We start from the raw sequence: 92,198 nt of genomic DNA, 5'->3' as shown, positions 1-92,198 counted from the left end.
AAAAGATGTGTCCACACGGTAGGTTCCCATCGGGGCTAGAAGGAGAAAATAGTTTGTATTAGGAGTGAGGAGAGAAGCAAGATGTTTGAAGTAAGATGATAGATGTTAGAAGAAAGATGCAAGATGATAGAAGGAAGATGTGTTTTAGATGGGTTTGTTTTTATTCGACTTGTAATTTGTGTATGGGGAATTTTTACACATAGTAATCAGTTTGTTATTCTGAGCGTCCCGAAATTTCGGGAGAAGAACCATAATGAAACTTACACACTTTAAGAGACAGTGCCATTTATTTCTCAGAACCTTAGAACCTCAGTCCCGAAGCTTCGGGATCAAAACCTCAGAACAATACCTTCATTTGTTATTGTTTAATCGAATTTTCATGTATTGGGGAATCTAAATTTTTATCTGTTTTATTCTTTAGTAAATCAATTTCTTCTTTAGTAGCCTTGATGAAAACAGTCATTTCACTGTATTTCCAGTTTCCTCTTTTTTCGGCAACGATAAATAAAGTTCCTTTTCCTTTAGGTCCTTTTATCGGAATTTGTAAATCGCAATTTCCACTATCGTTCTGCACATTTATACTGCCTGAAGTCATTCCGTCATCTTCAATCGGGCTTCCTAGTTTTTCGATCACTAATTTGTTTTGTTGCGCTTCGGTCATGGCTTCTTTATAAGCATCAGAACCTTTCATCATAGAGGTAATTCCAAAGAAAATACCAGCAATAAATAAACCAAAAATCACTAAGATACCTAAACATCCTGTTGGAACAAACCATTTCCAGTTTCTGTCCCACCAATTTTTTCTAATAATTAACGTATTTGAATCTTCCATAATGTAGTAAAGCTATTTTTGATAAATTGTACTTGCAAGATACTATTTATGAATTTAATTTTGACATGTAAATTTGCTACAAGCGAAGAATTCAATTAGTTTAAGATGTGGCTTTTGTTTCCTTTATAATTCTGGTTAGATTTTCTTATTGCTAAAAATTTATCTTTCCGGAATTTCCAATATGGCTAATTGTCTTTCCAGTAGTAGCATCAATTTCAAATCTTTGCTCTCTTGCTCCATGAGGCGTAAATTCGCATGGAAGAGTAATGCAATATTTCATTGCTTGAGCATTTCTTGATAGAGAGGATACAAGATTGCTTTTTTTGATTTGGTCTTTAAAATCCATTAGATCTATGTTGTATTCCATTTTCATTTTTTCTACTAAATCCTTCCAGCTAAATTTGTATGGTTCATCAGTATCTATCTCTTCTAAAAGTTTCCCTTTTTTATCATATTCTCTTCGGAATCCAATAATACAATCATAAAAACTTTCTATTTCCTTTACTACATTTAATGTCTGTTTATCATACATCAACCTCTTTTTTATTGGAGTATTTAAATAGATAATTGTTTCCTGATAGGAGTCTCTGTTTTCTTTAAGATAGACTTCGATAGTATCATTATTGTTATCTATAGTGATATATCGACAATAGGTATCATTACCTTTTCTTAGTTTTTTTAATGTTTCTAGATCAAATTTTTTCATATTGTTTACTTTGCATTGGCATAGCTATTGGTAAAAAGACGACCTTGTCCTATTGAAATCTGGTTGAATAGTGTAAGAGTTAATGTTCCAAGAGTAGTATTTGTTAACGCATCATTAAAATTAGACATTGTGCGACGAAAAGGGTCAATTTTATGAATGCCTTCTACGTTAGGAGGAGTAATGTCTTTATGTATGATAATACCAAATTGGTCTATAGATTTTTGCAAAGTATTATCTACACAGTAATCATACAGGTTTTGTTGTAGAATAATTGTTTCATCTTCGCTAGAATCATTAGATGAACAAGATGTTGCACCAAAAGGGGCATATAAAATAGATAGTTTGGATGTAGAGGTTTTCATATTGTGATGATTTTAGAATTAAACAGCAGTATTCTTAAATATATACTAGTGTTTTAACAAAAGTATTTTTTGTTTGTGTTTTATTAGGGACAATAAAGTGTTTTAATTAACTAACAAAAGTCTTTTTTATCATGATACATTTTTACCAGTAGAAGTTTTTAAGCAGATAGTTTAAGACAATAGTCAGTAATAGAGCTTTTAATACAAGAAGCTTGCTAAAAAAAGCTCATAATGCTAAAACTTTATTTTATAGAGATTCTGCTGAATAATTTTTTTTAATGTTTAGGCAAATTGTAAGTAGCGTATGTCTGGAATATATTCCGGATTGTTTTCCTCTAAATCATTCAATATTATTTGTGTACAATCTTTTCCGCCAATGATATGATAATATAATGAACTAATAGTATGGACAGGTCCAAAAGGAAGTCCCCACCAGCCAGTAGTTAAATTCAATAAAAAATAGCCACAAGAGTATTTAAAAGTATTTTCACCAGGGCGAATAAAATAAATCGCCGATTCTTTCTTAAAAGACATAAATAGGGCAGAAATGGTATAAGGAAACGCAACAAATTTTCCTCCTTGTTGGATTAATTGTCGTATTTCAAAAAGTGTAAGTCCTTCTGTATTTTTTGTTTTCATAATTAGATTATTGTAAGTTTATTTCTGGAAAGAAAAAAATTAATGAAACCAGTCTCCAAGTGGAAGAATTTTTAGTTCTAATGTTAAATAAGTTACTGTAGAAAATAATGAAATAATAATAATTAATGATACCCATCCGAGGACGTATCTTTTATTAGTGTAAACAGCTATTATTGACAATGTCAAAGCTGTCAAAAGCGAGAAGGGAGTAATTGCAATTATAGCAATTTTGCAGAAATCCTCAATTTTAGTTGGCGCTATAAAAAAAACGATTGTCAATATAATGAGTATGCTTAACGAAGTGAAGCTTAAAATCTGAGTACTTTTTTGTTTATTTTGCATTAAAGGGTATTTTAATAGTTAAATAAAAATTGTTGATTCTATTTTAAAAGTGGATTGTATTAGGTATTTTTCTTAATATTATGAAATTGTTTTTTAATCATAATTTAAAATATAACGCTTTGTAATACAATGTTTTTTATGATGTTGAAAGTGTTTTTATTCGCTAATAAATTAAAGTGCAAAGGTCTTTTTAATTAGTGGTTGTCTTTACTAGTGAAAGTTTTTTAAATTGTAGATTAAGACAATATATTAAGGTTTTTGTAGCAATAAATAATGTAAATAAACCTTACAAATAGTAGGCGTTCAATAAAAAACAATTCTTTTTTTAATAACATAAAGGTTCTTAATTAATCAATCATTAAATTTTTTTGTAAATTGCTCTCCTAAAATTATCATATTCTCAAAAATGGAACCACAAATACCTTATATTCCAAAAAATAAAGTAAGAATTGTTACCGCAGCATCACTTTTTGATGGACATGATGCGGCAATTAATATAATGCGTCGTATTATTCAGTCAACTGGTGTTGAGGTAATTCATTTAGGGCACGACCGAAGTGTCGAAGAAGTTGTAAATACAGCCATTCAGGAAGATGCAAACTCTATTGCTCTGACATCTTATCAAGGTGGTCACAACGAATATTTTAAATATATGTATGACTTGCTTCATGAAAAAGGAGCTGGACATATCAAGATTTTTGGTGGAGGTGGTGGTGTAATCTTGCCAAGCGAAATTGCTGAACTTCACGAATACGGAATTACAAGAATTTATTCTCCAGACGATGGACGTTCTTTGGGATTGCAAGGAATGATTAATGATTTGGTAGAAAAATCCTCCCCTAACCCCTCCGAAGGAGGGGAATACGACGCTGATAAAGTAAATTATAATACAGATGCAACTTTATTATTAAAGCTTGGAAAAGAAGAAGTTCTAAAAAAACTGGAAGCTAAGGAGATTCCTGTTATTGCAAGATTAATTTCTTTGGCAGAGAATAATCCAGATGATTTTCACAAAGTGTTTCAAGCTCCTCCTTCGGGGGCGGGGGGGGATGTTCCTGTTCTGGGAATTACAGGAACTGGTGGAGCAGGAAAATCATCTTTGGTAGACGAATTGGTACGTCGTTTTTTAATCGATTTTCCAACAAAAACTATCGGAATCGTATCTGTAGATCCATCAAAGCGTAAAACAGGAGGAGCACTTTTAGGAGATAGAATCCGAATGAATGCTATTAATAATCCTAGAGTTTATATGCGTTCATTGGCAACACGTCAATCAAATTTAGCATTATCTAAATATGTTGCCGAAGCGATTCAGGTTCTTAAAGCGGCTAAATATGATATTATCATTTTAGAAACTTCAGGAATTGGTCAGTCAGATACAGAGATTATGGACCACTCAGATGTTTCCTTATATGTAATGACACCAGAATTTGGAGCAGCAACACAATTGGAAAAAATCGACATGCTTGATTTTGCCGATTTAGTAGCATTAAACAAATTCGACAAACGTGGCGCGCTAGACGCCATACGTGATGTAAAAAAACAATACCAACGCAATCATAATCTTTGGGATAAAAACCCAGACGATATGCCTGTTTTTGGAACAATTGCTTCGCAGTTTAATGATCCGGGGATGAATACATTGTATAAATCTATCATGGATAAAATTGTCGAAAAAACGGAATCAGATTTAAAATCGACTTTCGAAATTACTCGTGAAATGAGCGAGAAAATATTCGTAATTCCACCACACAGAACAAGATATTTATCTGAAATTGCCGAGAACAATCGTAAGTATGACCAAACAGCTTTGTCACAACAACAAGTGGCTCAAAAGTTATACGGTATTTTTAAAACTATCGAAAGTGTTACGGGCAAAATCCCTGTAATCACAAAGGCAGGAATCGACGACAATAGTGTCATCCTGAGCGGAGTCGAAGGACTTGACGAAAATAGAGTCTTTTTAAACCTTTTGCTAAACCAGTTTGATAAGGTAAAAATGGATTTAGATCCATACAATTGGGAGATGATCCTAACTTGGGATGAAAAAGTAAACAAATACAAAAATCCTGTTTACAGCTTTAAAGTTCGTGATAAGGAAATAAAAATAGCCACACATACCGAAAGTTTATCGCACCAACAAATCCCGAAAATAGCGTTGCCTAAATACGAAGCTTGGGGAGATATCTTGCGTTGGTGTTTGCAAGAAAATGTTCCTGGAGAATTTCCGTTTACATCAGGATTATATCCTTTTAAGAGAGAAGGAGAAGATCCATCGCGTATGTTTGCTGGAGAAGGTGGGCCAGAAAGAACCAACAAGCGTTTTCATTACGTGAGTGCAGGATTACCAGCAAAACGTCTTTCGACAGCTTTTGATAGTGTGACATTATATGGTAATGATCCCGATGTACGACCAGATATTTATGGTAAAATCGGAAATGCCGGAGTTTCTATTTGTTGTCTGGATGATGCCAAAAAACTATATTCTGGTTTCGATTTAGTTCATGCTTTAACATCAGTGAGTATGACTATAAACGGGCCAGCACCAATGTTGCTAGGTTTCTTTATGAATGCTGCAATAGATCAGCAATGTGAGTATTACATTAAAGCCAATGATTTAGAGAAAGAAGTAGAACAAAAAATCACCAAACTATACGCAGCCAAAGGAATTACAAGACCTAAATACCAAGGCGATTTGCCAGCAGGAAATAATGGTTTAGGATTAATGCTTCTGGGAGTTACTGGTGATGAGGTTTTACCTATAGATGTATATAATGATATAAAAGCCAAAACGCTTTCGCAAGTACGAGGAACGGTTCAAGCCGATATTCTTAAAGAAGATCAGGCACAAAATACTTGTATTTTCTCTACCGAATTTGCTTTACGATTAATGGGAGATGTTCAGGAATATTTTATTACGCAAAACGTACGTAATTTTTATTCGGTTTCTATTTCAGGATATCATATTGCCGAGGCAGGAGCAAACCCAATTACGCAATTAGCATTTACGCTTTCTAATGGTTTTACTTACGTAGAATACTATTTGAGCCGCGGAATGAGTATCAACGATTTTGGACCAAACTTATCGTTCTTTTTCTCGAATGGAGTAGATCCAGAATATGCAGTTATTGGTCGTGTAGCGCGTAAAATTTGGGCAAAAGCCATGAAGATTAAATATGGTGCAAACGAAAGAGCACAAATGCTTAAATATCATATTCAGACTTCAGGACGTTCATTGCACGCACAAGAGATTGATTTTAATGATATTCGTACCACATTGCAAGCATTATATGCTATTTATGACAACTGTAATTCATTACATACCAATGCGTATGATGAGGCAATTACAACACCTACCGAAGAATCTGTTCGTCGTGCTATGGCAATACAACTGATTATTAATAAAGAACTAGGTTTAGCCAAAAACGAAAACCCAATACAAGGATCTTTTATAATCGAAGAATTAACCGACTTGGTAGAAGCGGCTGTTTTACAAGAATTCGACCGTATTACAGAGCGTGGTGGAGTTCTTGGTGCAATGGAAACCATGTACCAACGTTCTAAAATTCAGGAAGAGAGTTTGTATTATGAAACATTGAAACATAACGGAGATTTCCCGATTGTAGGTGTAAACACTTTCTTGAGTTCAAAAGGATCTCCAACAGTTATTCCTGCAGAGGTTATTCGTGCAACCGAAGAAGAAAAACAATATCAGATAGATATGTTGAACAACTTACATGAGTATCATAAAGAATCTGTAAAAGAACATTTAAATATTTTGCAAGATGCAGCTATTAAAAACGAAAACTTATTCGCTCATTTAATGGAAGCAACAAAGGTTTGTTCGCTTGGTCAAATTACTTCAGCATTGTTTGAAGTAGGAGGACAGTATAGAAGGAATATGTAATTTTACTATTTTATAGATTTAGGAAAACCTCTCAGAAATGGGAGGTTTTTTTATTACTATAATTGGAAAATATTTAGCAATTTACGGGTTTCCTTAATTTTATAAGAAAATGTTTGTATATATTAGCTTAGGAAAAAATAAAAAATACTATTATATGTTGGGTAATTTAATTAAATATTCAGATTTTTATACTGCACCAATTCCAGATAACCCAATTGAGCTTATAATAGATATTCCAAAAGAAGAACTTATCGCTACTATTGTTGCGATCAATACAAGGCTAAAACCTCTAGGAGTAAGTCATTTTGATGATTCAAGAGATACACAAATCAATTGTTTGAGAACAATTTTTCTAGACAATGAAAATCATATTGAGCAATCATTTTGCTTATCAATAATTAATAAATATATTATTACACCTTCTAATAATAACTTATTTTCTAGAGTAACTTGTTTGTATGCTTTACAAGAAATTTTGAATTTTAATGGTTTCGCGAAAGAAACGCCGGAATACAATTTTGATAACAGAGAAAGAATATTCAAATTCTTATTAATTGCTAATAATCAAATTTTAAAAGGAGATAGCAATTATAAAAAAGAAGGTTATGAACAACTTGGAAATGATTTTTTTGAGTTTTTTATGTTCCGAGAATTGCATCACAATCAATATAATGAATGTTCTAACTCGATTAATGTTTTCTATAAATCATGGTTTCTATTGCATAAAATTGAAAATCATCATATTTTTTCGAACCATTTTAAAAATTATCTAACCTGGTATTATAAAGTTGAAAACGCAGATGCATTTTTAAAGAATATTTTTTGGGCCTATATAAAAAGTTACGATGAGACTTTAAAATTAAGATATCTTAATGTTTTAAAAAGTGAACTGGACACAATTAAAGTACTTGATGCTTTTAGTGCTGATTGTGAATTTAAAGTTTTAGAAAAAGATAATTTAGAGGTTTTTGATTTCTCACGGATTAAAAAAAGCCCTTTATTTAAAGGAAGGATGAAAGACGAAAAAGATACTATTGGATATCTTATACTTGACGATGGATTTTTTTTAGAAAAGGCATATTCACTATTAATAAATGATTTTTGGTTTGATTATTTAAAGCCTAATAAGATTTGTACAAGGAAAGATTGGGGAAGTTTTATAGGCACAGATTTTTACGAACCTTTTTTATGCGAAATTTTTCTGGAGTCATTTTCAAATACTCCAGAATTTATTTTCAGATCTACCGATGAATTAAAATTTAAGATAGAGGGTAGACCAATTGAATATGCAGATTTTTATATTCGTGAAAAACAAAATATTGCATTAATCGAAGCAAAAAGTTCATATCTAGCGATTATTAATGGATATAAAACGGTTTCCACAATTGATGATTTTAGAAAATTAAATTTAGAAGAATTTTATGATGATTATGGCTTAGTTCAACTTGTTTCCAAAACTATTAAAAAATTTCATTTGTATAAAAATCATATTACAGATGATAAATTTAATTCAAATCGGAAAGTTCAGCTTTACCCAATATTAATTGTTAACGATCCCATATTTAGCTCCTCTTTAGCTTCATTTGTTTTTAAAAGAAAATTTAATGAATTATTAGAAAAAGAGGGAATTAATAAAAAAGCAAAAGAACATAATATTAAAGATTTGTGTATAATGAACGTAAGTCATTTACAGGATATGGAACAAAGTTTAATAGATAAAAAAAACAATTTTTTCAAAATTCTAGATACATATCTTCTAATGTCTAATTATAATAATAAGGCTAATTTTAATCGATATAATTTCTTAAGAACTTTTGACCATGTTTTGCATGCTAAAATTAAAGAAGGATTAATTGCTAATAGAATAAAAGGTTTAAAATGGCTAGAGGAATAGGCTTTTACCTGTTGGCACAGCGTCCCGCTCGAGAACCCAAAGTTTATATAACAAAATTGAAATCTCGCTCTACGAAGTGTTCGCAATTGCTGTGGCGAAGTCTCCCGACTTCGTACCCGTTGCTATATTCTGTTCCAAATTTATTTTTTTGATTGTGTTTTCGGATTATTGGAGTGGGTACGAAGTCGGGAGACTTCGTACAGCAACAATATTGGTAGTTATTTTTCTATGCATTAACCTCTTTGCTCATATCAACGAAAGTCAAAACATTATCATCATTCCCCACCAACCACCTCACAAACATCACTCAAAAATTCAAATTCATCTAAAGGAAACATATGCAGAACGGTTTCCAAAATCAAACTCACATTAATAGCTTCATTTTTATTTTTCTCTGAAAGTTTATGAGTTTCTTCATCTAGTGCCAGAATGCATAATTTTAGCATATCGGTAATAACGCAACCCAACTCAAAATAATTTACAAACTTAATTTGAGCGATGTAAGCTTTCGATTTGTCATTGGTAGGTTTTAGGGTACGGAAATGTAAGGCGATTAATCTTTTGAGATTCTCTAAGGTTTTAGTTTCATTGGTTTCCATGATTGTATATTTTATTATAATAAAAATCTTACTTTTGTTTTACTTCGGCGAAGGAAGTAATTGATTGTACTGTACCAAATCATTTTTTGCCGTATTGTACAGCGCTAAATATGTTTTTTACATCTTGTTTTTTATTATACTTAATCATTATCTTTGAATTATGAGCACACTTACAAAACCAAATCATATAGGGCGAAAAATTAGCCGTATTCGTGAACTTCGTGATATGAAACAGGAAGCTTTGGCGCAGGCTTTAGGAACAAACCAACAAGCTATATCGGCTTTAGAAAATAGCGAAACCATAGACGAAGAAAAATTGATTGAAGTAGCAAAAGCACTTGGTGTAACGGTAGATGCTATTAAGAATTTTTCGGACGAAGCAGCAATTAATTATTTTAATACTTTCAATGAAAGTCCTAATAACTATTTTGGACTTAATAATTGTACTTTTAATCCATTAGATAAATTAATGGAAACAGTAGAAGAGAACAAAAAACTTTACGAACGTTTGGTTCAAACCGAAAAGGATAAAGTAGAATATTTAGAAAAATTACTGGCAGGAAAATAACATTTTTTAAAGGGAGTATGTTCACTTGGTCAAATTACTTCGGCATTGTTTGAAGTAGGAGGGCAGTATAGGATTAAAATAATAAAAAAGGCAGCTCAATCAAGCTGCCTTTTTCATGTCTTAAATAGGGATTTATATATCTTACTATTAATTTATTCCACTCTGTTTTAAATAGGTTTTTTCTTATTTTTAATGAAATTTTTAAATATATTTGATATTGAAAATATTGCATTAAATTTAGAGGGAATATTAATTGGACTTGAGGAATTTTAAAGAAGAATATAGGAAATGAAGAAGCAGGAAGGTATTCAGATATTTGAAGAAAAAAGAGTAAGAACTATTTGGAATCAAGAAGAGGAGAAATGGTATTTTTCTATTGTTGATATTATACAGGTATTAACAGACAGTCTTAATTCAAGAAAATATTGGAGCGTATTAAAAATACGTTTAAAGAAAGAAGGAAGTCAGTTGACTACAATTTGTAGTCAACTGAAAATGCAGTCAACGGATGGTAAATATTACAAAACGGATGTAGCAGATACAGAACAATTATTTCGTTTAATACAATCAATTCCTTCACCAAAAGCAGAACCATTTAAGCTATGGTTGGCGCAAATAGCATCAGAACGTTTGGATGAAATGCAGGATCCCGAACTTTCCATAGACAGAGCTTTAGAGCAGTATTTGCAATTAGGATATTCTGAAAGTTGGATAAATCAGCGTTTGAAAAGTATTGAAATTCGTAAAGAATTAACTAATGAATGGAAGAGTAGAGGTATTCAAGAAGGAACTCAATTTGCAACATTAACAGATATCATTTCAAACGCATGGTCAGGAAAGACAACTAAAGAGTATAAAATACTTAAAGGATTGAAGAAAGAGAATTTGAGAGATAACATGACAAATACAGAATTAATTCTGAATATGTTGGCTGAAGCATCTACAAAAGAAATCTCTAGCGCTATTAAACCAGAAAGTTTTGATGAAAGTAAAGACGTTGCTAAACAAGGTGGCAACGTTGCAAAAGTGGCTTTAAAAGAATTAGAATCCAAAACAGGAAAAAAAGTAGTTACAGCACTTAATGCTAAGGAAATGTTGCAACAACAAATTAATCCTAAAAAAGAGGAGTAATACCTCATAATAGAGAATTTTATTAATTTAGAAACCTTTCAGAGATGAAAGGTTTTTTTATATTTTAGTGTTATGAAAAACACTACCTATTATATTTTGTTTCTTTTTGTTACGGTTTTTTGTTATAGCCAAGATAAGCAATTGTTACAAACGGGAGTTATTATCGATTCGGTAAAAATTACAACTACGCCAACGGAATCGTATGCAATATATTTGCCTAAAAAGTATGATGCTAAAACCCGTTCCACGAAGTGTTCGCAATTGCTGAGGCGAAGTTTCCCGATTTCGTATCAATTCCAATAATGCGCAAAGAGAATCAAAAAGATAAATTTGGAACAGAATATAGCGACGGGTGCGAAGTCGGGAGACTTCACACAGCGCGCTATATCTGCCATAGAAAATAGCGAAACCATAGATGAAGAAAAACTGATTGAAGGAGCAAAAGTGCTTGGTGTAACTGTAGATGCAATTAAGAATTTTTCTGACGAAGCAGCAATTAATTATTTTAATACTTTCAATGAAAGTCCTAATAACTATTTTGGACTTAATAATTGTACATTCAATCCATTAGATAAATTAATGGAAACAGTAGAAGAAAACAAAAAACTTTACGAACGCTTGGTTCAATCCGAAAAGGATAAAGTAGAATATTTAGAAAAATTACTAAAAGAAAAATAATTCCATAAAAAAAGCAGCCCTTGAAAAGGAGCTGCTTTTATAATTAACTAGTTTGTTTGTAATGCTTTATTTAAGCGGGGTATAATTATTAACGACGAAAAGCTGGGCTTTGGTTGAAAGTTTCGTCTGATTTTTTATTTGCTTTTGAAGATTTTACAACAATTTCATGTTTCACTTTCTTAGCATTGTCTTGTAATTCCAAGTAATAAGTTCCTGCAGGAAATCCTTCTAAGCTTACTGTTTTTGAAGTTTCTAATTCATCTGCTGCCAGTCCTTTGTAGATCAAGTGACTTTCTCCATCAAAAATTGAATAATTAGATTTTTGTTCTCCATTTAAGGTAAAACTAACTACTTTGCCATTTCCGGTTTTTATATTTAAAATATAATCTCCTTTTCCATCAATCGCATAAGTACTCATCGTTGTAAAAAAAATAACCAATACTAAGCTTAATCCTAAAATCTTCTTCATGTCTTTGTTTTTTGTTCTTAAATTTCCAATTCGTGGTCGCGCAAAACTACAAATAGTTCGTTAATTACAAAATATTTTTCATGTTAATTTTTGTTCTAAGTAACTGACTTAAAAGTCTTTCGCTGCCATCTTGAGCTATATACGGATTTGTAGCTATGTTGGATGTATTTTTTATAATATTTTTTTAATCAGTACTTTATATTTTTGTAGTAATTAGTGTATAAAGTGTGAATTTAAAACAAAACAAGATTGAAAAAAGTACTTTATTTTGAAGATTTAGCAATGTTTTGGAATAAAAAAAACAGCTCCTTTTAATAAAAGAGCTGTTTATAAACGATATCGTTTTTAACTTTACTAACTAATAACTCACTTTAATAAATGAGGGTAACCTAATTTTTTAGCGTATTGCTACACTAGTATTTTTATCATAATTTGTCTTGTATGTTTGAGAAACTGCTTTTGTATATAATGTAGATGCTTCATTGGAAACGTTAATTTCATATCTCACTTTTTTCACATTATCCTCAATATCCAAGTAATAAGTTCCCTCTGGAAACTCTTGTAAATCAAATGCTTTTAAAATTCCACCTTTACCCGTTGCATATTCAGAGTAAATTAAAATACCATCTTTGTCGTAAATAGAAAGATTTGCTTTAGGTACATTGTTTAAAGCAAAGCTAATTAGTTTACCATCGCCTTTTCTTACGTGAAGAGCAAAATCTGCATTTCCATCAATTGCGTAAGTACTCATTCCTGTTAATAGTACTGCAATTACCAAACTTAATTTTAGAATCTTTTTCATGGCTGTAGTTTTTTTAATTATTAGTTCTAAATCTCTGATGCTAAATTACTTCAGGAATACAATATTTTACACAACTCTATTGGCAGATTTCTATGCTATATTCTCATTTACGAAAGCGTTATAGGTTAAATTTTGAATTATATTAGGCGTTTTAGTTAATTTTGCTATTATTTTTTAAAGATTTTATCATGAAGACCATCGCCCCCGCTCTTGAAGTGATATCTAACTCCTACGGAAGTTCTTTTTCTTATATCAAACACGCCGAAAAAAGTAATAGTAAAGCTCATTTATGGCATTATCATCTTGAAATTGAGTTGGTTTACGTAAATGGAGGTGCTGGAAAAAGACAAATAGGAAGCCACGTTTCTTATTATACAAATGGAGATTTGATATTAATAGGTACTAATTTACCTCATTGTGGTTTTACTAATGAACAAACAGGGAATAAGAATGAAACTGTTATTCACATTAAACCAGAATTCTTAGGAAATGATTTTTTTGGAGCTCCCGAAATGAAAAATGTCCAAAACGTTTTTAGTCAGGCTAAAGGAGGAATCGCATTTACTGGAGAAACTAAAAAACGTATTGGGAATAAAATCGAAATGATGGAACATCAACTTCCATTGGAGCGACTGTTAACACTATTGAGTATTTTGGACGAATTACAATCTTCGGAAGATTATACGGTTTTAAATGCGGATGGTTTTTCGTTGGAATTATATGCACAGGATAATGATCGTATTAATGTTATTTTTAATTATGTAAAGGATCATTTTCAGGAAGCCATTTCTTTAGATGAAGTTTCGAATCTTATAAGTATGACAGTACCTTCATTTTGCCGATACTTTAAAAAAATAACCAATAAAACATTTACCACTTTTGTAAATGAATATCGTTTGGTACATGCCTCTAAACTTTTGGCAGAAAAGCCTATTAGTATAAATGAAGTTTGTTACGAAAGCGGTTTTAATAATTTTAGTCACTTTAGTAAGTTATTTAAAACCTATACAGGAAAAAGCGCCTTGCAATACCGTCAGGAATTAAAAACGGTCATTAAGTAGTCTTAACCGCAAAGATTTTACCGCAAAGAGCGCAAAACTTTTTTTAATCTACGGGAAGAAAAAAGGGAACATGGATGATACGGGTTTACAAAAGTAAAGACGCGGATAAAAACGGATTTTGAAAATAATAAAAATAAAATCCGTTTTTATCTGTGTTTTCGCCTTGGCGAATCCGTATCATCCGTGTTACCTTTTTTAGACAATCTTCATAATTTGAATTCTATCAAGTCTGTTTTAAGAACCCAATTACTGGCTAGTAATAATTTATTATTTAGAAATGAAGTCTCATTTTATATGTGATAAAAATTTATATTTACATGTTTGTTGCTAAGTATTATAACAAACAGATAGTAATTAGTTAGATTTAATCAAATACACCAAAATTATAACTTAATGAATTTATTTAAAAAACTTATTGTATTCACATTTGCTGGAATTGTAGTTTCTAGCTGTAATAAAAAAGAGGCAGCAGTATTTCCAGATCCATTAATAACCAACCGTGATACTACTGTAAATCCTGCGGATGATTTTTTTAATTATGCTAATAATGGATGGTTTAAAAAGAATCCAATTCTTAAAACAGATAGTAATAACGGTATTATGAGGCTTGTTACCGATACTATTAATGCTCAAATAAAAAGCATTTGCGAAAAATCGGCTGAAGATGCGTCGGCAGCAAAAGGAAGTAATAAACAAAAAATAGGTGATTTTTATGCTTCGGGTATGGATACTATTTCTATAGAAAAAGCAGGTTTAAATCCGCTTAAAAGCGAAATGAAAAATATAGAATCTATAAAAGATATTCCTTCTTTGGTAACTTCTATAGCACATTTACAAACAATTGGGGCAAGTCCTGCTTTCTCATTTTATGTGGGACAAGATGACAAGATAAGTACCAAATATGCTTTGTTTTTTAATCAGGGCGGATTAGGAATGGGACAAAGAGATTTTTATCTGGATGGAGACAAACGAAATGTTTCTATTCGTAAAGAATATTTGGCTCATCTTGAAGCTATGATGAAATTAATAGGTGAAGATGGAGCAAGTGCTTCCAAAAGTGCTGCAAGTATAATGAAACTCGAAACAGATTTGGCAAAATCTTCTCGTAAACTTGAATTGCTTCGTGATCCTGTAAAAAATTACAATAAAATTACAGTGGATGAATTTAATAAAATGACTCCAAATATAGATTGGAAAACTGTTTTGCCAGTTTTAGGAATTGCCAAAGCTGATTCGGTAATTGTTGGGCAACCAGAGTTTTTTAAAGCATTAAACGGATTATTGAAAAGTTATACAATTGAGGATTGGAAAACATATCTTAAATGGAATTTGGTAAATTCTTATGCCGATTATCTAAATGCAGCTATCGAGAATCAGAATTTCAAATTCTTCTCTACTGTAATGAATGGCGTAACTACTCAAAAACCACGTTGGAAAAGAGTTGTTGGTCAAACCGATGATTTTTTGGGTGATTTAATAGGGCAGGTTTATGTTGCTGAGTATTTGCCAAAAGGGATTAAAGAGAAGTTACTGGAAATCGGGAATAATATTCGTGATGTATTTGCTTTGCATATCAAGAAACTAGATTGGATGAGTGATGCTACCAAAGAAAAAGCATTGAAAAAATTGAGCAAAATTGTAATGAAAGTGGGATATCCTGATAAATGGAAAGACATGAGTAAACTTACGATTGATAGAAATTCGTATTGCAGTAATGTGATAAAAGCCAATTCCTGGCATTATAACTATATGGCTGGTAAATATGGTAAGCCTGTAGACAGAACCGAATGGAGTATGCAGCCACAAACCTACAATGCGTATTACAGTCCTAGTAATAACGAAATTGTAATTCCGGCATGTAATGCTATTGTACCGGGTTATGAAGGGCGTATGCCGGATGATGCTATATTATATGGAATAATCGGAGGTTCTTTCTTTGGACATGAAATCACGCATGGTTTTGACGATCAGGGAAGTCAATATGACGAAAATGGGAACTTAAATAATTGGTGGACTGCCGAAGATTTAAAGAAATTTCAAGCTAAGACTAAATTAATTGTTTCGCAGTATAATAAATTTACTGTTCTTGGTAAACATGTAAATGGCGAAGCTACTCAAGGAGAAAATATTGCCGATCTTGGCGGTGTGGTTGTAGGATATGAGGCATTTAAGAAAACGGCACAATATAAAAACAATGAAAAAATTAGCGGATTAACTCCAGATCAGCGTTATTTCCTTGCTTATGCCTATTCATGGATGATAAATAGGAGAGATGAGTCGAAGATTAATCAAATCATGACCGATGTGCATGCGCCAGAGCAATTTAGAGTAAACGGACCATTAAGCAATATCCCAGAATTCTATAAAGCATTCAATGTAAAAAAAGGAGATAAGATGTATCAACCAGATAGTTTACGAGTAGTTATTTGGTAAGCTTTTTTAAGGTGTTGAGAGACTAAGGTTATTTATAGGTTTGAAGAAAGGTTCAAAGGCACTGGGGGTTGGATTGAACATAAAACAAACGCAATCTTATTCATAAACTTGCACGAGAAATCTCCGCAAGAAACTGACACAAACATGTCACGTTTCTTGCGGAGATTTTTTTTAGAAGAAGAAGCTTGAGGATAAGAACTAAGTTTCGGGCAAGATAGCGGTTATTGTATGTTTAATCCAAACCTTAGTATCTTAGTTTCTCAGCACCTCCCTTTTAACCTTTGTCCCTTTATGCCTCAGCACCTTTGAGCCTTTTTTTAAGAACCTTTTTTCAAACCTTTTTCATATCTTAGAGCCTCAGAACCTTAATTCCTTTATAGAAAAAATGAAAAACTTTAAAATTGTATTGTTGGCTGTTTTTTTATTCAGTTGCCTTTTATCTTATGGTGCCAAAGTAGATACCCTGCAAATAGAGAGTGTAGCAATGGGGAAAACTTATAAGACGGCAGTTGTTTTACCAAATTCTTATGTCAAAAGTAAAGCTTCCTATCCAGTATTGTATTTATTGCATGGGGCTTACGGACATTTTGGGGATTGGTTGAAAAATACACCAGATAAAAAATTAGTGCAAAATTTATCCGATCAATACAATTTGATAATTGTAATGCCCGAAGGAGAAACATTTAGTTTTTACTTGGATAGTCCAGTAAATAAAGAAAGCCAGTTTGAGACTTATATTACCAAAGAAGTAATTGAGAAAATTGATAAAACCTATCGTACAATTAGGGATAAAAAGGGTAGAGTAATTTCGGGACTTTCTATGGGAGGTCATGGAGCATTGTATTTATCATCCAAGCATCCGGATTTATTTTGTGCTGCAGGAAGTATGAGTGGCGCTGTAGATATGGGTATAATGCTTTATCGTGACCCAGCCAAGGTAACCGAATTAATGGCACCAGTTTTTGGAAAAGAAGGAGCATCACAGGAAGTATATGCATCTTATGCAGTACTTGGGATGGTAGATAAAATGAAAGCCAATAAACTAGCTTTAATTATGGATTGTGGAGTTGATGATTTTTTAATAGAGCCCAATCGTGAATTACACCGAAGACTAGTTTATAATAAAGTAGAACATGATTACACCGAAAGACCAGGAGCGCATACCTGGGAATATTGGGAAAACTCATTGCCGTACCATGTATTGTATTTTAGTAAAGTATTAGCGAAGAATGGCGTTGTTGTAAATTAAAAGACGAAACACGAATTAAAAATTTTGATCTGTGGCAAAAAAAACTAACCATTAAGAGATTAAGGTTTATTAAGTCTTAAAAATTGGATCGCTTAATGGAACGCAGATAACGCAGATTAAACGGATTTAATTTTTGGTTGCATTTACATTGATAAAATATTGATGAAGGAATCTTTTTAATTATTTTAATCTGTGGCAAAAGAATATTGTTTTGTGTGTTTTTCTTTAGTATTGGAAGCTAATGAGATAAGGGGGGAATTGAGTTGTTTTTTTTATGTTTTTTAAGATGAATTTTATTTTTTTTTAAAGAAATCATCCCTATTTATTTTTTTTGGTTTAATTTTTGGAATACCTTTATATAGAAAAATCTTAAAAAATAAAAAACATGAAAAAGATAATTACACTTTTTGCGATTATAGGATTAGTTGCATTTTCGAGTTGTGAAGGGCCAGAAGGGCCAATGGGACCTCCAGGATTTGATACTCCATTGCCACAAGTTTTTGAGGTAAATAATGTTGCTTTTGATGCAAATGGAAATGGGATTGTACAAAGATTTAAGACTTCAATTCTTTCAGGTGATGTGGTTTTAATTTATAGATTAACCGGTGTTACAGGGAATAACCGTGATGTTTGGAGTCCAATTCCAGAATCTCATTATTATACTGATGGTACTTTATTTTTTACATATAAATTTAATTTTAGTCAAGATGATTTTGAGATATATGTTGATGGTTTTGAATTGAATACTATTCCAAATAATTTGAGAACTAATCAAACATTTCGTATTGTAATCGTTCCTGCTGATGATGGATTTAATACTAAAAAATCAGTTAATAAGGCGGATTACTTAGATTACGATGCTGTTATCAAGAAATATAATATTGATGATAGTAATGTTAAAAGATTAAATTAATATAACAAAAAAAGGGAATCGTAAGATTCCCTTTTTTTTGTGTTAACTACTGTAAGTTGAGATATTAAGAAAGAATTAAACTTCTATTCTTAATAAACCGTAACCCCTTAATGGTTCGAAAAAAAACGTTTTAATCTGTGATTTCGCTTTAGCGAATCTGTCCCGAGGCTTCGGGATCGCGTTCCATTTTCTCGTTGCAAATTAGTATGATGAAATACTAATTCTCTGGTTCAGAAACTTTTTCGTCTACTTTATTTTTACTTAGTTGTAAAGAAACAATGATTCCTACAGCAAGCGAAAGTCCGATGAAGGCTAGTGAAGCCCATTCTGGGATTTCGATAAAATCGTGTAGTAACATTTTAAGACCTACAAAGCTTAAAATTGCAATTAAGCTATATTCTAAGTGGCTGAATTTTGCCAACATATTAGCAAGGAAGAAATACATAGAACGTAATCCAAGGATAGCAAATATATTAGAGCTGAATACTAAAAACGGATCTGATGTTATGGCAAGGATTGCAGGAACACTATCTACAGCAAATAATACATCCATTACCTCGATTACAATTAGGGCTACAAATAATGGTGTGGCAGCTTTTCCTTTGGAAGTTGGTATAAAGAACTTTTCTCCATCTGTTTCAGACGTAATAGGCATGATTTTACCTAAGGCTTTATATACAAAAGAGTCTTTTGGATGAAAATCCTCATCGTCTTTGGAGAATAACATTTTTATTGCTGTGAAAAGCAAGAATGCACCAAATAAGTAAGTTGTCCAGGTAAATTTGTTAATAAGCATTACACCAAAGAATATCATAATACCTCTAAACACGATAGCACCAAGGATTCCCCAGAATAAAACGCGGTGTTGGTATTTTTGCGGGATTTTGAATGAAGCAAAAATAATAGCAATCACAAAGATATTATCGACACTTAGAGATAGTTCTATTAAGTAACCTGTGATGAATTTTATAGCTGCAGCTGTTGGTTTCAAACCATCGGGGTTTTCTATATAATTGGTAGTGTACAACCAATATATTACTCCAGAAAACAAAAATGAAGTACTTACCCATATAAGTGTCCATTTGCTGGCTTCCTTTGTACTTATAATATGTGGTGTTTTATTGAATACACCAAGGTCAAGTGCTAGGATAAGCATTACCACTACCAAAAAGAGAATCCAGACAATCATAAATTATGTTATTTTAATGAACTACAAAGATAGTTTTTGGTTTTAGACTTGGAAACTTATTTTGGTGAAATGTGGGGAAAGTGAAAAGAGTTTAATGTTTAAGGTTTAAAGCTTTTTAGCATTAAAGAATTAGGGTTTAAATAGTATCGATTGATGGAACGCAAAGAGCGCAAAGTTTTTAATCTGTGGCAAGAAAAATTGATAGAGAAGAGTTCGCAAAGTTTTTCTCCAATTTTGTCATGCTGAGCGTCCCGAAACTTCGGGAGAAGAGTCCTCACAAGTAGCTCGATAATGCAGGGACAAGTTTGAGAGAGTATCCAATAAACAATTAAAAAAAGAATGAGTATATACTCTATAAAAATTATCAGGTTACTTTTTTAAACATTAAAGAAGTGATTTTTCTTATTAAGAGATTAAGGAAGTCTAAGCTGAACCTTACTATCTTAATAGTTGAAAAAACAAAAAAAAGTGCCTACATATATATGGGGCACTTTTGTATTTTATAAAGCTATGGAATTTACAATGCTGACTTAACAGTTGTGATAATTCTTGCAGCAATTTTATATGGGTCACCGTTAGATGCTGGTCTTCTGTCTTCCAACCATCCTTTCCAACCTTTTTGTACAGTAATTAATGGAATTCTTATAGATGCTCCTCTGTCAGAAATACCGTAAGAGAAATCATGAATAGAAGCAGTTTCATGCTTACCAGTTAAACGTAAATCATTGTAAGCACCGTAAACAGCAATATGCTCAGCAGTTACAGGACGGAAAGCTTCACAGATTCTTTCGTAAGTAGCTTGGTCTCCACATGTTCTTAAAACTTCGTTAGAGAAGTTAGCATGCATTCCAGATCCATTCCAATCTGTATCTCCAAGTGGTTTTGGGTGATACTCGATATAGTAACCATATTTCTCTGTTAAACGATCTAATAAATATCTTGCAATCCAGATTTCATCACCTGCTTTTTTGGCTCCTTTAGCAAATAATTGAAATTCCCATTGTCCGCAAGCAACCTCTTGGTTAATACCTTCAAAGTTAATACCGGCAGCGATACATAAATCAGCGTGTTCCTCTACTAATTTTCTTCCGTGAGTATTTTTTCCACCTACAGAGCAGTAGTACATACCTTGTGGAGCAGGATATCCTCCAACAGGGAAGCCTAATGGCAATAAAGTTTTAGTATCCATGATGAAATACTCTTGTTCGAATCCAAACCAAAAATCATCATTATCATCATCAATTGTAGCTCTACCGTTAGAAGGATGTGGAGTTCCATCAGCATACATAACCTCAGACATTACTAAGTATCCATTAATACGAGTTGGATCTGGGTAAATTGCAACAGGAACTAATAAACAGTCCGAAGAACCTCCTTCAGCTTGTTTTGTCGATGAACCATCAAATGACCAGTTTCCAAGTTCTTCTAGTGTTCCTTTGAAGTTTTCATGTTCTTCAACTTTAGTTTTGCTTCTAAGATTTTGAGTCGGTTCATATCCATCTAACCAAATGTACTCTAACTTTATTTTAGCCATAATAATATAAATTAATTTTTTTGATTTTTTTGTTGGGTCAAATATATATTTAATTTTTTATTGCTAAAAAAATGGGGGTGATTTTTATTTAAGGCATTGTTATTTTTCTCATAAGCTCAATTTTTGCATTGTAAAATTAAAAAAAGGCAATTTTAGAGGGGGATAAAAAATAATTCCGCAATTATAGGCTGTTTTTTTTCGAATGAGCGTTATTTAGTCATTATTAAATTGTGTTATTAATGCTAAAAAATATGGGGTTTTGTTAAATTACTTCGAAAATATGGGGGTGTAGTTTCAATTGTTTCCATAAAAGGGACGAAGCGGGTTATAAAAGAGGGGATTTATTATTATATTTGCTCTTTATTTTAAAATTCAATTAATAACTTAAAATTTGTCTGCATGTCAACATTACGTTTTCAAGCTTTAAAAGAAGCATCAACAAGAAAGCCTGTTCAGTTTGAAGAAACCGACAGAAAATCAATCATTTTTGGTTCGAATGTATTTAACGATAAAGCAATGAAGCAGTATTTGACTTCGGATGCATTTAAAGGAGTACAAGGAGCGGTTCAGCATGGAACTAAGATAGACAGAAAATTGGCCGATTATATCGCAATGGGTATGAAAGAATGGGCACTCTCAAAAGGGGTTACTCATTATACACACTGGTTTCAGCCATTAACAGGAACAACTGCAGAAAAGCATGATGCTTTTTTCGAAACATCTTATGATGGTAGTGATCCAGTAGAGAAATTTGGTGGAGCACAATTGGTACAACAAGAACCAGATGCTTCGAGTTTTCCAAATGGAGGAATAAGAAATACATTCGAAGCAAGAGGATATACAGCTTGGGATCCTACATCTCCAGCATTTATTTTTGGAACTACTTTATGTATACCTACTGTTTTTATTTCTTATACAGGAGAAGCATTAGATAATAAAATTCCATTATTAAGAGCATTATCTGCAATTGATGATGCAGCAACAGATATTTGTAAATATTTTGATAAAAACGTAAAGAAAGTTACTGCAACACTTGGTTGGGAGCAGGAATATTTTCTTATAGACAGGTCTCTAGCCGAATCTCGTCCTGATCTTATGATGACAGGAAGAACTTTGCTGGGGCATACCTCCGCCAAAGGACAACAATTAGACGATCATTATTTTGGTTCAATTCCTACTCGTGCATTACTATATATGAGAGATTTGGAGCAAGAATGTATGTTATTAGGTATACCAGTAAAAACACGTCATAATGAAGTAGCGCCAAATCAGTTTGAGTTGGCTCCTATTTTCGAAGAGACAAATTTGGCAGTAGACCATAATTGTTTATTAATGGATGTAATGCAAAAAGTGGGTGAACGCCACGATTTTAAAGTATTATTTCACGAAAAACCATTTAAAGGAGTTAATGGATCAGGTAAACACAACAACTGGTCATTGGCAACAGATACAGGTGTAAACTTGTTAAGTCCAAGCAAAACCCCAATGAGTAATTTACAATTCTTAACTTTCTTTATCAATACAATTAAAGCAGTTAATGATTATGAAGAATTATTAAGAGCAGCAATTGCAACAGCAAGTAATGATCACCGATTAGGAGCAAATGAAGCGCCACCAGCAATTATTTCTGTGTTTATTGGAGAGCAATTAACAAAGGTTCTGGCAGAATTAGAAGGTGTAACTTCTGGAAAATTATCTCCAGAAGAAAAAACAGACTTAAAACTAAATGTAGTAGGTAAAATTCCAGACGTACTTTTGGACAATACCGACAGAAACAGAACTTCACCATTTGCCTTTACGGGTAATAAATTTGAGTTTAGAGCAGTTGGTTCATCTGCAAACTGTGCCAACTCAATGACTACGCTTAACACAATTGTAGCAAAACAATTAAAAGACTTTAAAGTAGAAGTTGATGCTTTGATCGAATTAAAAGACATGAAGAAAGACGATGCGATCTTTAATGTTTTAAGAGAGTATATTAAAGTTTCTAAAAAAATCCTTTTTGAAGGAGATGGATATAGCGAAGCATGGGAAATCGAAGCTGGTAAAAGAGGTTTGAGTAATCATAAAACAACTCCTGAAGCATTAAAAGCAAGAGCATCTAAACAAGCATTGGATTTATTCTCAGAAATGGGAATTATGAACCATATTGAGGTTGAGGCACGTTACGAAATCGAATTGGAAGAGTACACTAAGAAAATTCAAATAGAAGGTAGAGTTTTAGGAGATATTTCTAAAAATCATGTTATTCCTACTGCTATTCGTTACCAAAATACATTGATAGAAAATGTAAAAGGATTGAAAGAAATCTTTGGAGATGATTTCCTTACTACTGCAAAAGAGCAAATTGTATTGATTAAAGAAATTTCTGGACATATCGAAGGAATCAATTCTAAAGTAGAAGCGATGACCAATGAAAGAAAGAAAGCAAATCACTTGACAGATGCGCAAGAAATGGCTGAAGCTTACTGTAATAAAGTGAAGCCTTATTTTGAGGATATTAGAAATCACTGCGATAAACTAGAGTTACTTGTAGATAACGAAATCTGGACATTAACTAAATACAGAGAGTTACTGTTTACAAAATAAAAGTTATTAACTACTATATGAAGGTCTGGTATTTACCAGACCTTTATTTTTATAGAGTTGCCTGATTCTAAAAAAAGTTGACTATAACTAATTATAATAATTATCCATTAGGTGTTAATAGTTTTTGGTCTAAAAAAAAAATAAGTATTGATAAAATTCGTACATTAGCTATGATAGTTCTGTTAATCAGTAGTTTATGTGAGTATAGGAGTGTATGAATTACTGTCAGGCTCATAACTAAAGTTGGTTGATTTATTCTTGTCTAGATAAATTTTGTCGTATTAGTTCCTATAGAGTACGAATTATTTAATTATTTCAAAACGCATCAATGCCCGAGTGGAAATACCATGGTATGGATCTAGATTTCCAAACACTTTTTTCTGAAAATCCGATAAGAATCTCAAACTTATCGGATTTTTTTCTGTTTCAGACAATCTATAAACACGACAATTAAAAAAACTGGTTATCTTTGCACAACATCAACAACACAAACTAATTTCATGAGTTCAGATTCTAGCAAAAGGTACGCACAAAGAGGTGTTTCGGCATCCAAAGAAGACGTACACAACGCCATAAAAAATATTGATAAAGGATTGTTTCCACAAGCATTCTGTAAAATTGTTCCAGACTATTTAACCCAAGATCAGGATTATTGCTTGATTATGCATGCCGATGGTGCGGGTACAAAATCATCTTTGGCCTATATGTACTGGAAAGAAACAGGTGATTTATCGGTATGGAAAGGCATTGCACAAGATGCATTAATCATGAACATTGATGATTTATTGTGTGTAGGAGCAACCGATAATATCTTGCTTTCATCAACAATCGGAAGAAATAAAAACCTTATTCCAGTCGAAGTAATTTCAGCAATCATCAACGGAACCGAAGAATTAATAAAAGAGTTAGACACTTTTGGCGTGACCATCCATTCAACCGGAGGAGAAACTGCCGATGTTGGCGATATCGTTCGTACCATAATCGTAGATTCTACCGTAACGGCTCGCATGAAACGTTCAAAAGTTATAGATAATGCCAATATCAAGGCTGGAGACGTAATCGTTGGTTTGGCTTCATTTGGTCAGGCAACTTACGAAAAAAGTTATAATGGCGGAATGGGAAGCAACGGATTAACATCAGCACGTCATGATGTTTTCGGGAAATACCTGGCGACCAAATATCCGGAAAGTTTTGATGCAGCAGTTCCCGAAGAATTAATTTATTCAGGGCAAGTAAAACTTACCGATGCAGTCGAGAATAGCCCAATCGATGCAGGACAATTGGTACTTTCGCCAACAAGAACTTACGCGCCGATTATCAAGAATATATTAGATAAATATACGTCAGACGAAATTCATGGAATGGTACATTGTAGTGGAGGAGCGCAAACAAAAATCCTTCATTTTGTACAGAATTTGCACATTATAAAAGATAATTTATTTCCAGTTCCACCATTGTTTCAACTTATTCAGGAACAATCCAAAACCGATTGGAAAGAAATGTATCAGGTATTTAATTGCGGTCACCGTATGGAATTATACGTCCCAGAAGCGATTGCACAGGATATAATTGCAATTTCAAAATCATACAATGTCGATGCGCAAATCGTAGGAAGAGTAGAGGCAGCAGATGATAAGAAACTAACAATTACTAGCGAATACGGTACATTCAAATATTAAAAAACTAACACGAATTTTACGAATTGTTACTAAATAATTCGTGAAATTCGTGTTTAAAATATCATTAAAATAATTAGCTTTTCAGGAGCTAATCCCGCTATTCGCTATATCTTTTCCCAGCTAAAGAAGCCAGAAAAAGGATGCTGCTACTATCGGGGCTAAAAACCACTTTATTATGTACGAATTAGTTTTTTGGAAATATCTAGAGGGGATTTATTTAAATCACCATGAAGTTTACGAGGCACTTGTCGAAGAACAAGAAGTGGAAGGTTTGGAGCAGCTTCCTGTTGCTGTAATCCTAAACCGAATAAGTTCATTGTTTTCCAAATGGGAAAAAGTCGATGATAACAGCTGGAAAAATAACGATGGTAAAGGAGCTTTCCAAGTAATTACTACGCCGCAAAGTATTAAAATCGATTGTTATGGAACCGAAGGGAAAACAATGGATATATTAGTAAGCGCTTTAGAGGAATTCAAATGTTCGCTATATGATCCACAAGTTCCAGAGCGTTATGACGAAATGAGCGAATAATAAAAAGAGTTTTGAATAGATTATAAAATTAATTTTTTTAAATAAAATGGATTTCAATTTTTCTGAAAATATAGTACTCGAAGACGATTTAGTTTTGTTACGTCCTTTACAAAAAACCGATGTCGAGAATTTATTAGAGATTTCTATCAACGAACCTAATACTTGGGAATATTCGTTAATTCGTGCCAACGGAAAAGAAAACCTAGAGAATTATATAGATATTGCTCTAAAAGCAAGAGAAAAGAAAATTGAATTTCCCTTCATAGTATTTGATAAAAAATCAGGAAAATACGCAGGAAGTACTCGTTTTTACGATATGCAACTGTCTTTTAAAACCTTGCAATTAGGATATACCTGGTATGGTTTGGCCTTTAGAGGAACAGGATTAAATAAGCATTGTAAATTCTTATTATTACAATACGCATTCGAAACTATGGGAATGGAACGAGTAGAATTCCGTGCCGATAATAATAACCAACGAAGCATAGCAGCCATGAAAAGCATCGGTTGCAAAGTCGAAGGTGTTTTGCGTAATCACATGCCTACTTTTGGTAGTGAAGTACGTCGGGATTCTATTATTTTAAGCATTTTGAGAGAAGAATGGTTCGATGAGGTAAAAGAAAACCTGAGACAAAAACTATAATAAAAACGTTCTTTATAATTCACTAAAAAAATTAAGCGCAAAGATTGGCTAAGGTTTAAGTGAATTTTTAGATCTGCTTAATCGAAATTCTATCTAATTTTTTGCTAATAAATGAATTAGTGAAAATTAGTGACTAACTTTTTTACAATCTATGCTCATTAAATCTGCGGTAAAAAATAATTAAAACTTGTTTCTAACCATCTTTCAATAATATATGTTGTTCTTTTCTAATTTTGGCAAGTAATTGATCGATGTGAATTTTTATTTTTTGAGGTAATAAATTCCAGTTTTTATCTTTTTTAAAGCTTCTGCAATAGTCTAAATCGCACTCAACAGCGCGTATAGCGTATTTTTTGCCTTTATAAATAGTGATGATTTTAATTCGTCTTAAGTTGTCATCATCAGTTTTTGTACCATAAACAATTACAGGGTCTACATATCCATCGTCATCTAAATCTTGCGTGCTGCAATATTTTGTCCAAAACCAAATAGTAGTTTCTTCTACTTCGGCACTTTCAACTAAATCATTTATTTTCCATTTTTCAATATAACCACCATGATCATTTAAATAGCAAATTGCTTCGATTCTGGTATTCAAAGTATCTTTAGGCGAAATAACTTTTTGGTTTTCACTAAGGATCAATTCATAAACACCACCTTTATCCTGATATTCGTAGGCTCTGAAAATTGGGAATTTACCACCATCTAAGTCTCGTTCGGTTATTTCAGATTTTGTTAGAATTTTGCTTTGAACCGATTGTGAAAAGCTAATTACAGAATAAGAGAAAAATAATAATAGAATGAAATTTTTCATGAGTTCAATACTTTTTGAGTAGCCAAAGATATTGATTTTTTAACTTCATTAAAAGCATAGAGAGTAAATACGGTATATCGTGGCGATTAATTTGAAACTTAATATAACGGGATTAAAACTGTTTAATTCGCTTCACTGTGTTCCATAATTGATTCACATTCTATTTTTAAACTTAATTAACCTTAATCTCTAAATGGTTTCCATTTTTATTGTAATTAAAATAGAAACATAATGCAGTTTGTAAAAAACTTTGCGAAATTTGCCTTTTTAAATCAATAGAAAGAGACACATGAAAATAAATCCAAAAAACGGAATAGACAAGCTGTTGTTCGGTATGAAACAGAACGACGTTACAGCTATTTATGGCAAACCAGATAGAAACTACAAAGACGAAGATGATAATGTGATTTTTGCTTACAACAAGCTTAAAATAAGATTGACATTTTATCAGGAAGAAGATTTAAGATTGGGTTATGCAGTTGCATCAAGTCCAGATTTGGAAATCTTTGGTTTTAAAATCATAGGAAGAAAAATTTCAGATGTAAAAAAAGATTTGGCAACCAAAGAAATTACAAAATTTACACAAGAAGAGTTTGATACTTTCGAGAATTACTTTAACGAAGAAAACTGGATAATCTTTCAAACAGAATTTGAAGAAGTAGTAAAATTCGAAATTGGTGCAATCATCAATAGTAAAGATGAATTCGATTGGAAATTTCCAACTAAGAAATAAAATTAGAGCATAAAAAAAACCGATAGTTGTGTAACTATCGGTTTTTTTTATGCTCTATATTAAGAGGAACTATTGTTTAGGAGTTGGTTGCTCTTTGTAGATTTCCAATTCAAAAATAAGTGTTGCGTTTGGAGGAATTACTCCACCAGCACCTCTTTCTCCATAAGCTAATTTAGATGGAAGGAAGAATACCGCTTTCTCACCATAAGTCATAAGATCTAAGCCTTCGATAAATCCAGGAATCATACCGTCTTTTTTACCAGCTTGGAAAGGAAATGCTTGATATCCTCCTTGAGCAGCACGGTTTGCATCATGTTTTCCGTAAGTTTTTGCTACTTCCTCGAAGCTACTGTCAAAAAGAGTTCCGTCTTCAAAATAACCAGCATAGTGGAAATAGAAAGTAGAACCATCTGCAGGTTTTACTCCTGTACCTTTTTGGATTATTTTGTAAGCTAAACCAGATGGAGTAGTTGTTGCTGTAGCTTTTGCAGTGTCAAAATAGGCTTTTTTTGCAGCAATTACAGTAGCGTATTTTTCTTTGTATATGCGTTCTTGCTCAAGAGCAGCAGCTTGTGCTTGTTTGTTCTTTTCGGCATCAATTAATGCTTGTTTTTTAGCATCTTCAGCTTTATTATCGTAATAAGCAGCAAATACTTTTGGTGCATCAAACTTTTTTGCCATAGCTCCTTTACGGGTAATAGTAACTTTAAGCATTACATCGTCTTGAAGAATTAGGTTAACAACATCCATACCTTGAACAACGTGTCCAAAGATAGTGTGTTTGTCATTTAACCAAGGTGTCTCTTTATGAGTAATAAAAAACTGACTTCCGTTGGTTGTTGGACCAGAATTTGCCATTGCTAGAATTCCACCTTTATCAAATCTAAGATCAGATACAAATTCATCTTTAAAAGCATATCCAGGACCTCCAGAGCCATTTCCATCTGGATCTCCACCTTGAATCATGAAATCATTGATAACTCTGTGGAATTTTAATCCATCAAAAAATGGTTTTCCTTTTAATCTCTCAACAGTTACATAAGGATTTGTTCCTTCTGCCAATGACACAAAATTAGCGACAGTAATTGGAGCTTTTACGTATTCAAGCAGTAATACAATATCACCTTTTTTGGTTGTAATTGTAGCAAAGATACCTTCGTTTACAGCGGGTTTTGTAGCAACTTTAGTGATGCCTGTTTTTTTGCCTGGAACAGGCTTTTTAGTCTGTGCTTGTAGGTTAAGCATTCCTAAGCAAAATAAAAATAGAATTTTTAATTTCATCTGATTCTAATTTAAAATCTGTTAATTTTTAATATAAACTTATTGTTGTGGCATTTTTTCTAGTAACTCAACTTCAAATATAATATTTGCATTTGGTGGGATTACACCTCCTGCACCTGTAGATCCGTAAGCTAAATGTGCAGGAATGAAAAGTACTGCTTTATCTCCAAAAGAAAGGTTTTCGATGCCCTCGATAAAACCAGGAATCATACCGTCTTTTCTACCAGCTTGAAAAGGAATTGGGTTGTATTGTTTCGCTTCGGCTCTGGCAGCATCAAATTTTCCAAAAGTTTTAGCTACACTTTCAATACTAGTATCGAATAACGTTCCGTCTTCAAGGAAACCAGCATAATTTATGAATACTTGTGCTCCGGCAGCAGGTTTTTTACCTTTACCTTTTTCAGTAATAACGTATTCTAATCCCGAAGTTGTTTTTGTAACTTTACCTCTTAAACCAGCATAATAAGCTAATTTCTCATCACGTACACCTTTGTATTTAGAATCTAAATCACTTTTTTCTTTTGACTCAGCCGAAAAGTAATCGTGGAATACTTTTACAGCGTCAAATTTCTTAGCAGCTTCACCGTTTCTGATAATTGTTACTTTCTTGATGTAGTCATCTTGTTTAATTTGGTTAACGACTTCCATTCCTTTGTCTACAACATGACCAAAAATGGTGTGTTTTCCGTCTAACCAAGGTGTTTCAACATGTGTGATAAAAAACTGGCTGCTGTTTGTGGCAGGTCCGTTATTGGCCATTGCCAAAACACCACCTTTATCAAATTTCAAATCGGTAAATTCATCTTTAAATTTATATCCTGCATCTCCAGAACCAGTTCCTAACGGATCTCCAGTTTGGATCATAAAATCTTCAATAACTCTGTGAAATTTTAATCCGTCAAAGAAAGGTTTCTTTTTTAAAGCTTCGTTGGTAACAAATTCATTTTTACCCTCTGCAAGTGTTACAAAATTCGCAACAGTTATGGGTGCTTTTTGATAATTTAATTCAACAATAATGTTTCCTTTGTTGGTTTCAATTTCGGCGTATAAACCATCAGGCAGATTGCTGTGTTCGTCTTTACAAGAGTAAAGAGTTGTAATCGCAAGTAATAATAATATGAGGCTTTTTTTCATTTTAAAAATATTAATTGTTTTTATTGATTTAATGAATCTTTCTTTATTGGTGGGGGTGTAGGTTTCGGAGTTTCGGTTCTTGGAGCTTTTGTCTCCATTTGTTTTCTGTAAGCTGTTTCTGGAACAAAATTATGTAAGGTAACAGTACAGATTAAAGGTTGGTTGATGCCAATTCGTTTTTCATCACCATGATAACCATAAGCCATATGAGATGGAAACAAGAAGGTTACAGTTTCGTTTTTATGCATTAATTTGATACCATCGCGTAATCCCATCATGATTTCTTGCTTATCTACAAAATAGGTTTGAGGTCTCAACTCTGCTTCGCTATAAATAATATTTCCTTTTAAGTCTTTTATTTCATAGTCAAAAAAAGCAACATCTCCTTTTTTAGGAGTTATAGTATCTGTGGTATTTTGGTTCTCATAAGCATACCAATATCCTTTTGTTGAAGCAATGTATTTTATTTTAGGATTGTTTTTTATAACAGCCTTAATTTGTTGTTCTTCGGTGGCTACGAGTTTTTTATTTCGCTCGACAGACTTTTTCATGAATGTTCCGGAAGAAATAGAAATAGGTCTTCTGGCGTCTTCATGTTGCTTGCAGCTCGAAGCCAAAACGGTCAACAAAATAGCTGAAACAAATATTTTAGGATAGTTCATACTAGTTATATTTTTAGTTTTGTTACTAAATCTTCAAATTTTTTCAATGTATCTTCCATTGAATCCAATGATTTTCCTCCAGCAGCATTACTATGACCTCCACCGTTAAAGTAAGTTCTCGCAAATTCATTTACATCGAAACCACCTTGTGAACGGAACGAAATCTTGATTATTTTCTCTTCTTTATTTTCAATAAATATAGCAGTAAAAACGATACCTTTCATACTTAAACCATAATTTACAATGCCTTCGGTATCTCCTTTTACATAATTAAAAGAATCTAATTCGGCTTGTGTCAATGAAGTATAAGAAGTCCTATGTTCGTCCAGAATCTTCATGTTTTGCAATGCCCTTCCAAGTAATTGTAAACGGCTGTAGGAACTATTATCAAAAAGCAAAATTGGAATCTGCGTGTTTTCTACACCCAAATCAATAAGCTCGGCTATAATGCGGTGTGTATTTCCTGTTGTACCCGGAAAACGGAAAGATCCCGAATCGGTTAATATTCCTGTATAGATACAAGTTGCTATAGTTTTGTCTAAATCTTCTTTTTTTCCTAAGAAAGAGATGAAGTTATAAACCATTTCGCAAGTTGATCCAAATGAAGTATCAGAATAGGTGTAAGCTGCGTAATCATCAGGTTTTTGATGATGATCGATCATGATAAATGGAGCTTTTAGTTTTACCAAAGTATGTTCCATTTCTCCTGTGCGATGAAAAGCATTAAAATCTAATGTAAAAATCAGTTGAGCTTCTTCAAGAATTTTGGTGCAGTTATCTATATCTTTTTCAAATATTTTTACTGTTTCAGAACCTGGTAACCAAGCTAAGAAGTCAGGGAAATCATTTGGAGCAATTACAGTTGGCTCATGATTGTTTTTTAATAAAAAGTGGTATAAAGCTAAGGTTGAACCCATAGCATCCCCGTCGGGACCGCGGTGAGGAATTATGGCTATTTTTTTTGGAGTTGCAAGCAGCAACTTTATGTCTTGAATGTCTTGTATTTTCATAGTGTGCGAATTTACATTTTTTTAATGTAAACTTGAAAACATTTTGGACATTAACATGGTTTTATATCTTCTTGGTTTAGTTGATAGTTATTGGTTTATAGTTGTTAGTTGATGACTTTAGTTTTTTTTCTAAAAATTGCAACTGATTACTGCGACTGTCACCGAATACTAAGAAAAACTAAATCACAGCCATTTCTGATACAATTTATATTTGGCGCCTTTTACAATTTGAGACTTGTAAATGCCTACAGAGCCAGAAGATAAATAAGCAATGACGCAGGCTATAGCAATGAATATTCCGCTTTCAATCCCGAAAAGTTCTATCCCCATGATTGTGCAGGCAATAGGAGTGTGGGTCGCTCCAGAGAACACTGCAACAAATCCCATTCCGGCAAGAAGGGCAATTGGCATAGGAACTATAAGTGATAATGCACTGCCAAAAGTAGCACCTACAAAAAATAATGGCGTAACTTCACCACCCTTAAAACCAGCACCTAAAGTAAATCCGGTAAAGAGTATTTTAAGCAGGAAATCATACCATGCATTTGTATTTGTGAATGAATCAACAATAGTAGGAACTCCCAGACCTGAGAATTTTGTAAATCCAAAACCAGCAATAGCAATTGCAAGAATGATTCCGCCAACAAAAGGTCGAAGCGGTGGATATTTTATAGTTTTTGAGAATAATGAACCCCAAAAATGTGTGCTTCGAGAGAATAATAAAGCTGCAAAGCCAAATAACGCACCACAAATTAAAGTGTAAAATAAGTTTGATGCCGTAATTTCCGGAACAATCGGAATACTATAATGTGTATGTTTTACCTGCCAGATCTCAACGGTAAAATAGGCAGTATAGGCTACTATAAATGAAAGTAAAATACTTTTTAAGTCTATTTTGCTAAAATATACCACTTCAAGAGCAAAAATGGCGCCTGCCAATGGTGTTCCAAAAACAGAAGCAAAACCCGCACTGATTCCTAAAATAATCAAGGTTTTTCTCTCTGAATCATCGAGTTTAAAGATTCTGGTAAATTGATCGGCGATTGCTCCTCCCATTTGTACAGCTGTTCCTTCACGACCTGCGGAACCTCCAAATAAATGGGTAATGATTGTTCCTAAAAAGACCAAAGGAGCCATTTTTAACGGAATAACCTGCTTTGGGTTTTCGTATTCTTCTAGTAGCAAATTGTTGCCTTTTACGACTTCTTTTCCAAAGTAATAATAGCCAAGACCTACTAGTAATCCGCCGAGAGGTAAAAGCCAGATAATCCAGTTGTGGTGGATTCTATATTGGGTAACAAATTCTAATGTGATTAAAAAAAACGCCGAAGCCGATCCTGATAAAATACCTATCAAGACACAAATGAAAATCCATTTGAGACAGAGAAGTATCGTTTTTTTTAAATCTTGTGAATTCATTAAAGTAAAGGGTGGAGTAGTGCTTAATGTTAATGTATGGGCACAAAAGAATAGATTAATTTAAACACGAATTGGCACTAATTCGGCGATGGTTTTAATTTCGGAAACTAAGTTAAGCTTTTTTAAATTTGTGTAAATTCGTGTTTGATTTTTATAATTATATCCAAATACGGATAGGAATATTGTTTTTTATTCTACAATTACAGCAGTAAATTCTATTTCTACCAAATATTCCGGAGCTACAAGTTTGCTAATTTCGTAAAATCCAGTAGTTGGTTTAATGTCTTTAAAAAAAGCAGAATGTGCCCCAGCAACAGATTCAAAAGTCGAAATATCAGTAGTGAAAATACGTGTTCTAATAACGTCTTTCATGCCGATTCCCAGGTCTTTCAATACTTTTTCGACTCTTTCCAGAATGTTCAAAGTTTGTGCGTAAGCATCGTCGGCTTTTACTTTGTCGCCATCAACAATCGCAACAGTTCCCGAAACTTCTACGATGTTCCCAATGCGGACTGCACGACAGTATCCCATTTTGTCTTCCCATGGAGATCCTGTCAAGATGTTTTCTCTTTTCATTATAAGATAATTTTAGTGTGTTGTTCGAACTACTTTTCGGTTGTTTTAAAAAGCAATTCATAGTTAGATTAATGTGTTGCAATTTATGAAAAAGCCATAACAAAATCCGTAAAATGGACTTAATAATTCCTTGTGAATAATCAGTTTTTGTGATATTCTGAATGAAATCAACCACAAAGTATATTAAGTTTTTAAATCTGTGGCGTAAAAATTAACAGCAAAGGGCACTAAGATTTACGCAAAGAACACAAAGTTTTTTAAATTCGTGGCAATTAGTGATATTCGTGGGTAACTTTTTCGGCAACAGATTGTAATTCTTTTAATCTCTTAAATCTGTGGCGTAAAAATTAACCACAAAGTTTTACGCAAGTTAGATTAGTCAATTTGATGTTGTTCAAAAAGGCGAAGTTTATTTTGTGTAGTAGTAAGGTTTTTTTGCAACAGCTCAATTTTATTTAATAAGTGGGCAATGGCATCGATTCCTTCTAAATTAATTTTGAGATCATAATGTAATCGGATCATTTTTTCTATAGCAGGCAATTGTTCTGGTTGTAAATACTGATCTTCTTCCAGAACAATAATTTCTATCAAACCATAATTGTTGAGCTTAGATATAAAGGTATCCTCAATTTCATGATAAATACAAAATTGTTTTATTTGGATTAAATTTTTACTATTCATGATTTCTTATTTTAGATAATTCTTCGAATAATTGTCTTTCTTTTTCGGATAGTTTTGTGGGGATTTTTATGGTGTACGTTATGTATAAATCTCCAAATTGATTTTCTTTTTTATATAAAGGAAACCCCTTTCCTTTTAATTTGACTTTAGTTCCGGGTTGTGTTTCCGGGGATACTTTTATTTTTACTTTCCCATCTAAAGTATTTACAAAAATTTCGCCTCCTAAAACAGCAGTATATAAATCGAGATCAACATCGGCGTATAGATTATTTCCTTCACGTTTAAAATCGGAATTGTTTGCAATTATAAACGTAATGTATAAATCTCCATTTGGACCACCATTAGCACCTGGTCCGCCATGTCCGGGGATTTTTATAATTTGTCCATTTTCTACACCAGCTGGAATTGTAATTCGGATATTTTTGCCATTTACGGTTAGATTTTGCTTGTGAGTTGTATAAGCCGAGGTTAGGTCTAATTGTAATTCGGCATTAAAATCCTGTCCTCTGTATTTCGTTTGACTTCTACTGCTGCCTCTCGAGCCGTACATTGAGTTGAAGAAATCAGAAAAGTCGCTTCCTGAGAAATCGCCTCCAGAGTAATCAGAATAATCGGAATTGCTTTGTTGTTGTCTTGAGCGTTGTTGTTGGTTAGGGTCGTAGCCAGCTTTTTCAAACTCCTCGGCATGTTTCCAGTCTTTTCCGTATTTATCGTATTTTTTTCGATTTTCGGGATTGCTTAAAACTTCGTTTGCTTCGTTTATTTCTTTGAATTTGTGCTCTGCTTCTTTATCATTCGGATTTAAATCTGGATGGTATTTACGAGCTAGTTTTCGATATGCTTTTTTGATTTCGGCTTCAGTAGCCGATTTCGTAATTCCTAATGTTTTATAGTAGTCGATATAATCCATTTGTTTGAATTTTAATAAAAGTGAATTAAAATATTGAAGTTATGAATAAGTTCTTAATTATCAAAATGATATATTTTTTATATTAAATATCTAAAGGGAAATCGTAAATCATCTTTTTAAGATTACCCATTTAAAATTTGGTGTTTTCAATCTTTTGGCGGGTTTTTTGTATCTAAAAATTAGCCTAATATATTGTTATAAAACTCTTAAAGTTGTAGTGCCCAATTAAATTATGCTATTTTTGCGATGCTATACTATTTGAATTTAAAAAATTGACTCCATAATATTATAACCGAATGAAACAGATCTTATTTTTTATACTACTAATAACATCAGTTGCAGCAACGGCTCAAGCAGAATTTAATACTAAATTTAAACCGATTCCTCCATCTTTTGGTGTAAAACCTAAAAAGATTCCACCGTCTGGAACAATTTCGCCAGATATACCAAGTATTAAAGCTCCAAATGTTTTTAATAGCACCAGTATCGCGCCTCCACAGTCGCAATTAAATTCGTCGTATCAAATAGGGAAAAAAGAAAGTTTTTCGATGACACCTTCGGATGAATTTGCAAATCCAGGCGATAGATACGTTGCTGGAATGGAGAAAGATTTAGATAAAACTTTAAAAGAGCAAGGATTAAAAGAGGGCAGAGGTACTTTGTTAAGGAAGAATGTTTCTCTGGGAGATTTTAAAACCAAAGCGGATTATTTTATCATAAGGCTTAGAGATTTTGGAGCCATCGACGGTGATTTGGTAAAAGTATCGAATAACGAGAAGGTTATACAATCTGAAATATTTTTAGAAAGTAATTTTAAAGATATTAGAATTACGCTTGACAAAGGATTCAATAAGATGGAATTTGAAGCACTTAATATAGGTACTCTAGGTGGTAATACTGCCGAAATCCAAGTATTGGACGATCATAAAAATGTAATTGTTCATGACTATTGGAATAATCTTGACACAGGTTTTAAAGCCTCAATAGTTGTTACTAAAGAAGAGTAAGATAAAAAATGACCAACAGTTGGTCATTTTTTATCTTCTATAATGTTTCCTTTCTCACCTGTGGCAACAAGTCCGTTGCGATTGGTTACTTTTCCATTTGAAATTTGAACTGCGATACCTTTTTTTGAAATGGCAGAAATGTTTGCCAAAGGAGTTTCTCCTTTATTGCTAACGGTTACAGCTATTGAATCTTTACCATTGGCGATTATATCTCCTTTAACATGAAATTCATGTACAATTCCGCCTTCGACATTGTAAGAGTGAACATCATTTCCATAAGTAGTAATACTGCCGGAAACGGTTAATTGTTTAATCTCGCCTCCTGGTTTAACACTGATACCGTCTGCAGGAAGTTTGATAAGTACTCCTTTTACAAGAGATTGCCCTTCGGAGCCATTGGTTACAATTCCGTTTTTTACTTCAATATTGCCTACGGCTTTACTAAACTGCATTCCGATAGAACCATTGCCGTGAGTGATTATAGAGTGAAATGTAGCTTTTGTAATAGTACCGTCATATTGATTAAAACCTCTGGCGCCTAAACCAAAAGTTTCTATTTTGTCTTTGGCTTCAAATTCATTTACTATGCCAAAATTCACAAAACCAATACCACTTGGGCCATAGGATGTGATAGGTTTTTCGGCAATCCATTTTTTAACTTCTCCCCATGTATCTAGTACCATGTCATTTACTCCGTAGGTAGTTGTTTCTCCTTTATGTGTGATGTTTTTTACTTTTACACCGTTTACAATAAAGACAGCAGCAGTAATCATATCTGGTTGTCCATAAGGGAGCATTCCGTTAGAATAGATATTTCCTGTTGTAATTGTATCTGCAATTACCCAACCTCCATTGTCGCCAAACCCGCATATAAACAGACCTGAACCAATAACCGGAGCGCCTTTTCTTCCTAAGCTAATGTTGGTTAAAGTAGCATTTATTACACTATCCTGAGCACTATTAAAGTTATAAACCGTAAAAGCACCCTGATAGACATTTACACCATATTTTTGAGGTTGTTCGGAGTATCGGCGAGCATCACAAGCTACAATGTCAATAGTATCGGCAATGAGTTTAGTTTTATTTGTACCGGCTCTTGTTAATATTTGTACTTGTCCCGTGATGGTTAGATTTTGTAAAGACAAAACTCCCAAATCTTCATGATTGCTTAAGGTGTAAATTGCCCGATTATTAGGGTTCGCTTGAATCGTAAGGTTGGTAATTTCGTTATTGGCAGTCAATCCAATTCCGTCACTATTATTGAAGCTGATGATAGCAGTTTCTTTGTTGGTTCCAGTTATACTAAAACCTACAGGTAACACGATTGAATACGGGCAAAGTATAGAGGTTTGTATTTCTAAATTTGTAGGTACATTATTATTTAATGCAGTCATCAAATCGGTTAATGAATTGATTTTTGTTTTCATAGCTTTATTTATTTAATGCAATTACTTTTCCCTGACCTGTTTCTTTTAATAGAAAACTAACTAAGATGGCTATAGCGATTCCGATAATCCAAAATGAACCCGCTTGTTGAAAATGGATTGCTTTGTTGGTAGTATCTTGAAGTGTTTGTCCAAATAAGTGACTGAATATGGGACTTAAAATAGTAGTTACTCCAAAAGTTATAAAATTTATAGCTCCCGTAGCGCTTCCTTTTACATTATCGGGATTGGCTTCTTTGATTATAGAATAAGGGATCATGGCAGCTCCAGATGCGACACCTAATAGAAACATGCTAAATTTAGCAGGGAGAACATTGGGAAAATATAATAACTGAACTAAGCTTAGAATCATCAGCAAAGCACCAAAGATTAAAACCGGTTTTCGTCTTCTTATTTTGTCTGTAATATATCCCAATAAAGGACAACCAAATACCCAACCAAAAGCAACCATTGCGCTTGCAATCGTTGCTGTATGAAAGTCCAAAGCGCGATCTTTTTGAAAAAAAGCAACTGCCCATGTCATCGCAAATATTGTGGTAGGAGCGAATAATAATCCTGAAACAATACCGCATAACCATGATTGTGGATTGCTAAAAACAATTTTATAAGGACTTAGTAAGCTTTGTTTCTTATTATTGATTTCTTCTTTTTTCTCGACTTTGTTTGCCGGAGTTACAAACCAAAGGGCAAAGGCAACTATAATTGTAAAAACTCCACTCCATAACCAAAAGACAGTATTGCTCATTCCTTTTTCAATAAACGGGCCTACAATGAACTGTCCTGCTGATCCTCCCAGCATTCCTAAACATTGAGTAAACCCAATTGCAGTTGCGAGTGATTTTGCCGAAAATCCTTTACTGGCGAGATACACGCAACCAGGAAATGCAAAGGCACATCCAGCACCTTGAAATAGCCGCCCTGTTATTCCGGTAAACTGACTGGAAATCATAAATAACAAGCAGCCAATTCCTAAAATTAAGGCTCCTGCAAATAAGGAGTATTTGGCTCCAAACTTATCCAGAGCAATTCCGGCAATTAAACTACAGGTAGAATAGGTGTAATAATAGGTTCCAATAATAGCTACTAATTGAATTTCACTTACAGAAAAACTATGAGAAAGCTCTGGAATCATTACTGCGGGAGCGGAACGTATTACATAATCTAAAAAATAGAAAACTAAACCAAATACCCATGCAATGACATAATATTTGGTATACGATTTATTATTATTTACATTCATCAGGTTGTTTTTTAATTAAGGTAGATGATTTACCGTTTGGTCACAAATCTTAATGGTTTATTTAGTTTGTGAAATTCGTGTTTGTTTTTTGAACTTGTGTTCAGACAAGTAGGTTTATATACCTTCTTTTAGATGCTTATAATTGAACTTAATTGTATCGAAAACTTCTTCCATTTTGCCGCCGAGCATTAATTTGGTCATTGATTTAGTCATGCCTATAACTTGTTCCCACTCTACTTTTGGGGGCATTGCCAGGGCATTTGGATTGGTAAAGACATTGAGTAAAACAGGACCATTATGTAGGAAGGCTTTTCCTAGTGCTTCGGGAACTTCTTCGGGTTTGTGAACGTTTATCCCCATAAACCCCATTGCCTGAGCAATTAACCCAAAGTCTGGATTTACCATATTGGTTTCATTATCGGGTAGGCCATCAACTTCCATTTCAAGTTTTACCATGCCTAATGCACGGTTATTAAATACAATAATTTTTATAGGGATGTTGTATTGGTGAATTGTAGCCAAATCTCCTAACAACATTGATAAACCTCCATCACCACACATTGCAATAACCTGTTTTTCGGGATGCGACAGCGCTGCTCCTATGGCCATAGGCATTGCATTTGCCATTGATCCGTGATTAAAAGAGCCCAGCATTTTTCGTTCTCCAGTACCTTTAATAAAACGGGCTCCCCAAACACAAGTCATTCCGGTATCTACTGTAAAAATGGCATCTTTATTTGCTAATCTATCAATAACATGAGCGAGATATTCTGGCTGGATTGTGTCTTCGCCTCCGTTATCGTTAATATAGATATTCATGTTTTCTTTTACACTACTGTAGAATTTTAGTTGTGCCTGTAAAAAACTATCGTCTGTTTTGGCTTCAAGTAATGGTAGCAAAGCCTTTATAGTGTCGGCTACATCACCACATAATCCCATATAGAGATTGGCTCGTCTTCCTAAACGCTCGGAGCTTGTATCTACTTGTATGATTTTATTATCGGTAGGCATGAATTTATCATAAGGAAAATCGGTTCCTAATAATAGTACAAGATGTGATTCATGCATGCTGTGATAAGCAGAAGGTTGTCCGAGCAAACCTGTCATGCCTATTTCGTTAGGATTATTGGGTTGAATACTCATTTTACCACGGAAAGAATATCCTACAGGAGCTTTAATATGTTGGGATAATTGTACTACCTGATCATGCGCTTTCTCAGATCCGATTCCGCAAAATAAAGTTATTTTTGAGCTCTCATTTATGGCTTTTGCTAATAGCTGTAATTCCAGATCAGAAGGGCGGATAACAGGATTGCAATGGAAAAATTGGGTTGATATAATACTTTCAACTGCTTTTAATTTAGAAACATCACCAGGTAATCCGATAACGGCAACACCTTTTTTGCCTAAAGCATGTTGTATTGCAGTTTGTATAATTCGAGGTGCTTGCTCGGCAGTCATAATCATTTGGTTATAACAACTACAATCATCAAAAAGCTTAACTGTATTTGTTTCCTGGAAATAATCCATTCCCATTTCATTCGTATTAATTGTGGAGGCTATAGCCAATAAGGGAACGTGCGAGCGGTGTGCATCATACAAGCCATTGATTAAATGAACATGTCCGGGGCCACAACTTCCGGCACAAACAGCAAAGCCATCTAGCTCGGCTTCGGCAGCAGCAGCATAAGCGCCGACTTCTTCATGACGTACATGGATCCATTTTATTTTTCCATTTCTGCGTATTGCATCATTAAAATGATTTAAACTATCACCAGTAACTGCATATACTCGTTTTACTCCAGCTTCTACCAACATTTCTACTAATTGTTCTGCAACTATCTTACTCATGGATTATATTTTTAGAATTAATAATTTTAATGGTATAATATTGGTTCTGATTATGCTTGTTTTGATTTTTAGATGATTATAGTTTTATAAATGGATTTGGTTAGGATAATAAAAAGAGTTTATCACACACTTTATAATGAGTTTTTAATGCTAATACAGATTGTATAAATAGGGTATATGCTATTTAATAGCCTGTTTTAAAATCTATATAGTTATGTCTTGTATAAAGACAGATTTATATATTCAGCTTCAATTAAAATATTATTTTTTTGAGCTAAAAAAAACAGGGTTCGAAGTACTATTGAATGATGGGGGAATTCAGGAGTAATTAATTTAAGAATCATCATAAACTATTTTTTAGTTAGGAGTGAAGTATTGTTAATTTAATTTAGTCCTATAAATTTAATAAAAAAGAAGGAGCTTTTGGCTTTTTTAAGGTTTAAAAAAAGGTACTAAAGTTCTAAGGCTTAAAAAAGGTTCAAAGGAATAAAGCTACTAAACTTTTAAACCTTTGAACCTTTATTGCTTTGTAACTTTGAACCTTTCTTCTAAAATGGATCCGCAGTCACTCTAAACTTCATGTCTGCATTAATTGTTACATCTTGTGTAAGTGTTTCTTTCAAGGTAACTTTTGTTCTTATTTTATATTTATCGGCTTTAATGTATTGATCTAATCTTGCATCGGTACAAACTAAATCGATCACATTTGTTGCTGCATTAATATTATCCTGAGAAGCTAGTTCTATCTCGTCAGAATCTGTTGTTGAGATATATAAATGAATCGATTTTAAAAACGTAAAGTTTTTATTTGCTGGGTCGGAAATTGTTAATTTAAGTGATTTTATTTTTACATCTTTTACCAAACTGGCTTTGGTTTTGTTATTTTCAAATTCAGCTGAAGAATTTGTAGTTACATCAGGCGTACTAATTTCTGATGGTAAATTGATAGGTAAAGTACTTTTTATTTTAATAGAAGTTCCATTAGAGATTGTAAAAGTCAATAAGTTATCGACAGCATTACATGAGCTTAAAAATAAAAATAAAAAAAGTGAAAGGGCAATTAATTTCGATTTCATAGAATATGTTTTTTTTTTGAAGGTGCTAAGTTTTAAAGGTGCTAAGGTACTAAGGTTTTTTATTTTTTTTTGGAGTTAAATTCTTTGTCTCTTAGAATCTTAGTCCCTTAGAACCTTTAAGCGGAAAAAAAATCAAAAATCAATTTTTCAATTCGGAATATAAAAAGTATTTTTGCGCATGCAACACAACGTACTTATTTTAGATTTCGGATCGCAATATACACAGCTTATTGCGCGTAGAGTTCGCGAATTAAATATATTCTGCGAAATCTTCCCTTACAATCATTTTCCGAGTGATTTATCAAGTTATAAAGCTGTAATTTTAGGAGGAAGTCCATTCTCTGTTCGCGCAGAAGATGCACCACATCCTGATTTATCTCAAATCCGTGGGAAACTTCCAGTATTGGCAGTTTGTTACGGAGCACAATATCTAGCTCATTTTAGCGGAGGAAAAGTAGCCGCTTCTGATACCAGAGAATATGGTAGAGCCAATTTAACTTATATTAAAGAGGACGAAGTTTTCTTTGAAGGGGTTTCTGAAAACAGCCAAGTTTGGATGAGCCATAGTGATAGTATCAAAGCTTTGCCTACAAATGGGGTAAAACTTGCCAGTACTCACGATGTAGAATTTGCTGCTTATAAAATAGAAGGTGAAACTACTTATGGTATTCAATATCACCCAGAGGTTTTCCATTCTACAGATGGATCAAAAATGTTGGAGAACTTTTTAGTAAAAATTGCTGAGGTTCCTCAAAATTTTACACCAAACGCTTTTGTTGAAGAAATGGTGGGAGAATTAAAAGAGAAACTAGGTAATGATAAAGTAGTTTTAGGATTATCCGGAGGTGTAGATTCGACTGTAGCAGCTGTATTATTACACCAAGCTATTGGTAAAAACTTATACTGTATATTTGTAAATAACGGTTTACTTCGTAAAAACGAATTCCAAAATGTATTAGATCAATACAAAGGAATGGGATTAAACGTAAAAGGAGTAGATGCTGGAGATCGTTTCTTGTCTGAATTAGCAGGAATTAGTGACCCAGAAACCAAACGTAAAACTATTGGTCGTGTATTTATCGAAGTTTTTGATGATGAATCACATCTTATCGAAGATGTAAAATGGTTGGCACAAGGAACAATTTATCCTGATGTTATCGAATCGGTTTCTGTAAAAGGACCTTCGGCAACTATTAAATCGCACCATAATGTAGGTGGATTACCAGATTATATGAAATTGAAAATTGTAGAGCCACTTCGTATGTTGTTTAAAGATGAAGTACGTAGAGTAGGTGCTACTTTAGGAATAGATCCAGAGTTATTAGGAAGACATCCTTTCCCGGGACCTGGATTATCAATAAGAATCCTTGGAGATATTACTCCAGAGAAAGTACAAATTTTACAAGATGTTGATGCAGTATTTATCGACGGATTAAGATCTTGGGGATTGTATGATAAAGTTTGGCAAGCAGGAGCAATCTTACTTCCTGTAAATAGTGTTGGTGTAATGGGCGATGAGCGTACTTACGAAAAAGTAGTAGCGCTTAGAGCTGTAGAATCTACCGATGGTATGACTGCCGACTGGGTACATTTACCTTACGATTTCTTGATGAAAGTCTCTAACGACATCATCAATAAAGTAAAAGGAGTGAATAGAGTCGTTTACGATATCAGTTCAAAACCACCCGCAACTATTGAGTGGGAATAATAATTTTTATATATTTAAGTCGTTACATTTGTAACGACTTAATTGTTTAAAACAACTATATATGAGAGACTTTTTAACGCTTTTATTTGTATTCCTACTAGTATTTAACAAGACGTTCGGACAAGAGTCTATTATAGAACACAAGATCGGAAAAGGTGAAACTGCTTATTTCATTGCCCAGAAATATAAAGTTTCCTTAGATGAGATCTACAAATTAAATCCCGAATCGCAAACCGGATTAAAGGATAACCAAATTATTAGGATTCCCGTACATTCTCCTTCCGTTAAGGAAAATGAAAAGAATCAAATTACACACACAGTTGCTGCCAAAGAAACATTGTTTGGATTATCTAAACAATATAATGTGAGTGTTGAAGCTATTCAAAATGTTAATGCTTCGATCTTGACAGACGGATTAAAAATTGGACAGGAACTTGTTATTCCGCAAGATGCTGCCAGTAAAACCAAAGTAACAACTGCGACTGTAAATACTGTTACTTCATCTAAAGTAACGCATCAGGTTTTGGCCAAAGAATCTTTATTTAGTATTGCCAGACAATATAATGTCTCTGTACAGGATTTGGAAACCTTAAATAAAGAAACCTTATTAAATGGTCTACAAATCGGACAAACAATTGCAATTCCGAATAAAAGAAAAACCCTCGATGGTCGCGTTCGTGTTATAAATGGTGAAACTATTTTTCATGTTGTTGCACCAAAGGAGACGAAATATTCGATTGCTAAAAAATACGGAATTACAATTGATCAGCTTGAAGCTCAAAACCCAGAAATCGTTAATGGATTAATCGAAGGAAATAAATTGGCGATTAATACAAAGGAAATTACACCAACCAACGAAAATGAAGAATTAATGCTTGCCTTGGCAGAAAAGCAAGTTGTGGTTGAGAAAACGAAAGCCAAAACAATCGAATTGGAAGATTTAAAAGATAGATTGGTGGTTCAGAAAGAGATGAATCAAAAAGTTATTAAAATCAACGATCTTAATGTTGATCTTAAAGGAATAGATGGTTCAAAAGGAGGTTCGGTAGAAAAACTAAGATTGGTTTTGGAAGCGAATAAAAATGTTCAGGAAGTTTTAATGTCCAAATTAGATTCATTAGTCGTTACTATGACCGATGATTTATCTGAATTGAAAAAGATGGATATCCTGAATATGAAAGAGTCTAAACGATTAGAAAAACAATCGTATGAAAGTATTGCTAAAACCAACGAACTATCGTCTCAGCTTAAAAAAGAATTGGCAGAGAATAGAAAATCCTATGCTGGTTTAATGAATAAAGTGGAGCGAATTGCTGTAGAAGAAAATCTGGAGTACAAAAAAAAGGTTCGTGAAAACACTAAGAATAAAACGGGAGAAACGCTTTTGCAAAGTCTTTCTTTAGAAAAAATCAAATATTACAAGATTGATCAGGAGAAAAATGATGCTCAAAATCAAAAGCTGATTGCTAAAATTGACTCTTTGGATACTCAGAAAAAGATAGAGGTAAAAAGACATATTAGTAAAGCTTCCTTTTATGGATCGGAAGCCAGAGCATTTGATGATAAAGTAGCCTTGGTAAAATTAAAGAGATATCAGGATAATGTGCTTAAAAATCAATCAAATACTGAAACTCCAATCGCAGCGTTATCATTAGAAGAAATAAAGAAAAAAATAAAGGAAGATCCTCTTTATAATGATGAGGATGTTAAAATTGAAGTTTTTGATAACCTAAAAGCAGTTCCTAATGGATATTACTTGGTTTTAGGTATATTTACAGACCCAGCGCCGAGGGATCAATTTATCATGAAGCTTATAGATTCGGGTGATTTTAATGCCAGTTTTTTCTATAATGTAAACAGTCAGTCGTATTATGTTTACGCCGAAAGTTTTCAAAATATAGAAGAAGCATTATATAAATACAAACAAAAAGAAAATACTTCGCTTTATAAAAATTGGAGTATTGCTAAACTAGAATTATACATTAGCAAATAATTAACAAGCGCGGGGAATCTCGTTTTATATAGAAATACTATCTTGTTTAAAATTTTTTATCTTATTATGAAATACATTTCAATACTAATTACAACTGCCTTTTTGATGTCTTATTCTGTTTTTTCACAGGATAAAATTAGTAAACATACTGTGGTTAAGGGAGAGACAATTAACCAGATTGCCCAAAAGTACAAAGTGACTCCTTATGATATTTATAAGCTTAATCCAGATGCGCAAAGTGGTTTAAAACTTGATAGCGTTTTGCTGATTCCGAGTAGTTCTGGAAAAGCGACGAGCTCTGAAAAAACAACTGCATCAACGGTAGTTACTAAAAAATCGAATGCAGCAACTACGCATGAAGTAATGCCTAAAGAAACACTTTTTGGTATCGAAAAAAAGTATAATATTTCTGATGAAGCGCTAAAAAATGCCAATCCATTTCTTGAAAAAAATGGTTTACAAATAGGTCAGACTCTTGTTATTCCTTCTGGGAATTCTAGCTCTAAGGATATCTCAAAAGATTCAAAAATACCAGCTACAAAATTGGTTCCTGCTAAACAAGATAAGTATGTTTACCATGATGTTTTGGCAAAAGAAACTAAATATTCGATTGCTAAAGAATATGGAATTACAGTAGAAGAATTGGAGAAACGCAATCCGGAGGTAATCCCGAATTTGCCAGTTGGATACCGATTAACTATAAAAGGTACTGCTCCAAAAACGACTGTAGTTCCTCCAACAGTTAGCCATGAAGTGAAAACTCCTGTAATCGAAACTTTTAAGAAAGTTTCTTATGCAGATTATCAGGTAAGACCAAAAGAAACGTTATATAGTTTATCTAAAACATTCGGAATATCACAAGACGAATTGATTAGGCTAAATCCAACTTTATCTGGAGGAGTTCAGGAAGGAATGATTTTAAAAGTACCTGCAGGAATCATGTCTCCACCAGAAATTAAGTATGATACTAAGCCAGAAATTAAAGAGGAAAATAAAGAAATAGTTACTTTATCTAAAAAGAGAACTAATGACCGTAAGAAGATAGCATTACTATTGCCTTTTAATTTATCTAAAATTCAAAATGATACGACAAGTACAGCTACTCGTTTGAAAAAAGATAAGTTCTTGAATATGACTTTAGACTTTTATTCTGGAGCATTAATGGCTATAGATTCGGCTAAAGTTTTGGGATTGCCAATAGATGTTTCAATTTTTGATTCTCAGGAAACTAAAAATGGATCGAATGTAGCGGCAATTATTCAAAATAGCAGATTGCAGGAAGCGGATGCTATTATTGGGCCATTTTACCAAAGTAATGCCGAAGCAACTGCTAAGTTGTTAGGAGGGAGCAATGTTCCGGTGATCTCTCCTTTGTCCAGAGATAAAGGGAATCCATTTGATAATTTGTATCAGACGATCCCATCTAACGATATTCTTAAAAGTGCAATGTTTGATTACATGCGTTCTAAAGGAGGTAATATAATTGCAGTTGTAGACAAGAAAAAAGAATCGATAAGACAATATATTCAGCAAAATCAAAAAGGGGTAATCTTTGCTCCAGTTACCGAAGCGGGAGATTTTAATCCGGCAGGTTTAAAGATTCAGTTTGTGTCTAATAAGATGAATTATGTTGTAATGGAAACGGCCAATACTGCTATGATTAATGCTACAATCAAGGTAATGTTGAGTTCTATGCCTGCATATCAGGTACAATTGGTAATTTTGGAACCTAATAGTACATTGGATACAGATGAGGTTAATTTTGAAAGTTTAACTAAGCTAAAGCTAATGTACCCATCGGTAACGCGTGAGAACGAATCACCTGGAGCACTTATTTTTGATAAGGATTACAGAACCAAAAATAAAATCAATCCAAATACTTATGCAATTAGAGGTTTTGATGTAACTTTTGATGCTATGATGCGATTATCACAAGGAAAAACGTATGAGGAAACTGCAAGCGAAATTGCAACAGAGCAAATAGATAATAAATTTCAGTTTTATAAAAAAGAAGATGGAGGTTACGCCAATAAAGGTGTTTACATCTTATACTACGATAGTGATTTAACAATAAAAGAAGCAAACTAATGACATCAAAAGTAACTTACTTAGGAGATTTAAGAACAAAATCAATACATGTGCAATCGGGAAATGAAATCATATCTGATGCACCTTTGGATAACAACGGAAAAGGGGAAGCTTTTTCTCCAACGGATACAGTTGCAAATGCTTTGGCGAGTTGTATGATGACTATTATGGGAATTAAAGCTCGTGATTTAAACGTAGATTTCATTGGTTCAACTGCCGAAGTAACTAAGATAATGAACGCTGAACCAAGAAGAATTGGAGCTATCGAAATTGCTTTTGAAATGCAGGGTGTTGCAGATGAAAAAAACAAAACTATTCTGGAACGTGCCGCAATGACTTGTCCGGTTTTCTTAAGTTTGAATACCGAAATAGAAAAACGAATTACTTTTAACTGGAAATAGTTTTTGTAATACATATTAAAAAGCCATCAAGAATAATTACTTGATGGCTTTTTGTTTTATTGTCCTTTTTCAGGTCTTAAATCTTCAAGAATAGGAGTGAGTATAGTCTTCACTTCTTTTTGAATTGTTTCATTTTTTTGTTCAAAAATAACAATGTTGTTTTTTCCTTTTTTAAGCCAGCATCCCGGTAAGTAAAGTGTTTGTTGTGGCCCAACACTCCAGTAACGACCAATGTTGATTCCGTTTACAAATACAATTCCTTTACCCCAATCGCGCATATCGAGAAATGTATCCCCAGTTTTGGTAAGTGTAAAAGTACCTTGGTATAAAGTTGGTCTGTTTGCTTTAGCAGAATTTTTATAAGCTGTTAAATCTGGTTCAGTAGTCATAGGTAGTTTATACATTTCCCAATCGCCTGTAATAGTTTCACCGTTTATAATAACAGGACTTATAATTCCTTTATTGTTGGCATTGATTTGTGAACCGTAATTAATACGTCCCATGTTTTCGACAACAATATCTAATGTTGCATTAAATGGAATTTCGATTTCGCAATCGTATTTTTTATAGTAGCGATTTAACTCAGCTACTTTTTTTCCATTAACATATACTATTGCATAATCGCGTAATCCGTTTAATTCTAATTTTCCGCTAATGGGTTGCGTGAATTTCTTGCTGTACCAAACATAACCATCGCCTTGATTTAATTGTTCGAATGTTTGCGGGTTGTCTTCGATTACAGGAGAGATTTTAGATTTTAAATCGGCTAAATCTACTGCTTTTGTTAGTTTTATATTCGGAATTGTGATTACTGGTATTTGAGCAGGAACAGTGGGAGTTTCATTTGTTTTTAATAATTCTCTTAGTGCATTATATTTGGGAGTTGCCCAACCTGCTTCACTAATTGGCGCATCATAATCATACGATGTCATATCGGGTTGAATGTCGTGTTCTTTATCATAATTAGCCCCCGAAGTAAAACCAAAGTTTGTTCCTCCATGAACCATATAATAATTAAAGGAAACCTGATTGTCCAGATATTTCTTTGTTTGTCGTACCGTTTGTTCCAGTTTTTGAGTAGGAAAAGGTTCTGCCCAATGATCTAACCAACCCGGATAAAATTCGGCTACCATATAAGGGCCTTGACCATTATTAAATTGATTCACGACCGCTTTTAGTTTAGTGATATCACTTTCGCCATTTGCAGTTGGTAATGCGCCCGGTAAAGCGCCACCTTCAAATAACCAACTTCCATCGGAAGTAAAGAAAGGAACTTCGAAACCAATATCTTTTAATTGCTGAAAAACAGCTGCACTATATTTTTTGTGCTCTTCGAGGGGAATGTCTTTGCGTTGCGCAACATAAGAACCAAATTCGTTCTCGCCTTGCACCATGATTATTGGTCCACCTTTGGTGATTTGTAAATCCTTAACCTGGTTATATAATTCGGTAAAATAGGCTTTGGTCGCGGCTAGATACGCAGCGTTATTTCCACGAATAACCATATTAGGAACATTCTGTAAGAACCACGGATAACCACCAAATTCCCATTCGGCACAAACATAAGGGCCTGGGCGTAAGATTACAAATAAACCTTCTTCTTGCGCTATTTTTATATACTCGGCTAAGTTTTTATTTCCGGTTTTAAAATCCCAAACTCCGGGTGCTATTTCATGATAGTTCCAGAATACATAGGTTGCAACTGCATTTAGCCCCATTGATTTCATCATTTTTAAACGATGACGCCAATAGGATTGAGGAATACGAGAGTAATGCATCTCGCCCGAATGAATTTGGACAGGTTTACCATTTAGCAAAAAGTTTCCATCGCTTATAGCAAAAGTTTGTTTTTGCTGTGCTAATAGAGCGGAGAGTGTAAAGAAAGAAAATAGGAGGGCTAAATAAACTTTTTTCATTTTTAATTGAATTAAAGATTATAATTTATTGTGTTTTTTGGGTTTATAGAGGTTGTTTTTTCTATAACAAACAAGAGGGCACAATTTATAGTGCCCTCTTGTCTCATTTAACTAACTTCAAAATTTTATTTTATTTAGAAAATTCTAAACCTTTTAATTTTTTCCAGCCACCACGTGTAAAATCTGGGATTTCTACAGGAGAAGAATTGTTGTCAAGAGAAATTTCTGTTAATGGACCTAAGCAAGACCACTCAGCAAGATCGTATACATCCATATCAAGAGGTAATCCGTTTTGTAAGCAGTGAATCAAACGGTAATCCATGATGAAATCCATTCCACCGTGTCCACCAACTTGTTTTGCTTTTTCTTCGATTCCTACTACAATTGGGTGTTTGTATTTCTCCATTAATGCTTTCTTTACATCTTCTGGCATGAATTTGTGTGCACTTAAGTTTTCGTGATCCGGTTTAATATCCGAGCTAATAGATTTAGAATCTAATGCATAACCTTCTACAGGATATTTATTAGCAAATCCTTTAGTTCCGCTAAGTTGGTACATACGGCTGTACGGACGTGGTGATGTTACATCATGTTGGATTTGGATTGTTTTTCCATTTTCTGTACGAATCATTGTCATTGTGTGATCTCCATTTCTAAAATCTTTTACTTCGATTCCAGATTTTTCTTTGATGTAAGCAGGGTTTCCAACTGCTTTTGTGTCCATAGAAACTAAGTAGTTCATTTTATCACCACGGTGGATATTCAATGCCTGACAAGCTGGTCCCATACCATGTGTAGCATAAATATCACCACGGTGTTTTATGTTGTAATCCATACGCCAGTTATTCCAATATTCTCCCCAAAATGGTTGAAGACCGTGAATGTAAGAACCTTCAGCATGAAGGATTTCTCCAAATAAACCTTGTTGTGCCATGTTTAATGTAGTAAGTTCGAAGAAGTCATACACACAGTTTTCTAATTGCATACAGTGTTTACGAGTTTTCTCGGAAGTATCGATAAGATCCCAAATTTCTTTCATGGTCATTGCACCAGGAACTTCGATAGCTACGTTTTTACCATCTTTCATAGCTTGAACTCCTATGATAGCGTGGTGTTTCCAATCGGTAGCGATATAAACTAAATCTACGTTTGGAAGTGCTGTTACTTGTCTCCAAATATTTTCGTCTCCATAAAATTCTTTGGCTTTAGGAAGTCCTTGTTTAGTCAGGATTTCATTTGCCGATTGTGTATTTTTTTCAAGCATGTCGCAAAGTGCTACAATCTGTACACCTGGAATATGTGTCATACGTTCTACTGCACCTGGTCCGCGCATTCCTAAACCAATAAAGGCTACACGAACGGTTGGGATTGGGTCTGTAGCCAAACGTAAAACATCTTTTTGTCCTTTGGCACGCGCAGGAGTAGGAGTTTTAATCATTTGGGCTGATGAAGTAGCATATCCTAAAAAGAGGCAGGATATTAGAATAAATTTAAAGATACTAGTTTTCATGTTGAATTAATTTAATTTAAAATTGTAGATCATCTGTTTTAAGATCATCTGTATGTTGTATTGTATTTTTTGGTTTCTTAAGGTAAAGTGCTAAAATTAATATTTGGCATTTTATGATTTAGAGGTTTTGTAAATTTAGTCTTGGCTTTGGTATATTTGTTAAAGAAACCACCATCTTTTAAATAAAAAGAACCTTTTTCGACTCCTCCTGAATAGTCCATTCGATATCCTTTTTTACCTGTATTATCTACGGTAAAAATAGCAGAATCAACTTCGCTCCAAACTCCTTTATCATCGCAATACCATTGGTTGTTAAATAAAACTTTACGGGATTTATTTCCTTGTTGTGGTACAAAATTTTCTAAGAAAGAGTGAAATCTCTTTAAATAGGTATTAGTCTGCGGGCGGTTAAAACTTGCGATTAACATCCATTTTTTTAACTCGGGAGCATAAAAATATGCAGTGTATGTAGTAGAATTATCTTTTTGAGGAACTCCGTTAAGTAAGAATTTGTAAGTTTTTCCAGCTTTCCAGTTGTATCTTAAATAGCTTTGTCCGCCAGAACCTTCATTTCCAAATTCGCCTGTTTGTACATTTTCTCCTTTTTTAAGCATTTTTATTTTATGTGATTCCGGAATACTTTTAGGATCATCTGTTACAAAAGGGCTCCAAACAGAAAACAATACACGACGCTCTGTTTCGGAATTAACCTGAATCCCAAAATAACCTTCTCCAAAGCCGTTTGCCATATAATAGGAGCCTATTTTATCCTCATTTACAGGAACTGTGATTTCATTGTAGTACCATTGCACATTTGTTTTTTCTGGTATTTCATAATTTAAATGTACCGAAGGACCTCTTCGTCCCCAATGGAAAAAATTATCATCATTATTAGGTACATAAGCTATTTTCCCCTGAAGAGCAGATCCACTAATTGTTAATTTAGAAATAGAAGGAAAATTGGTTTGTGTTTTACTAATTCCTTTTATTTTTAAAGCAACATATCCTGTGTCAATAATTTTCCATTCTCCGATTAAAATAGGTCTTTTGTTAGTTTCATCGAACTCGATTTTTTTCAAGTCTTTGTTAATACCAAATTCTAATGTAGATTTTCCCTGAACACCTACAAATTCATCTGTTGAAATTCGGACTAGTCCCGGAGTTGAAACTCTAAAATAAACTGTAAAATCTTCTTTAGGATCTGTCCAGTTTTCTATTCCGTTATCGGTTATAGTATTGTTGCTTTCTAGATTATTAGAACTAAAAGCATTTCCGCCAAGAGGCAAATGGATTTCGTTTTTAGAATCTTGTGCCGATACATTTGTACTTAAAAGTAGTAGTGTAAGGAAAGAGAAAATAATTCTATAATATTTCATTTAGTCTGTTTTTAGCTATTATTGATTTTTTGGCATTTAACTTCTCCAGAATCCCCCTTAACTATAAGGGGGAATTCTAAAGAGAGCTCTATCTACTAACTAACCATAAAACTCAAAATTAGTTTTTCAAAATCTTAATTAAGGATTTTGAGTTAAAGTCCCAGGATATGCATTTATTTCCGATTGAGGAATATATTGCACTACTCTTAGACTTGTTGCAGGAACATCTACCATTGGTGTATGAGGACCTGGATAACGACGTGTCATTGTTTCTCCGTTTCTATAAACATCATAACCACGTTGTGCTTCAAAAGCGAGTTCCAATTGACGTTCTTCATCAATAAGTTGTGAAGCATTAGTACTGTTTAAAGACGTATATCCACCACCTACAATTGATCTTTCTCGGACTACATTTAAGTTTGTAACAGCACTTTGATAATCTCCTTTTTTCGCATAAGCTTCTGCCATATTCAAATACATCTCTGCCAATCTTGAAATAATAGGGGAGTATAAGTGAGAACTATTATCTTGTAATGAACATTTTGTTATGTAGTACATAGGATATACACGATTTAACAACATCATATAATCCTTTTCACCCACATAAGTTTTACCGGCATAATCTATAGAATAACTATTCTCGGCAGCATTTACTACAGTAAGATTGTAGTTTACTTCTGCTATAGTGACATAATAAGAACCATTAGGATTTGTTTTAAGAGGTTGTTGCACATAGTTAAAACCAGTTTGTACACCATTTTTATCGAAAGCATCTGCTATAAAACGGAAAGCATCTGTTTTATTATTGGAAGCATCCAATTCATATTGAGGGTCAATAAATGCCCATCTTGCATCTTTCTTTAAACCAGATTTACGTAATAAATCCAGATATTTTGCACTTGCATACATTTCTCCCCAACCTTGTCCTTGTATATTGGCATACATACCACCAATACCATAAAAATGATCATAACCCGAGAACTCTGAAGCTACACGTTTAACAGCAAAAATAGTTTCTGTTTGTCCGCTTGCATCAGGTGCAAAAGTATTGTATTTCATAAAATCGGCTCTGCTAAGCATGTTATAACGACCACTGGAAATCACTTTATTGGCATACTCGATAGATAAAGTTGCATATTCCTGATTTGGTGTTTCATAAGTTCCGCTCATATATAAGTAAACCCTGGAAAGCATTGCTTGTGCAGCTTCTTTGGTTGCATAAGTAGCAGATCTGTTTTCGTTCATTAAAGCTTCTCCTTTTTTAAGATCGCTTATTGCTTGCTCATAAGTTGCTTTTACTGTGGCTCTATCCGGAAGGCTGATGTTGGCAATATCTTCAGGTAATCCGTTTACAATTGGTACACCCAAATTAGTTTCCGGAGATTGTGCATAAGGTCTGCCATAAGTTTTAACCAAATAAAAATAAAGCATTCCTCTTAGGTAATAAGCTTCTCCCAATTTTTGGTCGATTACAGGACTTTCTCCTTCAGCAATCATTTTCATTAAATCACTTGATTGTGAAATAACTTTATAACTGTTGTTCCAAAAAGTAGATAATCTATCATTGATCGGGCTATGTTGATAAGAAATAAAAGAGTAGAATGAATCTGTAGAAGTTCCTCTAATCATGATGTTGTCTCCTGGATATTCTCCAACACGGTGCATTTCATCCGACCAGGCTCTTAGTTGCGCATAACATCCGTTAAGAAGTACATCGACAGCAGCTTCTTTATCTTGTAGAATTTTATCTTTTGTATAAGAGCCAAATGGATCTCGTTCTAAATCGCAGGAAGATAGAAAGCTAAGGGTAATAAATAGTATGAATATTTTTTTCATGATTTTGTTTTTTTAAAGACTAAGATTAAAACCTAATACAAATCTGCGTGTCTGAGGATATACAGAGGTTGCAACTCCTGTTATTGTTCTTACACCATTTCTTTCGGATGGTGGTATCTCTGGATCAACACCTGAAAAATTTGTTATTGTAAACAAGTTTTCCCCAGCAATGAATATTCTAAGATTTGATATATTCAAACGCTCAATAGATAGATTATATCCAAATGATACACTTCTCATTTTTAAGTATGATCCGTCTTCTAAGAAACGAGACGATGCTTTATTTGATTGACTTGTATTATCAAAAATTGCTTGCGGATGAGTAGCAATATCGCCTGGTTTTTCCCAACGACTCCATCCTTTTTGAAGGTTCATTTGGTTACGGTCTGTATAAGCTCCATCCGAATCAAATTCGGCGCGGGCATAGTTGTAAATTTTACCGCCTACTGAATAACTAAATGTTGCTCCAAAATCGAAATTTTTATAATTTAAACTAGTCGAGAATCCTCCATAATAGGATGGTGTGTAAGCATCAATAGCAATTTGATTTTTTGATGCCTCGCCATAGCTATACGTTTTAACACGTTCTCCAGTTGTTGCATCGGTTTTATACCATTGTGGTTTTCCGTTATCAGGATCTACGCCTGCCCACTCTGTAAGGTACCAAGTATCTACATCTAATCCCGGTTTAAGTAGTTTGGATGCCGAACCTGCAACGCCACTTCCATCACCAACAATAATCTCTTGTTTTGTTCCGTAAAGGCTTGTTACTTTGTTTTTGTTTAAGCCAATATTAGCATCTATATTCCATCTCCAGTTTTCATTTTTAATGATGTCTACATTAATCGCTGCTTCAAAACCTCTGTTGTTTACAGCTCCAACATTTCTCCAAATACTAGTTACTCCAATAACCCCAGGTAGAGGAACTTGGTATAATAAACCAGATGTATCTTTATCGTAATAATCAAGTGTTACATTGATTCTGTTAAAGAAACTTACATCCAAACCAATACCAGTTGTAAAGGTTTTCTCCCAACTTAAATCAGGATTACCAATTTGAGAAATTATAGCTCCTGAGTTTCCATTATAACTATACGATGTTGTAGCCGATGCCAAAGAATATAAGGGTTGGTGAGGATATAAACTGTTTGGTCTGTTTCCTACAGAACCATAACTTGCTCTAAGTTTTAAATTATTGATATAATCGGCTTTAAAAAATTTCTCTTTATGGATATTCCAACCACCACTAATAGAAAAGAAATTACCATATCTTGCATTTTCTCCAAAATTCGAAGCTCCATCGCGACGTATAGAAAATTGCGCCATGTACCTGTCATCATAGGTATAATTGATGTTTGTTAACAGGGATTGAACTGCCCATTGTGCTCTTGTACCACCTACTTTCTCAGGAATAGCTGCAACATCGGGAATGATGAATCCCGGAGCTATACCTGTTGCAATTCCTTTGGATTTTTTGTCGTTATATTCATTCCATTCATAACCCGCAATTGCATTTATTGCATGTGCTCCAAATGATTTATTGAATTTGAATAATTGGTTGGTATAAAAACGATTGTAACCTTCATTTAGATCTTCAATTCTTCCTTTTACAGCCAATCCTCCAGATGATCTTGGGTCGGTGTAGTACATTGAAGTAAAATTTGAAAATATATAGTTGTTTGTAGAAGTAAACGTTAACCATGAATTGAATTTTACATCAAAATCTAAATTACTTCTAACATTATAAGTTTGTGATTCTCCATAATTCCATTGTAAATCATACAAATAGTTTGAGCCAGTTGTATTTACCCAAGTTGGATTGGGTTGGTTTCCTACCAAAGTTCCATCTTCCAGATAAGGGCTATCCCAAGGCAAGTTGCCGTACATAGCGAGTACAGAGTGTTGTCTGTCATTTGTTTCTATACGTGTAATATTTGCTTGAGGGCGTATTGTTAACCAATTATTTACTTTATAACTAAATTTAAGAAGCAAGTTATAACGGGTGTAATCATATCCTTTTACTGCACCGGTTTCGTCATATATACCGAGAGAAACATAGCTTTTAAATACATCACTACCACCATTTATCGAAAGATTAAAATCTCTTGCAATACCTGTTTGTGTAGCATTTTTCCACCAGTCGTAATTTTTATTTCTTAAATCGGGTTTCCACCACCATGCATTACTAAAATTTTGCTTGTTTGGGAAAGAATCATATAAATCATATAATTCTTCACCGTTCATGACACTAAAATTACCTGTATTTAATGTTGTGGCTGCAGTTTTAATCGATGCATTAATGGTTGCTTTACCATTTTTACCACTTTTTGTAGTAACAATGATTACACCATTTGCACCCTGAGAACCATATACAGCTGTAGAGGCAGCATCTTTAAGTACAGTAAGCGTTTCGATATCTGCAGGGTTCATATTTCCCGAAGTACTACCTACAATAACGCCATCGATAACCCATAATGGGTCAGTGCTTCCATTAACAGTAGTTTTTCCACGGATAACAATTTTACCAGTATCTCCCGGTTGACCATTTCCAGAAGTTACATATACACCAGTTGCTTTACCCGATAATAAGTTTTCTACAGATGGAGTGGTAGCGTCAATAAGTTTTTTATTGTCGATAGTTTGTAAAGCTCCGGTAAGACTTTCTTTTTTAATTTTACTGTAACCTACGATAACTACTTCGTCCATTACTTCTCCAGCTTCTTTTAAGGCAACAACGATAGGCCCTTTTCCAATCGTTACTTCTTGTTCCTGCATTCCCATATAAGAAATAACCAATACCGTTTGGTTATCTGCTACTTCAATAGAAAATTCACCATTATAATCTGTTTGTACACCGATAGTTGTTCCTTTAATAAGAACATTTACTCCTGGAAGAGGTAATCCATTTGCATCTGTTACTTTACCCTTAACAATTTTTTGTACCAATGATAAATCAATCCTGTTTGGGCTTACTTCTTTTGATGAAGCTGCTGTTGAAATTTGAAAAGTCAAAGCAAACAAGGAAAGAATTGCTAATTTGATTTCTTTTCCACATGGCTTGTTAAACCGCAAACTTCTAGGCTTTTTTTTAATTAATAATTTCATACTCTTAAAAATGGGTTTGGTTAATAATTTGTTTAGTGTGTGTTAACAGGTATTCATTTTTATTATAATCGATTTAAGGAAATAGGCCTTAAATGAAATCGTGATTTGATACTTTTTTAAAGATTAATTATTTGAAATTTCTTTTTTTAAATCTTTAAAAAAGAAGTTTTTTCTTGCTTATTGTATTGTGCTTTTTTAACAGAAATCGTGCTTTATTTTTTATGATATGACGAAACTATATATTTAAATTTTATTAAACAAGGAAAAACATGAAAAATGTGCTCGAACACACGATATTTGTGTTCTCGAGCACATAAATTTTATGGAAAATGTTTTTTTAGTAATAAAATTCTAGTTTATTATTAAAAAACATAGAGTTTCTTTTTTGATTAAAAACAATAGTTTTGTTTGTTATTATTGTCAGATGATGAAATATAGATTGACTATTGATTAAAAAATTGTCAAATTCTTATATAAGCTTGCTGTTATAGACTAGTCTTTTTTAAGAAAAATATGTTAATAAAAGCAATAATATCGCCTCAATAGCGGGGTTAGGAATTAAAAAATTGATGTGCTTTTTTTTTAGTCCGTGTAGTATAAAGTCCTTCAAAATGGTGTAGTTATTTGAAGGACTTTTATAAAATTTAATTAAAAAGATTTTTCTTTCAAATTTAATTTTAGATAAGAAAATGATTATCCATGAATTTCAATTAAAATAGCATTCGAAATAAATTTGAGATTTTAAAAGTTTATCTTTTAGTATTTAGTCGAAAAGAACCGATTTCTTTACCAGAGTCATTTAGCATTTGTAAATTCAAAACTTTAGGGTTGGCTTGAATTTGTATTAAGGTTCTTATTCCGGTTTCTGGTCCGCCACCTATAACAAAGTGATAGGAGTGGTCCTTATTAGGTTCGAACATTCCGTATTCATGTGTATGCCCAGCGATAAACAAATCAATTTTATATTTTTCGAATAAAGTACCAAATAATCTGCGACATTCAGTCGTTCCATGCTCTTCGTCGGAATGATAATGAGGAATATGCATCATTACTACACGAAAGGGAGCATTTTTAAAAGCTTTGGACTTCATTTGTTTTTCTAACCAAGCGGCTTGCTCTTCGCGATAAGAATCATAATTTACAGTTCCTCCGTATACAGGATGTGAATCCTTCTTGTCTTCTCCAGTGTCAAGAACAATTGTAAAAACTGGACCCATCAGGAAAGTGTAATATTCTTTCTTATTATAGTTGTAATAATAATCTAATAGATTTCGGGAATATTTACCTCTGGTTTCATGATTTCCTCTTACGAACATAAAAGGTTTTTCGGTCGAAAAAATACTGCAAGGATTGAGCAGATGATTGATGATTTGGTTTTCATCAGTTTGATAGTCAAACATATCTCCGTTTAAAAATATGAAATCATACGGTTTGTTTTGGTTGAGTTGTAGTAACTCACCAAAAGATTCTGGGCGGTCATGAATATCATTTAGAACTAGCCAACTTACTTCTTTGGCTTTTGGGTCTAATGTTTGAAAACGATAGGTATCACTGTTTATAATATCTCCAAAAGTGATTTTATAAGGCTGGAAGTCCAAGATTTGTTTAGAAAAAACTTTATAATAATATTTTGTATTTGGTTTGAGATTCCTAAGTGTTATTGTGTTTATTTTAGAATTGGTATTCATCATGCCATGTGCAGATTGTTGAGCTTTAGTTCCTAATTTTTCGGTTTCTCCATATTCTACCCAATTTAAACAAAGCTGGTTGGTAAGCCACATAATTGTGATGCTATCACTTGTTGGAGCTTGCAAATAGGGTTTAGTCAAAAAAACGTGTTTGGAATCTATTATATCAATATCCGTATTTGATGCTAATGCAGATAATGGTAATCCCGTGGCTATAACTGATCCCGAAATACCTATTATAGTTTTCGTTAAGAATGAACGGCGGGAGTTTTTTTCTTCTTTCATAAAAGATAAAATTTTGGTTATTTATAGTTTAAAAGATTGTTGGTTAGTCATAAACAGCAACGAAACTATCAATTATATTTTATTAAACAAAGAAAAGTATTGCGTAATGTGCTCGAACACATTATATTTGTCTTATTATAATATTTAGGGGCTGTTCGCAAGAATAAGTACTCTGTTTTTATGCCACAGATTATAAAGATTAAGAAGATTTTTATCTGCCATAAATTTAAAAAAGAATCAATCCGTGTCATTTGGGTGCCATTTTTAGAATTTAGGAAACATTACATCAGATACTATTTAAAGAATTATATGAATCAGGAAATGAAAAAATACGAAGTAAATCCAATAGCCAAAAATCAATTGATTGTATCTGGAAAAGGTGATTCTGATTTATGGAAGGAAGCGGTTGTTCTGGATGATTTTTGCTCACCTTGGGATTCTAAAATTCCTTCTCGTATTGAGTTTAAAGCGCTGTGGGATTCTGAGCAATTGTTTTTTTGTTTTACAGTATATGATATCGAAATTCATATCGAAAAGGAAGATAATAGTATTGACAGTATTAATAATTCCGATAGGGTCGAGTTGTTTTTTAGACCAGATAAAACGCTTAATCCATATTATTGTATGGAGATTGATACAGCAGCGAGAATAATGGATTTTATAGCCTATCCCGATAAGAATTTTAACTTTGATTGGTCATGGCCAAAAGATGATTTATGGGTTAAATCATCTATAAATAATGCTTCTTTTGTGGTGGAAGGAGCGATAAGTATTGCATCTTTAAAGAAATTCAATTTAATCAATAATAACCAAATTGAAACAGGGATTTTTAGGGCTAAATATTCCAAAATTAATGATACAGATTATCAGCCAACATGGATTACCTGGGTGAATCCCGTTACCGAAACACCGAATTTTCATACTCCCTCTTCATTTGGAATATTAACTTTGAAAGACTAATTATTCCAAATAAAAATCGGCATTTTCTGAGTTGATAATATCAATAGGCAAGAGAGTAACCTCGGGTGTTTCTTTATGAAAAAGGAAATGGTCTACAAGATACGTTATCCCCAGATAGGCTTGTCTTTTTTGGTTTTGATGAATCAGGAAATCAATTATTCCAAGATTTAGATTACTTACGTTTTCATCAATCAAATCATATCCAATGATTCGGATTTTTTTATCCTTAACCTCATTAATTGTTTTGGCTATTTGGTAAGCTCTCGATGTTGTAATAAAAACACCGGACAAATCTGGATTTTCATTGATGAAGTTCTTTAAGTTAACTTCTACATTTGGACTTTTAAGTTTTAATGTTGTAATCTTATAATCAGGATCTTCTTTTTCGGAAAAGTAATTTCTAAAACCTCTTTCTTTTTCCTGCATGTGAATTGCATTCTTGTAGGTTTCATCAATGTGGATAATTGCAATATGACCTTTGTTGAGAATTGTATTTAATAATTTGGCTGCCACGCGACCACTTCTAAATAAATCTTGTCCAACAAAATTCTTGATCGAAGTAGATTCTACCTGATTGTTAAATGTGTTTACAATAATGTTTAAGGAGTCATATTTTTTTATAGCCTCCAATGTTTCTTTATGGAATAATGGCGCTAATAAAACTGCATCTGGCGCCTTTTCAATAATAGTTTCATTAATGTTTATGAACGACTTTGTTTTTTCTGGATTAAAATAAAAAGTCTCAATAAGTAAATTGTAAGCTTTAAATTCCTGTATAGCATCTTTTATCCCTTTAACACAAGGCAACCAATATGGATCTAGTTTAGGATCGGGTAGAAGGATACAAATATGATAAACCTTATTGTTCTTTAAATTTCGAGCAATAAGATTGGGTTCGTAATTAATTACACTTAGGACTTCGTTTACTTTTTGTAGTGCCAAGGGAGAAACTTTTCCTCTTTTGTGCAATACTCTGTCAACAGTACCTTTCGAAACTCCTGCTAATTTAGCAATATCTTTTATTGTATACTTTTTATCCATAAGGGGCAAATATATAAAAACTTTGTGTTTGTTTATTTTGCATTTATTGCAAAATAAAAGTCTTTTTAAATTTATAATGAAGTGTTTAGTTCTGTAACGAATGGTATCGATGGTTAATTTCTTAACTGTTCTTAAAAGCTTTATAAAATATAAAATTAGCTATTCTTATTTCAATTAGCTTAATTATCTTAATAATTTTATTGCATTTCTTCTTTATTTTTAACCATATTTTAGGTGGTACAAATAGTTAAAATAGAAAACAGATGTAGGTTAAGAATAATTTATGCTTTTGTATTTGGTTCTAAAATTCCAAAAATTAATTAAGCGCGTTGGGTGTAATTCATAAATTACACCCAACGCGTTACTTTATAGTACAGGATATGGTTATGATTCTTTATTTTTGGTTGTTCAGTTTTTTCATCAACGGTGTAATATGTTTGGTAGTGTCTTCGTCCAATGTTGTTAGGGCTTTATTGGCTTCATCGGGAGAAAATTTCGTTAATCCGATTATACCAGCAGCAATTACATTATAAGATTGATTTTTAATGCTTTCGTTCATTAAGTCTTTATAAACAGGATCTCCAGTAGATGCTAGTTTTATAATTGCAGCTGCTCTACTAGCTGTTTTTTTATCATTTTTGGCAATGTTGAGTAAGCTTTTTAATGCAGCTTCTTTTGTTTTGGTATCGCTTAAATCAATCTCTTTAATGCTAAGGATTCTCAAATCATCTTGCTGATCTTCTAAACCTGCCAATAGTATAAGTTGGGCATCATGACTTTTATCTTTTGCAGCAAATTTTATAGCTTCAATTCTGTTGTAATACGATGGGGCATTTTTATATTGATACAAATAATCGGCTATTTTTTTGTTATCAATGATCTGACCAACTAAAATTTTATCCGGATCAAGATCTACAAAAGTTGGCTGAGCAGGAACATCAAAACTAAAATTTTGTTCTCTTTTGTCAATTAAAATATCCTTTCTTATTTTGGTTCCATTTACATAAAAATCTACTTTTAAGGGTAAATTAAAGGTTTGTACAGAAGCATCCTGTACTTGGTTTACAGCAATTGTAGCTTTCCCGTTGGTATAACCATATTCAATATTTAAAATGGGATTTCCTCCTTGGTAATACCATTGGTTAAAATAAGGACTCCAATCTTTCCCAGTCACTTCTTCCATTGCCAAACGCAATTGATGACTTTCTCCAGATTTAAAAGCATTGGCTGTTAAATAACGATTTAATGATTTATAAAATGCGGCATCTCCCATTTGATTTTTTATTGCATATAATATTATAGAACCTTTTGAGTAAGTGATATTGTCAAACATATCTTCTTTGTTCTTATAATAAAAGCGGGCCAAAGGTGGACTTATTCCATTTTTGGAAGAACGTAAACAGTTTTGCAATTTTTCATAGCGAGATCTGTCTTCACCGTCTTGTCCGGCGTCATGTCCATGCCAAAGTACTTCACCAAGAGTGGCAAATGATTCGTTCATTGATAAGTTCGACCAGGATTCGGCTGTTACATAATCTCCAAACCATTGGTGAAAAAGTTCGTGAGCAATTGTACTTTCTTGATTTTCGTCAAGTAACTCTCTTTCTGTTCTTTGAACATATTCGCCATGCAAAGTTGCTGATGTATTTTCCATCGCACCCGAAACATAATCTCTGGCAACAACTTGAGCATATTTAACCCAAGGATATTCTACGCCTAGCATCTTGCTGTAAAAGTTCATCATATCGGGAGTTTTTCCAAAAATTTGTTTAGCATACGGTGCAAACTTTGGTTCCAGATAATAACTAACTTCTTTTCCGTTATAAGAGTCTTTGTATATTTTAAAATCGCCTACTGCCATCATAAAAAGATAAGGAGAATTTGGCAAATCCATTTTCCAGATATCAGTTCTGGTTCCGTTTTTGTTGGCTTTTTGTGAAGTTAATTTTCCATTTGATAAGGTTGTATATTTTGCTTCAACCGTCATTGCAATTTCAGAAGTTGTTTTCTGATTTGGTTTATCTATAGTAGGAAACCAAGCTGATGATGCTTCTGTCTCGCCTTGTGTCCAAATCTGAATTGGTTTATCATCTTTGCCATCGGGATTTATAAAATATAATCCTTTTGCATCTGTAATTGCATTACTTCCTTTTGCTTTTAGCTGATCTGGCTTTGCTGTATAATCAATGAAAATTGTATAGTTTTCTGTACTCTTATATTTTTTATTTAAAGTAATAAAAAGCTGCTCTTTGTCATATCTGTATTTTAGAGGGGTCTTTGTCTTACCACTAATTATAGCAATTTCTTTAAAATCCATTCCTTTAGCATCTAGTGTAAGTGAATCGGTTTCGTAAAAGTGAGGTTTTAAAGTAAGCCATTCTTTTCCGTATAAATAACGCTTACCATAATCAAAAGACACTTCCAATTTGGTGTGTACTAAGTCATTAACTTTTAGTGGCGTAACTCTATAAGTAGATAATTCGTCTTTACTTTGGTCAATGGTTTGTGCGCCAGTTTTTTGGCATGCCAATAAGACAATGCTAATAAGGGTACATTTTAAAAAAAGTGTATTCATTTTGTTTGATTTTGAATGATTATTTAGATTAGAATTACAGTTAATTATGCTGTCGTTCCATGCTTATATCTTTAGAGTTTTTCTATAATTCGAACCTCGCCGTCTTTTTCATCTTCGGTTAAATTATTCCCTTGTTTTTTTGTGTAAACTTGTAAACACCACTGAACAATTTTATTTGTTGGATATAAATTAGCTTGGTTTCGCAACCATTCTTCGGCTTTTTTTGCAGAAGATGTTTTCTCAATAGCCCAAGCCGAAACGAGTTGATTTGCCGGTAAGAAATTCATAACCGTATTATCAATTTTAGGATTAAAAGTAATGATTTTTTGCAAAGATTTCATCGCTGTTTCGTTATTTCCCAGACTTGTATAACATTGATAATCCAACCAATTTTCAAGTCTTTCGTCAATGTCTTCATCATACGGTTTTCCTACGCCCAGATTTTCTGGCCATAACTTTGCATCAGCAATAAACTGTAAAGCTTTTTTATATTGCTTATTTTTCATTTCTGCCAAAGCCTGCATGAGTTTTGCCTCATGATACAATTGTCTTCCTGCTGTAGCTCCTTCAAATGGAAGAATTTCTAGCTTGGTTAAGAAAGCATCTGCTGCGACATATTTTTTATTAAGTAATAGTGTCTTGGCATATAACATCCCCATTAAGTAATTTTCTTTATGTTTTTTATAGAATGGTTCAGCAATGGCTAATGCTTTGTCATATTGTTTTTGCACGATATAATGTTCTGCCAGTAGTTTGTGATATCTCCATCCTTGATTATCTAATTTAATAGCTTGTTGCAGACTTGCAATCACCAACTGAGAATCATCTTTGAACAATGAAGCTTTGGCAGCATAAAAGGCAGGGTCATTTGGTCTAGAACCACATTGTGTGAATAATTCTTTTGCTTTATAAATATTATCACGGTTCCATTCGATTAAAGCCAGATGATATTTTAATTGCCATTGCTCGTTTGTAGTTATTAATTTTTCCAGAATAACGGCAGTTTCTCCACGGAAAGGGAAACTAATTCCAGGTTGAATCTTGCTTAAATCAACAGGTTTGTTTTGTAAGAATGCCATCCAATATATAATTTCAGCATTTGGAACAGCAAGAGAAAAGACTTTTAATGCTTCGTCTTTACGTCCCAATTGCTGATACCATATTCCTAATTCTAAATAAGTTTGTTCTGGCATTTCGTTTTGTATATGCGATGTGAAATACAGTTTTGATGATTCCAAATTTTCCCAAAGGAATTTTTCAAAACCAAGAAAATGATTAAGAGGATCAATGGTATTAATCGTATTTAAAATTTCGGTTGCTTTGTCTACATTGTTTTGCAAGCGATAGAGTACTGCCAGCAATTGTAAACTTTCTAAATTATATTGATTGTTTAGCAAACTTTTTTCGGCATATTCGATAGCTTTTATTTGATCGTTTTCGGAGAAATAAATAGTACTCAATGCCGTATAAGCAGGGCTGCGATATTCAACGCTTGAAGCCGCAATATCAAATCCATCTTTTGCATCGATGCTATTCCCTAAATGTAAATTGGCAAGTCCATAGTAATAATTTGCTGCAGGGTCATAAGTATTTATTGCCAAAGCTTTGCTTGCTGTGACAACTGCTTCTTTATATTGTAATTTTCTAATTTGTAATGATGTCAAGTCGGATAGAGCAGGAGCATAGTTAGGATCTTTTTTCAAACAGGCTGTTAGGTATTCGGATGCTTTTATATAATCTTTAAAAGCGATATAGTTTTTTCCTTGCAGGTATAATCCGTAAACCGAATTGTTATCAAAATCTTTAGGCATTTCCATCGGACGGCTTAGGTTTCCATCTTCGTGTGCCGAATTCCAAACTAGTTTATTGTCTCCAATGGTTAGCCTTAGTTTATTTTCATTAACAGTAACTTGAATCGAATCTTTGAATATTTCCAGAGTATTAACGGAGATATTTTTAGAATAGACTTTTTTATCATTATCAAAAACTTCTAATTTTTCGTTTAATTTCTGAAGTGGAGAAAAATAGATTTTCAACCAGCCATTCTCATTTTTTACATTTACGGCTCCGTAATTATTTGCTTTTACAAAACCTTTTGTTTGTTTTACAGGAAACCAATATTCTGTCCAGGAATCTGTTTGATAAGGAGCAAAAGAACGTTGTTTAAAGGGTGTGTAGATACTGTTTTCACTCGCTTGGTTAAACAATCTACCGCTTTGCACTTCTACATATTGACCATCGGTATCGGTTAATAATTTTTCCCAAATCATTCCTTGTTGGGATAGTCCCCAAATCCATATTTTTTTACCAGGTTTATCATCATAATTGCCATATCTTCCCATTCCAAAATCTTCGTCATGCCAGTATCCGCCAAAGAAATCATCATATTTACCAAAGACATGGTAGGATTTGTAACCGCCAAAATTGTTGTTTTTGTAAAACGATAAATCTTTACCATTCTCTTTATCAATAGGCCAAGGATGGTTTTCGCCATTATGCCCAATATAGTTTTTACCCGGATATATAAACTGCAAATTTCCAGCTGCCTTAATTCCTGTATTCATCCAGGTATAATAAGGTTGCTCAAACTCGGTTGAATTAAACCAAAAAGAATTGGTCGTAAAATAGGCTTTGTCTTTTGGTAAATTGATGTCTAATTTCCAAGAAGTACGCGTTAGTAAATCCAAAACTCCAATGATACAACTTACACTTCCGTCTGCTCTGGTTATGGTGGTATAATCAACAGGAGTAGCACAATTAGGAGTATGACCAATAATACCATAATTGCCCTCGACACCACCGCTTGTCCATGGACCACGCATGGCAATATCTCGAAACTTAATGACGTGATTGTTATAGACAAAGTCTTTTCCTGTTGATTTTTCTATTGCAGACCAAACCTTTCCACCCACTTCTGGCAGAATCATTAATTTGATATAATCGTTTTCAAGCTCGATGACTTTCCATTCTTTTTGTATCGGTTTATCGGTAAAACCATCAAAACGGTAGTACGGATAAATTTTTGTATCTGGTTTAGGAATAGGATCCGGATCTGAGAAAGGATAGGTGGTAAATACTTTTTTGTATTCCTTTATAGTTGGTTTATTTTGTGCGTTGACAAACAGGCTTCCAAAAAGCAAAATTGATAACGATAGTCTAAGTTTCATAATGGAGCTATTTATTGTGGTTATGGTAGTTAATTAAATTGCCTATAAAGGAACGCGGATTAAACGGATTCGCTAAGGCGAAAACACGGATCAAACGGATTTTCTATCTATTGTTTTAAAAAATCCATTTGATCCGTGTTCCTTTCGCAAAGAAAAACGCCTAGTGAAAACTGATATCGGTACTGAGATGGGAACTTATTGCTTAACAATAAGCAACCATCCTTTTCCTTTTGTCACAGGTATTTCATCATTTGCTGTAAAGCTTTGAGCAGGCTGAAAATTAGCAACCTCAGGAGCTGTAATGGTAGCTTTAGCAGGATCGATTCCCAGTTTTTTCCAATCGATAAGTAATTTTACTTTTACATCAGCATCTGCCCAGCTCGCAATAGAAATTAATGCAGAACCGTTCTTTTTATAAACCGTTGCCAATACTTTATCATTGGATGTTTTTACTGGACAGTTTTCACTCCAATATCCAATCATTTCAGAACCTTTAATACCAAAATCATCCCATAATTTCCAGATAGGTCTTGGGTCGGCATTTCCGCTCCAAGGCATTCTGCAGGTCATTCCATAAACCATTCCTCTCCAGGCATTCCCTCCATCTTGCAGCATTTCTCCCATTAATCCAAAAGGGATTCCGCTTACTTCTGTTAAGAAAAAGTCAGGATTGTTTTTTTCGTAGTCAAAATATTCTCCAAACCATAGTTTATTGATGTACGGAAAGTGCTCCATATATAAGTTAGCGCTATTGTTAAAACCATCGCTTTTATTATATTGATTTGCACTATGTAAATCGATAATTCCTGGGTGACCATCTTTGGTAAGTACTCTTTTGATACGTTTCATTGTGATTCTGTCAAATGCCACATCATCAAGATAAACGCCATCAATACCTACATTCTGAGTCAACCAATTCATTCCTTCTACATAATAATTATGCCAACGGTTCATACCACTATTTACGATTGCAGCATCTTTAATTCCGGGAACAAACCATGCAGGAATATAATCGTCGCCTACATGTTCTTGTAACCAAGAGAATCCGCCTCCTTTTCCTGGAGAGTAAATTTCATGACCAAGACTTTTTAATGCAAAAGTTTCATAGGCTTTATTCGAAACCTCTCTTACGGTATTATAAATTTTTACTTTCAATCCTTTTTCATGTGCTTCATCGATATAACTTTTCATCTTTTTAAATTCGATAAAAGGATAATTGATATATGGATTTATTGCATTTGCATGATGTATATTAATTACTGTTGCACCAGTTTTTACAATAGAGTCAATGCTACTGTATTTATGGTAAAATTTAGTTGCCCATTGAAAATCAGTGTCAATTGTGTGGAAAGGAGTAATCAATAAATTAAAGTTGTAATATAGAACATCCCCTTTTTTCATGCTGCGAGTTCCACTATATGCATTTAACAAAACAGTTTTTTGATTTGGCGTTATCGTGATTCCACCTTTATTTTCGTTACCCCATGAAGTAGGTAATAATAATGGTTTTTGTAAATAGAAATTGGTGTTTAACGGGCGGCTGTATTTTTCATCTCTCAAAGAAAATTGCAATCCGGAATTCACACTTCCAATCCATGCACCATCTTGATTTTTATGTGCTACATCCCATTTCCAATCGAAAGTTGCTGGACGATCACCACCTTTTTGACCTAATCCCATCATGTATTTTGCAGATGATGGCTCGAAAGGCAAATGAATATTAATATCATTAAAAGTAGCATCTTCCAGAGCTGTAATTTTAACGGTATAAGATAAAAACCCATCAAATTCCAAAGCTCCGGTTACATCCATTTGAAGTGATTGAGATGTCGAAGTACTTTCCCAAGAAACTGTTCCGGCTTCTTTTTTCAAGAATTTAATTCCTGCATTTTTCCATTTTAGAGATTCTTTTCCTGCAGCATCCACAAAATGAAATTCTACTGGAGAAGAAAGGACATTATTAGCTTTTGTGCCAATAGATGTCATTTCGGGCGTGAAAAAAGTTTGAATCTGGGCTGGAAAACCATTTGTGGCTAACACCAATTTTCTGCCCAATAAAGATATTTCCGAACCTTTTACTTCTAGTGGAATGTAAGGTGCAATTACTGTGTTTTCTTGTGCCAGAGTTGAGTTTAACCATTTTAAACGCGTCATTTTCTCTGGGCTATCAATTCCTCCATTTTTAGTAACTTCATTGGTTACTTTTATTTGAAGTGTAATTTCCTTTGATTTTCCATCGGCAATAACGGTAGCTTTTCCTGTATAAGTTCCTGCAACAGCAGTTTGAGGAATGTCGATTCCGCACCACATTGCCTGCACTTTTCCTTTTGGAACAGAAACTGTATTAGCAAAAACAGACCCATCATATCTTACCCCATCGGTATTGATACAGCTAATGTTTTTTGCAGCAATGATATCTCCATTGCTATTTTTTAAATCCGAAAATGTAACCTTCACATTATTTAAATCCTGTGTAGCATAAACACCTAATTGGAATGCTAAATATTCTCCTTTTAATGCCGTATCCGAAAAAGTATTTTGAACCCCTTTTTGAATCCATCTTTGTGGTAAATCATTTTTCATTCGGATAGAATAAATTCTGTCTTCTGGGAAAACCAGAAATGAACTACCGCTATTTTTAGCAATGATAGCTGTAGTTTCAGCAGCAGTTGCAATTACATCCATTGGATAAAAACTATTGAATGCATTTATACTTTGAATTTCTGTTAGCGTACAATTATCAGCCAAATTAGTTTTGATTTTCGATACCCATTGAGCATCTGCTTTATTCTCGGGTTTTGCATAAAGTCCTTTAAGATAATTGGCATCACCTTCATCGATGTATGGCATGTAGTAAACGTAATATGTTCCTTTACCCGAAACAGGCTCAAAGAATATAGTTCCGCTTTCTCTAGTGATAGCATCGGTTTTTACATTCGAAATTTCCTTGCCAGTTTTTGCATCTTGAACAATGATTCTTTTTAATTCTGGTTTTTCATCTCTTCTGCGCCATTCGATGGTAGTTTTTGCAACATTATTTTTACCGGTAAATTCAACTACAGCACGGTGATTTCCTAATAAATCAGGATTCCAACTGTCATTGCCATCGGTGTATTTTATTTGTTGTGCAGTCATTGGCATGCTGAAAATGCAAAGACACATAATCAATATTCTGCTCAAAATTTGTCTGTTTTTTAGGTGTTGTTTCATTTTTTGTATGTTCAAGTTAAAAAGTATGCGTATTTATAAAGTTAGTAAACGGCTTTCAGATTATTTTTTTTCCAGTAAGCAATAATAGGTTTATATGGACCATATTTGTGTTGTTCCTCAGAAAAAGTATCACCAAAAGGTCCATGTGCATAATCAATAGGTTTACTCATTTCATTAGGGTAATCAAATGTTTTCGGGTTTGGTCTGGTATGAATAGCATCATCATTTACATAAGCAGCAATATCAAGCGCTTGTGCATCGGTAAGATGAGGTTTTCCAATAGCAACCTTATCATAAGGCATATTACCTTTTAACCATTGGGCTTGTTTAATAATTCGATGCATGCTTGAACCTGGTTGATAGGCATATTTCCCCCAAAGCGGAGGATAGGTGTAACCCGATTTATCGGTATTGTACAGTCCTTCGCCATTATTTCCGTGACAACGGGCACAATTTTCGGTAAATAAAGTTTTTCCTCTTTCGGAACTAGCGGCTACATCTGGAAAAGATATCTCCATATTTTTAGCACCTTTAAATTGTCCGTCTTTAGGAACAAATGTGCTAATCCATTTAAAATAAGATAAAAAAGCAACCATTTCTTTTCCGTCAAGCGGAAGTGGTTTCCCTGAATGAGGTCGCATGATGCAATTATTAATGCGTTCTGCTAGTGTGAGCACTTTATTTTCTCGTCCGCGATATTGCGGATAGTTATCATGAGAAGACATTAAGTTAAGGGAAAACGGTTTGGTACCCGCATTTTGATGGCAATTGGTACAATTCATCTTGTTCCCCAAATATTTTCCATTAATACCATTTGGACCAATATAATAGGCTGTTTTTAGCATCAATTCTTTTCCATAACGCACCGATTCACCAAACTTGTCATTTGGAATTTTGGAGGTGTCTATAGTAATATACGAATCCTCATCGGCAGTTTTTACCGCTAATGTTTGTGAAGTTGAAGTATTACAAGAATTGAAAACAACAATTGGCAATAGTGAAAATATACCAATAAGAATTATTTTTTTCATGTTTAAAATTTTTATTCTAACAGGTTTTTAAAACCTGTTAGGTATTTATTTCAAGGAAAATCAATGTTTTTTTTAATTAAGGAGAAATGGTTTTAATTTTTCTTCTGGAATAAACTCTACACGATAAGGAGGAATTTCGGACTCTAAAGCCCAAAGTAATACTCCTTTTTTATTAGTAAGAACCGTTATATGTCTTTTTGAACAACAACACAATATGGTAGCTGCATCAATCATATAAGCGCTTCCCATTCGGTCGTTATAAATATCCGTTGGTAATTTTACTTGAAAATCCAGTTTTACAGTATTATTTTTCTCATTTACTTTCAATGCAAAAACCGACGATTGTTTTTTGTCTACACCATTATCAAAAAACATCAAACTTCCTTCTTGGTTTATGTGTGCTGCGTGTGCTTGCGAAAATTTGCTGTCTTGAGACATGAATAAAGTTCCGCCTTTCCCTAATTTCCAGATTACTTTTCCGGTTTTGGCATCAATTTTCCAAATTTGACCGTTGTTATAAAAAGAGATGAGGAAATTACCATCTTTATCATAATTAAGACTATTGGCATGCATCCAGTCTTTTTTAGTTTTTAGTAATGCTTTATCTTTCATTGGATCCAAGTTGTCAAAAACACTCCATTTCCAGAGTTGTTTTCCTTTTTTATCCATAATGATAATTCCGTCTCCGTTGATGGTATCTTTCTTTTTTCCTCCTATAGAGCTTAAATCTGTTATTCTTTCATCAACAAATAGTGTAACTATTTCATTTGCCGATTTTTTTATGATTTCATGATGAATGACTTGTTTAAAATCTCCTTGCCCTTTTTTAATGTGTGTTAAGGTATCGCCTTGTAAATTGATTTCCAGAATCTCACTTCCGTAGCTTGTAGGTTCATTATTTTTACCAAGAATAGCAATGATAGATTGATCTTTGGTAAAATGAGTAACTTTAAATCCTGTTCCTGCAACGGTATGATACCATCTTAAATTCCCTTTGTAATCTACAATGTAAGCGATTCCTGGTGTTTCTCTTTTTGCTAAAAGCATATAACCTTTTTTGAAATTTTCTGGCAAAAGTTCTGGTTTTGGGCAATTTGCTTTAAACTGGTTTTGCAACCATTCAGGTAGTTTTCTAGACTTGAATGTGTATATTTTGCTTATGTTTTTAGATTCTCCTTTTGTGGTAACCAATTGATAACTATAATTAGTTTCGGGAATTATATTGCAAAGAACCAAAGAATGGGTGAGACCAGTTTTTGAAATCGGAGACGTTATTTTGTTTTTTATTCCATTTTTATCCGACCAATATTCAGCAAATACCTGAACATCTTCACTAGTAGTAACAACGATTTGAATCTTCAATTCGTTGTTGCCATGAGTTCCAATATTGATATTTTGGATAACATTGCCCTGATTTTTGGAACAACTTACTAATGCAAGTAGTGCCAAAATAAAACTCCTTTTTACTATTAATTTTGTGATCATCTGAAAGGCTTCTTTTATGAAACAGAAATGTACTTTTTTTGTATAAAAAATCAAGAATAGACAGCCATTTTAACTGCCTATTCCCGATTGGATTCCTTTATTGTCTATCGGCATTGCTTAACTTAGGGTTAAGATCAACCTGACTTTGAGGGTATGTATAATATTTGTTTTGCGGCATTTTGATTTGTGCAGCTTCGCCAACTCTTAGGTGGTATGCATTTACAAGAACATCGTATTTATTCATTCGTATTAAATCCTGACGACGTTTTCCTTCAAAGAAAAGTTCCCATCCTCTTTCTTGTAAAATAGCATCTCTTAAAGTTGCTTGATTATAATCGGATATAACCAGTTGTTTGGCATGCGATCTTCTTTTTACCTGATTAATAAGATCTATAGCTTCACTAGTTGGACCACTTATTTCGTTCAAAGCTTCTGCTCGGCTTAGCAACACATCGGCATAACGCAATATGTTTACACTATGACCATCATAATACGTTGTAGTTTCATCATCTGCGTATTTTCGGGTACATACATCGGGCATATAAAGTTCCCCAGCAGGTGGTTCTGCACCCAGTGATGGCGCTTGTTTATGTAGCAAACCATCTGTACCCATAAATTCGGGAAAGAAACATTTCTTTCTGTCATCTTCATCTCCAAAAGTGTTATAGAAATCCCAGTTTACGGTATAATACTGCCATCTGTTTTTAAGAACAGGATGATCCGTTGGTCCAAAATGATTTAGCAATTCTGTTCCATTAGTATTAGCATCACTAAGTGATGAGAAAATGTTTTCATTACACCATTTATTATTTTCTTTAAATAATCCCATATAAGTTGGGAAAAGACTGTATTCGTTTAGACTCATTACTTGTTGGGTAAGATCCGCAACTTTTTGCCAATCATGGCTACGTAAATATAGTTTTGCCAATAGGGTAAGTGCAGCACCTTTGGTTGCACGACCTACATCATCAGTGTCATAAATGGCATTATTTTTATAGTTAACAGGGAGTATATTGGCAACATCATTAAGCTCTTTAATTATAAAAGCATCCATATCTTCAACAGAGGTTGGAGGTGTTTGCACTAAATAATCAGGTTTTGCCAAATCTTTCTCGGTAATTAAAATTACTGGTCCCCAGGCATCGGTTAAATCCATATAGGCAGAAGCTCTTAAAAATCGGGCTTCGGCTATAAACTGCGCTTTTTCTGTATCCGAAATTGCAGCTATAGATGTAATACCAAAAATAGCAGTATTAGCATTGGCAATCAATTTGTACATGGAATTCCAATCTTCCTGAAGTAATCCATTGGTAGAACTCCAGGTTCCTAACGATAATTGTCCCGGATCACCACCAAATTGGCAATGACCTAAATCTGTAGCAATATCTGTTAATGCGAAGTGTCTCGTTGCCCAGTACGAAAAGTTATCGCCTACGGTAGGACCTTTTAGTCTGGCATAAACTGAATTTATAGCTGCCACAGCATCCGACTTTGTTTGATATCCGTTGGTATTGGTTAGATTACTATATACGGTGGGCTCAAGATCTTGATTACACGAAAATTGTGCTCCAGCGGTAAGTAAAAGAAATAGGATTGTATATTTTTTCATTTTGATAAATTTAATGTTAGTAAAAAAGCTTCTTAGACTAATGAATTGTAACTTTTAAACCTAAAATAAAAGTCCTTGAAGCTGGAAATGAGTTAAAGTCAACTCCGCCACCCATGTTTTGTGCCGTGGGATTATCAGGATTGATGTGCGCATTTACTTCAGGATCATTTCCAGAATATTTTGTAAAAGTGGCAAGATTCTGACCAATCAGATACAATCGAATACTATCAATAAATTTAGCTTGTTTTAATGCGCTCTCTGGGATAGTATATCCAATGGAAATGTTTTTTAAACGAATGTAAGAAGCCTCTTCAACAAATTTTGAATTTACATAACTACCGTATTTACTTTTGTAATATCCATCTCTCGGGATATCTGTATTTTCATTAGAACCCGCAACCCAACGGTTTAAAGCATCAGTACTTGTAGATGATTCTCCTACCATAGCAGTCATATTGTATAGTGAATAATCAAATGCTCCTTGGAAGAAAATATTCAGATCAAAATTTCCGTATTTAAAATCGTTGTTAAATCCTGCAAGATAATGTGGTGTTGAATTTCCCAAATACGTTCTGTCATCCGGAGTAATTTTTCCATCTCCATTTACATCAACATATTTTGGATCTCCGGGTTGAGACAAGGGTTGAGCTGCATAAACTTCACCTGTTTTTATTACTCCAGCGTATTGATAACCATATAAAACACTCATTTCTTGTCCAGGTACTAATCGTGTAAATTCCTGAGCCGAAACAGTACCACTTGGGTTGGAGGTGTTAGTGCTTATGATTGTAACATTATCAGAAAGTGAAACTACTTTTTGTTTATTGTATGCAAGGTTTAAAGAAGATCTCCAATAAAATTTATCCGTTTTAATATTTTCGGTGGTTAAACCAAATTCAATTCCTTTATTTTCTACAACTCCCGAATTAACTCTTTGTGTACCAAAACCCCACCATCTTCCAACAGGAACATTTAAAAGCACATTTTTAGTCGATTTTTTATATACATCAATAGTTGCACTGATTCTTCCGTCAAGAAAACCCATATCCAAACCTAAATTGGTTTGCGCTGTTTCTTCCCATTTTAAATCTGGATTTGCTAAACTGGCAGGTTCAGTTCCTCCAACAAATTGACCGGGAGCTATAGTCACTCCATAAGATGTAAGTCTGCTCATATAGGCATAATCTCCAATACCATCATTTCCTGTAATACCATAACTGGCTCTTAATTTTAGCTCAGAAAAAGTATTTAATTTTTGTATAAATGATTCATTCGAAAGTTTCCATGCAACAGCTCCAGAAGGGAATATTCCGAATTTATTGTTTGGACCAAAACGAGACGAACCATCTCTTCTTATGGTAAATGAAGCTAAATATTTATCATCAAAAGAATAGTTCAACCTACCAAAATATGAAGTAAGCTTGGTTTCTCTTTTTTCTGTTTCCGGTTTTGAATATACGGCTGCACCTTGAAGGTTGTAATACGTTAATAAGTCATTGGAAAAACCAGAACCTACTGCTTTTAATCGTTCAAATGTATCTTTTTGATTTGAAGTTCCTATCATTGCTGTTACAGCATGTTCTCTTACGGCAAACTTATAGGTTAAGTATTGCTCCGTACTCCACCTGAAATAGGTTTTGTTTTCCTCAGAACCAAGTCCTTTAAGAGCGGCTCCTGCAGCGAGTGTGCTAGGCGTATATCTTCCTTCAATGTTTTCCTGCCACTCGGCTCCAGACCCAAAATGATAGGTTAGGTTTTTAATGATTTCGTAATCCAGAAACATACTTCCGTTGACCATTCTGTTAATAATGTGGTCGGTAGGTTCTAGCAATAGCGCCAATGCATTGTCTCTTCCTAAGTATTTATAATACGATCCATCAGCATTATATATCGGGATAGATGGAATTGCAGTTTGGATGGAAAACAGAGGAGATAAAATATTGTCTCCAAAATCACTATTGTTTCCTTCGCTCATAGCACCATAAACATTGGTGCCCATATTTAATTTTTCATTAAATCTTTTTTCACCGCCCATTCTAACAGTGAATCTTTCAAAATCGGTATTTTTTAATGCCCCAGTTTGTTTTAAGTAATTTCCCGAAAGAAAAAATTTAGATGTTTTATCGCTTCCGCTAAAAGTAATCGTTCTGTTAAGTACTTCTCCCTGGCGAGTTGCTGCATCAAACCAATTTGTATTGGCTATCGGAAAACTTGCCGGAAATACAGGAGATCTGCCGTTTTCTTTCGCAATTGCATTCTGAATATTAGCATATTGTTGCCCAGTCAATAAAGAAGGCTCTTTGATTATACTCTGGAAACCATCAGAAACTTCAGCTTCAACTTGCATTTTTCCTAATTTTCCTTTTTTAGTAGTAATTAATATTACTCCATTTCCTCCTCGGGCGCCGTAAATAGCGGTAGAAGAAGCATCTTTTAGAATCTGAATACTTTCAATATCGTTAGGACTTATCGATCCACCAGTACTAGTAATAAATCCATCTACGACATACAAAGGCTCATTGGAAGTATTAAGGGAGTTTCCTCCTCGAATAACAATTGATGGTGTGCTTCCTGGCGCAAAACTATTTTGTTGTACTTGAATTCCAGCTGCGCGTCCCTGTAGGGCTTGACCAACATTCGAAACCGTACCACCCAAATTCAGGTTATCTTTAGTAACAGAACTAACAGAGCCGGTAATATCTTTTTTCCTTGCTTTTCCATACCCTACAACCACTTCGTCTAATTTTTGACCTACTTCTTTAAGGACAATTTTTAGAGGAGCGTTCGTTATTGTTATTTCTTGATCTTCCATACCAATATAAGTTGCAATAAGTTTAGTAGCGTTATCGGCTACAGTAATTGCAAAATTTCCATCGGTATCGGTTTGTACACCAGTTGAGGTGCCTTTTACGATGATATTTACACCAGCCAAAGGAAGACCGTTTTGGTCGGTTACTTTACCTTTTACAGTTTTTTCAAAAAACAATGTAATGTTGTTTTTATGTGATGTATTTATTGATGAAGCTGCCGAAGCTTGAAATGTAAAAACTAATAACGAAAGAAGCGTTAGTTTAATTTCTTTATGGGACGACAGCCTGTTAATCTGAAAATCCCTTGGTTTTTTTTGGTTTAATCGTTTCATACTCTTTAAATGGTTTTTTTGGTTATTAATTTGATTTTTTATGCAAAACAGGTATTCAATTTTATTGTGATCATTTAAGGCGGGATTACCTTAAAATGGAATAATAATTTCTATGCATTAACTAATAAAAAACAGCAAGGACTTGGTTTTTTTAGCCCTAAACCGTATTATTTTTCCTGTTTATTAAATATTAATTTTTTAACAGAAAAGAGTTTGATTCTTTAAAACAAAACGAAACTATTGATTTAAATTTTATTAAACAAGTAAAAATGTAAAAAATGTGCTCGAACACATATAATTAATGTTCTCGAGCACATTAATTGTTGTTAAAAATGTTTTTTTAATCTTAAATGTTTGTCTTTTTACTAAAAAAATTACGGTTTGTTTTGTTTTAAGTTTTGATTAAAATGTAGTATTAATGCTTGAAGTATGAGAAATGCTTACCTTTTTGGATTAAGATATAAAGTAAGTTTAATTTTGGTTGCTCGGTTATATATGTTTGTGCTGTGGTTTTTCGTGTTAAAAAACAGATAGAATTTGATGCTGTTAATTACCTCTAACTAATCGCATAATTTTGAAGTAAGATTTGTTGAAATTTCCTGTTATAATTTTTTGTTAAAATTATCTAGGTAAGTTATTAAGTAAGCTAAAAAATGGATTATAAAATAAGAATAAATTTAGGAGGAGATAAGTAATAAAATTCAATTTATGGAATATCGAAAAAAGAGAATGTCTGATTCAGAAACTTGCAAAAAACACACATAATGTTGGTTGCATATAATTAGGTTTGAATTTTTTCTATTTGAACAGTTTCTTTAATTCATCTTATTTATTTTAAAATTGCTAACGTAATAATATTAGTGATTTCTTTATTTTAATTTTTGAATTTATAAATAAAGTGTGTTCGAGCACATTTTTTTATTTTTTCTTAGGTTAATTAGAATTTAATATCTAGTTTCGTAAAGTTAAAACTAAAATAAGAATAAATTTTACGAACTAATTATAGTGTAATCATCAGTGTTGCAGTATTTTAATATATTTTAAAAGTGAAAAAAATTATATCGTTAGCACCAGGGCGTACGTGCCTTTTTGGAGATCATCAAGATTATTTAGGATTACCTGTTATAGCTTGTGCAATAAATAAAAATATACAATTAACGGCAGTACAAAATGAGACTTTGGTTTTTAAATTAAACATGGAAGATATCAATGAAGTTAGAGTCATCGATATCAATGCAACTTTTGCCGAATTAGAGCCACGGGATTACTTTGCTTCTTCGTTAAGGGTTTTAAGACGACACGGTTGTATTCCTACAGTTGGGTATGATATTACGGTAAAAGGAGATATTCCTATTAATTCTGGAACATCAAGTTCATCGGCATTATTAATGGCATGGATTAATTTCCTGATAACTGCTTACGGTGTTGATTGTGAAGTAACGCCAGAGTTTATAGCGCAAATGGGATATGCTTCGGAAGTTTTGGAACATGGCGAACCTGGTGGAATGATGGATCATTTTAGTATAGGGGTAGGGAATATCGTGTACATTAATACAAGCGTTCCGTTTTCATACAAAATAATTGGTACAGAATTAAAAGGATTAATTACTGGTGTTTCGGGTGTTCCAAAAGAGACAATAGGGGTATTGGGTGAAGCAAAAGGCAATGCATTATTGGCTATTGATATTATAAAACAGAATTTTAAAGATTTTGATTTGCATAAAACAGAAATTGAAGATATAGATAAATACCGTAATTATTTGCCAGACAGATTGATCCCATTTTTTGAAGCGGCAATTAAAAACTACCATTATACAAAAGAAGCTTTAAAAGAATTTGATAAACCAGCACTTGACTTAGTAAGAATAGGCGAGTTAATGAATATGCACCATGCAGCTCTAAGAGATTTATTAAAAATATCAGTACCTAGAATAGAAGATATGATTAATGCGGCATTGCGTGCAGGAGCTTATGGTGCTAAGATTGTTGGTTCGGGAGGAGGGGGAAGTATTGTTGTAATCGCCGATCCAAATAATGAAGCAGCGGTTGTAACAGCAATATTAGCCGCTGGTGCAAAAGAGGCTTATGCCGTAACGGTTGATCCCGGAGCAAGAATAATAGAATAGTATTAAAATTTTAAAGAACAAATCATGCATGACAATTTAATTATTTTAGCAGGCGGTGCATCTTCTCGAATGAAAAAAGAAGTTGTATTAAATAATTTAACCGAAGAAGAAATCGCTCAGGCAAATGAAAGAAGTAAAGGCTTAATAGGAGTTGGTCCTAACGGAAGACCTTTGCTGGATTATCTTTTGCTAAATGCAAAAAAAGCAGGATATAAAAACATCATTATTATTATAGGAGAACAAGGAGAATTATTTAAAGAATTCTACGGAAGCCAAGATAAAAACAATGATTTTCATGGATTAAATATATCATTTGCTGTGCAATATATTCCAGAAGGCAGAGTAAAACCATTTGGTACAGCCGATGCATTATTTCAAGCAGTAGAGCAATTTCCGGAGATGAATTCTCAAAGTTATTCGGCTTGCAATAGTGATAATTTATATTCTGCAGCTGCTTTGCTTGCGCTAAGAGAGACAAATAGTCCTAATGCTTTTATTGGTTACGATCGTGATGCATTGGATTTTCCATCCGAAAGAATTTCGCGTTTTGCAATTGCCAAACTCGATGAAAATAATTATTTATTGGATATTCTCGAAAAACCAACGGCAGAAGATTTAGAAAAATACAAAGATTCCGAAGGAAAGTTAAGAGTAAGTATGAATGCTTTTAAATTCGACGGAGCAATGTTGTATCCTTATTTAAAAAACTGTCCGGTTAATCCCGAAAGAGAAGAGAAAGAACTGCCAACAGTACTTTTAAATGCAATAAAAGACAACCCAAAAACAGCTTTAGGAATCCCTTTCTCGGAACATGTTCCAGATTTAACTGCCAAAGAAGACATTGCAGAAGTAAAAGAATATCTAAAAAAATACTATCCTCAATTGAACTGGGAAGCATAAAATTAACAAAAATTTCATATCTAATTTAGAAATAAGAAGAACTTATTGAACTACTTTTGTCGTAGTATTGCAAAAAAATCGCATTAAAACCGTGGTAATTTGCAAAAATTATGAAAGTGTTGGTGCTATTTTAGATTGAAAAATAACTAATCTATTAACCATCAACCAAAAAAAAATTATGTCAAAGATTGAAAGTGCAATACGTGTAGAGCAGAGGAGTGTAATTATTCCGATGATTATTTTAACCGCATTATTTTTTATTCTGGGATTTGTTACCTGGCTCAATGGACCTTTAATTCCATTTTTTGAATTAGCCTGTGAGTTAACGGCTTCTCAAGCTTATTTTGTAACATTTGCTTTTTATATTGCTTATTTTGTCATGGCAATTCCGTCTTCTTGGGTTATCGAGAAAGTGGGATATAAAAACGGAATTTCACTTGGCTTAATTGTAATTGCAGTAGGAGCTTTTATGTTTTATCCAGCAGCTGCAACAAGAACTTTTGTATTCTTTTTATTGGCATTATTTACCATGGGAACAGGTTTGGCAATTTTGCAAACCGCTGCAAATCCTTATGTCGTAGTTATTGGACCGAGAGAAAGCGCTGCAGCAAGAATTAGTGTTTTAGGAATTGCAAATAAATTTGCAGGATTTATAGCGCCATTAGCCCTGACAGCTTTGGTGTTATCGAATATGCAAGAATACACCGCAGATAAAATTGCACTTTTAGACGAGGTTTCTAAAACAGAAGCCCTAAATTTGCTCACATTACAATTGCAGACGCCCTATCTTTATATGGGATTGGTTATTTTGGTTTTGGCACTATTAGTTAAATTTTCTCCACTACCAGAAATTGACTTAGATGAAGAAGGTGATGTATTGCATTTAAGTATTTTTAAACAAATTAAAAATGCTTTTAAACACCCACAATTAGTTTTGGGAGTTATAACCTTAATGTTATATCTGGCTGCCGAAGTTTTGGCAGGAGATTCCATTGGAGGATTCGGAAAACATTTAGGAGTATATGGCAAAGACGGTAATTTTTATTTAAAATTAACCTCATTTACGATGTCGGCGATGGTCGTAGGATATGTTTTAGGAATTACATTAATACCTAAATATCTTTCTCAGGTAACTGCATTAAAAGCATCAGGTATTTTAGGATTAATTTTAGTAATTTTAATAGTTGTTATATCACCAACAATAACGGTTCAGTTTTCGGGAATTCCAGCCATACCATTAGTTGTTATTTTGGTAGCGTTAATGGGGCTTGCAAATGCACTTTGCTGGCCTGCAATATGGCCAATGGCATTACAAGATTTAAAAGGATATACCAAAATAGGAAGCGCAATTTTAATCATGGGTATTATAGGAGGAGCAATTTTCCCTTTAATTTATGGCGCTTGGGCAGAGAGTATTAATGTTGCTAATTTGGCAAACGGAGTTGCTCAAACGGCCAAAAGTGGAAACCAGATAGCCTATTTAATATTAGTACCATGCTACTTAATGATTATATTTTTTGCATTCAAAGGGCATAAATACAGAAGTTGGTCTGGCAAATAAAGACGAAATAAATAAATAAAGTAAATAAAAAAAGAAGCGAATAATGTTAAAAAGTTCTATAGATAAGGCGACAGGTTTCGAAAAAAGATTCGAAAATATTGACACGGTAGTTTTTGAAAATTCAACCGAAGCATCTAAGGCAGTTGCAAAACAAATTGCAGCACTTATCAAGTCAAAACAGGAGAATAATGAATCATGTGTTTTAGGATTAGCAACGGGATCTTCTCCAAAAGGTTTATATGCCGAACTAGTACGTTTGCACAAAGAAGAAGGATTGAGTTTTAAAAACGTAATCACTTTTAATCTTGACGAATACTATCCTATGGAACCAGATTCTGTAAATAGTTACGTGAGATTCATGAAAGAATTGTTAATGGATCAAGTAGATATTTTACCTGAAAATTATCATATTCCAGACGGACTTTTGACAAAAGAAGAAATAGCAGATTATTGCGCAGATTACGAAGCTAAAATAGAAGCTCTGGGCGGAATCGATCTACAAGTTCTTGGAATTGGAGCAAACGGACATATCGGATTCAATGAGTCCGGTTCATTACAAAACTCAAAAACAAGATTAGTAGCATTAGATCATATTACCAGAGTTGCTGCAAGTAAAGACTTTTTTGGATTAAACAATACACCAAGAACAGCTATTACACTTGGAGTAAAAAAGATAATGGAAGCTAAACAAGTTATTTTATTGGCTTGGGGAGAAGGAAAAGCAGACGTAGTAAGAAAATCTGTAGAAGGAGAAGTTACCAATAGAATTCCTGCGTCATTTTTGCAAGAACATAGCAATGTTGTTTTTGTTTTGGACAAAGAAGCCTCATCAAAACTAACAAGAATCAACAGACCATGGTTAGTAGAGAAAATTGTTTGGACAGATAAATTAACTCGTAAAGCAGTTTTAGGATTAGCACTAGATTTAAAGAAACCAATCTTAATGCTTACCGATGCCGATTATATCGAAAACGGAATGAGCGACTTATTGGCAGATTCTGGACCAGCATACGATATCAATATTAAGATATTTAATAAATTACAGAATACAATTACGGGATGGCCAGGAGGTAAACCAAATGCAGATGACACCAACAGACCAGAAAGAGCTGAGCCAGCAAGAAAACGTGTATTGATTTTTAGTCCACATCCAGATGATGATATCATTAGCATGGGAGGTACTTTTATGAGATTGCAACAACAAGGACATGAAGTTCATGTCGCATATCAAACTTCGGGTAATATTGCTGTAGCAGATGATGAAGCGTTGCGTTTTGCAAGATTCGTAATTGATTACAACGAGAAATTCGGAATAAAAAGCCCAGAAGCAGATAATATCTATCAAAAAGCAGTAACATTCTTGATAAACAAAAAGAATAGTGAAATTGATATTCCAGAAGTTCGTTATATAAAAGGATTAATCAGAAAAGGAGAAGCACGCTCAACAAGTCATTTTGTAGGTTTGCCAGACGAACAAATTCATTTTATGGAGCTTCCATTTTATGAAACAGGAACAATCGAGAAAAAACCAATTGGAGAAGAAGATATTCAACTTACCATGGCTTTAATCGAAAAAATCAAACCACATCAAATATATGCAGCAGGAGATTTAGCAGATCCACACGGAACACACAAAGTTTGTCTGGATGCTATTTTTGAAGCTGTGAAAGCCTTGAAGCCAAAACCATTTATGGATGATTGCTGGTTATGGTTATACCGTGGAGCTTGGCAAGAATGGGGAATTGACGAGGTAGAAATGGCAGTACCAATGAGTCCTGATCAAGTATTAGCAAAAAGACACGGAATATTTAAACACCAATCTCAAAAAGATGGAGTTGTATTCCAAGGGTCAGATGCACGTGAGTTCTGGCAAAGAGCCGAAGACAGAAATGCTGAAACTGCAGAATTATACAACCAATTAGGTTTATCACGCTACGCTGCTATGGAAGCTTTCGTGAGATGGCACTATTAGATTTCAGTTTTTAGTCTCAGTAAGCAGTCAGTTTCTAAGTTGTAAACTGTAACTGATATTGTAAACTATTTTTGAGATCTGTGGTAAAATAAAAGAAAAATAATAATAGCTTTGCATTCAATAGAAGCAAGAAGAGAGAATAAATCTATATTCTTTTTTCTTGCTTCTTTTTTATTAAAAAAAAATGGAACCAGACAAAAAACTTCTCATAAAATTAGCTCACACCAAAATGCCTTTTGGGAAATACGAAGGACGATTCTTAATTGAACTTCCTGAATATTATGTTGTTTGGTATCATAACAAAGGGTTTCCTAATGGTGAATTAGGGCAACAACTTGCACTTGTCTATGAGTTAAAACTTAACGGTTTAGAAGAGTTGATTAGAAATATCAAAAAGCAATATCCCAAGCCTTTGAAATAATAAATTAGCAAAAAAATGCATGGAGAATAATTTTCAACAGCCAAATACAGGTCAAAATATGAGTGTTGCAGCTTTAATAATAGGAATATTGTCTATTATGGTTGCTTTTATACCTTGCTTCGGTATATTGGGGATAATTGGAGGAATTCTAGCAATAGTTTTTGTCTCAATTGGTTTGTCTCAGGCAAAAGAGCAAATGCTCCAGCTGTATTGGCAGTAGTAAGTTTGATTTTAGGAATCGTTGCACTAATATTTGCAGTTATTTTTTCATTAATTATGGGGTTATCTTATCGCATTGTTCGTAATGTGGGATTAAAATCCAAGATTTTTTTTTAGGTAATAGCATTAAAATAACAGCTGACTCACTTAAAGTTGAAGAATCAAAAGAATAATTTTTTGTAGAAACAAAACCTTTTTACGAAATAGATTCATACAAAAGGATCAACATGATTTTTATTATAATAATTATGCTTGTCTTTTTTTATTGTTATTTATCCTCATTTTTAAATTTTGGAATACGTTCCTCTTGTGAAGGTATGTCATTAAGTTATTGCAAAAGTCGAGGGTTAACAAGAGCATTTTCTCAAATACTAAATTTAAACTTCGAAGAAGCAATTGCTTATAATTCCTATAGTTTGAAAATTTTCTCTTTTTCCCTTATTCAGTTAATAGCTCGTTTTCTCATTAATAAGATACTTAAGTTTTCAAACTTTAAATTAGTTTTGACTTTTGATATAGTCTTCAGTGTTGCACTTTTCATTTTTTCATTCTATAATTTAGTAATGATTTAGACTTCTTAGATTATTAGACAACTTAGACTGGCTTAGACTGGCTTAGAATTTTAGACTTTTTATATCATCTAGATTATATACTATTATAGAGTATATGTTATACTATTTACTTATCCTATAAACTTCAACTTTTACATTCCACTTTAAAGTTTAATTATGAAAGTCGAAATACTTTTTAGGATTATTATAATTTATTAGTCTAAAAATCTAAGAGTCCAAAAATCAAGAAGCCCAAATATATAAGTCAGTCTAAGAAAGTCTAAGTTGTCTAAAAATCTAAGTTAGTCTAAAACGCTAAGTAATCTAATAATCTAAGTCAGTCTAAGTAGTCTGAAAATCTAAGATATCTAAGCAAGTCTATAAATCTAAGAAGTCTAGGATAAAATTCTAATAATCCAATTTTATTCACTATTTTTGCCACGTTTTTTACACAACTACAATACAAACAACAACAGAATGAATCAAACGAAATATATTTTTGTTACAGGTGGTGTGACTTCTTCATTAGGAAAAGGGATTATCGCAGCATCTTTAGCAAAATTGTTACAAGCAAGAGGTTATCGCACAACAATTCAAAAATTTGACCCGTATATAAATGTAGATCCGGGTACATTAAATCCGTACGAGCACGGAGAATGTTATGTGACAGATGATGGTGCCGAAACCGATTTGGATTTAGGACATTATGAGCGTTTTCTTAACGTTCCTACATCACAGGCAAATAACGTAACTACTGGTAGAGTATATCTTTCGGTTATTGAAAAAGAGAGAAGAGGAGAATTTCTTGGTAAAACGGTACAAGTAGTACCTCATATTACTAACGAAATTAAAGATAGAATGCAATTGCTAGGTAAATCAGGTGATTATGATATTGTTATTACCGAAATTGGAGGAACAGTAGGAGATATAGAGTCATTACCTTATATAGAGTCAGTTCGTCAGTTAGTATGGGAATTGGGTGAGAATAACGGAATTGTAATTCACTTAACATTAGTGCCTTATTTGGCTGCTGCTGGAGAGTTAAAAACAAAACCAACACAACACTCTGTGAAAACATTGATGGAAAGCGGTATAAAAGCTGATATCTTGGTTTGTAGAACAGAACACGAACTTTCGGATGAATTACGTAACAAACTTGCTTTGTTCTGTAATGTAAAGAGAGAAGCTGTAATACAGTCTATCGATGCATCAACAATATACGAAGTGCCTAATTTAATGCTAGAAGAAGGATTAGATGTAGTAGCTTTAAAGAAATTGGATTTACCTAAGAAAGCAGCCCCGGATTTGAAAAACTGGAATACTTTCTTAAAGAGGTTAAAAAATCCAAAGCATACCATTAATATAGGTTTGATTGGTAAATATGTAGAAATGCAAGATTGCTACAAATCAATTTTAGAAGCATTTATACATGCAGGAGCTTCAAATGAAACTAAAGTAAATGTAGTTTCTATACATTCAGAGTATATCGATGCTGATAATATAGAAGACAAATTGAAAGGTTTAGACGGAATTCTTGTTGCTCCAGGTTTTGGAGAAAGAGGAATAGAAGGAAAAATCGAAGCAGTGCGTTATGCACGTGAAAATAAAGTTCCATTTTTCGGAATTTGTTTAGGAATGCAAATGTCGATAATCGAATATTCTCGTAATATTTTAGGTTATGCAGATGCAAACTCAACAGAGATGAATGAGAAAACTCCTCATCCGGTTGTGAATTTAATGGAAGAACAAAAAACTGTAACCGATAAAGGTGGTACAATGCGTCTTGGAGCATGGAAATGTGATATTACACCAGATTCATTGGCATATAAAATTTACGGTAAAACAACTATTTCTGAGCGTCACCGTCACCGTTACGAGTACAACAGCCAGTATGTAGATGAGTTGCAAAAAGCAGGATTAATAGCATCAGGAGTAAACCCTGATACAGGATTGGTAGAAATTGTAGAATTAAAAGATCACCCATTTTTTATTGGTGTACAATACCATCCAGAATACAAAAGTACGGTAGCAAATCCGCATCCAATTTTTGTGAATTTTATAGCTGCTGCGGTAACAGCTCATAAAAAATAATACGTATTTGTATAAGTTTCTAAAAAACAGGAGAAACGCAAACATAAAACTTTGAATAAAAATTATAATGGAAGAAAAAAAATTTGATCTCAATTCAATTATCGGTTTTGTATTGATTTTTGGTATTTTGATTTGGATAATGTATCAAAACAAACCTTCTGAAGCAAAAATTGCAGCAGAAAAGGCCAAGAAAGAATTAGTTGCAAAACAAGAACAAGAGGCTCAATCAAAACAAGCTACAGCTAAAACTGCAGTTTTGCCAGTAGCAGCAACTCCTGGAGATACCGTGCAATTAGCAAAATTGCAAAAAACATTAGGTGGATTTGCTTATTCAGCTACACTTCCTTCTGCAAAAGATGCTTATACAACTATCGAAAATGAAAAGATTATACTAAAAATCGCTAATAAAGGTGGTTATATAGTAGAAGCTACATTAAAAGGATTCAAAAGATTTGAGAAAAATTCAGGACAATTAGTAGAATTGATTAAAGACAATAATGCTCATTTAAACATTCAGTTACAAACTACAGATAATAGAACTTTAAATTCTAAAGATTTATATTTTGAGCCTACATTAACAAAAAATGGAGAGGATCAAATATTATCTATGCGTTTAAAAGCTGGTGCAAATGAATTTTTAGAGTACAAATATGTATTAAAACCAAACGAATATTTAGTTGGTTTTGATATTCGTTCTCAAGGATTGAACAAAGTTTTAAATTCGTCTAAACCATTAGATTTAGTTTGGGATTTGAAAACGAATAGAAATGAAAAAAGTGTTTCTATAGAAAAACGTTTTGCTGAAATCTTTTATGAATATGGAGATAAAAAGTACAATTATGTAAGTCCTAACGGCGTAGGGAAAGAAGAAACACCTGAAAAAGTAAGTTATATAGCTTTCAAGCAACACTTTTTCACCACTATCTTAACTACAGATAAGCCATTCGAAAAATCAAGATTACAATCTGACGATTTAGTAAAAGATGAAAAAATAGATACCAATTATATAAAACAATTTAAGGCAACAGTTCCTTTAGCTTTTTCTAACGGAGAAGTAGATTATAAAATGAGTTGGTATTTTGGACCAGCCGATTATAAAACATTAAAATCTTACGATAAAAATTTCGAAAAAATTATTCCATTAGGTTGGGGGATTTTCGGATGGATTAATAAATTTATTTTTATTCCGTTATTCGGATTCTTGAGTTCTACAATTGGATTGTCATTAGGTATTGCTATTATTGTTTTTACAATTATAATAAAAATAGCAATGTCGCCAATTACTTACAAATCATTCTTGTCTCAGGCAAAAATGAAAGTGTTGCGACCAGAAATTACTGAGTTGGGAGAAAAGTTCAAGAAAGACCCAATGAAGAAACAGCAAGAAACAATGAAGCTGTATAATAAAGCAGGAGTAAACCCAATGGCGGGATGTATTCCAGCCTTGATACAACTACCGTTTATGTATGCTTCGTTCCAGTTCTTCCCATCAGCTTTTGAGCTAAGACAAAAAAGCTTCCTTTGGGCAGACGATTTATCTTCATTTGACTCGGTTGTGAAACTTCCATTCCACATCCCAATGTATGGAGATCATATTAGTTTGTTCCCAATCTTGGCAGCAATTGCAATTTTCTTTTACATGAAAATGACGTCAGGAGATCAACAAATGGCTGCTCCTCAACAAGAAGGTATGCCAGATATGGCTAAGATGATGAAAATCATGATTTATGTTTCTCCACTTATGATGTTGATATTCTTCAACTCTTACGGAGCTGGTTTGAGTTTGTATAACTTTATCTCTAACTTAATTACAATCGGAATTATGTTTGTAATTAAAAACTACATTGTAGATAGTGATAAAATTCATGCTCAAATACAAGAAAATAAATTAAAAGAGCCTAAAAAACAAGGTAAGTTCCAAAGACGTTTACAAGAAGTTATGGAGCAACAAGAAGCTGCTAAAGCTTCTAAAGGCAAGAAATAATATAAAATTACAAATAAAAAAATCTCGATTTATCGGGATTTTTTTATACCCGCATAATTTATTAATACCTATTTCGTTAAGGTTTAAAATAGAATATAAAATGATTTGTAAAAGAATACTACTCGGATTGGTTTTGTTGAATGCGTTTTTTATAAATGCACAAGCTAGCCAGAATAAGTTGGACGCAGATGGAAAAAAGGACGGACTTTGGAAAGGGATTTATGAAGAATCAAAAAGAACCCGCTACGAAGGAACTTTTAGTCATGGTAAGGAAACTGGTGTTTTTAAATTTTATGATGATACCAAAGCAGCTAGTGTAATTGCTATGAGAGATTTTAGTGCTAATGACGGGAGTGCTTATACCATTTTTTATGATCAGAATAAAAATAAAGTTAGCGAAGGAAAAGTAGTTAATAAGCTTTTTGAAGGCGAATGGAAATACTATCACCAAGCTTCTCCAGTTGTAATGACAATCGAGAATTACAGCAAAGGAAAGTTAAATGGTTTACGTTCGGTTTTTTATCCAAATGGGAAAATTGCTGAGGAAATGAATTATAAAAACGGTATAAAAGAAGGAGTTTATAAAAGATATGCCGAAAACGGAACAATCTTAGAACTGCTAAACTATAAAAATAATGAATACAATGGAGAAGCTGTTTTTAATAACGCAGACGGAACTGTAGCTTCAAAAGGGATGTTTGTAAATGGAAAAAAATCGGGTAATTGGCAGTTTTTCGAAAAAGGAAAACTAGTAAAAGAAATCAATATGAGCGATCCAAAAAATACAAACAAAACTTCGGATAAAGTCGAGAAGAAAAAAAAATAAAGCAAAAGATAAATTTGTTAAATTTGAATCTTAACTAATAGATTCATATGGATTTACAAGAACTTTTCGGAAGGTTTGTATTGTTGTTTTTCTCAATATTGGTTTTATACTTTTTTTCGAACAGAAAAGATAATGAAACAATTAATCCATTAATGGTTATTGTTGGGTTATGTACTTTTTCTTTGTGTTATTTATTTACAAGAATCGAAATAGGAGTAGGGATTGGCTTTGGCTTATTTGCTATTTTTTCTATTCTAAGATTTAGAACCCAAACCTTTACTGTAAATGCTATAATCTTTCTGTTTGCAACAATTACACTTTCTATTTTGGATATTATGTATCCATTTGAAAAAATAGAAGTCTTGCTTTTCTTTCAGTTCATAATCATTGGATTTTACATCATAGCTTCTGTTTTAGTAAACAAAAAAGCATCCAAATATCTTAACACGGTTGATGTAAAAGTAAGCCTGGGAAATGACTTTTCTTTGAATAATCAGAATATCCGACAATTAATTCAAGAACAAATTAATATCGAAAATTTCGACTTCAAAATCATTACCATAAATACCGTAACAAGAGAAATCGACGTTACTGTTTTGTATTGATTTTTATTTTTTAAAAGGTTTTTAAAAAAGTGTTTTACCATTAAGAGATCAAGAAAAATTAAGTTTTACAAACCCATTATAGATGTTTTTCTCGCAAAGACGCAAGTCGCAAAGAAAAAATAAATGTTAGTTTTTAAAATTTAAAAGCGGGATTTTTTTAGTCCAACTTAAATGAACTTATATTACTTACATGGTGAAATGAAAAGTAAACTTTGCGACTTGGCGC

The 92,198-nt window shown here is 33.3% G+C and carries 68 protein-coding genes; 31 read left to right on the top strand and 37 right to left on the bottom strand.

Annotation, left to right across the window (positions count from 1 at the left end):
• Positions 1-358 precede the first annotated feature (358 nt).
• From OIU83_RS20105 to OIU83_RS20085, 5 genes are all read right to left on the bottom strand, one after another.
• Complete coding sequence (locus OIU83_RS20105) at positions 359-832, bottom strand: cytochrome c oxidase assembly factor 1 family protein (RefSeq protein ID WP_264208057.1); 474 nt, start codon at positions 830-832, stop codon at positions 359-361.
• Between the two features lie 151 nt (positions 833-983).
• On the bottom strand, positions 984-1,538 hold the full coding sequence (locus tag OIU83_RS20100; RefSeq protein WP_264208056.1) for a hypothetical protein: 555 nt from the start codon (positions 1,536-1,538) through the stop codon (positions 984-986).
• Positions 1,539-1,543: 5 nt separating this feature from the next.
• The gene (locus tag OIU83_RS20095) at positions 1,544-1,900 is read right to left on the bottom strand and encodes a hypothetical protein (protein ID WP_264208055.1); all 357 of its coding nucleotides are present in this window, start codon (positions 1,898-1,900) and stop codon (positions 1,544-1,546) included.
• Between the two features lie 282 nt (positions 1,901-2,182).
• Entirely contained in the window at positions 2,183-2,539 is a 357-nt protein-coding gene (locus OIU83_RS20090; RefSeq protein WP_264208054.1) for a hypothetical protein, read from the bottom strand.
• Positions 2,540-2,578: 39 nt separating this feature from the next.
• Entirely contained in the window at positions 2,579-2,881 is a 303-nt protein-coding gene (locus OIU83_RS20085) for a hypothetical protein (protein ID WP_264208053.1), read from the bottom strand.
• Positions 2,882-3,287: 406 nt separating this feature from the next.
• Here OIU83_RS20085 and OIU83_RS20080 point away from each other — a divergent pair, with 406 nt between their 5' ends.
• A complete protein-coding gene (locus OIU83_RS20080) occupies positions 3,288-6,788 on the top strand; it encodes a methylmalonyl-CoA mutase family protein (RefSeq protein WP_264208052.1) in 3,501 nt (1,166 codons plus the stop codon).
• 109 nt (positions 6,789-6,897) lie between these two features.
• Entirely contained in the window at positions 6,898-8,682 is a 1,785-nt protein-coding gene (locus tag OIU83_RS20075; RefSeq protein ID WP_264208051.1) for a hypothetical protein, read from the top strand.
• A 275-nt stretch (positions 8,683-8,957) separates the two neighbouring features.
• On the opposite strand, the gene OIU83_RS20070 is transcribed toward OIU83_RS20075, so the two are convergent.
• A complete protein-coding gene (locus OIU83_RS20070; protein ID WP_264208050.1) occupies positions 8,958-9,281 on the bottom strand; it encodes a hypothetical protein in 324 nt (107 codons plus the stop codon).
• Positions 9,282-9,441: 160 nt separating this feature from the next.
• Here OIU83_RS20070 and OIU83_RS20065 point away from each other — a divergent pair, with 160 nt between their 5' ends.
• The 4 genes from OIU83_RS20065 (at position 9,442) to OIU83_RS20050 (ending at position 11,658) form a co-directional block, all read left to right on the top strand.
• Positions 9,442-9,849: a helix-turn-helix domain-containing protein gene (locus tag OIU83_RS20065; protein ID WP_264208049.1), complete on the top strand. Its 408-nt coding sequence runs from the start codon at positions 9,442-9,444 to the stop codon at positions 9,847-9,849.
• Positions 9,850-10,137: 288 nt separating this feature from the next.
• A complete protein-coding gene (locus OIU83_RS20060) occupies positions 10,138-10,980 on the top strand; it encodes a BRO-N domain-containing protein (protein WP_264208048.1) in 843 nt (280 codons plus the stop codon).
• Positions 10,981-11,052: 72 nt separating this feature from the next.
• The gene (locus OIU83_RS20055) at positions 11,053-11,283 is read left to right on the top strand and encodes a hypothetical protein (protein ID WP_264208047.1); all 231 of its coding nucleotides are present in this window, start codon (positions 11,053-11,055) and stop codon (positions 11,281-11,283) included.
• A 27-nt stretch (positions 11,284-11,310) separates the two neighbouring features.
• On the top strand, positions 11,311-11,658 hold the full coding sequence (locus OIU83_RS20050; protein ID WP_264208046.1) for a transcriptional regulator: 348 nt from the start codon (positions 11,311-11,313) through the stop codon (positions 11,656-11,658).
• Between the two features lie 88 nt (positions 11,659-11,746).
• Here the strand turns inward: OIU83_RS20050 and OIU83_RS20045 are convergent, their stop codons facing one another.
• Together OIU83_RS20045 and OIU83_RS20040 are read right to left on the bottom strand one after the other, a co-directional pair.
• Positions 11,747-12,127 carry a secretion protein gene (locus tag OIU83_RS20045; RefSeq protein ID WP_264208045.1) on the bottom strand — a complete coding sequence of 127 codons (381 nt, stop codon included), beginning with the start codon at positions 12,125-12,127 and terminating at the stop codon, positions 11,747-11,749.
• A gap of 397 nt (positions 12,128-12,524) precedes the next feature.
• A complete protein-coding gene (locus OIU83_RS20040; protein ID WP_264208044.1) occupies positions 12,525-12,929 on the bottom strand; it encodes a secretion protein in 405 nt (134 codons plus the stop codon).
• Between the two features lie 188 nt (positions 12,930-13,117).
• Here OIU83_RS20040 and OIU83_RS20035 point away from each other — a divergent pair, with 188 nt between their 5' ends.
• The 4 genes from OIU83_RS20035 (at position 13,118) to OIU83_RS20020 (ending at position 18,585) form a co-directional block, all read left to right on the top strand.
• Positions 13,118-13,990: an AraC family transcriptional regulator gene (locus OIU83_RS20035; RefSeq protein ID WP_264208043.1), complete on the top strand. Its 873-nt coding sequence runs from the start codon at positions 13,118-13,120 to the stop codon at positions 13,988-13,990.
• A gap of 393 nt (positions 13,991-14,383) precedes the next feature.
• Positions 14,384-16,423: a M13 family metallopeptidase gene (locus tag OIU83_RS20030; RefSeq protein WP_264208042.1), complete on the top strand. Its 2,040-nt coding sequence runs from the start codon at positions 14,384-14,386 to the stop codon at positions 16,421-16,423.
• A 385-nt stretch (positions 16,424-16,808) separates the two neighbouring features.
• Positions 16,809-17,672, top strand: coding sequence for an alpha/beta hydrolase (locus OIU83_RS20025; protein ID WP_264208041.1), 864 nt, complete (start codon positions 16,809-16,811; stop codon positions 17,670-17,672).
• A 385-nt stretch (positions 17,673-18,057) separates the two neighbouring features.
• Positions 18,058-18,585, top strand: coding sequence for a hypothetical protein (locus OIU83_RS20020; protein ID WP_264208040.1), 528 nt, complete (start codon positions 18,058-18,060; stop codon positions 18,583-18,585).
• Between the two features lie 217 nt (positions 18,586-18,802).
• Here the strand turns inward: OIU83_RS20020 and OIU83_RS20015 are convergent, their stop codons facing one another.
• Positions 18,803-19,774, bottom strand: a complete 972-nt coding sequence (locus OIU83_RS20015) for a TerC family protein (protein ID WP_264208039.1) — start codon at positions 19,772-19,774, stop codon at positions 18,803-18,805.
• Between the two features lie 517 nt (positions 19,775-20,291).
• On the bottom strand, positions 20,292-21,308 hold the full coding sequence (locus OIU83_RS20010) for a glutamine synthetase beta-grasp domain-containing protein (RefSeq protein ID WP_264208038.1): 1,017 nt from the start codon (positions 21,306-21,308) through the stop codon (positions 20,292-20,294).
• Positions 21,309-21,707: 399 nt separating this feature from the next.
• Between OIU83_RS20010 and OIU83_RS20005 the strand changes: the two genes are divergently transcribed.
• The 4 genes from OIU83_RS20005 (at position 21,708) to OIU83_RS19990 (ending at position 26,751) form a co-directional block, all read left to right on the top strand.
• On the top strand, positions 21,708-23,897 hold the full coding sequence (locus tag OIU83_RS20005; protein WP_264208037.1) for a glutamine synthetase III family protein: 2,190 nt from the start codon (positions 21,708-21,710) through the stop codon (positions 23,895-23,897).
• A gap of 500 nt (positions 23,898-24,397) precedes the next feature.
• On the top strand, positions 24,398-25,576 hold the full coding sequence (locus tag OIU83_RS20000; protein WP_264208036.1) for an AIR synthase related protein: 1,179 nt from the start codon (positions 24,398-24,400) through the stop codon (positions 25,574-25,576).
• Positions 25,577-25,751: 175 nt separating this feature from the next.
• Complete coding sequence (locus OIU83_RS19995; protein WP_264208035.1) at positions 25,752-26,108, top strand: hypothetical protein; 357 nt, start codon at positions 25,752-25,754, stop codon at positions 26,106-26,108.
• 46 nt (positions 26,109-26,154) lie between these two features.
• On the top strand, positions 26,155-26,751 hold the full coding sequence (locus tag OIU83_RS19990) for a GNAT family N-acetyltransferase (RefSeq protein ID WP_264208034.1): 597 nt from the start codon (positions 26,155-26,157) through the stop codon (positions 26,749-26,751).
• Between the two features lie 193 nt (positions 26,752-26,944).
• On the opposite strand, the gene OIU83_RS19985 is transcribed toward OIU83_RS19990, so the two are convergent.
• Positions 26,945-27,565 (bottom strand): M949_RS01915 family surface polysaccharide biosynthesis protein, encoded by a 621-nt coding sequence (locus OIU83_RS19985; RefSeq protein WP_264208033.1) that lies wholly within the window; start codon positions 27,563-27,565, stop codon positions 26,945-26,947.
• 289 nt (positions 27,566-27,854) lie between these two features.
• On the opposite strand from OIU83_RS19985, the gene OIU83_RS19980 reads away from it, so the two are divergent.
• Positions 27,855-28,298 (top strand): hypothetical protein, encoded by a 444-nt coding sequence (locus OIU83_RS19980; RefSeq protein ID WP_264208032.1) that lies wholly within the window; start codon positions 27,855-27,857, stop codon positions 28,296-28,298.
• A gap of 69 nt (positions 28,299-28,367) precedes the next feature.
• Here OIU83_RS19980 and OIU83_RS19975 read toward each other — a convergent pair whose 3' ends face one another.
• The 8 genes from OIU83_RS19975 to OIU83_RS19940 all read right to left on the bottom strand — a co-directional run bounded on the left by OIU83_RS19975 (position 28,368) and on the right by OIU83_RS19940 (position 35,971).
• Positions 28,368-29,579: a peptidylprolyl isomerase gene (locus OIU83_RS19975; RefSeq protein ID WP_264208031.1), complete on the bottom strand. Its 1,212-nt coding sequence runs from the start codon at positions 29,577-29,579 to the stop codon at positions 28,368-28,370.
• Between the two features lie 39 nt (positions 29,580-29,618).
• The gene (locus tag OIU83_RS19970) at positions 29,619-30,713 is read right to left on the bottom strand and encodes a peptidylprolyl isomerase (protein ID WP_264208030.1); all 1,095 of its coding nucleotides are present in this window, start codon (positions 30,711-30,713) and stop codon (positions 29,619-29,621) included.
• A gap of 20 nt (positions 30,714-30,733) precedes the next feature.
• Positions 30,734-31,375, bottom strand: coding sequence for a gliding motility-associated peptidyl-prolyl isomerase GldI (gldI, locus tag OIU83_RS19965; RefSeq protein ID WP_264208029.1), 642 nt, complete (start codon positions 31,373-31,375; stop codon positions 30,734-30,736).
• 5 nt (positions 31,376-31,380) lie between these two features.
• Entirely contained in the window at positions 31,381-32,385 is a 1,005-nt protein-coding gene (locus OIU83_RS19960; RefSeq protein WP_264208028.1) for a DHH family phosphoesterase, read from the bottom strand.
• A 183-nt stretch (positions 32,386-32,568) separates the two neighbouring features.
• Positions 32,569-33,804 carry a chloride channel protein gene (locus tag OIU83_RS19955; protein ID WP_264208027.1) on the bottom strand — a complete coding sequence of 412 codons (1,236 nt, stop codon included), beginning with the start codon at positions 33,802-33,804 and terminating at the stop codon, positions 32,569-32,571.
• Between the two features lie 189 nt (positions 33,805-33,993).
• Complete coding sequence (locus tag OIU83_RS19950) at positions 33,994-34,380, bottom strand: RidA family protein (RefSeq protein ID WP_264208026.1); 387 nt, start codon at positions 34,378-34,380, stop codon at positions 33,994-33,996.
• Between the two features lie 375 nt (positions 34,381-34,755).
• A complete protein-coding gene (locus OIU83_RS19945) occupies positions 34,756-35,061 on the bottom strand; it encodes a chaperone modulator CbpM (RefSeq protein ID WP_264208025.1) in 306 nt (101 codons plus the stop codon).
• Positions 35,054-35,971, bottom strand: coding sequence for a J domain-containing protein (locus OIU83_RS19940; RefSeq protein WP_264208024.1), 918 nt, complete (start codon positions 35,969-35,971; stop codon positions 35,054-35,056). Before OIU83_RS19940 ends, OIU83_RS19945 begins: the two co-directional genes overlap by 8 nt.
• A gap of 296 nt (positions 35,972-36,267) precedes the next feature.
• Between OIU83_RS19940 and OIU83_RS19935 the strand changes: the two genes are divergently transcribed.
• The gene (locus OIU83_RS19935; protein ID WP_264208023.1) at positions 36,268-36,978 is read left to right on the top strand and encodes a hypothetical protein; all 711 of its coding nucleotides are present in this window, start codon (positions 36,268-36,270) and stop codon (positions 36,976-36,978) included.
• 23 nt (positions 36,979-37,001) lie between these two features.
• On the opposite strand, the gene OIU83_RS19930 is transcribed toward OIU83_RS19935, so the two are convergent.
• From OIU83_RS19930 to OIU83_RS19915, 4 genes are all read right to left on the bottom strand, one after another.
• The gene (locus OIU83_RS19930; RefSeq protein WP_264208022.1) at positions 37,002-38,405 is read right to left on the bottom strand and encodes a hypothetical protein; all 1,404 of its coding nucleotides are present in this window, start codon (positions 38,403-38,405) and stop codon (positions 37,002-37,004) included.
• A 4-nt stretch (positions 38,406-38,409) separates the two neighbouring features.
• Positions 38,410-39,663, bottom strand: coding sequence for an MFS transporter (locus tag OIU83_RS19925; protein WP_264208021.1), 1,254 nt, complete (start codon positions 39,661-39,663; stop codon positions 38,410-38,412).
• 114 nt (positions 39,664-39,777) lie between these two features.
• Positions 39,778-41,514: a thiamine pyrophosphate-dependent enzyme gene (locus tag OIU83_RS19920; protein WP_264208020.1), complete on the bottom strand. Its 1,737-nt coding sequence runs from the start codon at positions 41,512-41,514 to the stop codon at positions 39,778-39,780.
• 548 nt (positions 41,515-42,062) lie between these two features.
• Positions 42,063-42,590: a hypothetical protein gene (locus tag OIU83_RS19915; protein WP_264208019.1), complete on the bottom strand. Its 528-nt coding sequence runs from the start codon at positions 42,588-42,590 to the stop codon at positions 42,063-42,065.
• Positions 42,591-42,768: 178 nt separating this feature from the next.
• Here OIU83_RS19915 and guaA point away from each other — a divergent pair, with 178 nt between their 5' ends.
• The 4 genes from guaA to OIU83_RS19895 all read left to right on the top strand — a co-directional run bounded on the left by guaA (position 42,769) and on the right by OIU83_RS19895 (position 48,780).
• Complete coding sequence (gene guaA, locus OIU83_RS19910) at positions 42,769-44,298, top strand: glutamine-hydrolyzing GMP synthase (RefSeq protein WP_264208018.1); 1,530 nt, start codon at positions 42,769-42,771, stop codon at positions 44,296-44,298.
• A gap of 61 nt (positions 44,299-44,359) precedes the next feature.
• Positions 44,360-46,291, top strand: coding sequence for a lytic transglycosylase (locus OIU83_RS19905; RefSeq protein ID WP_264208017.1), 1,932 nt, complete (start codon positions 44,360-44,362; stop codon positions 46,289-46,291).
• Positions 46,292-46,357: 66 nt separating this feature from the next.
• Positions 46,358-48,379 carry a LysM peptidoglycan-binding domain-containing protein gene (locus tag OIU83_RS19900; protein WP_264208016.1) on the top strand — a complete coding sequence of 674 codons (2,022 nt, stop codon included), beginning with the start codon at positions 46,358-46,360 and terminating at the stop codon, positions 48,377-48,379.
• Positions 48,379-48,780 carry an OsmC family protein gene (locus OIU83_RS19895; protein ID WP_264208015.1) on the top strand — a complete coding sequence of 134 codons (402 nt, stop codon included), beginning with the start codon at positions 48,379-48,381 and terminating at the stop codon, positions 48,778-48,780. Before OIU83_RS19900 ends, OIU83_RS19895 begins: the two co-directional genes overlap by 1 nt.
• 56 nt (positions 48,781-48,836) lie before the next feature.
• Here the strand turns inward: OIU83_RS19895 and OIU83_RS19890 are convergent, their stop codons facing one another.
• From OIU83_RS19890 to OIU83_RS19865, 6 genes are all read right to left on the bottom strand, one after another.
• Positions 48,837-50,696: a glycoside hydrolase family 35 protein gene (locus OIU83_RS19890; protein ID WP_264208014.1), complete on the bottom strand. Its 1,860-nt coding sequence runs from the start codon at positions 50,694-50,696 to the stop codon at positions 48,837-48,839.
• Between the two features lie 130 nt (positions 50,697-50,826).
• Positions 50,827-52,206 carry a Gfo/Idh/MocA family protein gene (locus OIU83_RS19885; RefSeq protein WP_264208013.1) on the bottom strand — a complete coding sequence of 460 codons (1,380 nt, stop codon included), beginning with the start codon at positions 52,204-52,206 and terminating at the stop codon, positions 50,827-50,829.
• A gap of 77 nt (positions 52,207-52,283) precedes the next feature.
• Positions 52,284-53,582 carry a DUF3472 domain-containing protein gene (locus OIU83_RS19880; RefSeq protein ID WP_264208012.1) on the bottom strand — a complete coding sequence of 433 codons (1,299 nt, stop codon included), beginning with the start codon at positions 53,580-53,582 and terminating at the stop codon, positions 52,284-52,286.
• 138 nt (positions 53,583-53,720) lie between these two features.
• Positions 53,721-55,418, bottom strand: coding sequence for a RagB/SusD family nutrient uptake outer membrane protein (locus tag OIU83_RS19875; protein ID WP_264208011.1), 1,698 nt, complete (start codon positions 55,416-55,418; stop codon positions 53,721-53,723).
• 12 nt (positions 55,419-55,430) lie between these two features.
• Positions 55,431-58,523, bottom strand: coding sequence for a SusC/RagA family TonB-linked outer membrane protein (locus OIU83_RS19870; RefSeq protein ID WP_264208010.1), 3,093 nt, complete (start codon positions 58,521-58,523; stop codon positions 55,431-55,433).
• A 749-nt stretch (positions 58,524-59,272) separates the two neighbouring features.
• A complete protein-coding gene (locus tag OIU83_RS19865) occupies positions 59,273-60,496 on the bottom strand; it encodes an FN3 domain-containing metallophosphoesterase family protein (protein WP_264208009.1) in 1,224 nt (407 codons plus the stop codon).
• Positions 60,497-60,817: 321 nt separating this feature from the next.
• On the opposite strand from OIU83_RS19865, the gene OIU83_RS19860 reads away from it, so the two are divergent.
• On the top strand, positions 60,818-61,456 hold the full coding sequence (locus OIU83_RS19860; RefSeq protein WP_264208008.1) for a sugar-binding protein: 639 nt from the start codon (positions 60,818-60,820) through the stop codon (positions 61,454-61,456).
• Here the strand turns inward: OIU83_RS19860 and OIU83_RS19855 are convergent, their stop codons facing one another.
• The 8 genes from OIU83_RS19855 to OIU83_RS19820 form a co-directional block, all read right to left on the bottom strand.
• The gene (locus OIU83_RS19855) at positions 61,457-62,497 is read right to left on the bottom strand and encodes a LacI family DNA-binding transcriptional regulator (protein ID WP_264208007.1); all 1,041 of its coding nucleotides are present in this window, start codon (positions 62,495-62,497) and stop codon (positions 61,457-61,459) included.
• A gap of 394 nt (positions 62,498-62,891) precedes the next feature.
• Positions 62,892-65,072 (bottom strand): M1 family metallopeptidase, encoded by a 2,181-nt coding sequence (locus OIU83_RS19850; RefSeq protein WP_264208006.1) that lies wholly within the window; start codon positions 65,070-65,072, stop codon positions 62,892-62,894.
• 71 nt (positions 65,073-65,143) lie between these two features.
• Positions 65,144-68,239 carry a DUF5107 domain-containing protein gene (locus OIU83_RS19845; RefSeq protein ID WP_264208005.1) on the bottom strand — a complete coding sequence of 1,032 codons (3,096 nt, stop codon included), beginning with the start codon at positions 68,237-68,239 and terminating at the stop codon, positions 65,144-65,146.
• 195 nt (positions 68,240-68,434) lie between these two features.
• Entirely contained in the window at positions 68,435-71,449 is a 3,015-nt protein-coding gene (locus OIU83_RS19840; RefSeq protein ID WP_264208004.1) for a glycoside hydrolase domain-containing protein, read from the bottom strand.
• 41 nt (positions 71,450-71,490) lie between these two features.
• A complete protein-coding gene (locus OIU83_RS19835; protein WP_264208003.1) occupies positions 71,491-72,480 on the bottom strand; it encodes a c-type cytochrome in 990 nt (329 codons plus the stop codon).
• 72 nt (positions 72,481-72,552) lie between these two features.
• On the bottom strand, positions 72,553-73,965 hold the full coding sequence (locus OIU83_RS19830; protein WP_264208002.1) for an aryl-sulfate sulfotransferase: 1,413 nt from the start codon (positions 73,963-73,965) through the stop codon (positions 72,553-72,555).
• Positions 73,966-74,062: 97 nt separating this feature from the next.
• Positions 74,063-75,574 carry a RagB/SusD family nutrient uptake outer membrane protein gene (locus tag OIU83_RS19825; RefSeq protein ID WP_264208001.1) on the bottom strand — a complete coding sequence of 504 codons (1,512 nt, stop codon included), beginning with the start codon at positions 75,572-75,574 and terminating at the stop codon, positions 74,063-74,065.
• 37 nt (positions 75,575-75,611) lie between these two features.
• Complete coding sequence (locus OIU83_RS19820) at positions 75,612-78,716, bottom strand: SusC/RagA family TonB-linked outer membrane protein (protein ID WP_264208000.1); 3,105 nt, start codon at positions 78,714-78,716, stop codon at positions 75,612-75,614.
• Between the two features lie 1,046 nt (positions 78,717-79,762).
• On the opposite strand from OIU83_RS19820, the gene OIU83_RS19815 reads away from it, so the two are divergent.
• From OIU83_RS19815 to OIU83_RS19770, 10 genes are all read left to right on the top strand, one after another.
• Entirely contained in the window at positions 79,763-80,842 is a 1,080-nt protein-coding gene (locus OIU83_RS19815; protein WP_264207999.1) for a mevalonate kinase family protein, read from the top strand.
• 24 nt (positions 80,843-80,866) lie between these two features.
• The gene (locus OIU83_RS19810) at positions 80,867-81,742 is read left to right on the top strand and encodes a sugar phosphate nucleotidyltransferase (RefSeq protein WP_264207998.1); all 876 of its coding nucleotides are present in this window, start codon (positions 80,867-80,869) and stop codon (positions 81,740-81,742) included.
• 178 nt (positions 81,743-81,920) lie between these two features.
• A complete protein-coding gene (gluP, locus tag OIU83_RS19805) occupies positions 81,921-83,303 on the top strand; it encodes a glucose/galactose MFS transporter (protein WP_264207997.1) in 1,383 nt (460 codons plus the stop codon).
• 43 nt (positions 83,304-83,346) lie between these two features.
• Entirely contained in the window at positions 83,347-85,275 is a 1,929-nt protein-coding gene (nagB, locus tag OIU83_RS19800) for a glucosamine-6-phosphate deaminase (protein ID WP_264207996.1), read from the top strand.
• Between the two features lie 184 nt (positions 85,276-85,459).
• Positions 85,460-85,696, top strand: a complete 237-nt coding sequence (locus OIU83_RS19795) for a DUF3820 family protein (protein ID WP_039112721.1) — start codon at positions 85,460-85,462, stop codon at positions 85,694-85,696.
• A gap of 19 nt (positions 85,697-85,715) precedes the next feature.
• Complete coding sequence (locus OIU83_RS19790) at positions 85,716-85,916, top strand: hypothetical protein (RefSeq protein ID WP_264207995.1); 201 nt, start codon at positions 85,716-85,718, stop codon at positions 85,914-85,916.
• Positions 85,917-86,943: 1,027 nt separating this feature from the next.
• Positions 86,944-88,557, top strand: a complete 1,614-nt coding sequence (locus OIU83_RS19785; RefSeq protein WP_264207994.1) for a CTP synthase — start codon at positions 86,944-86,946, stop codon at positions 88,555-88,557.
• A 67-nt stretch (positions 88,558-88,624) separates the two neighbouring features.
• On the top strand, positions 88,625-90,541 hold the full coding sequence (gene yidC / locus OIU83_RS19780) for a membrane protein insertase YidC (RefSeq protein WP_264207993.1): 1,917 nt from the start codon (positions 88,625-88,627) through the stop codon (positions 90,539-90,541).
• 100 nt (positions 90,542-90,641) lie between these two features.
• A complete protein-coding gene (locus OIU83_RS19775; protein WP_264207992.1) occupies positions 90,642-91,367 on the top strand; it encodes a toxin-antitoxin system YwqK family antitoxin in 726 nt (241 codons plus the stop codon).
• 47 nt (positions 91,368-91,414) lie between these two features.
• Positions 91,415-91,972 (top strand): DUF4956 domain-containing protein, encoded by a 558-nt coding sequence (locus OIU83_RS19770; RefSeq protein ID WP_264207991.1) that lies wholly within the window; start codon positions 91,415-91,417, stop codon positions 91,970-91,972.
• Positions 91,973-92,198: the final 226 nt, after the last annotated feature.

The organism is Flavobacterium shii (genome assembly GCF_025847235.1).
Taxonomy (GTDB): domain Bacteria; phylum Bacteroidota; class Bacteroidia; order Flavobacteriales; family Flavobacteriaceae; genus Flavobacterium; species Flavobacterium shii.
This window is presented reverse-complemented; position numbering and strand designations above follow the sequence as displayed.

Coding starts and splice junctions, on each gene's coding strand:
- OIU83_RS20105 (WP_264208057.1), bottom strand. CDS start 832: ATGGAAGATTCAAATACGTTAATTATTAGAAAAAATTGGTGGGACAGA.
- OIU83_RS20100 (WP_264208056.1), bottom strand. CDS start 1,538: ATGAAAAAATTTGATCTAGAAACATTAAAAAAACTAAGAAAAGGTAAT.
- OIU83_RS20095 (WP_264208055.1), bottom strand. CDS start 1,900: ATGAAAACCTCTACATCCAAACTATCTATTTTATATGCCCCTTTTGGT.
- OIU83_RS20090 (WP_264208054.1), bottom strand. CDS start 2,539: ATGAAAACAAAAAATACAGAAGGACTTACACTTTTTGAAATACGACAA.
- OIU83_RS20085 (WP_264208053.1), bottom strand. CDS start 2,881: ATGCAAAATAAACAAAAAAGTACTCAGATTTTAAGCTTCACTTCGTTA.
- OIU83_RS20080 (WP_264208052.1), top strand. CDS start 3,288: ATGGAACCACAAATACCTTATATTCCAAAAAATAAAGTAAGAATTGTT.
- OIU83_RS20075 (WP_264208051.1), top strand. CDS start 6,898: ATGTTTGTATATATTAGCTTAGGAAAAAATAAAAAATACTATTATATG.
- OIU83_RS20070 (WP_264208050.1), bottom strand. CDS start 9,281: ATGGAAACCAATGAAACTAAAACCTTAGAGAATCTCAAAAGATTAATC.
- OIU83_RS20065 (WP_264208049.1), top strand. CDS start 9,442: ATGAGCACACTTACAAAACCAAATCATATAGGGCGAAAAATTAGCCGT.
- OIU83_RS20060 (WP_264208048.1), top strand. CDS start 10,138: ATGAAGAAGCAGGAAGGTATTCAGATATTTGAAGAAAAAAGAGTAAGA.
- OIU83_RS20055 (WP_264208047.1), top strand. CDS start 11,053: ATGAAAAACACTACCTATTATATTTTGTTTCTTTTTGTTACGGTTTTT.
- OIU83_RS20045 (WP_264208045.1), bottom strand. CDS start 12,127: ATGAAGAAGATTTTAGGATTAAGCTTAGTATTGGTTATTTTTTTTACA.
- OIU83_RS20040 (WP_264208044.1), bottom strand. CDS start 12,929: ATGAAAAAGATTCTAAAATTAAGTTTGGTAATTGCAGTACTATTAACA.
- OIU83_RS20035 (WP_264208043.1), top strand. CDS start 13,118: ATGAAGACCATCGCCCCCGCTCTTGAAGTGATATCTAACTCCTACGGA.
- OIU83_RS20030 (WP_264208042.1), top strand. CDS start 14,384: ATGAATTTATTTAAAAAACTTATTGTATTCACATTTGCTGGAATTGTA.
- OIU83_RS20025 (WP_264208041.1), top strand. CDS start 16,809: ATGAAAAACTTTAAAATTGTATTGTTGGCTGTTTTTTTATTCAGTTGC.
- OIU83_RS20020 (WP_264208040.1), top strand. CDS start 18,058: ATGAAAAAGATAATTACACTTTTTGCGATTATAGGATTAGTTGCATTT.
- OIU83_RS20015 (WP_264208039.1), bottom strand. CDS start 19,774: ATGATTGTCTGGATTCTCTTTTTGGTAGTGGTAATGCTTATCCTAGCA.
- OIU83_RS20010 (WP_264208038.1), bottom strand. CDS start 21,308: ATGGCTAAAATAAAGTTAGAGTACATTTGGTTAGATGGATATGAACCG.
- OIU83_RS20005 (WP_264208037.1), top strand. CDS start 21,708: ATGTCAACATTACGTTTTCAAGCTTTAAAAGAAGCATCAACAAGAAAG.
- OIU83_RS20000 (WP_264208036.1), top strand. CDS start 24,398: ATGAGTTCAGATTCTAGCAAAAGGTACGCACAAAGAGGTGTTTCGGCA.
- OIU83_RS19995 (WP_264208035.1), top strand. CDS start 25,752: ATGTACGAATTAGTTTTTTGGAAATATCTAGAGGGGATTTATTTAAAT.
- OIU83_RS19990 (WP_264208034.1), top strand. CDS start 26,155: ATGGATTTCAATTTTTCTGAAAATATAGTACTCGAAGACGATTTAGTT.
- OIU83_RS19985 (WP_264208033.1), bottom strand. CDS start 27,565: ATGAAAAATTTCATTCTATTATTATTTTTCTCTTATTCTGTAATTAGC.
- OIU83_RS19980 (WP_264208032.1), top strand. CDS start 27,855: ATGAAAATAAATCCAAAAAACGGAATAGACAAGCTGTTGTTCGGTATG.
- OIU83_RS19975 (WP_264208031.1), bottom strand. CDS start 29,579: ATGAAATTAAAAATTCTATTTTTATTTTGCTTAGGAATGCTTAACCTA.
- OIU83_RS19970 (WP_264208030.1), bottom strand. CDS start 30,713: ATGAAAAAAAGCCTCATATTATTATTACTTGCGATTACAACTCTTTAC.
- gldI (WP_264208029.1), bottom strand. CDS start 31,375: ATGAACTATCCTAAAATATTTGTTTCAGCTATTTTGTTGACCGTTTTG.
- OIU83_RS19960 (WP_264208028.1), bottom strand. CDS start 32,385: ATGAAAATACAAGACATTCAAGACATAAAGTTGCTGCTTGCAACTCCA.
- OIU83_RS19955 (WP_264208027.1), bottom strand. CDS start 33,804: ATGAATTCACAAGATTTAAAAAAAACGATACTTCTCTGTCTCAAATGG.
- OIU83_RS19950 (WP_264208026.1), bottom strand. CDS start 34,380: ATGAAAAGAGAAAACATCTTGACAGGATCTCCATGGGAAGACAAAATG.
- OIU83_RS19945 (WP_264208025.1), bottom strand. CDS start 35,061: ATGAATAGTAAAAATTTAATCCAAATAAAACAATTTTGTATTTATCAT.
- OIU83_RS19940 (WP_264208024.1), bottom strand. CDS start 35,971: ATGGATTATATCGACTACTATAAAACATTAGGAATTACGAAATCGGCT.
- OIU83_RS19935 (WP_264208023.1), top strand. CDS start 36,268: ATGAAACAGATCTTATTTTTTATACTACTAATAACATCAGTTGCAGCA.
- OIU83_RS19930 (WP_264208022.1), bottom strand. CDS start 38,405: ATGAAAACAAAAATCAATTCATTAACCGATTTGATGACTGCATTAAAT.
- OIU83_RS19925 (WP_264208021.1), bottom strand. CDS start 39,663: ATGAATGTAAATAATAATAAATCGTATACCAAATATTATGTCATTGCA.
- OIU83_RS19920 (WP_264208020.1), bottom strand. CDS start 41,514: ATGAGTAAGATAGTTGCAGAACAATTAGTAGAAATGTTGGTAGAAGCT.
- OIU83_RS19915 (WP_264208019.1), bottom strand. CDS start 42,590: ATGAAATCGAAATTAATTGCCCTTTCACTTTTTTTATTTTTATTTTTA.
- guaA (WP_264208018.1), top strand. CDS start 42,769: ATGCAACACAACGTACTTATTTTAGATTTCGGATCGCAATATACACAG.
- OIU83_RS19905 (WP_264208017.1), top strand. CDS start 44,360: ATGAGAGACTTTTTAACGCTTTTATTTGTATTCCTACTAGTATTTAAC.
- OIU83_RS19900 (WP_264208016.1), top strand. CDS start 46,358: ATGAAATACATTTCAATACTAATTACAACTGCCTTTTTGATGTCTTAT.
- OIU83_RS19895 (WP_264208015.1), top strand. CDS start 48,379: ATGACATCAAAAGTAACTTACTTAGGAGATTTAAGAACAAAATCAATA.
- OIU83_RS19890 (WP_264208014.1), bottom strand. CDS start 50,696: ATGAAAAAAGTTTATTTAGCCCTCCTATTTTCTTTCTTTACACTCTCC.
- OIU83_RS19885 (WP_264208013.1), bottom strand. CDS start 52,206: ATGAAAACTAGTATCTTTAAATTTATTCTAATATCCTGCCTCTTTTTA.
- OIU83_RS19880 (WP_264208012.1), bottom strand. CDS start 53,582: ATGAAATATTATAGAATTATTTTCTCTTTCCTTACACTACTACTTTTA.
- OIU83_RS19875 (WP_264208011.1), bottom strand. CDS start 55,418: ATGAAAAAAATATTCATACTATTTATTACCCTTAGCTTTCTATCTTCC.
- OIU83_RS19870 (WP_264208010.1), bottom strand. CDS start 58,523: ATGAAATTATTAATTAAAAAAAAGCCTAGAAGTTTGCGGTTTAACAAG.
- OIU83_RS19865 (WP_264208009.1), bottom strand. CDS start 60,496: ATGAAAGAAGAAAAAAACTCCCGCCGTTCATTCTTAACGAAAACTATA.
- OIU83_RS19860 (WP_264208008.1), top strand. CDS start 60,818: ATGAAAAAATACGAAGTAAATCCAATAGCCAAAAATCAATTGATTGTA.
- OIU83_RS19855 (WP_264208007.1), bottom strand. CDS start 62,497: ATGGATAAAAAGTATACAATAAAAGATATTGCTAAATTAGCAGGAGTT.
- OIU83_RS19850 (WP_264208006.1), bottom strand. CDS start 65,072: ATGAATACACTTTTTTTAAAATGTACCCTTATTAGCATTGTCTTATTG.
- OIU83_RS19845 (WP_264208005.1), bottom strand. CDS start 68,239: ATGAAACTTAGACTATCGTTATCAATTTTGCTTTTTGGAAGCCTGTTT.
- OIU83_RS19840 (WP_264208004.1), bottom strand. CDS start 71,449: ATGAAACAACACCTAAAAAACAGACAAATTTTGAGCAGAATATTGATT.
- OIU83_RS19835 (WP_264208003.1), bottom strand. CDS start 72,480: ATGAAAAAAATAATTCTTATTGGTATATTTTCACTATTGCCAATTGTT.
- OIU83_RS19830 (WP_264208002.1), bottom strand. CDS start 73,965: ATGATCACAAAATTAATAGTAAAAAGGAGTTTTATTTTGGCACTACTT.
- OIU83_RS19825 (WP_264208001.1), bottom strand. CDS start 75,574: ATGAAAAAATATACAATCCTATTTCTTTTACTTACCGCTGGAGCACAA.
- OIU83_RS19820 (WP_264208000.1), bottom strand. CDS start 78,716: ATGAAACGATTAAACCAAAAAAAACCAAGGGATTTTCAGATTAACAGG.
- OIU83_RS19810 (WP_264207998.1), top strand. CDS start 80,867: ATGCATGACAATTTAATTATTTTAGCAGGCGGTGCATCTTCTCGAATG.
- gluP (WP_264207997.1), top strand. CDS start 81,921: ATGTCAAAGATTGAAAGTGCAATACGTGTAGAGCAGAGGAGTGTAATT.
- nagB (WP_264207996.1), top strand. CDS start 83,347: ATGTTAAAAAGTTCTATAGATAAGGCGACAGGTTTCGAAAAAAGATTC.
- OIU83_RS19795 (WP_039112721.1), top strand. CDS start 85,460: ATGGAACCAGACAAAAAACTTCTCATAAAATTAGCTCACACCAAAATG.
- OIU83_RS19790 (WP_264207995.1), top strand. CDS start 85,716: ATGGAGAATAATTTTCAACAGCCAAATACAGGTCAAAATATGAGTGTT.
- OIU83_RS19785 (WP_264207994.1), top strand. CDS start 86,944: ATGAATCAAACGAAATATATTTTTGTTACAGGTGGTGTGACTTCTTCA.
- yidC (WP_264207993.1), top strand. CDS start 88,625: ATGGAAGAAAAAAAATTTGATCTCAATTCAATTATCGGTTTTGTATTG.
- OIU83_RS19775 (WP_264207992.1), top strand. CDS start 90,642: ATGATTTGTAAAAGAATACTACTCGGATTGGTTTTGTTGAATGCGTTT.
- OIU83_RS19770 (WP_264207991.1), top strand. CDS start 91,415: ATGGATTTACAAGAACTTTTCGGAAGGTTTGTATTGTTGTTTTTCTCA.